At 68.6% G+C, this 81,663-nt stretch carries 85 protein-coding genes and 2 riboswitches; of the genes, 35 read left to right on the forward strand and 50 right to left on the reverse strand.

Annotated features, from left to right (window positions below; genetic code table 11):
* Positions 1-138 precede the first annotated feature (138 nt).
* Complete coding sequence (locus AB0E56_RS14085; RefSeq protein WP_359799881.1) at positions 139-1,656, forward strand: DEAD/DEAH box helicase; 1,518 nt, start codon at positions 139-141, stop codon at positions 1,654-1,656.
* Positions 1,657-1,726: 70 nt separating this feature from the next.
* Here AB0E56_RS14085 and AB0E56_RS14090 read toward each other — a convergent pair whose 3' ends face one another.
* Together AB0E56_RS14090 and AB0E56_RS14095 are read right to left on the reverse strand one after the other, a co-directional pair.
* Entirely contained in the window at positions 1,727-2,632 is a 906-nt protein-coding gene (locus tag AB0E56_RS14090) for a DUF817 domain-containing protein (protein WP_359799883.1), read from the reverse strand.
* Between the two features lie 63 nt (positions 2,633-2,695).
* A complete protein-coding gene (locus tag AB0E56_RS14095; protein ID WP_359799885.1) occupies positions 2,696-3,568 on the reverse strand; it encodes a PHP domain-containing protein in 873 nt (290 codons plus the stop codon).
* A 100-nt stretch (positions 3,569-3,668) separates the two neighbouring features.
* On the opposite strand from AB0E56_RS14095, the gene AB0E56_RS14100 reads away from it, so the two are divergent.
* From AB0E56_RS14100 to AB0E56_RS14110, 3 genes are read left to right on the forward strand one after another with little or no spacing between them, the layout of a single operon-like run.
* On the forward strand, positions 3,669-4,691 hold the full coding sequence (locus tag AB0E56_RS14100) for an endonuclease/exonuclease/phosphatase family protein (RefSeq protein WP_359799887.1): 1,023 nt from the start codon (positions 3,669-3,671) through the stop codon (positions 4,689-4,691).
* Positions 4,692-4,727: 36 nt separating this feature from the next.
* The gene (locus AB0E56_RS14105) at positions 4,728-6,149 is read left to right on the forward strand and encodes an aminopeptidase P family protein (RefSeq protein WP_359799888.1); all 1,422 of its coding nucleotides are present in this window, start codon (positions 4,728-4,730) and stop codon (positions 6,147-6,149) included.
* A gap of 9 nt (positions 6,150-6,158) precedes the next feature.
* Complete coding sequence (locus AB0E56_RS14110) at positions 6,159-7,064, forward strand: phosphotransferase (protein ID WP_359799890.1); 906 nt, start codon at positions 6,159-6,161, stop codon at positions 7,062-7,064.
* Here AB0E56_RS14110 and AB0E56_RS14115 read toward each other — a convergent pair.
* Together AB0E56_RS14115 and AB0E56_RS14120 are read right to left on the reverse strand one after the other, a co-directional pair.
* Positions 7,061-7,711, reverse strand: a complete 651-nt coding sequence (locus AB0E56_RS14115) for an alpha/beta family hydrolase (RefSeq protein WP_359799892.1) — start codon at positions 7,709-7,711, stop codon at positions 7,061-7,063. The genes AB0E56_RS14110 and AB0E56_RS14115 overlap by 4 nt on opposite strands.
* A 25-nt stretch (positions 7,712-7,736) precedes the next feature.
* Complete coding sequence (locus AB0E56_RS14120) at positions 7,737-8,456, reverse strand: general stress protein (protein WP_359799894.1); 720 nt, start codon at positions 8,454-8,456, stop codon at positions 7,737-7,739.
* Positions 8,457-8,541: 85 nt separating this feature from the next.
* On the opposite strand from AB0E56_RS14120, the gene AB0E56_RS14125 reads away from it, so the two are divergent.
* Genes AB0E56_RS14125 through AB0E56_RS14140 form a run of 4 tightly spaced genes read left to right on the forward strand, consistent with a single transcriptional unit; the run spans position 8,542 to position 11,952 of the window.
* On the forward strand, positions 8,542-9,810 hold the full coding sequence (locus AB0E56_RS14125) for a CBS domain-containing protein (RefSeq protein WP_359799897.1): 1,269 nt from the start codon (positions 8,542-8,544) through the stop codon (positions 9,808-9,810).
* Complete coding sequence (locus AB0E56_RS14130) at positions 9,810-10,319, forward strand: DUF1003 domain-containing protein (RefSeq protein ID WP_359799899.1); 510 nt, start codon at positions 9,810-9,812, stop codon at positions 10,317-10,319. Before AB0E56_RS14125 ends, AB0E56_RS14130 begins: the two co-directional genes overlap by 1 nt.
* Positions 10,316-11,437 (forward strand): Mrp/NBP35 family ATP-binding protein, encoded by a 1,122-nt coding sequence (locus tag AB0E56_RS14135; RefSeq protein ID WP_359799901.1) that lies wholly within the window; start codon positions 10,316-10,318, stop codon positions 11,435-11,437. The genes AB0E56_RS14130 and AB0E56_RS14135 overlap by 4 nt, the downstream gene beginning before the upstream one ends.
* A 20-nt stretch (positions 11,438-11,457) precedes the next feature.
* A complete protein-coding gene (locus tag AB0E56_RS14140) occupies positions 11,458-11,952 on the forward strand; it encodes a YcxB family protein (protein WP_359799903.1) in 495 nt (164 codons plus the stop codon).
* A gap of 7 nt (positions 11,953-11,959) precedes the next feature.
* Here the strand turns inward: AB0E56_RS14140 and AB0E56_RS14145 are convergent, their stop codons facing one another.
* Positions 11,960-12,592 (reverse strand): hypothetical protein, encoded by a 633-nt coding sequence (locus tag AB0E56_RS14145; protein WP_359799905.1) that lies wholly within the window; start codon positions 12,590-12,592, stop codon positions 11,960-11,962.
* The gene (locus AB0E56_RS14150; protein WP_183152322.1) at positions 12,589-12,963 is read right to left on the reverse strand and encodes a twin-arginine translocase TatA/TatE family subunit; all 375 of its coding nucleotides are present in this window, start codon (positions 12,961-12,963) and stop codon (positions 12,589-12,591) included. Before AB0E56_RS14150 ends, AB0E56_RS14145 begins: the two co-directional genes overlap by 4 nt.
* A gap of 90 nt (positions 12,964-13,053) precedes the next feature.
* On the opposite strand from AB0E56_RS14150, the gene AB0E56_RS14155 reads away from it, so the two are divergent.
* Positions 13,054-13,692, forward strand: a complete 639-nt coding sequence (locus tag AB0E56_RS14155) for a class I SAM-dependent methyltransferase (protein WP_359799907.1) — start codon at positions 13,054-13,056, stop codon at positions 13,690-13,692.
* A 91-nt stretch (positions 13,693-13,783) separates the two neighbouring features.
* On the opposite strand, the gene AB0E56_RS14160 is transcribed toward AB0E56_RS14155, so the two are convergent.
* The 3 genes from AB0E56_RS14160 to dapE all read right to left on the reverse strand — a co-directional run bounded on the left by AB0E56_RS14160 (position 13,784) and on the right by dapE (position 16,324).
* Positions 13,784-13,957, reverse strand: a complete 174-nt coding sequence (locus tag AB0E56_RS14160) for a DUF3117 domain-containing protein (RefSeq protein WP_017203323.1) — start codon at positions 13,955-13,957, stop codon at positions 13,784-13,786.
* A gap of 94 nt (positions 13,958-14,051) precedes the next feature.
* Entirely contained in the window at positions 14,052-15,269 is a 1,218-nt protein-coding gene (locus tag AB0E56_RS14165) for a hypothetical protein (protein WP_359799908.1), read from the reverse strand.
* On the reverse strand, positions 15,251-16,324 hold the full coding sequence (gene dapE, locus AB0E56_RS14170) for a succinyl-diaminopimelate desuccinylase (RefSeq protein WP_359799910.1): 1,074 nt from the start codon (positions 16,322-16,324) through the stop codon (positions 15,251-15,253). Before dapE ends, AB0E56_RS14165 begins: the two co-directional genes overlap by 19 nt.
* A 65-nt stretch (positions 16,325-16,389) precedes the next feature.
* On the opposite strand from dapE, the gene dapD reads away from it, so the two are divergent.
* Both dapD and AB0E56_RS14180 read left to right on the forward strand, forming a co-directional pair.
* A complete protein-coding gene (dapD, locus tag AB0E56_RS14175; protein ID WP_359799912.1) occupies positions 16,390-17,337 on the forward strand; it encodes a 2,3,4,5-tetrahydropyridine-2,6-dicarboxylate N-succinyltransferase in 948 nt (315 codons plus the stop codon).
* A 225-nt stretch (positions 17,338-17,562) separates the two neighbouring features.
* Positions 17,563-18,948 carry a DEAD/DEAH box helicase gene (locus AB0E56_RS14180; protein ID WP_359799913.1) on the forward strand — a complete coding sequence of 462 codons (1,386 nt, stop codon included), beginning with the start codon at positions 17,563-17,565 and terminating at the stop codon, positions 18,946-18,948.
* 64 nt (positions 18,949-19,012) lie between these two features.
* Here AB0E56_RS14180 and AB0E56_RS14185 read toward each other — a convergent pair whose 3' ends face one another.
* The 6 genes from AB0E56_RS14185 to AB0E56_RS14210 all read right to left on the reverse strand — a co-directional run bounded on the left by AB0E56_RS14185 (position 19,013) and on the right by AB0E56_RS14210 (position 23,426).
* Positions 19,013-20,302 carry a citrate synthase gene (locus tag AB0E56_RS14185; RefSeq protein ID WP_359799915.1) on the reverse strand — a complete coding sequence of 430 codons (1,290 nt, stop codon included), beginning with the start codon at positions 20,300-20,302 and terminating at the stop codon, positions 19,013-19,015.
* Positions 20,303-20,493: 191 nt separating this feature from the next.
* Positions 20,494-21,606: a succinyldiaminopimelate transaminase gene (gene dapC, locus AB0E56_RS14190; RefSeq protein WP_359799916.1), complete on the reverse strand. Its 1,113-nt coding sequence runs from the start codon at positions 21,604-21,606 to the stop codon at positions 20,494-20,496.
* A 9-nt stretch (positions 21,607-21,615) separates the two neighbouring features.
* Complete coding sequence (gene fdxA, locus AB0E56_RS14195) at positions 21,616-21,936, reverse strand: ferredoxin (RefSeq protein ID WP_021199610.1); 321 nt, start codon at positions 21,934-21,936, stop codon at positions 21,616-21,618.
* Between the two features lie 9 nt (positions 21,937-21,945).
* A complete protein-coding gene (locus tag AB0E56_RS14200) occupies positions 21,946-22,356 on the reverse strand; it encodes a histidinol dehydrogenase (protein ID WP_359799918.1) in 411 nt (136 codons plus the stop codon).
* Positions 22,357-22,392: 36 nt separating this feature from the next.
* Positions 22,393-22,707 (reverse strand): AzlD domain-containing protein, encoded by a 315-nt coding sequence (locus AB0E56_RS14205; RefSeq protein WP_359799919.1) that lies wholly within the window; start codon positions 22,705-22,707, stop codon positions 22,393-22,395.
* Complete coding sequence (locus AB0E56_RS14210; RefSeq protein ID WP_359799920.1) at positions 22,704-23,426, reverse strand: AzlC family ABC transporter permease; 723 nt, start codon at positions 23,424-23,426, stop codon at positions 22,704-22,706. The genes AB0E56_RS14205 and AB0E56_RS14210 overlap by 4 nt, the downstream gene beginning before the upstream one ends.
* Before the next feature lie 104 nt (positions 23,427-23,530).
* On the opposite strand from AB0E56_RS14210, the gene AB0E56_RS14215 reads away from it, so the two are divergent.
* Positions 23,531-24,079: a helix-turn-helix domain-containing protein gene (locus tag AB0E56_RS14215; RefSeq protein ID WP_359799922.1), complete on the forward strand. Its 549-nt coding sequence runs from the start codon at positions 23,531-23,533 to the stop codon at positions 24,077-24,079.
* A gap of 3 nt (positions 24,080-24,082) precedes the next feature.
* On the opposite strand, the gene AB0E56_RS14220 is transcribed toward AB0E56_RS14215, so the two are convergent.
* From AB0E56_RS14220 to typA, 4 genes are all read right to left on the reverse strand, one after another.
* Complete coding sequence (locus AB0E56_RS14220; protein ID WP_359799924.1) at positions 24,083-25,708, reverse strand: MFS transporter; 1,626 nt, start codon at positions 25,706-25,708, stop codon at positions 24,083-24,085.
* On the reverse strand, positions 25,705-26,742 hold the full coding sequence (glsA, locus tag AB0E56_RS14225; protein WP_359799926.1) for a glutaminase A: 1,038 nt from the start codon (positions 26,740-26,742) through the stop codon (positions 25,705-25,707). Before glsA ends, AB0E56_RS14220 begins: the two co-directional genes overlap by 4 nt.
* 83 nt (positions 26,743-26,825) lie before the next feature.
* Positions 26,826-27,722, reverse strand: a complete 897-nt coding sequence (locus tag AB0E56_RS14230; RefSeq protein ID WP_359799928.1) for a phospholipase — start codon at positions 27,720-27,722, stop codon at positions 26,826-26,828.
* Positions 27,723-27,932: 210 nt separating this feature from the next.
* Positions 27,933-29,846 carry a translational GTPase TypA gene (gene typA / locus AB0E56_RS14235; RefSeq protein ID WP_359799930.1) on the reverse strand — a complete coding sequence of 638 codons (1,914 nt, stop codon included), beginning with the start codon at positions 29,844-29,846 and terminating at the stop codon, positions 27,933-27,935.
* Between the two features lie 102 nt (positions 29,847-29,948).
* Between typA and AB0E56_RS14240 the strand changes: the two genes are divergently transcribed.
* Entirely contained in the window at positions 29,949-30,755 is an 807-nt protein-coding gene (locus tag AB0E56_RS14240) for a type II CAAX endopeptidase family protein (protein ID WP_359799931.1), read from the forward strand.
* A gap of 30 nt (positions 30,756-30,785) precedes the next feature.
* Here the strand turns inward: AB0E56_RS14240 and AB0E56_RS14245 are convergent, their stop codons facing one another.
* The 13 genes from AB0E56_RS14245 to AB0E56_RS14305 all read right to left on the reverse strand — a co-directional run bounded on the left by AB0E56_RS14245 (position 30,786) and on the right by AB0E56_RS14305 (position 46,994).
* The gene (locus tag AB0E56_RS14245; protein WP_359799932.1) at positions 30,786-31,352 is read right to left on the reverse strand and encodes a PH domain-containing protein; all 567 of its coding nucleotides are present in this window, start codon (positions 31,350-31,352) and stop codon (positions 30,786-30,788) included.
* A gap of 2 nt (positions 31,353-31,354) precedes the next feature.
* Entirely contained in the window at positions 31,355-33,079 is a 1,725-nt protein-coding gene (locus AB0E56_RS14250) for an ABC transporter ATP-binding protein (RefSeq protein WP_359799934.1), read from the reverse strand.
* Positions 33,076-34,029, reverse strand: coding sequence for an ABC transporter permease (locus AB0E56_RS14255; protein ID WP_359799935.1), 954 nt, complete (start codon positions 34,027-34,029; stop codon positions 33,076-33,078). Before AB0E56_RS14255 ends, AB0E56_RS14250 begins: the two co-directional genes overlap by 4 nt.
* Positions 34,019-34,948 (reverse strand): ABC transporter permease, encoded by a 930-nt coding sequence (locus AB0E56_RS14260; protein ID WP_359799937.1) that lies wholly within the window; start codon positions 34,946-34,948, stop codon positions 34,019-34,021. The genes AB0E56_RS14255 and AB0E56_RS14260 overlap by 11 nt, the downstream gene beginning before the upstream one ends.
* Before the next feature lie 79 nt (positions 34,949-35,027).
* Entirely contained in the window at positions 35,028-36,653 is a 1,626-nt protein-coding gene (locus AB0E56_RS14265; protein ID WP_359799939.1) for an ABC transporter substrate-binding protein, read from the reverse strand.
* 217 nt (positions 36,654-36,870) lie between these two features.
* Complete coding sequence (gene gcvP, locus AB0E56_RS14270; RefSeq protein ID WP_359799941.1) at positions 36,871-39,759, reverse strand: aminomethyl-transferring glycine dehydrogenase; 2,889 nt, start codon at positions 39,757-39,759, stop codon at positions 36,871-36,873.
* A 7-nt stretch (positions 39,760-39,766) separates the two neighbouring features.
* Positions 39,767-40,144, reverse strand: a complete 378-nt coding sequence (gcvH, locus tag AB0E56_RS14275) for a glycine cleavage system protein GcvH (RefSeq protein WP_359799942.1) — start codon at positions 40,142-40,144, stop codon at positions 39,767-39,769.
* Positions 40,141-41,247 carry a glycine cleavage system aminomethyltransferase GcvT gene (gcvT, locus tag AB0E56_RS14280; protein WP_359799943.1) on the reverse strand — a complete coding sequence of 369 codons (1,107 nt, stop codon included), beginning with the start codon at positions 41,245-41,247 and terminating at the stop codon, positions 40,141-40,143. The genes gcvH and gcvT overlap by 4 nt, the downstream gene beginning before the upstream one ends.
* A 54-nt stretch (positions 41,248-41,301) precedes the next feature.
* Positions 41,302-41,402, reverse strand: a riboswitch (glycine riboswitch).
* Between the two features lies 1 nt (position 41,403).
* Positions 41,404-41,498, reverse strand: a riboswitch (glycine riboswitch).
* Between the two features lie 102 nt (positions 41,499-41,600).
* The gene (locus AB0E56_RS14285; protein ID WP_359799944.1) at positions 41,601-42,452 is read right to left on the reverse strand and encodes an ATP-binding cassette domain-containing protein; all 852 of its coding nucleotides are present in this window, start codon (positions 42,450-42,452) and stop codon (positions 41,601-41,603) included.
* Positions 42,449-43,300 carry an ABC transporter ATP-binding protein gene (locus AB0E56_RS14290; protein WP_359799946.1) on the reverse strand — a complete coding sequence of 284 codons (852 nt, stop codon included), beginning with the start codon at positions 43,298-43,300 and terminating at the stop codon, positions 42,449-42,451. Before AB0E56_RS14290 ends, AB0E56_RS14285 begins: the two co-directional genes overlap by 4 nt.
* The gene (locus AB0E56_RS14295; protein ID WP_359799949.1) at positions 43,297-44,277 is read right to left on the reverse strand and encodes an ABC transporter permease; all 981 of its coding nucleotides are present in this window, start codon (positions 44,275-44,277) and stop codon (positions 43,297-43,299) included. The genes AB0E56_RS14290 and AB0E56_RS14295 overlap by 4 nt, the downstream gene beginning before the upstream one ends.
* A complete protein-coding gene (locus AB0E56_RS14300; protein ID WP_359799950.1) occupies positions 44,270-45,265 on the reverse strand; it encodes an ABC transporter permease in 996 nt (331 codons plus the stop codon). The genes AB0E56_RS14295 and AB0E56_RS14300 overlap by 8 nt, the downstream gene beginning before the upstream one ends.
* Positions 45,266-45,305: 40 nt before the next feature.
* Entirely contained in the window at positions 45,306-46,994 is a 1,689-nt protein-coding gene (locus tag AB0E56_RS14305; protein ID WP_359799951.1) for an ABC transporter substrate-binding protein, read from the reverse strand.
* Between the two features lie 268 nt (positions 46,995-47,262).
* Between AB0E56_RS14305 and AB0E56_RS14310 the strand changes: the two genes are divergently transcribed.
* The 7 genes from AB0E56_RS14310 to AB0E56_RS14340 are packed head-to-tail and all read left to right on the forward strand — an operon-like array spanning position 47,263 to position 54,601.
* Positions 47,263-47,979, forward strand: coding sequence for an NUDIX domain-containing protein (locus tag AB0E56_RS14310; protein ID WP_359799952.1), 717 nt, complete (start codon positions 47,263-47,265; stop codon positions 47,977-47,979).
* Positions 47,976-49,313 (forward strand): quinolinate synthase NadA, encoded by a 1,338-nt coding sequence (gene nadA, locus AB0E56_RS14315; protein ID WP_359799955.1) that lies wholly within the window; start codon positions 47,976-47,978, stop codon positions 49,311-49,313. Before AB0E56_RS14310 ends, nadA begins: the two co-directional genes overlap by 4 nt.
* Positions 49,310-50,833 carry an L-aspartate oxidase gene (gene nadB, locus AB0E56_RS14320; protein WP_359799956.1) on the forward strand — a complete coding sequence of 508 codons (1,524 nt, stop codon included), beginning with the start codon at positions 49,310-49,312 and terminating at the stop codon, positions 50,831-50,833. The genes nadA and nadB overlap by 4 nt, the downstream gene beginning before the upstream one ends.
* The gene (nadC, locus tag AB0E56_RS14325; protein WP_359799958.1) at positions 50,833-51,684 is read left to right on the forward strand and encodes a carboxylating nicotinate-nucleotide diphosphorylase; all 852 of its coding nucleotides are present in this window, start codon (positions 50,833-50,835) and stop codon (positions 51,682-51,684) included. The genes nadB and nadC overlap by 1 nt, the downstream gene beginning before the upstream one ends.
* A gap of 5 nt (positions 51,685-51,689) precedes the next feature.
* A complete protein-coding gene (locus AB0E56_RS14330; RefSeq protein ID WP_359799959.1) occupies positions 51,690-52,826 on the forward strand; it encodes a cysteine desulfurase family protein in 1,137 nt (378 codons plus the stop codon).
* 22 nt (positions 52,827-52,848) lie between these two features.
* A complete protein-coding gene (locus AB0E56_RS14335) occupies positions 52,849-53,796 on the forward strand; it encodes a glycosyltransferase family 2 protein (RefSeq protein ID WP_359799960.1) in 948 nt (315 codons plus the stop codon).
* A 31-nt stretch (positions 53,797-53,827) separates the two neighbouring features.
* Entirely contained in the window at positions 53,828-54,601 is a 774-nt protein-coding gene (locus AB0E56_RS14340) for an SDR family oxidoreductase (protein WP_359799962.1), read from the forward strand.
* A gap of 16 nt (positions 54,602-54,617) precedes the next feature.
* Here AB0E56_RS14340 and AB0E56_RS14345 read toward each other — a convergent pair whose 3' ends face one another.
* The gene (locus tag AB0E56_RS14345) at positions 54,618-56,663 is read right to left on the reverse strand and encodes an ABC transporter ATP-binding protein (RefSeq protein WP_359800076.1); all 2,046 of its coding nucleotides are present in this window, start codon (positions 56,661-56,663) and stop codon (positions 54,618-54,620) included.
* Positions 56,664-56,830: 167 nt separating this feature from the next.
* On the opposite strand from AB0E56_RS14345, the gene AB0E56_RS14350 reads away from it, so the two are divergent.
* On the forward strand, positions 56,831-58,309 hold the full coding sequence (locus AB0E56_RS14350; protein WP_359799964.1) for a DHA2 family efflux MFS transporter permease subunit: 1,479 nt from the start codon (positions 56,831-56,833) through the stop codon (positions 58,307-58,309).
* A gap of 33 nt (positions 58,310-58,342) precedes the next feature.
* On the opposite strand, the gene AB0E56_RS14355 is transcribed toward AB0E56_RS14350, so the two are convergent.
* Entirely contained in the window at positions 58,343-58,489 is a 147-nt protein-coding gene (locus tag AB0E56_RS14355; RefSeq protein ID WP_359799966.1) for a hypothetical protein, read from the reverse strand.
* An 84-nt stretch (positions 58,490-58,573) separates the two neighbouring features.
* Between AB0E56_RS14355 and AB0E56_RS14360 the strand changes: the two genes are divergently transcribed.
* Entirely contained in the window at positions 58,574-59,167 is a 594-nt protein-coding gene (locus AB0E56_RS14360) for a 1-acyl-sn-glycerol-3-phosphate acyltransferase (RefSeq protein ID WP_359799969.1), read from the forward strand.
* Positions 59,168-59,193: 26 nt separating this feature from the next.
* On the opposite strand, the gene AB0E56_RS14365 is transcribed toward AB0E56_RS14360, so the two are convergent.
* Complete coding sequence (locus tag AB0E56_RS14365; protein WP_359799972.1) at positions 59,194-59,397, reverse strand: hypothetical protein; 204 nt, start codon at positions 59,395-59,397, stop codon at positions 59,194-59,196.
* Positions 59,398-59,468: 71 nt separating this feature from the next.
* On the opposite strand from AB0E56_RS14365, the gene AB0E56_RS14370 reads away from it, so the two are divergent.
* A complete protein-coding gene (locus AB0E56_RS14370; protein ID WP_359799973.1) occupies positions 59,469-60,014 on the forward strand; it encodes a DUF6328 family protein in 546 nt (181 codons plus the stop codon).
* A 6-nt stretch (positions 60,015-60,020) separates the two neighbouring features.
* Here the strand turns inward: AB0E56_RS14370 and AB0E56_RS14375 are convergent, their stop codons facing one another.
* Positions 60,021-60,566, reverse strand: coding sequence for a DNA starvation/stationary phase protection protein (locus AB0E56_RS14375; protein WP_359799974.1), 546 nt, complete (start codon positions 60,564-60,566; stop codon positions 60,021-60,023).
* 108 nt (positions 60,567-60,674) lie between these two features.
* On the opposite strand from AB0E56_RS14375, the gene AB0E56_RS14380 reads away from it, so the two are divergent.
* The 4 genes from AB0E56_RS14380 (at position 60,675) to AB0E56_RS14395 (ending at position 62,772) form a co-directional block, all read left to right on the forward strand.
* Positions 60,675-61,166, forward strand: a complete 492-nt coding sequence (locus AB0E56_RS14380; protein ID WP_359799976.1) for a GNAT family N-acetyltransferase — start codon at positions 60,675-60,677, stop codon at positions 61,164-61,166.
* Between the two features lie 107 nt (positions 61,167-61,273).
* Positions 61,274-61,573: a Fe-S cluster assembly protein HesB gene (locus AB0E56_RS14385; protein WP_359799978.1), complete on the forward strand. Its 300-nt coding sequence runs from the start codon at positions 61,274-61,276 to the stop codon at positions 61,571-61,573.
* Positions 61,574-61,694: 121 nt separating this feature from the next.
* Positions 61,695-62,363, forward strand: a complete 669-nt coding sequence (locus AB0E56_RS14390; protein WP_359799979.1) for a hypothetical protein — start codon at positions 61,695-61,697, stop codon at positions 62,361-62,363.
* A gap of 64 nt (positions 62,364-62,427) precedes the next feature.
* On the forward strand, positions 62,428-62,772 hold the full coding sequence (locus tag AB0E56_RS14395) for a LysR family transcriptional regulator (RefSeq protein WP_359799981.1): 345 nt from the start codon (positions 62,428-62,430) through the stop codon (positions 62,770-62,772).
* Positions 62,773-62,776: 4 nt separating this feature from the next.
* Here AB0E56_RS14395 and AB0E56_RS14400 read toward each other — a convergent pair whose 3' ends face one another.
* From AB0E56_RS14400 to AB0E56_RS14440, 9 genes are all read right to left on the reverse strand, one after another.
* On the reverse strand, positions 62,777-63,346 hold the full coding sequence (locus AB0E56_RS14400) for an alpha/beta hydrolase (protein ID WP_359799984.1): 570 nt from the start codon (positions 63,344-63,346) through the stop codon (positions 62,777-62,779).
* A 123-nt stretch (positions 63,347-63,469) separates the two neighbouring features.
* On the reverse strand, positions 63,470-63,811 hold the full coding sequence (locus AB0E56_RS14405; protein ID WP_359799985.1) for a hypothetical protein: 342 nt from the start codon (positions 63,809-63,811) through the stop codon (positions 63,470-63,472).
* A gap of 81 nt (positions 63,812-63,892) precedes the next feature.
* The gene (locus tag AB0E56_RS14410; RefSeq protein WP_359799986.1) at positions 63,893-65,554 is read right to left on the reverse strand and encodes an ABC-F family ATP-binding cassette domain-containing protein; all 1,662 of its coding nucleotides are present in this window, start codon (positions 65,552-65,554) and stop codon (positions 63,893-63,895) included.
* Positions 65,555-65,643: 89 nt separating this feature from the next.
* On the reverse strand, positions 65,644-66,177 hold the full coding sequence (locus tag AB0E56_RS14415) for a VOC family protein (RefSeq protein ID WP_359799989.1): 534 nt from the start codon (positions 66,175-66,177) through the stop codon (positions 65,644-65,646).
* Positions 66,178-66,257: 80 nt separating this feature from the next.
* The gene (locus AB0E56_RS14420) at positions 66,258-66,917 is read right to left on the reverse strand and encodes a helix-turn-helix domain-containing protein (protein WP_359799991.1); all 660 of its coding nucleotides are present in this window, start codon (positions 66,915-66,917) and stop codon (positions 66,258-66,260) included.
* Between the two features lie 118 nt (positions 66,918-67,035).
* Positions 67,036-67,374 carry a hypothetical protein gene (locus tag AB0E56_RS14425; protein WP_359799992.1) on the reverse strand — a complete coding sequence of 113 codons (339 nt, stop codon included), beginning with the start codon at positions 67,372-67,374 and terminating at the stop codon, positions 67,036-67,038.
* A 128-nt stretch (positions 67,375-67,502) separates the two neighbouring features.
* Entirely contained in the window at positions 67,503-67,877 is a 375-nt protein-coding gene (locus AB0E56_RS14430) for a cupin domain-containing protein (RefSeq protein WP_359799994.1), read from the reverse strand.
* A complete protein-coding gene (gene ychF, locus AB0E56_RS14435; protein ID WP_359799996.1) occupies positions 67,874-68,965 on the reverse strand; it encodes a redox-regulated ATPase YchF in 1,092 nt (363 codons plus the stop codon). Before ychF ends, AB0E56_RS14430 begins: the two co-directional genes overlap by 4 nt.
* Positions 68,966-69,033: 68 nt before the next feature.
* Positions 69,034-69,774 (reverse strand): class I SAM-dependent methyltransferase, encoded by a 741-nt coding sequence (locus tag AB0E56_RS14440; protein ID WP_359799997.1) that lies wholly within the window; start codon positions 69,772-69,774, stop codon positions 69,034-69,036.
* Between the two features lie 59 nt (positions 69,775-69,833).
* On the opposite strand from AB0E56_RS14440, the gene AB0E56_RS14445 reads away from it, so the two are divergent.
* Together AB0E56_RS14445 and rmuC are read left to right on the forward strand one after the other, a co-directional pair.
* Complete coding sequence (locus AB0E56_RS14445; protein WP_183152281.1) at positions 69,834-70,442, forward strand: 3'-5' exonuclease; 609 nt, start codon at positions 69,834-69,836, stop codon at positions 70,440-70,442.
* 61 nt (positions 70,443-70,503) lie between these two features.
* Positions 70,504-71,778: a DNA recombination protein RmuC gene (gene rmuC, locus AB0E56_RS14450; protein WP_359799999.1), complete on the forward strand. Its 1,275-nt coding sequence runs from the start codon at positions 70,504-70,506 to the stop codon at positions 71,776-71,778.
* A 10-nt stretch (positions 71,779-71,788) separates the two neighbouring features.
* Here the strand turns inward: rmuC and AB0E56_RS14455 are convergent, their stop codons facing one another.
* Positions 71,789-72,079, reverse strand: a complete 291-nt coding sequence (locus AB0E56_RS14455; RefSeq protein ID WP_359800001.1) for a hypothetical protein — start codon at positions 72,077-72,079, stop codon at positions 71,789-71,791.
* A 179-nt stretch (positions 72,080-72,258) separates the two neighbouring features.
* Positions 72,259-73,245, reverse strand: coding sequence for a class II fructose-bisphosphatase (glpX, locus tag AB0E56_RS14460; RefSeq protein ID WP_183152278.1), 987 nt, complete (start codon positions 73,243-73,245; stop codon positions 72,259-72,261).
* 184 nt (positions 73,246-73,429) lie between these two features.
* Here glpX and fbaA point away from each other — a divergent pair, with 184 nt between their 5' ends.
* Positions 73,430-74,458: a class II fructose-bisphosphate aldolase gene (gene fbaA, locus AB0E56_RS14465; RefSeq protein ID WP_359800003.1), complete on the forward strand. Its 1,029-nt coding sequence runs from the start codon at positions 73,430-73,432 to the stop codon at positions 74,456-74,458.
* A gap of 91 nt (positions 74,459-74,549) precedes the next feature.
* Here fbaA and AB0E56_RS14470 read toward each other — a convergent pair whose 3' ends face one another.
* The 3 genes from AB0E56_RS14470 to AB0E56_RS14480 form a co-directional block, all read right to left on the reverse strand.
* Positions 74,550-75,086: a DUF6264 family protein gene (locus AB0E56_RS14470; RefSeq protein WP_359800006.1), complete on the reverse strand. Its 537-nt coding sequence runs from the start codon at positions 75,084-75,086 to the stop codon at positions 74,550-74,552.
* A 247-nt stretch (positions 75,087-75,333) separates the two neighbouring features.
* Positions 75,334-76,125, reverse strand: coding sequence for an IclR family transcriptional regulator (locus tag AB0E56_RS14475; protein WP_359800008.1), 792 nt, complete (start codon positions 76,123-76,125; stop codon positions 75,334-75,336).
* Positions 76,126-76,127: 2 nt separating this feature from the next.
* Positions 76,128-77,207 (reverse strand): 4-hydroxy-3-methylbut-2-enyl diphosphate reductase, encoded by a 1,080-nt coding sequence (locus AB0E56_RS14480; RefSeq protein ID WP_359800010.1) that lies wholly within the window; start codon positions 77,205-77,207, stop codon positions 76,128-76,130.
* Positions 77,208-77,271: 64 nt separating this feature from the next.
* On the opposite strand from AB0E56_RS14480, the gene xseA reads away from it, so the two are divergent.
* The 5 genes from xseA to AB0E56_RS14505 are packed head-to-tail and all read left to right on the forward strand — an operon-like array spanning position 77,272 to position 81,540.
* Positions 77,272-78,549 carry an exodeoxyribonuclease VII large subunit gene (gene xseA, locus AB0E56_RS14485; protein ID WP_359800012.1) on the forward strand — a complete coding sequence of 426 codons (1,278 nt, stop codon included), beginning with the start codon at positions 77,272-77,274 and terminating at the stop codon, positions 78,547-78,549.
* A 36-nt stretch (positions 78,550-78,585) separates the two neighbouring features.
* Positions 78,586-78,828, forward strand: a complete 243-nt coding sequence (locus tag AB0E56_RS14490; RefSeq protein ID WP_359800014.1) for an exodeoxyribonuclease VII small subunit — start codon at positions 78,586-78,588, stop codon at positions 78,826-78,828.
* Positions 78,825-79,478: a DUF4245 family protein gene (locus tag AB0E56_RS14495; RefSeq protein WP_359800017.1), complete on the forward strand. Its 654-nt coding sequence runs from the start codon at positions 78,825-78,827 to the stop codon at positions 79,476-79,478. Before AB0E56_RS14490 ends, AB0E56_RS14495 begins: the two co-directional genes overlap by 4 nt.
* On the forward strand, positions 79,475-80,149 hold the full coding sequence (locus tag AB0E56_RS14500; protein WP_359800019.1) for a carbonic anhydrase: 675 nt from the start codon (positions 79,475-79,477) through the stop codon (positions 80,147-80,149). Before AB0E56_RS14495 ends, AB0E56_RS14500 begins: the two co-directional genes overlap by 4 nt.
* Positions 80,146-81,540, forward strand: a complete 1,395-nt coding sequence (locus AB0E56_RS14505; protein WP_359800021.1) for a class II fumarate hydratase — start codon at positions 80,146-80,148, stop codon at positions 81,538-81,540. The genes AB0E56_RS14500 and AB0E56_RS14505 overlap by 4 nt, the downstream gene beginning before the upstream one ends.
* Positions 81,541-81,663: the final 123 nt, after the last annotated feature.

The following is an 81,663-nucleotide window of genomic DNA, read 5'->3' on the forward strand; positions in this document are numbered from 1 at the left end:
CTGGTCCGCACCACCCCTCGGGTAGGCTGGGCGTGTCCCCGCCGTCGGAGCGGGGCCCCGCGCCTGTGGCACAAGAGACGGCGTGGCTCCGTTTACGTGGCGATCCCGCAGGGTCGCCGGACAGGCAATCTGAATAAAGTGACAACTTTCGCCGATCTCGGCATCGATCAGGACATCGTCGACGCGCTCGCCGCGAAGGGCATCGTCGACGCGTTCCCCATCCAGGAGCAGACGATTCCCCTCGGTCTTCCCGGCCAGGACATCATCGGCCAGGCGAAGACCGGAACGGGAAAGACCTTCGGCTTCGGCATCCCGGTCGTCCAGCGTCTCGGGAAGGACCCGGAGCACGGCGTCAAGGCGCTCATCGTGGTGCCGACGCGCGAGCTCGCGGTGCAGGTGTACGAAGACATCGACCTGCTCACCAGCAATCGCTCCACGAGCGTCGTCGCCATCTACGGCGGCAAGGCCTACGAGGGTCAGATCGATCAGCTCAAGGCCGGCGCGCAGATCGTCGTCGGAACGCCCGGACGTCTGATCGACCTCGCCGGGCAGCGGCTGCTCGACCTCTCGGACGCGACCGAGGTCGTGCTCGACGAGGCTGACAAGATGCTCGACCTCGGCTTCCTCGCCGACATCGAGAAGATCTTCCAGAAGGTCCCCGCGGTCCGGCACACCCAGCTCTTCTCGGCGACGATGCCCGGCCCGATCGTGGCGCTGGCCCGTCGTTTCATGACGAACCCGATCCACATCCGCGCGAACGACCCCGACGAGGGTCTCACGCAGGCCAACATCAAGCACCTCGTCTACCGCGCGCACTCGCTCGACAAGGATGAGGTGATCGCGCGGATCCTCCAGGCCGAGGGCCGGGGCAAGACCGTGATCTTCACGCGCACGAAGCGCGCAGCGCAGCGCCTCGTCGACGAGCTCGGCGACCGCGGCTTCAACGTCGGCGGCGTGCACGGCGACATGGGACAGGACCAGCGCGAGCGCTCGATGGCGGCTTTCAAGGCGGGCAAGCGCGACGTGCTCGTCGCGACCGACGTCGCCGCCCGCGGCATCGACGTCGACGATGTGACGCATGTGATCAACCACACCATCCCCGACGAGGAGAAGACGTACCTGCACCGCGCCGGCCGAACGGGTCGTGCGGGCAAGACGGGCATCGCCGTCACCTTCGTCGACTGGGAAGACCTGCACAAGTGGGCGCTCATCAACCGCGCCCTCGAGTTCGGGCAGCCGGAACCCGTCGAGACGTACTCGTCGAGTCCCCACCTCTACGAAGACCTCGACATCCCCGCGGGGACGAAGGGTCGCCTCGTCTCCGCTCCGAAGACGGAGTCGGTGAAGACGGAGCGCACCCGCCGTCCGGAGCGCGCCGCCGACGCGGCCGCCGAGGGTACCGCCGAGGGCGGCACGCGTCGCCGGCGTCGTCGCCGCAACAGCACGACCCCGGTCGGCTCGACCTTCGTCGAAGGCGGCGCCGAGACGTCTTCCGGCGAGGGAGAGTCCGCCCCCGCGCCCCGCGACGCCGAGGGAGCAGGCACCCACGACGGCGCGGGTAAGGAGCATCACGAGGGCAAGCCGGCTCCAGCCCGGCGCCGCCGTCGTCGTCGTGGCGGCTCGGGCGCGGGCGCCGCACCCGTCACGGGGGCCTGAGACCCGATCGCCTCACGAAGGGCGCGTGCAGCGGAGGATCATCCGCGGCACGCGCCCTTCGTCGTCCGCATCACACCGATTCCGCGTCGAGTCGACGACGAGCCGTCGCCGCGTCGTCCCGGAGCAGTGCCGCAGGAACCTGTGGCGGGTACACCCAGGCGACCAGCACGACCGAGATGATCATCAGCAGGAACCAGGAGCTCAGCTTGCTCAGGGACACGGGCTGCCATCCCTCGGCCTGATCGGGGTACGCCCATGCACCCGCCCATGTGCCGATGTTCTCCGCGAGGTAGATGAACACGGCCACGCCGGCGAACACCACGAGCAGCGGGAGCCTGATCGTCCGACGCCAGATGCGCGCGTGCATCACGGTCGGCAGCCACAGCACGACGACTCCTGCCAGCAGCACCCAGCGTGCGTCCCACCACCAGTGATGCGCGAAGAAGTTGACGTAGATCGCCGCCGCGAGGACGGCCGTGATCCAACGGCGGGGGTACCGGGTGAAACCGAGGTCGAACAGGCGGTAGACACGCACCATGTACGAGCCGACGGCCGCATACATGAAGCCGCTGAACAGGGGGACCCCGCCGATGCGGAGGAAGCCGTCTGCGGCATACGCCCACGACCCGACGTCGGTCTTGAAGAGTTCCATCACGGTGCCGGTGATGTGGAAGAGCACGATGACCCACAGCTCGCGGCCGCTCTCCAGCCGGAAGACGAGCATCGCCACCTGGATGAGGACGGCCGCGATCGTGAGCGCGTCATTGCGCGCGAGGGCCGCGTCATCGGGGTACCACAGCCGGGCTGCCACGATCACGACCAGCAGCGCCGCGCCGAAGATGCACGCCCACGCCTGTTTGAGGACGAAGACGGCGAACTCGATCAGGCCGGCGCGGATGCCGTCCGCCGGTGCGTCGCGGAGAAGGCGGTGAGCGATCCCGTCGACGCGGCGTTCCAGAGAGGTCGCTCGCTGCATGCCAGGAAACCTAGCGGGCCCGGTCGACAGGTCGCCGGGAGATGCCCGACAGACTGCCGAGGATCAGGGAAAGCGCGGGGCTGTGCCCGTCGCCCGTGCTATGAGCCGCGCGACCATCTCGTCGGACGTGGTGTTCTCGCCAGGGCGGTTCGGCTTTCCGCTGCCGTGATAGTCGCTCGAGCCGGTGACGATGAGGTCGTGCTTCGCGGCCAGCTCGCGCAGCACCCGTTTGCCGGCCGCCGTGTTCTCCCTGTGCTCGATCTCGAATCCGCCGAGTCCCGCAGCGATCAGGCGTTCGATGAACGGCACCGGCATCATCCGGTCGCGGCCGGTGGTGACGGGATGCGCGATGATCGCCACTCCCCCGGCCTCGGTGATCAAACGGACGGCGGTCAGCGGGTCCGGCGCGTAGTGCGGCTCGTAGTACCCCTCGCGCGGGTGCAGGATGCCGTCGAACGCCTCCGTCCGGTCCCGGACGATACCCCGCGCGACGAGCGCGTCGGCGATGTGCGGCCGTCCCACCGTCGCATCCACGGTGGTCTGTGCGACGACGTCGTCCCAGTGCAGGTCGTAGTCGCGGCCGATGCTGCGCACGATGCGCTCGGCGCGTCCGATGCGGTCGCCGCGGATCCGGTCGGTCTCGGCGCGCAGAGGCTCGTCGTCGGGGTCGAACAGATAGCCCAGGACATGCACGCTGCGCCACTCGTGCTTCGCCGACAGCTCCATGCCGGGGATGAAGGTCATCCCGAGTCCCGCGGCGGTCTCGGCGGCCTCTCCCCATCCCGTCCAACGGTCGTGGTCGGTGAGTGCGGCCGTCCGGATGCCGTGCGCATGCGCCTGTCGCATCACCTCGGCCGGCGACTCCGTGCCGTCGGAGTGGTTGGAGTGCAGGTGCAGGTCGGCGGGACCGGCGAACCCGGAGGACGGAGTGGCCATCCTCCGAGCGTACCGAGCACCGCAGGGCCGAGACGCGCAGGCGCTCGGAACGGGATGTCGAGGCAGGGACTTCACAGGGTGCGCTCCTAGGCTGGAAGGGATGTTTCGACTACTGGGGATCCTCTTCACCGTGCTGCTCGCGATCGCGACGGCGATCGTGGTGTGGCCGCAGTTCTTCCGCCTCGAGCAGACCTACCCGTTCGCTCAGCTCGTCTCGGCACGAGGGCTGGTCCTCGGTGGCTTCCTGGTCGTGGCGGTGCTCGCCCTGCTCCTGCTGTTCGCCCGTCCGTTGCGCGGGTTCGCCGCCTCTGTGCTGATCGTCGCGCTGCTCGGTGCCGGAGCGACGGGACTGATCGGCGTCACCCGCGGATTCGGCGCAGCAGACCTCCCCGCGAAGACCGAGAGCAGCGTCCGCGTGCTCACGTGGAACACGGCGGGCGAGGCCGTCGCCGCGGAGGAGATCGCCCGGCAGATCCTCGATCAGGGCGCCGACATCGTCGCTCTTCCCGAGACGACCGAGGCCGTCGGCGAGCGCATCGCGATCATGCTGCGGGAACAGGGGCATCCGATGTGGGTGCACCACGTGCAGTTCCGCCCCGACATCCCCGACGGCCCGCAGTCCTGGCAGACCACCGTGCTGGTGGCCCCCGACCTGGGTGAGTACTCGGTGATCGAGTCTTCGAAGGACGGCTCGAGCAACACGGGTTCCGTGCCGAGTGCGGTCCTGATGCCCGTCGACGGCTCCGGCCCCACGATCGTCGCCGTGCATGCCGTCGCCCCTCGCATGGAGGAGATGCGGCAGTGGCAGAGCGACCTGCAATGGATCGCGGACCAGTGCCCCGCCGGCGACTTCATCCTCGCCGGCGACTTCAACGCGACGATCGACCATATGGCGTCCCTGGGCGTGGAAGGCGGCGACATGGGCTATTGCCGCGACGTCGCCTCCCGCACCGGCAGCGGTCTGGCCGGCACCTGGCCGAGTTCGCTCCCCGCGCTCGCCGGCGCTCCGATCGACCACGTCATGGCCTCCCAGAACTGGACGCCGACCGGTTCGGTCGTTCTCGACGACGCCGGCGGCAGCGACCATCGCGCCCTCGTGGTGCAGCTGGAGCCTGCGGGCTGAGTCCCACCGCCGCCCTGCAGGTGACAGACTGGAGGGATGAGCACCGGAGAGCGCGACACGATCGCAGAACCCCCCGTCGAAGCGTCCGCCGAGAACAGCACCACGAACCGCAAGCAGCCGTTCCCCCAGGGCTTCCTCGACACGATCTCCACCGGTTGGGCCGAGCGCCCTGAGACGCTGCCGGCTCCGCGCGCACAGGCGGCGTACGCGGCAGTGCGCCGTGCCGCGGTCTCTGCGGCGTTCCCCGGGCGACGACTGGTGCTCCCGGCCGGCTCGCTCAAGCAGCGCAGCAACGACACCGACTACGTGTTCCGAGCGCACTCCGCCTTCGCGCACCTCACCGGGTGGGCGTCCGACGCCGAACCCGACTCCGTCCTCGTGTTCGCCCCCACCGAAGACGGGCACGACGTCACCCTGTACTTCCGCGAGCGCGCCGACCGCACGACCACCGAGTTCTACGCCGATGCCACGATCGGAGAGTTCTGGATCGGTCCGCGCCCCTCCCTCGCCGGTGTCGCGGCCGACCTCGACATCGCGACGGCGCACCTGCACGAGCTCGAAGCCGTCGACGGGGAGCTGGTGCTCGACGAGGACGAAGCCCTCACGCGCTTCGTCTCGGAGCTGCGCCTCATCAAGGACGAGTTCGAGATCGCCGAGATGCGCCGTGCCGTGGAGATCACGGCGAACGGCTTCGACGACATCATCCGCGAGCTGCCCTCCGCCGTCGCTCACGCACGCGGCGAGCGGGTCGTGGAGGGCGTCTTCCACCGTCGCGCGCGCGAAGACGGCAACGGCGAGGGGTATGACACGATCGCCGCGTCCGGTCCGCACGCGTGCTACCTGCATTGGACCCGCAACGACGGCACGGTCGTTCCCGGCGACCTGATCCTCGTGGACGCGGGCGTCGAGGCCGACAGCCTGTACACGGCCGACATCACCCGCACCCTGCCGGTCTCCGGCACGTTCACGGAGGTCCAGCGTCGGGTGTACGAGACGGTGCGCGAGGCCGCGGACGCCGCCTTCGCCGCCGCTCAGGTGGGAGTGCGTTTCCGCGACGTGCACGGCGCCGCCATGAAGGTCATCGCCCAGCGCACCGCCGAGTGGGGTCTGCTCCCCGTGTCGGCCGACGAGGCGATCGATGCCGACAAGGGCGGCCAGCACCGTCGCTACATGGTGCACGGCACCTCGCACCACCTCGGCATCGATGTGCACGACTGCGCGCAGGCCCGGCGGGAGATGTACTACGACGGCATCCTGACGCCCGGCATGGTGTTCACCATCGAGCCCGGCCTCTACTTCCAGATCGACGACCTCACGGTGCCCGCAGAGCTCCGCGGCATCGGCGTGCGAATCGAGGACGACATCCTGATGACCGAGGACGGTCCCGTGAACCTGTCGGCGGACATCCCGCGCACGGCCGACGAGGTCGAGGCGTGGATCGCACGGCTGCAGGGTTGACGGCCACGGATGCACGACTCCGAGCTCGCGGTCGACGACGCGCTCGCCAGGAGTCTGATCGGCGCATCGTTCCCCGGCCTCGCTGATCGGGAGCTTCGCCGGGTGCACACCACCGGCACGGTCAACACGATCATCCGTCTCGGAGACGACCTCGTGGCGCGTTTCCCTCTTCTCCCCGCCACACGTGCGGAGGTGGAGACCGAGGGGCGGTCGCTGACGGCCTTCGCGGCGGCGTCGCCGTTCCCGACTCCCCTGCCGCACGGCACCGGGGAAGGGAGCGATGCGTACCCGTCGGCCTGGTCCGTGCAGACCTGGGTCCCCGGCGACACCGCTCACTTCGGCGCCCATGAGACGTCCGTCTCCTTGGCGCACGACCTGGCCACCCTGATCCTGGCGCTGCGGTCGGTCGACCCCGGCGGCCGGGTCTTCGACGGTCACGGACGCGGAGGCGATCTCGCCGACCACGACGCGTGGGTGACGGAGTGTCTGATCCGCAGCCGTCACTTGATCGACGTCGGGCGCGCGACGGCACTCTGGGCGGCGCTCCGCGAGCTCCCCGCCTCGGGGCCGGACGTCATGAGCCATCGCGACCTGACGCCGTTCAACCTGCTCGTCGACGAACGCGGCGGCGAGACGCGTCTCTCGGGGATCCTCGACGGCGGCGGGTTCGGTCCGGCCGACCGGGCGCTCGACCTCGTCGCGGCATGGCACCTCTTCGACGCGCCGTCGCGACAGGTGCTGCGCGACGATGTCGGCGCCGGGGAGGGCGAATGGCTGCGCGGCGCTGCATGGGCCTTCCAGCAGGCGATCGGGCTCGGCTGGTACTACAAGGGGTCGAACCCGGAGATGAGCGCGCTCGGGCTGTCGACACTCGGGAGGATCTTGGCGGACCCCGAGCTGTCCTCGCTCGTCTAGAGGCCGATGAACCTGGCGACGATCGGCGCGAGCGATGCCCCGATCTCCGCGGCCGGACGCTTGCGCCCCTTCACCTCGAAGGTGTGACCTGCCCCCGCGATCCACTCCACGCGGGCATCTCGACACGAAGCGACGGCTTCCTCGAACTGCGAGACCGGTTGGATGAAGGGATCGTTCGTCCCCTCCACGAAGAGCTGGGGCACGTCGATCGCGGGCAGATGCTCCACACGGGGCTTCTCCGGGCGCCCTGGGGGATGCAGCGGATAGCCGAGGTAGACGAGGCCGTCCACCACGAGCCCGTCGGCCACCGCCATCGAAGCCATGCGTCCGCCGTACGACTTGCCTGCCGCCCAGACGGGCGCCGCCGGATCGTGCGCGCGGGCGAAGGCCACCACCGCGTTCCAGGTCGCGATCGCATGTGCGGCGGGCCCCGGCATCCTGCGGCCCTGCTCCACGTACGGGAAGTTGAACCGCAGCGTCGAGAAACCGTCCTCGCCGAGCGCATCTGTGAAGCCGGTGAGGAACGGGTGATCCTTGCCGGTTCCAGCACCGTGGGCGACGGCGACGATCGCGCGGCCGTCCCCTGGGTTCCAGTCCGCCGAGACCGTGGTGGCCCCCGCCGGGAGCTCGACGCGGATGTCGGTCATCGCAAACGCGGGGACAGCGTCACGGTCAAGCCCTGCCGCCCTCGACGCCAGGCGCGCCGGGGGTGGGATCGGACTCGGTCGGCTCGGCGGTGTCGCCCGCTTCCGGCGTCGGCTCCGCCCCCGGTGCCGGCTCCGTGCCCGGCTCGGCGACGGGGTCGGCGGGACGCGGCGGGATCACGGGCTCGTCCGGTGCCGGAGCGGGGGCGGCCGCACCCGGGGTGATCCGCTCGCCGTACTTGGGCGGCTCGTCGAGGTTCACCGGTGGACGCACAGGGGCGACCCTGGCCGCCCCCAGCACCTGACGCGCCTTGGCGAGCGAGGCTGCCAGCACGGTGACCTCGTAGTGGTCGGCCGCGAACTGCGTGACGCTCGCGAAATCGCGCCGGCGTCGGACGATCGCGTACGTCACGAGGCTGAGGATCATGCCGACGGCGACGCCGATGAAGACGAAGCCGACGAAGAGCTGGATCGGCACCTCGGGATTGCCGAGCACGAGGATCGCCGAGAGGAAGAGGCCGATCAGCACGCCGTTGATCGCACCGGAGCGCGCGGCCGCCGCATAGCCCAGCTTGCCCGTGACCCGCTCGACCGTTCGCACGCTCTGCCCGACGATCGCGATGTCCCGTGCCGGCACCTCCCCCGCGATCAGCTTCGACACCGTCTTCTGCGCACTCTCGTAGTCGCGCATCGAGGCGACGATCTCGCCGGTCTCCGTGCCGCTCGCGGGGCGGTTCAGCATGCTCATCCGGCTATTCTTCCACGCGTGCCGATGGACGGCCCGAGGCGCGGCCATCCCGCCGGAGGACGGAGCCGCCGACTACTCTGGAGAAGTGAGCACACAACGGGTTTTCGCCGCACGCCTCGCCGGGTGCGCCGTCTTCGATCCCGTCGGCGACCGGCTCGGCAAGGTCCGGGATGTCGTCGTCGTGTATCGAAGTACCGCGGCGCCCCGCGTGATCGGCCTCGTCGTCGAGATCCCGGGGCGACGACACGTGTTCCTCTCGATCGGCCGGGTCACCTCGATCCGCTCCGGACAGGTCATCACGACCGGCCTGATCAACGTGCGGCGCTTCTCTCCCCGCGCCGGTGAGGTGCGTGTGCTCGCAGAGATGCTGGGGCGGCGGGTCAGCTTCGCCGACGGCAGCGGAACCGCCGTCATCGAAGACATCGCGATCGAGCCGAACCGCCTCGGCGAGTGGGCGATCAGCCAGCTCTTCCTCCGCCGTCCGAAGACCAGCGCCTCGCCGTTCGCGAAGGGCCCGACGACCTTCGCTGCCTGGAGCGAGGTCGCAGAGGAGCGTGCGCCAGGCGAGTCCCAATCGGCCGAGCAGCTCGTCGCGTCCTACTCGGAGTTGCACGCGGCCGACCTCGCCAACACGCTCCTCGATCTCCCCCAGCAGCGCATGATCGAGGTCGCCGAGGAGCTGTCGGACGACCGCCTCGCCGACGCTCTCGAAGAGATGCCGGAAGACGAGCAGGTGCACATCCTCGATCGTCTCGGAGATGAGCGCGCCGCGGACATCCTCGATCAGATGGAACCGGACGACGCGGCCGACCTTCTCGCGCAACTGCCGCCGAACCGCCTCGAGCAGCTTCTGGAGCTCATGGAGCCGGAGGAGGCCGAAGACGTCAGGATGCTGCTGCGCTACGGCCCCGACACCGCGGGCGGTCTGATGACTCCTGAGCCGATCATCCTGTCTGCCGATGCCACGGTCGCCGAGGCCCTGGCACTGATCCGGCGGCACGAGCTGCACCCCGCACTGGCCGCCGCGGTCTTCGTGACCCTTCCGCCGTTCGAGACCCCGACCGGACGCCTGCTCGGACTGGTGCACTTCCAGCGGATGCTGCGCTATCCGCCGCACGAGCGTCTCGGGGCGATCCTCGACGACAGCCTGGAACCCGTGCCGGTGACGGCATCCGCCGCCGAGGTCGCGCGCATGCTGGCGAGCTACGACCTCGTCTCGCTGCCCGTGATCGACGCAGCGCACCGCCTCGTCGGCGCCATCAGCATCGACGATGTGCTCGACTATCTGCTCCCCGACGACTGGCGATCGCACGACAGCGACGACGCTCCGTCGACGGCGAAGGAGGTGCGCTGATGGCACGCTCCCCCCGCCTGGATGCACCGGGCCGCAGCTCGACTCGTCCTCGCACGACCTCACGAGACCGGTTCGGCCGGTTCACGGAGTGGGTCGCTCGGGCGATGGGCACACCGGCGTTCCTGCTCATCCTCAGCCTGTTCTGCGTGGTCTGGATCGTCTGGAACACGCTCATGCCGGAGAGTGTCCGCTTCGACGACGCCACCCTCGGGTTCACGGCGCTGACACTCATGCTGTCGCTGCAGGCGTCCTACGCCGCACCGCTGATCCTGCTCGCGCAGAACCGACAGGATGACCGTGACCGTGTGCAGATCGAGCAGGACCGCCAGCGCGCAGAGCGCAACCTGGCCGACACCGAGTACCTCGCTCGCGAGATCGTCGCTCTGCGGATGTCGCTCGAGGAGCGCAATTCGCAGGTCGTCACGCGCGACGTGCTGAGACAGGAGTTGAAGGCGCTTCTCGCGGAGCTCGAGGACACCCCACGGCCGGACGCGGACGCGGACTCGTGACGGAGGCCGACCGCGTCCGTGCGGCCGTCTCGGCCGTGACGGATCCCGAGCTGCGCCGCCCCATCGGCGACCTCGACATGGTGCGAGAGATCTCCGTCGAGGGCGACAGGGCGCAGGTCGGCATCGTCCTCACGATCGTCGGGTGCCCTGCTGCGGCGCGCATCGAGTCGGACGTGCGGCAGGCGGCGGCCTCCGTCCCCGGTATCACCGCGGTCGACGTCGAGGTGGGTGTGATGACCCCGGCCGAACGCAAGGCCCTCACCGAGAAGCTCCGCGACGGCAGGCCGCCACGGCAGATGCCCTTCGGGCCCGACTCGCTCACGCGGGTGATCCTCGTCTCGAGCGGCAAAGGCGGCGTGGGCAAGTCGACCGTCACCGCGAACCTGGCCGTCGCCCTGGCCGATCAGGGTCTCGCCGTCGGTCTCGTCGATGCCGACGTGCACGGGTTCTCGATCCCCGGTCTGCTCGGAATCCCCGCTGGCACCCAGCCCACGCGCATCGACGACCTGATGTTGCCGCCGGTCGCGCACGGCGTCAAGACGATCTCGATCGGGATGTTCCTGCGCGACGGCGAATCCGTCGTGGCGTGGCGCGGACCGATGCTCCACCGCACCGTCTCGCAGTTCCTGACCGATGTCTTCTTCGGCGACCTCGACATCCTCCTCATCGACATGCCTCCCGGCACGGGTGACATCGCGATCTCGATCGGCCAGCTGCTGCCGCACGCGGAGGTGCTCGTGGTCACCACGCCGCAGACGGCGGCCGCCGAGGTCGCGATCCGCAGCGGCCTCGTCGCTCGGCAGACCGGTCAACGTGTGATCGGCGTCATCGAGAACATGGGGGCATACACGCTCCCCGACGGCACCGTGATCGATCTGTTCGGCTCCGGCGGGGGTGCCGCCGTCGCCGAGGCGCTCTCCGAACCGGGAGCCCCGGTGCCGTTGCTCGCGTCCATCCCGCTGAGCCCCGCGCTTCGTGAAGGCGGCGATGCCGGGATCCCGATCGTCGCATCCGAGACGTCGGACGCGGCTGCCACGACCATCCGGGATCTCGCCCGCTCCCTCGCCCGGCAGGGTCGTGGTCTCTCCGGCCGCTCGCTGCCGATGTCGATCGGCTGAGCGCGTGGAAGAATGAGACGATGCCTCCCCGCTCCCTGACGGTCGACGAGAGCCTGCTGCGTCGGATGGCGCGCGATGCGGCGATCTACTCGCTCACCCGCCCCGTCGCCATCGTCATGTGGGTCGCCCTCGCCGGCGCGTTGACGCTCAGCGTCCTGAATCAGAGCACGCCGCGCGCTCCAGGGCAGGAGCCGCCCTTCGGCGCGGGCTGGATGCCGACGATCATCCTCGGCCTCGCCGCCTACGCCGTCGTGATGTCGGTCGCCACCGCACGACGTGCCGTCCGCACCGCCATGCCCGTCGAGACGGTCGTGTGGGCGACGGTGGACGACGAGGCCCTGAAGCTGGGCAGCGGAGACCGCCGCTCGGACATCGCGTATGCCACGTTCCAGAACATGCGGGTGGGCAAGGATGCCGTGCTGCTCAAGGTTCGCGGGGCCTCCGTGGCCACGGCGATCCCCCGTGCCCTGCTCACGGACGACGACATCGCCTCGCTGCGCTCCCGGATCTCCTAGACAGCGGTCATCGAACAGAGGCCGCGCCCTGATCGCCTCGCTGCGTGCGCGACAGCCTGGCCCGCGTGACCAGTCGCCGGATGAGGATGACGGCGGGGAGCAGCACGACGATCACCGGGCAGAAGACCGCGCCGAAAGCGAGCAGCGTGCCGACGGCGAAATCGCTCCCGCCGGTGCGTCCGAGGCCGAGGGAGCCGCGCCCGAAGGCGTCACCGGCGACCAGGAATTCGCCGTCGTACGTCTCGAGGGAATCGACGCAGATCACCGTGTAGGTGCCCGCCTCAGCGGAGGTGAACTGCGTGCTCTGCTCGAAGCCGGGCTTCGGTGTCATCCACCAGAGCGTGTCGTCCCACGAGAGGGACGGCCCGCCGTACTGCGGCGCCTCCGCGGCGTCGGGTCCTGTCGCCGTGCACTTCATTGCACCCAGCATCGTGGAGATCCCGCTGCCCCAGATGCCGACGCGTTCCCCCGCGTCGAGGTCGACCGAGACGGTCGACCCGAGGGGCTCGGGGTGCGCATCGCCGACGGATGCGGCCACCGGCAGCACCCACAACAGCCAGATCAGCGCGCCGACGCACCCGCAGAAGGCGGAGAATCCGAACGCCACGGCATCGCGATGCGCGAGCCGCGCTCCCCTCACGTGGCTTCGGGGTCGAACGGCGGACGGTTGGTCGCGCTGAACTCCTGAGGGATCGCGCGAGGAGCGACCGGCTCCGCGATGGTCTGGCGTGCCTGCGTCGGCGTCGGCGTCTGCGGTTCCTCGAACAGCGCGTCGCGGATGATCCGGCGCGGGTCGTACTGGCGGGGGTCGAGCTTGCGCCAATCGACGTCGTCGATCTCCGGGCCCATCTCCTGACGCATCCGGCTCTTGGTGTCGCGGAGGTACTCGCCGGCCTTGCGGACCATGCGGGAGAAGCTCTCCGCGGCCCGCGGAAGACGCTCAGGGCCGATGATGAGGACCGCGATGAGGCCGATCAGCAGCAGCTTCTCGAAGGTGAGCCCGAACGTCATCTCTACAGGCTACCGCCGCGCCTGCGTTCCCCGCGCGCGCCGAGCGAATACGCTGGAAGGAATCACCAGGGCAGGCAGGGAGAACAGGCCATGAGCGAGCACGACGCGAACGCGCGTTTCCTTCGCGAATCCATCGTGGAACCGGACTCGATCGCCCGCGCCAGAGCGCACGCGGTCGAGCTGGGAGCAGCACCCGTCAGCGCCGTCGTCGGCTCGCAGATCGCGGTGCTCGCGGCAGCCACCGGTGCTCGATCCATCGTCGAGATCGGCACCGGCGCCGGCGTCTCCGGGCTCTGGCTGATGCGAGGCGCCCCGCAGGCTGTGCTGACCTCGATCGACAACGAACCGGAGCATCTCGCCGCCGCACGTCAGGCGTTCTCCGATGCGAAGGTGCCGTCCACACGCGTGCGGTTCATCACGGGTCGCGCCATCGATGTGCTCCCGCGCATGAACGAGGCGTCATACGACATCGTGCTGGTGGACGCCGACCCCGAGCACATCATCGAGTACGTCGAGCACGGGCTGCGTCTCGCCCGCGCGGGGGGAATGGTCCTCGTCCCGCGCATCCTCGCGGGGGGACGCGTCGCCGACCCGGTGCAACGCGACGAGATCACGTCCGCGTACCGGTCGCTCGTGCAGGAGACGCAGGAGTCGTCTGCGGTGCTCGCGACCGTGTCGCCGGCCGGTGAGGGACTCCTTCAGCTGATCCGTCTGGCCGATCGGGACTGACCCCGACAGCCCCGGGCTCCGGGAACGACGAAGGGCGGGGGATCCTCGGATCCCCCGCCCATTCTGATCCGCGGATGCGGACCCTGGTCGATCAGGCCGGTGCCACGACGGCGGCCAGCACGTCGTGGAGTTCCTTGGCCTCGGCGTCGTTCACGGAGACGACCAGACGGCCGCCGCCTTCGAGCGGAACGCGCACGATGATGAGTCGTCCTTCTTTCACGGCCTCCATGGGTCCGTCTCCGGTCCTCGGCTTCATCGCTGCCATCGTGGCTCCCTTTCCTCCGGTGGTATGGAACGAGTTTATCGGGTGTCATCGGGACCTGGAGGTCACCGGGCGACAATTGGTCCGCAACCCGCTGTCACGGCACCTGCCAGAACGTGCTTCCGTGCGCGTACACGTGGTAGATCCAGAACCACTGCCCGAGGAGGCAGAGCGCCAGAACCCCGACTCTCCACACCCGTGATCGCGGCACCGCGACAGCGCCCCACAGCGGGCTGAGAGGCAGCACCAGGCGGAACGTGCTCGACTGCGGGAAGAACACGGCCAGCAGGTAGAGCAGATAACTGGCGCTCCAGAGCCGCAGATCGCTTCCGAGAGCACGCACCTGCGGCGAGTACAGCAGTGCCGCACCGGCGGCTACCACCGAGAGCGCAAGCGCGGTCGGCCCCCACCATGACGGCAGCCCCCAGAGCCCGAACCAGAACTGTGACGCCTGCACCCACCCCTCGAACGGCACGAAGCCGTCGACGCCACCGACGATCCAGTGACGTCGCCAGGCGAGTTCGGTCGCGAGGTACGCGCCGGGATCGCCGGTGACGACGCCCGCGATGACCTGCCAGGCGAAGCCCGCTGCCGTCGCCAGCGCACCCAGCGCGATGATGTGTGCGATCTCACGACCGGACAGCGAATCCTCCCTGCGGCGGAACCAACGGGTGATGCCGTGCAGCCCGAGGAACAGCGCGAACGCCAGGATGCCGGGGCGCGTGAACGCCATGATCGGGATGAAGAGGTACAACCGGGCATAGTCGCGTCTGGTCGTCGCATCGAGCGCGAGGAACAGCAACAGCAGGAACAGGGTCTCGGCGTAGCCGACCTGGAACATCGCCCCGAGGGGACCCGTCGCGAAGAAGACGACCGCCCACAGCGCTGCGGAGGCGCCCACGTGATCCCGCAGCAGCCGGTGCAGGGCGAGGCAGGCGAAGTATCCGGCGACGAGCGAGATCAGGAGCGCACCCGCTCCCCACGAGCCGAACACGAACCCCACGGCCTTCGCGGCGTATGCGAACACCGGCATGAAGGCCCAGGCGTTCTCGGCGACCTCGCCGGAGTCGGTCAGCGGGAGGTCGCTCGGGTACCCGTTCTCGGCGACGAGCCAGTACCACTGCGCGTCCCACCCGAGCACGAAGTCGACGAGTCCCGGGTCTGCTCCGAAACGCGAGAACGAGGTCGACAGCGACGCGGCGAGCACGAGGAACAGCGTCGTCACGACGCGCGCAGTCAGGTAGACGACGGCGATGCGCAGAGCCAGGGGGGACTGCGCCCAGCGACGGGCTGCGCTCAGTGCGAGGTGAGCCATGCGCGCAGGCCCCGCTCCACGGCGTCGATCTGCGCGAGCGGCACCCGCTCCTCGTCGTGGTGGGCGAGATGGGGGTCACCGGGGCCGTAGTTGACTGCGGGAATGCCGAGCGCGGAGAACCGGGCGACATCGGTCCAGCCGTACTTCGGACGCGGCTCCGCGCCGACGGCGGCGACGAACTGCTTCGCGATCTCCGCATCGAGTCCGGGGCGGGCACCTTCTGCGGCATCCGTGATCTCGACGTCGAAGCCCGCCAGCACCCCGCGCAGGTGCGCCTCCGCATCCGCAGCGGACTTGCTCGGAGCGAACCGATAGTTCACCTCGACCTCGCAGGCGTCGGGGATGACGTTGCCGGCGACACCACCCGCGATGCGCACCGCGCTCAGGCTCTCGCGATACAGCAGCCCTTCGACGAGCACCTCCCTGGCCCGGTACTCCGCGAGACGGGTCAGGATCGGCGCGGCTCGATGGATGGCGTTCTCACCGATCCACGCGCGGGCGCTGTGCGCGCGTACCCCGGTGGTGCGCACGATGGCCCGCATCGTGCCGTTGCATCCGCCTTCGACCTCACCGTTGGAGGGCTCTCCGAGGATCGCGAAGTCGGCGTGGAACAGGTCGGGCCGGACGGCGGCGAGGAGTCCGAGACCGTTCTTGGACGCTTCGACCTCCTCGTTGTCGTACCACATCCAGGTGATGTCGACGACCGGGTCGACGAGCTCCGCCGCAAGCTTGAGCTGCACCGCGGTGCCGGCCTTCATGTCGACCGTGCCGCGTCCCCAGAGGTGAGGAACGCCCTCGATCTCGACGTTTCGCGTCGGCAGGTTCTCGTTGATCGGCACGGTGTCGATATGTCCGGCGATGGCCACACGCTGTGCGCGTCCGAGGTTCGTACGGGCGACGATCGTGTTGCCGTGCCGGATCACCTCGAGATGTGCGAGGGGCGCGACCGCCTGCTCGATGACGTCGGCCAGCGCCTTCTCCTCGCCGGAGACACTCGGGATGTCGCAGATCGCACGGGTGAGGTCGACGGAGGACGCGGTCAGATCGAGCACCATGCGTCAAGCCTACTTACCTCGTCATGAGTGACGTCGCACCGAGCGGGGCGCGCTAGCGTGGAGGGATGAGTGACGCGCGCACGGTATGGGGTATCGGACTGACCACGATCGCCGGAGACGGCACGGTTCTCGACGCGTGGTATCCGGAGGTGCGCATCGGGCGCGCGGTCGCCGACGACGCCGCCGTCGCCGCGCTGGAACCCCTCGTCGGACGTGATGAGCGCCGCAACGTCAGCGTCGAGGTCGTTCAGCTCGAGATCGACCTCGACGCCGCCCCGGCCTCGACAGCCGACGCGTATCTCCGCCTTCATGCGCTCTCGCACCTCCTGGTGCGCCCCAACGACCTCAACCTCGACGGCATCTTCGGACACCTGCCGAACGTCGCCTGGACCAATGCGGGCCCCGTGCTCCCGGCGGACGCGGCCCGTCTGCGCGCACACCTCCAGCGCGCCGGCATCCAGGTGCAGGGACTCGACAAGTTTCCGCGGCTGACCGACTACGTGCAACCGAGCGGGGTCCGGATCGCGGATGCCTCCCGGGTGCGTCTCGGGGCCCACCTCTCCCCCGGGACGACCGTCATGCACGAAGGCTTTGTCAACTTCAACGCGGGGACGCTGGGGGCCTCGATGGTCGAAGGACGCGTCTCGCAGGGGGTGGTCGTCGGCGACGGCAGCGACATCGGCGGTGGTTCCTCCATCATGGGCACGCTCTCCGGCGGGGGCACCCACCGCGTCTCGATCGGTGCGCGCACCCTGCTGGGCGCGAACGCCGGGATCGGCATCTCGCTGGGCGATGACTGCGTCGTCGAAGCGGGCCTCTACGTGACGGCGGGGACGAAGATCGTGCTGGTCGACGGTCCTGTGACGGCGGACGGCGGACGGCGGACGGTGAAGGGCGCTGAGCTCTCCGGCCAGGACCGGCTGCTGTTCCGCCGCAACTCCCTCAGCGGTGCGGTCGAGGCCGTACGCCGGGCCGGCGTCGGGGTGACGCTGAACGAGGCGCTGCACGCCTGAGCGCTCGGACCCGTCCGCACTGGTAGACTGTAGTCGTTGCACAGACCGCCGGTCTCGCAACATCGTCGTCGTCACGGGGTCTCCGAGGACCGAAGCGAGCGGAACTGCTCCCATAACCAGCATCAGCTGGCCTTTCGAACGGCGAACCGATGCGCACCTCCTGCGCCGTCGCCCACCTCACCCCTTATCTCGCGACGTTCACTCGTGCGCTGACGGAGTTCCTGCATGTCTACTTTCCTTGAACTCGGTGTTCCCACCGAGCTCGCCGCCGTTCTCGCCGCCTCCGGCAAGACCGAGGCGTTCGCCATCCAGCGCGATACCCTTCCCGACTCCCTCGCCGGTCGTGACCTCCTCGGTCGCGGCCGCACCGGCAGCGGCAAGACCATCGCCTTCGCCCTCCCCCTCGTCGCACGTCTCGCCGCCTCCGGCGGTCAGCGTCGCGCCGGCCTTCCCCGCGGACTCGTCCTCGCGCCGACCCGCGAGCTCGCGACGCAGATCGCCGCCACCATCGCTCCTCTCGCCGAAGCCGCCGGCCTGCGCGTCACGACCGTCTTCGGCGGCGTCAGCCAGCGTCCGCAGGAGCAGGCGCTGCGCGGCGGCGTCGACATCGTCGTGGCCTGCCCCGGTCGTCTCGAAGACCTCATGAAGCAGCAGGTCGTGCGTCTCAGCGCGATCGAGGTCACCGTGCTCGACGAGGCCGATCACATGGCCGACCTCGGCTTCCTCCCCGGTGTCACGCGCATCCTCACGGCCACTCCGGCCGGCGGCCAGCGCCTGCTGTTCAGTGCCACACTCGACCGCGGCATCGACACCCTCGCCCGCCGCTTCCTCTCGAACGCGGTCAGCCACGAGGTCGACGAGGAGAGCGTGCCCGTCGGCGAGATGACGCACCGAGTGCTGGTCGTCGACTCCACCGACAACAAGACCGCCCTCGTGCGCGACCTCGCGTCGGGAACCGGTCGTCGCATCCTCTTCACCCGCACCAAGCACCAGGCGAAGAAGCTCGCGAAGCAGCTGACCGCCGCCGGCATCCCCGCCGTCGACCTGCACGGCAACCTGTCGCAGAACGCTCGTGAGCGCAACCTCGGCGCCTTCTCCGCTGCCCCCGAAGACGGCGGCGTGCGCGTGCTGGTCGCGACGGATGTCGCCGCTCGCGGTGTGCACGTCGACAACGTCGACCTCGTCGTGCACGTCGATCCGCCGGTCGAGCACAAGGCGTACCTGCACCGCTCCGGACGCACGGCGCGCGCCGGTGCCGCCGGTACGGTCGTGACCGTCGTGCTGCCCGAGCAGCGCCGCGACGTCAAGGACCTTCTCCGCAAGGCCGCGATCACCGCTCCCCTGGAGGACGTGACCTCGGCGACGATCACGGCGCTGGTGCCGGAGCGCGCACCGCACGTGCGCCCAGCCCCTGTGCAGGCACCGCAGCAGCAGCAGCAGCGGCAGTCGTCGAAGCAGCGTCCTGCCGGTGGCGAGAAGAACGGGGCGGCCAACCCGCCGTCGCGCCGTCGTCGCCGTCCCCGCTCCAACGGCGCAGGTCAGGGCGGCGGCTACTCCACGCAGAGCGGCCTGTCCCGTCAGGGCGGCGGCCGCAGCGCGCAGGGTCGCTGACCCACCCAGCGCATCGAAAAGCGCCCCCTCCGCTTCGGCGGTGGGGGCGCTTTCGGTTCTGCGCTCAGCGAGTGGGGAACGATCGCTCGGGCGATCCCGTGTAGAGCTGCTGAGGGCGACCGATCTTGGTCTGCGGGTCGAGCTGCAGTTCGCGCCACTGTGCGAGCCAGCCGGGCAGACGGCCGATCGCGAACAGCACGGTGAACATGCGGGTCGGGAAGCCCATCGCCTTGTAGATGACGCCCGTGTAGAAGTCGACGTTCGGGTACAGGCGACGCTCGCGGAAGTAGTCGTCTGCGAGCGCGAGCTCCTCGAGCTCCTTCGCGAGGTCGAGGAGCGGATCGGTCACGCCGAGCGAGGAGAGCACCTCGTCGGCGGCATCCTTGACGAGCTTGGCGCGCGGGTCGTAGTTCTTGTAGACCCGGTGCCCGAAGCCCATGAGCTTCACGCCCTCTTCCTTGTTCTTCACCCGCTCGACGAAGCGCGAGACGCTCTGGCCGGAGTCGCGGATCTGACCGAGCATGGTGAGCACGGCTTCGTTCGCGCCACCGTGCAGCGGGCCGGAGAGTGCCTGGATGCCGGCCGAGATCGATGCGAACTGGTTCGCTCCGGTCGAGCCCACCAGGCGGACGGTCGAGGTCGAGGCGTTCTGCTCGTGGTCCTCGTGCAGGATCAGCAACAGCTCGAGAGCCTTCGACATGACCGGGTTGACCTCGTACTCCTCGCTGTGCACACCGAAGTTGAGCTTGAGGAAGTTGTCCACGAAGCTCAGCGAGTTGTCGGGGTAGAGGAAGGCCTGGCCGACGCTCTTCTTGTGCGCGTACGCCGCGATCACAGGCAGCTTGGCGAGCATGCGCACCATGTTGAGCTCGACGTGCTCGGGGTTGTGCGGGTCGGTCTGGCCCTCGTAGTAGGTCGAGAGCGCCGCGACAGCGGACGATAGCACCGACATGGGGTGCGCCGTGTGCGGCAACGCCGAGAAGAACCGCTTGAGGTCTTCGTGCAGCAGCGTGTGGCGGCGGATCTTCTCGTCGAACTCGGCGAGCTCGGAGGCCGACGGCAGTTCGCCGTAGATCAGGAGCCAGGCGACTTCGAGGTAGCTCGTGGAACCCGCCAGCTGCTCGATCGGATATCCGCGATAGCGCAGGATGCCCTTGTCGCCGTCGATGAACGTGATCTCCGACTTGGTGGAGGCGGTGTTCACGAACCCGTAGTCGAGGCCGGTGTACCCCGTCTGCCGCGTCAACGTCGAGAAGTCGATGCTGTCGTGCCCGGCCGTGCCGCGCAGTAGCGGGAATTCGGCGGTCGTGTCGCCGATCGTCAGCTTCGCCGTCTGGTCTGCCGCAGCGCTCACGCGGACCTCCTCCTGGTGTCCGAGCCCCGCTCGTCGCGGTGACATCGGACAAGATCGTGATCAAGTCGGAACTGGCGATCTCACGGCGCTGTGCACCAGGTCGGGTCACGACCGAATCGCCTTTACAGCCTAGTAGGCACACAGGCCTACTGTGACATCCGCCAAACAGATGCCGAGTGTGAGGTGAGAACCTACAGAGACGTGCTTGCGAGTCGGCGTGCAGCCTCGACGACCCGATCCGTCGGGGCCGTGAGGGCCAGGCGCACGTGCTGGGCGGAACTCGCCCCGTAGAAAGGTCCCGGCCCCGCGAGGATGCCGAGATCGGCGAGCCGACCCATCGACTCCCACGCGTCACGGCCTTCGGTCGCCCAGAGGTACAGCCCCGCTTCCGATCCGTCGATGCGGAAGCCGGCGGATTCCAGTGCGGGACACAGCGCGTCGCGCCGCGCGCGGTAGAGCTCCTTCTGCACGGCGACGTGGTCGTCGTCTCCGAGCGCGACGGCCATGGCATGCTGCACCGGTGCGGGCGGCATGAGCCCGAGGTGCTTGCGCGCCGTGAGGAGGTCACCGACGATGCGGGCGCAGCCCGCGACGAACGCGGCGCGATACCCCGCGAGGTTCGACTGCTTGCTGAGGGAGTACACGCTGAGCAGGTTCGCACGGCTGCCCCCGGTGACCCGCGGGTCGAGGATGGAGGGGATCGGCTCGGTCGCCCAGGGGCCGTCCCAGCCCAGCTCCGCGTAACACTCATCGCTGGCGAGCACGGCGCCGAGTTCACGGGCGCGGCGCACCGCTGCGCCGAGTTCGTCGACCGTCCAGGTGCGACCGTCCGGGTTGCCGGGGGTGTTGATCCAGATCAGCGCCGTGCCGTCCGGCCACTCCGCCGGATCATCGGACGGGAACGTGGTCGCTCTCACGACGCGGGCGCCGACCTCGTAGGTCGGATACGCGACGCTCGGGTGCACGACGATGTCGCCCTCGCCGAGTCCCAGCAGCGTCGGCAGCAGCGCGACGAGTTCTTTGGAGCCGATCGTGGGCAGCACGTTGTCGACCGTGAGGTCGAGCACCCCTCTGCGCCGCGCATACCAGTCGACGATGGCCTCGCGCAGACTCGGCGTCCCGACGGTCTGCGGGTAGGCGTGCGCGTCGGTCGCGTCGGCGAGTGCCTGCCGGATGATCTCCGGCGTCGGGTCCACCGGCGAGCCGACGGACAGGTCGACGAGGCCGTCGGGATGCTGCGCCGCGCGCTCGCGGAACGGGACGACGGCATCCCACGGGTACTCGGCGAGGTCGCGGACGCTCACAGGACGCGCCTACTCGCCCTGGGGCGGGAGCGCGGCGATGATCGGGTGGTCGAACGCGTAGACGCCGACCTTGGCGGCACCGCCGGGCGAGCCGATCTCGTCGAAGAACTCGACATTGGCCTTGTAGTAGTCCTGCCACTCGTCGGGCAGGTCGTCTTCGTAGTAGATCGCCTCGACGGGGCAGACGGGTTCGCAGGCGCCGCAGTCCACGCATTCGTCGGGGTGGATGTACAGCGAGCGTTCCCCCTCGTAGATGCAGTCAACGGGGCACTCGTCGATGCAGGCGCGGTCCTTGACATCGACGCACGGGAGGGCGATCACATACGTCACCCCTCCAGTCTACGTCTCGTGCGGCTCGGGTTCCTGCGCGGCGGGCGCCTCGGTGCGCACGGGCGGCCGCGAGAACGACGGCCACGCGATCACGAGAAGCACGATCCCGGCGACGAGATAGGTCCAGACCTGTCCGCTGAGCGAGTCGGGGACGACGACGGAGCCCCCGGGGCCAACACCCGAGATCAGCACGAGCATCCCGATCATGCCGAGGCCCGCGGCCACCGCTGCTCCCCTGTCGTGCGTGAGCGCGCGCACGGCGATGAGGATCGCCGCGCACGCGATCGCGGCGACGATCAGCCCGACCGGGATCGGACCCCACGCCACGCTGTGCGCGATCGTGCCGGCGATGCCGTAGACGCCGCCGACCACGGCGGCCGCCACCCAGGACAGGACTCTCGACACCCAGCTCACGCGCACCCGTCGATCCTACCGGCGACGGCTGCGGAGGAGTCGTCAGCCTGCGAGACCCAGAAGACGCAGGACCGCCGCCACCAGCGCCGCCGCGACCACCACCACGAGGAACGACTGCCGGAGCCAGAGGAGCCCTGCGGCGACGAGGAGAGCGGGCACCCGGGCATCCACCGTGATCGCCTGACCGTCGCCGAGCGTCTGCACGGCGACGAGCGCCGCGAGGAGGGCCACCGTCAACAGGTCGGAGATCCGCGCCGTGCGCGGCGCCTCGAGAACTTTGGGCGGGACGAGGTAACCGGCGGCTTTGAGCGCAAGGCAGATCAGTGCGGCGAGCAGGATCGCGCTCCAGAGGCTCATGCGCCTCCTCCCGACGGGGCGTCCGCCCGCTCCGTCCGCGGCGGTGACGGCCAACCGAGCCAGTTGAACCAACCGACCGCGATCGCGACGACCGCGGCGACGAGCACCGGGAGCCCCGGCATGAGCAGCGGCGTGAAGGCCGCCGCGACGACGGCTGCCGCGACGCCGACGGCCACCGCCTGCCGTTGCTTGAGCCGCGGCCAGAGCAGCGCGAGGAACGCGGCGGCGGCGGCCGCATCCAACCCCCAGGTCTTCGGATCGCCGAGCACGTCGCCGACCAGGGCTCCGACGAGCGTCGTGATGTTCCACCCGACGAAGATGCCGATGCCGGTGATCCAGAATCCCAGCTGCCGCAGCCGTGGCTGACTCTGCGAGATCGCGACCGCCGTCGACTCGTCGATCGTGAAGTGCGCGGCCGCAGCCTTGCGGAACGGCCCTCCGGCCACGATGGTTGACATCCGCATCCCGTAGGCGACGTTGCGCACGCCGAGGAGAGCAGCCGACGCGATCGCCGAGGGCAGCGCGGCGAGGCCGCCGGCCGTGAACACCCCGACGAAGGCGAACTGCGATCCGCCCGTGAACATCAGCAGGCTCAGGACGCACGTCTGCCACACGTCGAGTCCGGATGCCACCGCCAACGCGCCGAACGAGATGCCGTACGCACTGGTCGCGAGCACGACACCGAGAGCCTCGCGCCAGACCTCGCGCTCAGCGGTCATCCTGCCGCCCCAGCTCCGTCGTTCGCTTGAATGAACACATGACTATGATTTTGAACAGTCCTGCATGGATAGTCAAGCGAACGAACGTTTGACATGATGAACGCATGGAGGATCTCCGCACACGCATCGCCCGCACGCTGCGCCGGGAACGGGAGGCTGTGGGCCTTTCGGTCTCCGAGCTCGCCCGTCGGGCAGGGGTGTCGAAGGCGACGGTGTCACAGCTCGAGAGCGGTGCCGGGAACCCCAGCGTGGAGACGCTCTGGGCACTCGGAGTGGCGCTCGGCGTGCCGTTCGCCGTCCTGGTCGACCAGCAGGCGAACGCTCCGACCCTGATCCGCGCCGAGGACCTCGCAGGCGTCCCCTCTTCGGCCGCCGCCTACAGCGCGACACTGCTGTCGGCCAGTCCTCCCGGCGCGCGACGAGACGTCTACCTGATCCAGGCCGAGCCGGGAGATCCCCGTCGCTCCGATCCCCACCATGCCGGCACCATCGAACACGTGATCCTCATCGCGGGCCAGGCGCAGATCGGCCCCGTCGGCGATCCCGTGCTGCTGAACCCCGGCGACTATCTCACGTACGCCGGCGATGCGCCGCACATCTTCGAGGCGACGGTGCCTGGCACCAGCGCCGTGCTCATCTCCGAACTGCGCTGAGCGTCACTCCGGCCCGCCCGCAGGCGAGGGGTCGGGGATCTCATGCGGACGGTACTGCGGCAGCCGCGACGCGGGGAGGATCGCGAGCGCGCTGATGCCGGCGAGGATCAGCAGCCCGAGCTTGAGAGTGCCCAGACGGGACTCCTCGTTCACCGCGACGGCCGCATCCACCTGGGCGGGGGTCGCATCCGTCGACTCCAAGGCCACGCGAAGATCGTCGTTGCTGATGAAGTTCAGATTGTCCATGTCGACCTGCGCGACCAGCGACGGCGGCAGCTCAGGATGCTCGACGACGGCCCTGCCGACGCTCAGCGCGAGCAGCGAGACGAGCAGGGCGCCGGCCAGCGCCGTACCGACCGCAGACGCGAGGTTCTGAGTCGTCCCGCGCAACGAACCGACATCCCCCGCCAGTTCTGCGGGGGCAGCCGTGACGAGGACGTTGAACACCAGGGTGACGAGGGCGCCCTGTCCGATGCCGAACACGATGAGTCCCGCGATCGTCGGGATCGTCTCCCAGTTGTTGTTCACGACGACCGACAACCACACGAGCGCGGCGGTGGTCAGGATGAACCCGAACACCCCGATCGTGCGCGGCGGGAACCGCCGATAGAAGCGCACCACGAGCGTCGCCGTGATGAAGACGGTGAGGTTGAACGGCATCATGGCGATCGACGTGTCGAACGGCGTGCGCCCCTGCACGATCTGGATGTACAGCGGAATCGTGAAGTTGACGCACGCCTCCAGCGCGACGACGATGAACATCGCGTACACCGCCGCACGCTCGCGACCGGAGCCGAGGACGCTCAGATCGATCAGGGGGACCTTGCCCTCGGCCATCCGCTTCCTGGTCCAGAGGAAGAACCCCTGCCCCAGCACCACACCGACCACGATGAAGACGGGTGCAGGCGACAGCCCCAGGATGCTGAACGGCGCCGCCTCCGTCGCCGCCAGCGCACCCCAGCCGTTCAGATTGTTGAAGCCCAACGTCAGCAGCACGATCGCGGCGCCGATCAGAAGCGAGGCGACCAGGTCGATGCGGATCGAGGCGTCACCTCTGTCGCCGCGCAGCGTGAAGCTCAGAGCGAAGACCAGCACCGCGATCCCCAGCACGATGAAGAACATGGGGCGCCATCCCACGAGCGTGCCGAGGGTGCCGCCGATGAGGAAGGCGCTGACGCCGGAGATCGCGCGGGCCGATCCGATCGCGCCGATCGCCGTCGCCTGCTGCGGTCCCCGGTAGTTCTCCGCGATGAGCGCCACGATCGAGGGCACGATGATGGCCGCCGCCGCCCCGGCGACGGCCTGACCTGCGATGGCCCAGCCGACCGTGGGCGCGACGAGCATCATGACCGCCGATCCGGCGAACAGCGCGACGACCACGCGGAAGATGAGCACCCATCCGACGCGCTGTCCGAGCTTCGCGCCCGTCATGACGAGCGCGGCGACCGCGAGTCCGTACATGACGATGGTGGTGCTGGCGACCGTCGGCGGCACGCCGAACTCGCTCACCATGCCGCCGAGGGAGATCGGCAGCGCGGCGACGTTGAACGACATCAGCACCTGCGCGAGGAACAGGCTGACCATGGGCAGCCAGGAGGTCTTCGTCGGGTTCTGCTCTGTGGTCGTCATTTCTCCTCCAGGGGTGCAGAGAGGGCCCCGGTCGCGTCACGAGCGGGTACGGATGCGAAGAGGTTGAGCCCGAGCGCCCGCGAGAGGTAGCCGATCGCCATCTGCGATCTCACCGAGTTCCCGGCTTCGTCGAGACGCGGCGAGAACCCCGCGACGGCCCCCTTGCCGGGAGCGATCGCGACGATGCCTCCAGCCACCCCGGACTTCGCGGGAAGACCGATCTCGAAGAGCCAGTCTCCCGAGCGCTCGTAGAGCCCGGTCGATGCGACCACGGCGAGCGTGTCCCGGCACACCTCTTCCGAGACCACCCGCTCCCCCGTGACGGGATTCACACCGCCGTCCGCCAGCGTCGCCCCCATGACCGCGAGGTCGTGCGCGGTGACGCTGAGCGCGCACTGGCGCGTGTAGACGTCGACCACCGCGTCCGGGTCGCCGTCCAGTCGACCGTAACTGCGAAGGAGACGTCCGAACGCCCGGTTGCGGTCGTTCGTCGCCGCCTCCGACGAGTAGACGACATCGTCGAGGGCGAGCGGGCGTCCTGCGAAGGCGGAGAGTCCATCCCTGATGCACACCCACTGCTCGTCCGGCGTCGCCCCCGGTATCAGCCCGGTCGTCGCGATGGCGCCCGCATTGACCATGGGGTTCATCGGATGCCCGTCGTTGAGCTCCAACGCCACGACCGAGTTGAACGCCAAACCCGTGTTGTTCACGCCGACGATCTCACGCACCCGCTCGTGCCCGTGCTCCTGGATCGCCAGCGCGTAGACGAACATCTTCGAGATCGACTGGATCGAGAAGGCGTGCATCGCATCGCCGGCATCGTGCAACCCGCCGCCGACCTCGATGACGGCGAGGCCGAACAGCTCGGGGTCGGCCTCCGCGAGGATCGGGATGTAGTCCGCGACACGGCCACCGCGTTCCGAGGAGTACCGCAGATGCGCCTCGCGTACGATCTCCTCGACCCGGTCCCAGCCCGGGAGCGCGCCGGTCGACACCTCTTGCGCGACGCCTTGCCATGCGACCGGGTCGAGCATGTGTCCTCCTGGGGTCGGCGACGTCCCCAGGCGTCAGTGCCACCGTAGCGGCCGCCGGTCTCTCAGAACAGGAGTATTTCGGATCAGTACCAGTTCATGGCCTGCGAGTGCGACCAGGCGCTGCAGGGGCTGCCGTACGCGCTCGAGATGTAGCCGAGCCCCCAGGCGACCTGGGTCGCGGCGCTCGTCTGCCAATCGGCCCCCGCGGCGGCCATCTTGCTTCCGGGGAGTGCCTGGGGGATGCCGGTGGCACCGCCGTCGGCGTTGTACGCCTGGTAGTTCCAGCCCGACTCCTTGGTCCACAACGACTCCAGGCACGAGAACTGATCGGCTCCCCACCCGTACTGGCTCGACATCAGCTGTCGCGCGGTCGCCTTCGCACCCTCGACGGTGTTCGCGGCGGCCAGGTCGGCTGCGGCCTTCTCGGCGGCGGCTGCCTTCTCGGCGGCGATCCGTGCCGCGTCCTCCGCGGCCTTCTTCTCCTGAGCCGCGGTGAGTGCCTGCTGGAGGTCTTCGGTGCCGGAGACCACGCGGGCCGTCTCGGACGCCGTCTCATCGGCGAGGATGTCCATCAGCAGCACCGGCATCACTTCCCGCTCGGCGAGCTTGTCGATGTCCTCCTCGAGTGCGGCCGTGTCGACGGTCGTCGAGCCGCCGACATCGAGCCCCGAGGCGACGACCGCGTCACCGAGATCCTCCGCGGCCAGCACGGCGCTCTTCGCCTCGACCAGGGTGACCCTGGCCTCCTCGCCGATCTGAGCCAGGGGCTCCGCACCGACGACGGTGCGAGGGACGGCTGCCGACGCGGCAGCGTTGACGGCTCCGGCGGCCGGCGTGGACGCGAGTCCCACGCTGAGCGTGATGCCCACGAGTGTCGCGGCAGTCACGCCGAGGATGGTCATCGGGCGCCGGGCGGTGACGGCGGCGCGAGCGGATGCCGCGGCGGAGGCGCGCCGAAGCGCACGGGTCTTCTGAAGCATGGGTTCGACTTTCGGGTGGTCGACTTTCGGATGGTCGCACGCCCATTCAGGAGACTCATCGGGTGATCGTCCCGGGCGCAAGTGACCGAGTCTGCATGATCAACCTGAGCGAAAACTAGCCCTCACCTGGGATTTACGTGAGAAGAGGGCCTCGCACGCGCCTTTCGGCGGTGCGAGACCCTCTTCCGCGGAGCTGTGTCCGACGATGTCTCAGGCGTTCGCGTCCTGACGCTTCAGACGCGCGGTCTCCCGTGCGCGGGTGTTCGCGTCGAGGTTGACCTTGCGGATGCGGACGGCCTCGGGCGTGACCTCGACGCATTCGTCGTCGCGCGCGAACTCGAGGCTCTCCTCGAGCGTCAGCACGCGGGGCGGTGTCATCGACTCGAAGGTGTCGGAGCTCGCCGCACGCATGTTGGTGAGCTTCTTCTCCTTGGTGATGTTCACGTCCATGTCGTCGGCGCGCGAGTTCTCGCCGATGACCATGCCCTCGTAGACCTCCTGCGTCGGCTGCACGAAGAACGACATGCGCTCCTGCAGGGCGATCATCGCGAACGGGGTGACGACACCCTGACGGTCGGCGACGATCGAACCGTTCTGACGCGTGGTGATCGAACCGGCCCAGGGCTCGTAGCCGTGCGAGATCGCGTTCGCGATGCCGGTGCCACGGGTCGTGGTGAGGAACTCGCTGCGGAAGCCGATCAGGCCGCGCGAGGGGACGATGAACTCCATGCGCACCCAGCCGGTGCCGTGGTTGGTCATGTTCTCCATGCGCCCCTTGCGGTTCGCGAGGAGCTGAGTGATCGCGCCGAGGTGCTCCTCCGGCGTGTCGATCGTGAGGTGCTCGAACGGCTCGTACGTCTTGCCGTCGATCTTCTTCGTGACCACCTGCGGCTTGCCGACGGTGAGCTCGAAGCCCTCACGGCGCATGTTCTCGACGAGGATGGCGAGGGCGAGCTCTCCGCGGCCCTGCACCTCCCACGCATCCGGTCGTCCGATGTCGACGACCTTGAGCGAGACGTTTCCGATGAGCTCCTTGTCGAGACGGTCCTTGACCATCCGAGCGGTGAGCTTGTGCCCCTTGACCTTGCCCATGAGCGGCGAGGTGTTGGTGCCGATCGTCATCGAGATGGCGGGGTCGTCGACCGTGATGGCCGGCAGCGGGCGCACGTCCTCGGGGTCGGCGATCGTCTCGCCGATCGTGATGTTCTCGAATCCGGCGATGGCGACGATGTCGCCGGGGCCGGCGGATTCGGCAGGGTAGCGCTCGAGAGCACGGGTCTTCAGCAGCTCGGTGACGCGCGCGTTCTGGTGCGTGCCGTCCGCTCGCACCCAGGCCACGGTCTGGCCCTTCTTCAGCGTGCCGTTGAAGATGCGGAGCAGCGCGAGGCGGCCGAGGAACGGGCTGGAGTCGAGGTTCGTCACCCAGGCCTGCAGCGGGTGCTCGTCGTCGTACTCCGGAGCGGGCACGTGCTCGAGGATCGCCTCGAACAGCGGCTCGAGGTCGTCGTTGTCCGGCAGCGATCCGTCGGCGGGGCGGTTCTGCGATGCGGCGCCGGCACGACCGGACGCGTACACCACCGGCACGTCGAGCAGTGCGTCGACGTCGAGGTCGGGCACGTCGTCGACCAGGTCGGAGGCGAGACCGAGCAGCAGGTCGTGCGCCTCTTCCTCGACCTCCGCGATGCGGGCGTCGGGGCGGTCGGTCTTGTTGACCAGGAGGATGACGGGGAGCTTGGCCTCGAGCGCCTTGCGCAGCACGAAGCGGGTCTGCGGCAGCGGGCCCTCGCTCGCGTCGACGAGCAGCACGACGCCGTCGACCATCGACAGGCCGCGCTCGACCTCTCCGCCGAAGTCGGCGTGACCCGGGGTGTCGATCACGTTGATCGTGATCTCCTTGCCGCCGGCGTGCTTGCCCTTGTAGGTGATCGCCGTGTTCTTGGCGAGGATCGTGATGCCCTTCTCACGTTCCAGGTCGTTCGAGTCCATGGCGCGCTCATCGACGTGGGCGTGTTCACCGAAGGAGCCCGTCTGACGCAGCATGGCGTCGACGAGGGTCGTCTTGCCGTGGTCGACGTGGGCGACGATTGCGACGTTGCGGAGGTCAGAGCGAAGGGCGTGCGCCATGCAGGTGTCCTAAAAGATGTGGGGTTTCGCCGGGAAGCCGACGTTTCAGGATAACGCAAGCTCAGGGCGTGTTCCTGAAAAGCAGGTCGTAGCATCGAGATCGTGACCCGACCGCAGGCTCCGTTGGACCTCCCCGACCTCTCCCCCGCTCCGTCCCGCGCGCGGCTGTGGTGGGAGATCTCGATCGTCCTGGCACTGGGGCTCGGCCAGTCGGCGGTGTACGCGGTCGTGCAGCTCGTCTACCGCCTCACCGATGAGGTGCCGATCGCCGATCAGGTCGCGAAGCTCAACCCCTCCCGCAGCGACAGGGAGGCCTTCGACCTCATCTACCAGGTGCTCGCGATCGGATTCTCGCTCGTCCCTGTGCTGTTGGTGTGCTTCCTGCTCTGGCAGTCCAGGCGGCCGCACCTGGGACTACTCGGCCTCGACGGCAGGAAGACCGGCGCGGATGTCGGACGAGGCGTCATCCTCGTGCTCGCGATCGGCATCCCCGGGCTCGGGCTCTACTTCGCCGGACGTGCGCTCGGTCTCACGGTCGCGATCGACCCCGCGGGGATCGACGCCTACTGGTGGACCGTGCCCGTGCTGCTGCTGTCCGCGGCGCGCGCCGCGCTGCAGGAAGAGGTCGTGCTCCTCGGCTACCTCTTCACCCGGCTCAGACAGCTCGGCTGGGGACCATGGTCGATCATCGTCGGCACCGCGGTCCTGCGCGCGAGCTATCACCTCTACCAGGGGTACCCCGCGTTCATCGGCAACCTCGCGATGGGTCTGCTGTTCGGCTGGCTCTACCAGCGCAGCGGACGACTGATGCCGTTCCTGGTCGCGCATTTCCTGATCGACGCCGCAGCATTCGTCGGCTACCCCTGGGCCGCGGCGATGTGGCCCGACCTGTTCGGCCTCCCCGGTTGAGAGAGGTCGATCCGGCTGAGCGGGGGCCGGTCAGCCCGCGTTCGCGATGAGGATCGCGAGGATCGCCCACACGACGATCACCGCGAGCGCGACCAACGCCGGGCGGTCCCAGCGCCGGCGGATCGGCGCATCCGCGGCGAGCGACGCCGCGTCCCTGCGCTGCTCGATCTCGGCCAGCGCACGGAGCCCCGCCGGCACCCGCTCCTCACCGTCGCCGCGCGTCGGCATCCGGAACGAACCCGCCTTCGCGGGACCGCCGTAGCACGACACATCGCTGCCGTCGTCGAGAGAGAACACCAGCTGCCAGCGCAGCTCCACGTCGCGCACCCGTCGCCAGCCGAACTCGATGCGGCGGAGCAGGTTCTGCACCACGACGCCCTCATCGTCGATGCGCACCGCCGATGCGAAGGAGTTCACGTACACGATCCACAGCACGAGGAGGACCCACGGCGCCAGCAGGAGCATCTGCCCCCAGCCTGCTCGCAGGACGGCATCGCCGAGCAGGAACACGGCAAGCAGCGACCCGATGACCACCGCGGCGGGGCCGGAGGGCGCGCGGAACGTCCGCACACCCTCCGACTGCTCGCTCCCACTCACGGTCAGTGGCCGCCGAGCGTGATCGCCGCACCGGGGATCGCCTGGAGCAGACGCTCGGTGTACTCCTGCTGCGGGTTCGCGAAGATGTCGTCCACGGTGCCGTGCTCGACGACGCGACCCTGCTCCATGACGCAGACCCGGTCCGCGATCACACGAACGACGGCGAGGTCGTGCGTGATGAACAGATAGGTCAGGTCCAGCTCGGACTGGAGCTCGGCGAGCAGGTTCAGCACCTGTGCCTGCACCAGGACGTCCAGCGCCGACACGGCCTCGTCCAGCACGACGATCTCCGGCTTGAGCGCCAGCGCCCTGGCGATCGCGACGCGCTGTCGCTGGCCGCCGGACAACTCGTTCGGATACCTTTCGGCGACGCTCGAAGGGAGCGCCACCTGATCGAGCACCTCGAGCACGCGCTTGCGCCGCGACGCACTGTCTCCCACCCCGTGCACGCGCAGCGGCTCCGCCACGGTGTTGCCGATGTTGTGCAGCGGGTCCAAGGATCCGTAGGGGTCCTGGAACACCGGCTGCATCTGGCGACGCAGGGCCTGGAGTTCCGGCCGGGAGAGCGTGTCGGTGTCGCGGCCGTTCACGAGGATCGATCCCGACGTCTTGTGCTCCAGCCGCAGCAGCATCTTGGCCGCGGTCGACTTGCCCGAACCGGACTCGCCGACGATCGCCATCGTGGAGCCCTTGGGCACCTGGAACGACATCTTGTCGACGGCCGTGAAGTCGGTGGAGCGGAAGCCGCTCCCCCGGATCTTGTAGACCTTCGTGACGTCGCGGAACTCGATGACGGGCTCGGCCGGAACGGCCTCGGTGTGTGCGATCGACGCGAGATCGACCGTACCCGTGGCCTCCGTCAGCACCTCGGCGAGAGGATCCGCATCGCCGGACACGGCGGTCTGGATGCGCTTCGACGCCAGGCTCGGCGCCGCGGCGACCAGGCGCTGCGTGTACGGGTGCTGCGGATTCTGCAGGATCTCCAGCGCGGGGCCCGACTCGACGATGCGACCGCGGTGCATCACGACGAGGTTCTCGGCGCGCTCGGCGGCGAGGCCGAGGTCGTGCGTGATGAACAGGACCGCGGTGTTGCGCTCCTTCGTGAGGGTGTCGAGGTGATCGAGGATGCGCTTCTGCACCGTGACGTCGAGCGCGCTGGTGGGCTCGTCGGCGATCAGCAGCTTCGGATCGGACGAGAGACCGATGCCGATGAGGACGCGCTGGCGCATGCCGCCCGAGAACTCGTGCGGGAACTGACGCAGACGCCGGTCCGCGTCGGCGAGCCCTGCCTCCTGCAGCACCTGGATCGCACGCTTGCGTGCGGCCTTGCGGCCATCCGCCTGTCCGTTCGCGAGGATCGTCTCCTCGACCTGGAACCCGATGCGGTGCACGGGGTTGAGGCTGTTCATCGGGTCCTGGGGAACCAGGCCGATGAGGTTGCCTCGCACATGCTCGATCTCGGAGCGCCCGAGCTTCGTCAGGTCGCGGCCTTCGAACTTGACGGCGCCACCGGTGATCTTCCCGCTGCCGGGCAGCAGGTTGATGATCGCGTGCGCGGTGGTCGACTTGCCCGAACCGGATTCGCCCACGATCGCCATGGTCTCGCCGGGGTAGATGTCGAAGCTCACGCCGCGCACGGCCGGCACGAAGCCGTCCTGCGTCTTGAACGCGACCTCGAGGTTCTCGATCGAGAGCAGAGGGACGTCGGTGTTGTGGTCGGCGGTCATCGCAGTGCCCTCGCCTTCGGGTCGAGCGCGTCACGCACCGTCTCGCCGAGCATGATGAAGGACAGCACGGTGAGCGAGAGAGCGATCGACGGATAGATCAGCGGCATCGGATCGGTACGCAGACGGATCTGCGCCTGCGCGATGTCGTTGCCCCAGGAGATGAACTCCGGCGGCAGGCCGACTCCCAGGAAGGACAGGGTGGCCTCGGCCGTGATGGCCGCGGCCAGACCGACCGTGCTGAGCACGATCACCGGAGCGATCGAGTTGGGCATGACGTGCGAGAACATCGTGCGCACCCGGGAGACCCCGAGCGCCTCCGATGCCATCACGTAGTCGGCCGAGCGCACCCGCAGGATCTCGGCGCGGAGGATGCGCGCCACGGCGGGCCACCCGAAGAAGCCGATCGCGAGCGAGACCACGAGGATGTTCCGGTTGTCCAGGAACATCGACATGATGACGACAGCGGCCAGCACGTAGGGGATCGCGAAGAACATGTCGCCGATGCGCATGAGCAGCGAGTCGATCCAGCCTCCGAAGAAGCCGGCGAAAGCGCCGATCACGATTCCCATGGCGGCGATGATGATGGTCACCAGGATGCCGACCGACAGCGAGGTGCCTGCACCGTGGACGACGCGCGAGTACACGTCGCAGCCCTGGAAGTTGAACCCGAACGGGTGCCCCTCTCGGGGTCCGGCGTTCGAGTCGGACAGCGAGCAGGCGAAGGGATCGACCGGAGCGAACAGGTCGGGGAACGACGCGATGATGACCAGGATCACGACGAAGACGCCGGCGGTCCAGAACATCCAGCGGCCACGGAGGTCACGCCAGGCGTCGAGCCACAGGTTGCTCTTGCGTTCGCTGACCCGGACGGCGTCGACGGCGCCGAGGCCGCCCTCGTCGGCTTCGGCCACGTAGTGCGCCATACGGCGGGTGGGACGGTTATCGGACATAGCGGATCCTCGGGTCGAGCACACCGTAGAGCAGGTCGATGAACAGGTTGACCAGGACGTAGATCACGACGAGCACGGTCACGATCGAGACGATCTCCGGCCCGTCGTGCTGGTTGATGGCCTTGAACAGCTCGTTTCCGATGCCTGGCACGTTGAACACGCCCTCGGTGACGGTGGCGCCGACGATCAGGATGCCGAAGTCGGCAGCGAGGTTCGTCGTCACGGGGATGAGCGAGTTGCGCAGCACGTGCACCGGGATGACGCGCCGCGTGGGGAGCCCCTTGCCGAAGGCCATCCGCACGAAGTCCTGCTGACGCGTCTCGATGACCGAGTTGCGGGTGAGGCGGACGACGTAGGCGAAGTTGAGCGCGGCGAGGACGATCGCCGGCAATATCAGGTCGGACCATGGCGCGCCTCTGCCGACGGTCGGCCGGAACAGATGCAACTCGATCGCGAGGAAGTACTGCGCGATGAAGGCGAGCACGAACACCGGGATCGAGATGAGCACGAGGCTCAGCAGCATCGAGGCGTGGTCGAAGAGGCTGTTCTTGCGCAGCCCCGAGATGAGGCCGACGACCACACCGAAGAGCAGCTGGATGACGATCGCCAGCAGCGCGAGTCGCAGGGTGACGGGGAACTTCGCGGCGAGGATCTCATTGACGCTCTGGCCGCGGAAGGTCGTTCCCAGGTCGCCCCGGAACAGGTCGCCGAGGTAGATCAGGTAGCGCGTGAAGAACGGCTGGTCCAGGTGGTACTGCGCCTGCAGGGCGGCGTACTGCGCGTCGGTCGGCGTCTTGTCGCCGAACAGCGCGAGGATCGGGTCACCTGGTAGCAGGAAGACCATCGAGAAGATCAGGAAGGTCGCCCCGAGGAAGACGGGTATCGCCTGGAGCAGGCGACGAATGATGTAGGCAGTCATAGCGTGAACCGAACCGCGCCGTGCGGGGCGACGCATTTCGCATCGCCCCGCACGGCGGGTTCAGATCAGAGCGGGAGTGTTACTCGCCGGCCTTGGTGATCTCGTAGACGATCGGCCAGCTGTCCCAGCCGTACTCGACGTTGTCGACGAGCGTCGAGAAGCCGGCGTTGGTCGAGCGGTACCACAGCGGGAGGACGGGCAGGTCCTTGAACAGGACCTCCTGCGCCTGCTCGAAGAGCTTGTTGCCCTCTTCGACCGACGGTGCCGTCGCACCCTCCTGCACGAGCTGGTCGTACTCGGGGTTCGAGTAGTCGCCGTCGTTGGAGCCGGCGCCGGTGATGAACAGCGCACCCAGGATGTTGTATGCACCCGGGTAGTCGAACTGCCAGCCCGAACGCGTCGCCGCGTTCAGCGAGCGGTTCTTGATCTCCTCGCGGAGCGTCGCCAGGTCGGGGAAGGACTGACCGGCGGCGTCGATGCCGAGCGTGTTCTTGATCTGGTTCGACACGGCGTCGACCCACGGCTGGTGGCCGCCGTCGGCGTTGTACGCGATGGTGAACGTGCCGCTCCACGGCGAGATGGCGTCGGCCTGAGCCCACAGGTCCTTCGCCTTGGCGGCGTCGGCGTGCGTGACCTCGGAGCCGGCGATCTCGTCGTTCCAGCCCGCGATGACGGGCGAGGTGTAGTCGACGGCGGGCGTGCGCGTGCCCTCGAAGATCACGTCGGTGACCTCGTCGCGGTCGATCGCGTAGGAGATCGCCTGGCGGCGGAGGTTGCCCTCTTCGTCGTTGCCGAAGTGCGCGAGGCGCGACGGGATGGTCAGACCCTCCCAGATCGCGGCCGGCTGGTCGACGGCACGGTCGCCCAGGTCGTCCTTGTACGTGGCCAGAGCCGTCGGCGGCACGCCGGGGTTGATCACGTCGAGGTTGTCCGAGAGCAGGTCGGTGTACGCGGCCTCAGCGGTGGCGTAGCTGACGAGGTCGACTCCGCCGTTCATGGCCTTGCGCGGACCGTCGTAGCTCTCGTTCGGCAGCAGCGAGATCACGGAGTCGTGCTCCCACTTGTCCAGAACGTACGGGCCGTTGCCGACGGGGGCCTGGCCGAACGCCTCGGGGTCGTCGAAGAACGACTCGGGAAGCGGTGCGAACACCTGGTAGCCGAGCGTGGTCGGGAAGTCCGACTGCGGCGCGGCGAGCTCGACCGTGAAGGTCGTGTCGTCGACGACATCGAGCGAGAGGGAGTCTTCCTTCACGGCGTCGGCGCTGTAGCCGGCGAAGTTCGCGAACCACCACTGGTTCTCGAAGGCGGGGTCGGACGCGGCGTACTGCCATGCCTCGGTGAAGGACTCAGCGGTCACGGGGGTGCCGTCGCTGAACTCCTCGCCCTCCTTGATCTTGATGGTCCAGGTCTGGTTGTCGTCCGACTCGATCGACTCGGCGAGGTCGTTGGCGAGAGCGCCATCGGCTTCGTAGTAGACGAGACCGGCGAAGATGTTCTGCAGAACGAGTCCGCCGCCGACCTCGTTGGTCACTGCGGGCAGGAGCGGGTTCTGGGGCTCGTTGCTCTGAACCGTGACGATGCCGGTCGAAGCCTCGCCGCCGCCTTCACCGCTGCCGTTGTCGTCGCCGGATGCGCACCCCGCCAGGGCGATGGCGCCGACGGAGAGCAGACCGATACCCGCGAGGGCAGTCTTGTTTCTTTTCACTTTTCGTCCTCCTGTGGACAGTGCTGAGTCTGCACGCTCACCATCGAGCACGCAGGGATACCTGAGCGTAACCCGGGGTCTCGCCGCCGCCGTCCTCAGCTAACGAACTGTTACTGAGTGGTGACCATCCGTAATTTCCCCGAAACACGCGGAAATACGCGCGGCGCCGCGCCTCCTGCACGGAAGCGCGGCGCCGTCTGCTCAGACGAGCACGGACTCAGGCGAAGGCCTCGACGGGAGGGCACGCGCACACGAGGTTGCGGTCGCCGTACGCCTGATCGATGCGGCGCACCGGAGGCCAGTACTTGCCCGCGACGAGTGCACGAACCGGATATGCGGCGTCCTCCCGCGTGTAGGCGTGATTCCACTCCCCCGCGATCAGCGAGACCGCCGTGTGGGGCGCGTGCACGAGCGGGTTGTCGTCGGCGGGCCAGCGCCCGGCCGCCACGGCATCCGCCTCGGCCTTGATCATGATCATGGCCTCGATGAACCGCTCGATCTCGTCGAGATCCTCCGACTCCGTCGGCTCGACCATGAGGGTGCCCGCGACCGGGAACGACATCGTCGGCGCATGGAATCCGTAGTCGATCAAGCGCTTGGCGACGTCGTCGACGGTGATCCCGGTCGCTTCCTTGAGCGGCCGGAGATCGAGGATGCACTCGTGCGCGACGCGCGCGTTCTCACCCGTGTAGAGCACGGGGAAATGCGAGCCGAGGCGTTCGGCGATGTAGTTCGCGGAGAGGACCGCGGCCGCCGTTGCGCGACGCAGTCCATCGGCGCCCATCATGCGCACGTACGCCCACGAGATGGGCAGGATCCCCGCGGAACCGTAGGGCGCGGCCGAGATGACGCCGCCGTCGAAGGTGAAACCGCCGAAGTGCTCCGCGCGCTGCGCGAGCGGGTGCGACGGCAGGAACGGCGCGAGGTGGGCTTTCGCGGCCACCGGACCGATACCGGGGCCGCCACCACCGTGCGGGATGGCGAACGTCTTGTGGAGGTTCAGGTGCGAGACGTCGCCGCCGAGGTCGCCGAAACGTGCGTAGCCGAGCAGAGCGTTCAGGTTGGCGCCGTCGACGTAGACCTGCCCTCCCGCGTCGTGGACGGCGCTCGTGATCTCGACGACCTGCTCCTCGTAGACGCCGTGCGTCGAGGGGTACGTGATCATGAGGGCCGACAGATCATCGGCATGCACCGCGATCTTGGCGCGCAGGTCGTCGAGGTCGACGTTGCCGAGCTCGTCGGTCGCCACGACGACGACCTTCATGCCCGCCAGGACAGCGGATGCCGCGTTCGTGCCATGCGCCGATGACGGGATCAGGCACACGGTGCGGTGCTCGTCTCCGTTCGCGTGGTGGTACCCCCGGATCGCGAGAAGCCCCGCCAGCTCCCCCTGCGAACCCGCGTTCGGCTGCAGCGAGACGGCGTCGTACCCGGTCACCTCGGCGAGCCACCCCTCGAGCTGTTCGATGAGCTCGAGGTACCCCTGCACGTCGGCCGCCGGCGCGAACGGGTGGATGCCGGCGAACTCCGGCCACGTGATGGCGGCCATCTCGGTGGCGGCGTTGAGCTTCATGGTGCACGAACCCAGAGGGATCATGCCGCGGTCGAGCGCGTAGTCACGATCGGAGAGGCTCTTCAGGTACCGCATCATGGCGGTCTCGCTCCGATGCGCGTGGAACACCGGGTGCGTGAGGAACTCATCCTGCCGACGCAGCTCCGCAGGCAGGGCGTCAGCACCGTCGGAGAACCCGAACACGCGTTCCTTGGCACCGCCGAAGACCATCGACACCTGGTGCAGCTCCGCCACCGTGGTGGTCTCATCGACCGAGATGCCGATCGTGTCGGCGTCGGCCACTCTGAGCAGGATGCCGTAGCCGTCGCGGGCCTGCGCGGCGTGCTCGTCCGCCCGACCGGGAACCCGCACCGTGAGCGTGTCGAAGAAGGAGTCGTGCACCACCTCGGCTCCGGCCTCGGTCAGCCAGTCGCGCAGGAGGGCTGCCTTGCTCGCCGCTGCCGAAGCGATCGCCCGCAGCCCGTCGGGACCGTGATACACGGCGTACATCGACGCCATCACGGCGAGCAGCACCTGCGCGGTGCAGATGTTCGACGTCGCCTTCTCCCGCCGGATGTGCTGCTCGCGCGTCTGCAGCGACAGCCGATAGGCCGGCTTGCCGTCGGCATCGACCGAGACCCCCACCAGGCGCCCGGGGAGCTGACGCTCGAGCCCGGAACGCACCGCCATGTAGCCCGCGTGCGGACCGCCGAAGCCCATCGGCACGCCGAAGCGCTGGGTCGTCCCCACGGCGACGTCGGCGCCGAGGGACCCCGGTGAGGCGATCAGTGTGAGAGCGAGCAGGTCGGCCGCCGCGATCGCGAGCCCGCCGGCCAGGTGCACGGCGTCGAACACCGCCGACGGATCCCAGACCCGACCGGATGCACCGGGATACTGCACGAAGACGCCGAACAGGCTCTCCGGCAGCTCTTCGCCCGCGGCGAAGTCGACCGTGACGAGCTCGATCCCGAGTGCGTGTGCGCGCGTCGCCAGCATCGCCGCGGTCTGCGGGAGGGCATCGGCGTCGACCGCGAACACGTTCGAGGCGGACTTCGAGGCGCGTCGAGCCAGCAGCATGGCCTCGACCACCGCCGTCGACTCGTCGAGCATCGACGCATTCGCCGTGGTCAGCCCCGCGAGCTCGGCGACCATCGTCTGGAAGTTGATGAGCGCCTCCAGACGCCCCTGCGAGATCTCCGGCTGGTACGGGGTGTACGCGGTGTACCAGGACGGGTTCTCCAGCACGTTGCGCTGGATCACCTGCGGCGTGATGGTTCCGTAGTAGCCGATGCCGATCATCGGGCGGTTCACGGTGTTGCGCGAGGCGAGGCTGCGCAGCTCGGCGAGGGCCTCGGTCTCACTCGCCGCCACCGGGATCAGCGATGCGGCATCTGACGGGCCCGTGTAGATCGACGCGGGCACGGCCTGGCGCATGAGCTGCTCGACCGGGGTCAGCGTCTCATCCGCTTCCGAGGTGTCGATGCCGAGCGCGTCGAGCATCGTGCGCTGCGCGGCATCCGTGGGTCCGATGTGACGATCGGCGAAAGCTACCACTGGGAGATCAGCCCTCCGTGAGAGCGACGTAGGCGTCGCGGTCGAGCAGTCCGTCGAGTGCGCCGTCGGCGACCTCGACCTTGAGGAGCCAGCCACCCTCGAACGGGGCGGAGTTCACGAGAGACGGGTCGTCCACGGCCGCGTCGTTGATCTCGACGACCGTGCCGGACACCGGGGCGTACAGCTCGCCCACCGACTTGGTCGACTCGATCTCGCCGACCACCGATCCGGCGGTGACCTCGGTGCCGACGGCGGGCAGTTCGACGAACACGACGTCGCCCAGCTTCTCGGCGGCGTAGTCGGTGATGCCGATGGTCACGGTGCCGCCGTCCGCGGCGATCCACTCGTGCTCATCGGTGTAGTGGAGTGCATTGAGGTCGGTCATTTGGTCCTCCGGTAGAAAGGCAGGGCGGTCACGGTCGCGGGGATGCTGGTCCCCCGCACATCAAGGAATACTGCGGTTCCCTCCGCAGCGGAAGAAGGATGCACATAGGCCATCGCGATCGGGTGGCCGAGCGTCGGACTGAGCGCACCGCTGGTGATCTCTCCGAGCGCTGCGCCGTCGGCATCGACCACGGCGTAGCCCGCGCGCCCTGCACGCTTGCCCTCCGCGACGAGTCCCACGAGCACCGGCGCGTCCGGTGCGGGCTCGATCGCCTCCTTGCCGACGAACCGCTCCTTCGCGGTCACCACGACGCGTCCGAGTCCGGCCTGGGCGGGTACGGTCTCGAGGGTGAGCTCGTGTCCGTACAGCGGCATTCCGGCCTCGAGGCGCAGAGTGTCGCGGGCGGCGAGGCCCGCCGGGACCAGCCCACGCGGCTCTCCCGCGGCGAGGAGCGCGTCCCACAGTGCTCCCGCGAGCGCGGCGGGGACGAGGAGCTCGAAACCGTCCTCCCCCGTGTAGCCCGTGCGCGCGAGCAGAAGCGGCTCCCCCGAGAACCGCGCGGACGCCCAGGCGTAGTACTTCTGCTCCGACCACGGCGTGCTCACGTCGGTGATCTCATCCGTCGCTGCGAGCACCGCCTCGGCCTGCGGACCTTGCACGGCGATGAGGGCGTACGCGTCGGAGACATCCTCGACCGCGACGTCGACGCCTTCGGCACGGGCGGTGAGCGCCGTCGACATGGCCTCCCTGTTGCCGGCGTTGGAGATGATGAGGAAGTCGTCGTCGGCGAGGCGGTAGACGATCACGTCGTCGATGATCCCGCCGGACTCGGCGAGCAGGAGCGAGTATTTCGCCTTGCCGACGGACAGCGCCGACAGGCGCCCCGCGAGCGCGTAGTCCAGGAATTCACCGGCCGCACCGCCTCGGACGGTGAACTCGGCCATGTGCGAGATGTCGAAGATTCCGGCGCTTCCCCGCACGGCATGATGTTCGGCGAGGTCGGAGGTGTAGCGGACGGGCATCTGCCAGCCGCCGAAGTCGGTGAACGAGGCGCCGAGCGACTCGTGGCGTTCTCGGAGCGGGGTGTAGCGAGGATCGGACATGGAGTTCTCCCGGGTGCGTACGGGCGGCATGACGGCATCGCCATACCTCGGAACTCCCCCTCTGTCATGGGCCTGAGAGCTTCGCCCGTGCACAGATGCGGGGCTTTCACCGTCGGCGGATCCGTCGCTTCGCTCCGGATCGCTTTTCAGAGTGGCCGGAACCGCGCGGTACGCATACCTGAGAGATTGGCGGGGAGGCTTGCTCCTTCGGTGCCCGGCTGCGTTCGCCGGGGCTCTCCCGCGGGGGTCATTCGGCCTGTCTTCAGTTGTGCGCCTCAGTCTAGCCGGTCGCTCCCACGGATCCGCGTCCACTCGACACACTCATCAGCGACGCGGCGAAGCCCGCCCCGGGCTCAGACGTCGAGGGCGAGCTCGGCTCGGACCTCGTCGCGGAGGCGTCCGAGGTTCTCCGGCTCCGGCGCGGCGCCGAGAAGCGTCTTGGTGTACTCGTGCTGCGGATTGAGGATGACGTCGTCAGCCCGACCCCGCTCGACGACATCGCCCTTGTAGAGCACCATGATCTCGTCGGAGAAGTGCCGAGCCGTGGCCAGGTCATGCGTGATGTAGAGCACGCCGAGGTTCTCCTCACGCTGCAGATCGGCCAGGAGGTTCAGCACGCCGAGGCGGATGGACACGTCGAGCATGGACACCGGCTCGTCGGCCACGATGAACCGGGCGCCGGGAGCGAGCGCACGCGCGATCGCGACGCGCTGCCGCTGCCCGCCCGACAGCTCGTGCGGTCGACGTTCCGCGAAGCTCTCGCCGGGGGTCAGCCGCACACGCTCGAGCAGTTCGACGGCGCGTTCCCTCACCTGCGCTCGGGAGAGCTCCGGGTGGTGGAGGCGGATCGGGCGCTCCAGATGATGCACGATGGTGTGGAACGGGTTCAAGGACGCGAACGGGTCCTGGAACACCATCTGCACGTCCGACCGGTACCGCTCGAGTGCATGACCCCGCGTCCCCGACGGCTTCCCGTCGAGCAGGATCTCCCCGCTCGTCGGCGTCTCCAGCTTCATCAGCATGCGTGCGATCGTGGACTTCCCCGACCCGGATTCGCCCACCAGCGCGACGGTCTTCCCCGCCTCGATCGTGAACGACACATCCTTCACCGCGTGCAGGACGCTCGTGCGGAACCCGGAGCGCAGGTGGAAGTCCTTGACCAGATTCCGCGCCTCCAGGGTCGCAGTCGGCATGGCAACGCTCATCGGACGCCCTCCTGGCTCACACCGGTGCGAACGAAGTCGCCCCGCTCACCCGTCAGCGACGGGAAACTCGACAACAGCCGCTTCGTGTACTCGTGCTGCGGGGTGCGGTAGATCTCCTCCGCCGTCCCCTCCTCGACGATCCGTCCCTGCAGCATGACCGCGATCCGGTCGCTGATCTCGATGAGCATGGGCAGGTCGTGGGTGATGAAGATCACCGCGAAGCCGAGCTTCTCGCGCAACCGCATGATCTCGCGGATGATGCCGCGCTGGACGACGACATCGAGTGCGGTGGTCGGCTCGTCCATGATCATGACCTGCGGATCGAGCGCCAGGGCCATCGCGATCATCATGCGCTGACGCATACCGCCGGACAGCTCGTGCGGGAAGCTCGTGAGCCGGATCGGGTCGACTCCCACGAGCGAGAGCAGCTCCTCGGCCCGCGCCGTCTTCGCCTTCCTGCTCATCCCCGGGCGATGGGTGTCGAAGATGTCGAAGATCTGCGCCTTGACGCTGATGACCGGGTTGAGGGAGTTCATCGCCCCCTGGAACACCATCGAGATCTTGTCCCAGCGGAAGGCACGGAGCCCTTCGCCGTCGAGGCCGACGATGTCGATGTCGTGCCCGTCGCGGTCATGGAAGACGATCTCGCCCTCGGTCATCAGCGCCGGGGCCTTGAGCAGGCGGTTCATCCCGTACGCGAGCGTCGTCTTGCCGCAGCCCGACTCCCCCGCGAGCCCGAGGATCTCGCCGCGGTGCAGCGTCAACGACACGTTCCGCACGGCTTTCACCGGCGGGTCGACCTCGTACTCGATCGACACGTTCCTGGCTGTCAGCACCGCCTCGCTCATGCGGTGACCCCCTTGGTCTTGGCGGCCTTGCGCACGCGACGGGCCGCATCGGGCGCATTGCGCAGCTTCGGGTTGATGACCTCGTCGATCGCGAAGTTGATGAGTGCGAGGCCGGCGCCGAGGATCGCGATCATGATGCCCGGTGGGACGAACCACCACCACGCACCGCGTCCGAGGGCCTGTCCCGACTGCGCATCGTTGAGGATCGAACCCCAGGTGATCGACGAGTTCGGGCCGAGACCCAGATACGACAGTCCCGCTTCCCCGAGGATCGCGAAGATGATCGCGAACAGGAACTGCGCCGTCAACAGCGGCAGCAGGTTGGGCATGATCTCCACGAGGATCACGCGCAGGGACTTCTCGCCGGCGACCTTCGAGGCGTACACGTAGTCGCGGGTGCGCAGCGAACGGGTCTGCAGGCGCAGCACGTACGCAGCGCCGGCCCAGGAAGTGATCCCGAGCACGAACGCGACGAGCTGCCAGCTGCGCTGCGGGACGAAGGAGGCGATGACCATCACGAGCGGGAGACCGGGGATCACGATCATCACGTTCGTGAGCAGCGCCAGGATGTCTTCGCGCCAGCCGCCCAGGTATCCCGCGAGAACACCGAACAGGAGCGACAGCACGATGGCGATGCCGCCGGCCGTGACGCCGATCAGGAGCGAGCCCTGCGCGCCGATCGCGAGCTGGGCGAGCACGTCGTTGCCGAGCTTGGTCGTGCCGAGCCAGTGCTCCGCCGAGGGAGCGGCGAGTGCGGGGTTGTCGGTGCTGCGCGGGTTCTGCGTGAAGAACGGCGCGACGATCGCGAAGAGCACGATGGCGAGAACCAGGATCGACCCGACGATGAACTTCGGCGAGGTGCTCGGAAGGATGCGGCGACGCTTGCGGTCCAGCCGCTGCGTAGCCAGCGAGACGGTGCTCGCCGGGGCGGTGGTCGGAGGCTCCTGAGTCAGGAGCGGATTCTTCGTGTCAGACATTCTGGCGCGCCCTCGGGTCGATGAAGCCATAGACGAGGTCCATGAAGAAGTTGGCGACGAGCACCGTGATGGTGATCACGAGGAACAGCCCCTGCATGAGTGCGTAGTCGTTGTTGGTGACCGCCTGGAACATCAGCTTGCCAACGCCGGGATAGGTGAACACCTGCTCCATGACGATGGAACCGGCGACCACGAAGCCGAGCGTGATCGAGAAGCCGGCGATCGAGGGGATCGCGGCGTTGCGGGCGGCGTACGTGGTCATGATGCGTCGCGGACGCAGGCCCTTGGCCTCGGCCGTGAGCACGTAGTCCTCGGCCAGCGTGGAGACCATCATGTTGCGCATCCCGAACATCCAGCCGCCGACCGAGCTGATCACGATCGTGATCGCGGGGAGGAGCGAGTGCGAGACGGCATCGGAGAAGAACGCCCAGGTCGGCTCGGGGCCGTCCGGGAAGTCGAACACGTCGTAGCCCCCGAAGATGGGGAACCACCCCAGGCCGACCGCGAACACGGCCACGAGGATCAGAGCCATCCAGAAGTACGGGATCGACTGCAGGACGGTGGTGGCGGGGATCAGGTGATCGACCCAGGTGCCGCGTTTCCATCCGGCCCAGGCGCCGAGGACGACGCCGAGGACGAAGGAGATGACTGTCGCGGTGCCCACGAGGACGAGCGTCCACGGCAGCGCCCCGGCGATGAGCTCCGACACCGGGGTGGGGAACTTCGTGACGGACACCCCCAGGTCGCCCTGGAACATCCGGCCCCAGTACGCCAAGTACTGGTCCCAGAGGGAGGAGTCGTCTCCCCCGAGCAGGAGCTTGATGTTGCGGATCGTGGTCTCGGAGACGTCGCCGCCGGCCCGCTGCATCTTGGCGATCATGATATCCGCCGGGTTCCCCGGCATGAGCCGGGGAAGAAGGAAGTTGATGGAGATCGCGGCCCAGAGCGTGAACGCGTAGAACCCGATTCTTCGTGCATAGAACTTCATGTCACTGTTTCCTGACTTCCCTCTTCCCCGGCTCCTCTCGCTACTTGACCGGCTGCAACTGCGTCAGGACGTAACCCGCAGCGATCGCGCCCCAGGACGGCGGGAAGGCGTACAGGTCCTCCTCGGTCGGCCAGCCCGTGTAGTCCTTCGTGTTGTAGAAGGTCTGCGTGGCGTTGATGACGAGCGGGATGTACGGCAGGTCGCGCGCGATCTCGGTCTGGATCGTCGCGTAGAGCTCCTTCTTCGTCGCCTCGTCGTTCGTGCTGATGGCCGACTGGATGGCCGCGTCGACCGTCGGGTTGCTGTAGCGGCTGAAGTTCCAGCGGCCTGCCGGCACCTCGGTGCCCACCGGGCTGGTCGACTCGACGGCCGTTCCGCCGAACCAGTCACGGTAGATCTGGAACGGGTCCGCGACGGATGTGCCGATCACGCCGCCGACGATCAGCTGGAACTCGCCGCCCTGACGCGAGTCGGAGAACTCCTGCCACTGCACGGTCGACGCCGTGATCTTGATGCCGGCGGCCTCCGCCTGCTCGGCGATCAGCTTCGCTGCGTCGTTGTAGTCGGTCCAGCCGTCGACCGAGGTGAGCGTGATCTCGAGCGGGACGCCGTCCTTCTCATAGATGCCGCTGGAGCCCTTCGTGTAGCCAGCGGCTTCGAGGATCGCTCCCGCCTCGGCGGCGTCGGCCTCCTGGGGGCTGACCTCATTCGCGGGGTCGGCGAGCCACTTCTCATCGCGAGGGAGCAGCGTGAAGGCGGGCGAGATGTCACCGGTGAGTCCGACGAACGCCTTGTCCTTGATCGTCGCGCGGTCGATCGCGACGTTGAGCGCCTGACGGACGGCGACGTCGGTCTGCGGTCCGGTGCAGCCGAGCTCGGCGTTGGAGCAGGTGTACAGCACCGTCGGGTCCTGCGGGGTGTTGATCCACTCGATCTTGCCGTTGCCGGTCACGTCGTCCGGGTTCGGGATGAACATGCCGGTCCAGTCGAGCTTGCCGGCGGCGAGCAGGTCCTGAGCGGTCTGGTTGTTGTCGACCGCGATGTACTGCACCTTCTTGACGCCGAGCTCATCCGCGTCGCGGTAGTTCTCGTTCGCGACGAGGGTGTACGACTCGCTCGTGGTCTTGTCGACGACGTAGGGGCCGGAGCCGACGGGCTCCTCGTTCGTGAAGTCGGCGAAGTCCTTCACGTCCTTCCAGATGTGCTCGGGGAGGATGTAGCTCGAGCCCATGCGCTGGAACTCGGTGGTGTACTGCGCCGAGGCGTAGGTGAGCACCACGGTCGTGTCGTCGGTGGCCTCCGCCGAGACCAGGCCGTTGCCCTCGGGGTTGTTGGCCTCGTAGTTGAAGGAGAAGGCGACGTCCTTCGCGGTGAGAGGCTCGCCGTCGCTCCACTTGAGGTCGGGCTTGATGGTGACCGTGATCACCGTGCCGTCTTCGTTGTACTCGAACGAGTCGCCGATGAGGCCGACCGGCTCGGAGTCCGCCGTCTTGTTGTAGAAGAACAGCGGTTCGTAGATCGGCCCGAGCGCGCCGTGGAGCACGGTCGGGGCGAACGGGTTGTAGTTCGCGGCGATCGGCGTCTGGCTGCCGGCCCAGACACGCAGGGCCCGATCGCCGTCGGCGTCGCCGCTGTCGCTTCCGCCACCACAGGCGGTGAGGCCCAGGGCGAGGACGGATGCTCCGGCAATCGCGGTGAGCGCAATCTTGCGCCTTCCGTTTCGGATCATTTCTCTTGTTTCCTCTCGGTGCTGCACTGCAGGAGGGATCGCTCCGGATGGAGCAGAACCCCGGACGCGGGGTTCGTGGGCCTCGGGATGCGACCACGGCCACTCCCGAAGGGGTTTGTTAGGACAGTAACCTAACAAACCCCTTCACGGGGAGACAAGCCCTCATGTGCCCGAGAGATAACGTTTCGGACTCGACGCCGAGATGTGTCACACGGGCGCCCTAAGAGTCTGGATGACACTAAGATCGATCTCGGAGGTTAAGGTGTCTATGACTCGAAGCAGCGACATCAGGGTCGCCGTATCGACGGTCATCCTCACGCTGCGGCGCACGGATGACGGCGGCGCGGTGCTCGCACTCCCCCTTGTGCTGCGCACCCGCGAGCCCTTCGCTGAGCAGTGGGCGCTCCCCGGGGGATGGCTGACGCCTGCCGAATCGCCCGTCGACGCGGCCGCACGCACGCTCGCGGAGACGACAGGACTCGCCCCCAGCTACCTCGAGCAGCTCTACGCCTTCGGCGCCGTCGACCGCTCCCCCACCAGGGTCGTCTCGATCGTGTACTGGGCACTTCTCCGCCAGGACGACGTGACGGCGCAGATCGCCGCACACCGCGCGACGGGAAGAGCGCCGGAGAACGTGCAGTGGTTCGACGTCGACCAGCTGCCGCACCTCGCGTTCGATCACTCGAAGATCGTCGACTACGCCCTGTGGCGGCTGCGCAACAAGGTCGGCTACAGCCGCGTCGCGCAAGGGTTCCTTCCTGCGGAGTTCACGCTCGCCGAACTCCGAGAGGCTTACGAGGCCATCCTCGGAAGGAGCCTCGACCCTGCGAACTTCCGACGCCAGGTCGAGGCGGCGGGCAACCTGCTCCCCACCGAGCGATTTCGCACCGGGAGCCACCGTCCTGCACGTCTGTACCGCGACAACACCGATGTCGAGCTGGCCGATCGCGGCCCCCTCGGCCCCGAAGAAACGAGCACCCGATGAGCATCACCTTCGTACCCGCTCCCGCCGTTCCCGCGCTGGACCCTTCCGTGGATCACGCGATCCAGGCGATCGTCTCCGGCGCCTCGACCGATGCCACCTGTGCGACCGACCTCGCCGCCGGGCCGTGGGACTTCGACAGCCGCCCCGGCTACGGCCCCGGCTCGTCGATGGGCGACGTCATCCCCACCGGCGCCCCGCGCCAGGGCGACCTCCCCGTCGAGTACCGCGAGGCGTCGGAAGAGGACCTCGACCGTCGCATCCGCGCGGCGAAGGCCACACTCGGGGACCGGGTCGTGATCCTCGGACACTTCTACCAGCGCGAGGAGGTCGTGCAGCACGCGGACTACGTCGGAGACTCCTTCCAGCTCGCCACCGCGGCCAAGGGCAGAGCGGACGCCGAGGCCATCGTCTTCTGCGGAGTGCACTTCATGGCCGAGACGGCCGACCTGCTGTCGAAGCCGGAGCAGGCCGTGATCCTTCCGAACCTCGCCGCCGGGTGCTCGATGGCCGACATGGCCGACATCGACCAGGTCGAGGACTGCTGGGAACAGCTCGAGGATGTCTTCGGCGACCTCGACACACCGGACGAAGACGGGCGCGTCCCCGTGATCCCCGTGACCTACATGAACTCCTCGGCCGCGATCAAGGGCTTCGTCGGGCGACACGGAGGGATCGTGTGCACCTCGTCCAACGCGCAGACCGTGCTGGAGTGGGCGTTCGAGCGCGGACGGCGGGTGCTGTTCTTCCCCGACCAGCACCTGGGGCGCAACACCGCCAAGGCGATGGGCGTGCCGCTCGATCAGATGCCGATGTGGAACCCGCGGCGAGCGCTCGGCGGTTCCACGGCCGCCGATCTCGTCGATTCTCGTGTGATCCTGTGGCACGGCTTCTGCTCGGTGCACCGGCGCTTCACCGTCGGTCAGATCGATCAGGCCCGCGCCGAGCACCCCGGCGTGCGGGTGATCGTGCACCCGGAGTGCCCGATGGAGGTCGTCGACGCCGCCGACGAGTCCGGCTCCACCGAGTACATCCGGCGCGCGATCGATGAGGCTGCCGAACCGACGACGTTCGCGATCGGCACCGAGATCAACCTCGTGCGCCGGCTCGCAGCACAGTATCCGCAGCACGAGATCTTCTGCCTGGACCCCGTGGTGTGCCCCTGCTCGACGATGTATCGGATCCATCCCGGCTACCTCGCCTGGGTGCTCGAGGAGCTGGTCGCCGGCCGCACCCCGAACCGGATCACGGTCACCGGCGACGTCGCCGACCCGGCGCGGGTCGCTCTGGAGCGGATGCTCGCGGCGAAGCCGCCGGTGTCCGCCGCGGTGCGATGAAGGTCGTCGTCGTCGGCTCCGGCATCGCCGGACTCACCGCCGCGCTCCACGCCCACGAGCGCGGACATGCCGTGACCGTCGTCACCAAGGGTCGGCTCGGAGACGGATGCACGGGTCTCGCTCAGGGTGGCGTCGCCGGGATCTACGGCCCCGACGATTCGATGCAGCAGCACGCCGACGACACGATCGAGGCCGGCGCGGGTCTCTCCGACCCCGAGGCCGTGCGCGTCCTGGTCGAAGACGGGGCGTCCAGGATCGCCGAGCTGATCGCCCGCGGCGTCGCATTCGACCGGACGCCGTCCGGCAGGCTGCAGCTCGGGCGGGAGGCCGCGCACAGCCACCCACGTATCGTTCACGCCGGAGGGGACGCCACAGGGGCGGCGATCACAGCGGCCCTCGTCGCAGCGGTCCGGGACACGTCCATCACCGTCGTCGAACACGCCCTGTTGACGGATCTCATCCTGGCGGGCGGCGCCGCGCGTGGCGTGCGCCTGCTGATCGGCACCGCGCACGCCGCACTCCCCGCCGACGCCGTGATCCTCGCCACCGGTGGCGCCGGCCACCTCTACGCACACACGACGAACCCGGCCGGCACCACCGGAGACGGCATCGCCGCTGCCCTCCGCGCCGGCGCGGCGGTCGCAGATCTGGAGTTCGTCCAGTTCCACCCGACGATCCTGGCGACGGGTCCGGCGTTCCTGATCTCGGAGGCGGTGCGCGGCGAAGGCGCGACGCTCCTCGACGACGCCGGTCGTCGATTCGCCTTCGACAGCCACCCCGACGGCGAACTCGCACCGCGCGACGTCGTGTCCCGCGCGATAGCGAGGCAGGCGGCGTCCCAGGACGCACCGGTGCGACTCGACGCCACGATGCTGGGGGCAGAACGACTCGCCGCCCGGTTCCCGACCATCGACCGGGTGACGCGGGAGCGGGGATTCGACTGGTCGCGCGATCCGATCCCCGTGACGCCCGCCGCGCACTATCTGATGGGAGGCGTCGTCACCGACCTCGACGGCCGCACGACGATCCCCGGACTCTTCGCGGTCGGCGAGGTGGCACGCACCGGGGTGCACGGCGCGAACCGACTCGCCTCGAACTCGCTGTTGGAAGGTGCTGTCTTCGGCGCGCGCGCCGCGTCCGCCCTGGACCTGCCCTGGCGGGCGATCGCCCTCGAGACGCCCCCTCCGGCCGGTCGCGCACCGGAGGACGTCGACACCGCGCCGACCGCGTTCACCCGCACCGCCCTGCAGGAGCTGATGTGGGCCGAGGTCGGGCTGCTGCGCACCGGCGACGGACTCGCACGAGCGCTTCGCATCCTGCAGGGGTGGGCGGCCTCCGGTCCCGCTCCGACGACGCCCGCCGAGCACGAGGACGCGAACCTGCTGCTCCTCGCGCGAGCGACCGCCTCGGCCGCACTGGCCCGCACCGCCTCGGTGGGAGCGCACCATCGCGTCGACGCCGTCGCCCGCGAGGATCTCCCATCCACCGGCACCCTCCCCCCGATCCTGGAGACCGTCTGATGCTTACTCGCGCCACCCTGAACCGCGCCGTCGAAGCAGCCCTGGAAGAAGACGCACCCTGGGGCGACCTCACCAGCACCACCCTGCTCCCTGTCGAGGCGACGGCCACCGCCGACCTCGTCGCCCGAGAAGCGGGCGTCTTCAGCGGCGGCCACGTCTTCGCGGCCGCGTTCACCCTGACCGACCCGCAACTCACCGTGGACGTGCATGTCGGAGACGGCGACGAATTCGCACCCGGCGACGTCCTCGCCTCCGTCACCGGCTCCGCACGCAGCATCCTCACGGCCGAGCGCGTCGCCCTGAACTTCACCCAGCGGATGAGCGGCATCGCGACGCTCACCGCGGCCTATGTCGCCGCGGTCGAGGGCACCGGCGCCCGCATCGCCGACACCCGCAAGACGACGCCAGGGCTGCGGGCGTTCGAGCGGCACGCGGTCGAGTCCGGCGGCGGACGCAACCACCGTCACTCGCTCTCGGACGCCGTGATGGCGAAGGACAACCACCTGGCCGTCCTCACGCGCTCGGGCCTCGACCTCGCGACGGCCTTGCGCGATGCGCTGTCGCGACTGCCGCACACCACGCACGTCGTCGTCGAGGTCGACCGGATCGACCAGATCCCGGCGGTGCTCGAGGGCGGGGCGCACACCGTCCTGCTCGACAACTTCTCCCTCGCCGAGCTGCGTGAAGGGGTCGCGCTGATCGACGCTCGTGCCACGGTGGAGGCGTCGGGCGGGGTGACCCTCGACACCGTCGGCGAGATCGCCCGTACCGGCGTCGACGTCATCTCGGTCGGTGCACTCACCCACTCCGCACGCGCCCTCGATCTGGGCCTCGACCTCCGGATCGACTGAGCACCGTGCTCTACCTGGACCATGCCGCGACATCCCCGGTGCGCCCGGAGGTGCTCGAGGCGATGCGGCCCTACCTCACCGGGGTGTTCGGGAACCCGTCGAGCCACCACACGGCGGGAGAAGCCGCAGCGAGCGCGCTCGACGACGCCCGCGCACGGGTCGCTCGCGTGCTGGGGATGCGGTCAGGGGACATCGTGTTCACGGCGGGCGGCACCGAGGCGAACAACCTCGCCGTCAAGGGCATCGTGCTCGCCGCACTGGAGCGCGGCCGACGGCACCTCGTGATCTCGCCCATCGAGCACGAGTCGATCCTCGAGTCCGCCGCGTACCTGCGACGGTTCCACTCCGTCGAGGTGACGACCCTCCCCGTTGATCCACGCGGCCGGATCGCACCGGAGGAACTCGCCGCGGCCGTCCGTGACGACACGGCGCTGATCTCGATCGGTCATGCGAACAACGAGATCGGGACGGTGCAGGACACGGCAGCGCTGGCGTCCGTCACCCGTGCGGCGCGGGTGCCGCTGCATCTGGATGCCGTGCAGTCCGCCGGCTGGCTGGCGTTGAACGCCCTCAGCGCGGACGCCGTGTCGATCGCCGGGCACAAGCTCGGCGCGCCCAAGGGCATCGGAGCGTTGGCGGTGCGTGGGCGTGTACCCGTCGAGCCCATGCTGCACGGCGGAGGTCAGGAACGGGGGCGACGCTCCGGCACCGAGAACGTCGCGGGGGCCGTGGCGCTCGCGACCGCCCTGGAGCTGGCAGACCAGGAACGCGAGACGGTGTCGTCGCGCGTCGGCTCGACCACCGCGCGGTTCATCGCGCTGGTGCTCGATCGCATCCCCGAGGCCACGCTGACCGGAGATCGCGATCACCGCCTCCCGGGGACGGCGAGTTTCACCTTCGCCGGCACGAGCGGCGAGTCGATCCTGCTCGAACTCGAGCGCCGCGGAGTCATCTCGTCGAGCGGCTCAGCCTGCGCCGCCGGCAGCGACGACCCCTCGCACGTGCTCCTCGCCTGCGGCGTGCCCGCCGAAGTCGCCCAGACCGCCGTGCGGTTCACCTTCGGACGCGACGCACTGCCCACCGATGCCCCGGAGCGTCTCGCTGCCCTCGTCGCGGACTCCGTGCGCGCGGCTCGAGGATGACGCACGGCCATAGACTCGGCTGGTGACTGCCGCCGCCCCGATCGTGACGCTGATCGTCCCCGGCCGAGATATCGCCGCCTTCGCCCCGGCCGCTGTCGACTCCCTGCGCGCGCAGACCGAGCAGCGCTGGCGTGCGATCCTCATCGACGACGGCTCGACCGACGACACGGGAGCCGTCTTCGCGGAGGCGGCCGCTGCCGACGGGCGGTTCCAGACGATCCACCACGAGGCCTCGCGTGGCCTCGGCGCCGCTCGCAACGCGGGCCTGGAGCACGTCGACACCCCGTACCTCGGGTTCCTCGACGGCGACGATGTGCTGCTCCCCGATGCGCTCGCGCGGATGACGGGCACCCTCGAACGGACGGGAAGCGACTTCGTCGCCGCCGCCTATGTGCGCTCACGGCCTCGTGGCGATGCCTACGTCGCCGGACGCGTGCAGCCGTGGGTGGCTGCCGCGACCTCGCCGGAGCGTCTGGGCACCACGCTCGCCGCACATCCGCACGCGGTGTCGAACATCGTCGCCTGGTCGAAGGTGAGTCGAACCGGCTTCTGGCAGGATCTCCGCTTCCCCGAAGGTGTCGCGTACGAAGATCAGGTGGTCGCGCAGTCGATGTACACGCGGGCGCACGCCTTCGACGTGATCCCGGATGTCGTCGTCCACTGGCGGCTCCGCGCCGACGGGACCTCGATCACGCAGAGCAGGGCACGGCTGACGGTGCTGCGCGATTACCTCGCGGCGCTCCGAGGAGGCATCAGCGTGCTGCGGGAAGCCGGGGCCCGCGACGCGGTCATCGCCCGCCTCGAACTGATCCTGGCGATGGACGTCGCCCCGCTGCGCGAGATCGCGGACACGCACCCCGACCCCTCGTACGCCGCGGAGGTCGACGCCTTCGTCCGCGAGCTCCATGCCCTCCCCGAATTCGCCGACGCCTCACCCGACCCCGACATCGCCGCCGCGCTGGCGTGGTGACCCCTCCCGCCCCGACCGACCTGGACATTCCATGAACGACTACCTCGCCTCTCTCTTCTCGCTCGAAGGACGCACCGCCGTCGTGACCGGCGGCAGCTCCGGCATCGGCAAGGGGATCGCCACCGCGCTCGCCCGCGCCGGGGCCGCGACGGTCGTGGTGGCCCGCGGCGAGGCCCGCATCGAGGAGACCGTCGAGGAACTCCGTGCGCACGGCTGCCGTGTCGCAGGGGTCGTCGGCGACCTCGGCAGCAGAGCGGGGATCCATGCCCTCGCCGAAGCCGCCGCCGTGCCGTTCGGCGAGCCGGACATCCTGATGAACTCGGCCGGCATCAACATCCGACCGCCTTTCGCCGAGATCACCGAAGACGACTGGGACGCGACGATGACGGTCAACGCCCTCGCACCTTTCCTGCTCGGGCAGCGCTACGCGCCGGGGATGGCCGAGCGCGGGTACGGCCGGCTGATCCATATCAGTTCACAGCAGGCGCACCGCGCGTTCGTCGGCAGCGGCGTGTACGGCGCCTCCAAGGGCGCGGTGGAATCGCTCATGCGTTCCGAAGCCGAGGCGTGGGGCGGGACGGGCGTGACGAGCAACACGCTGGTGCCCGGATTCGTGCTCACCCCGCTGAACGCCCGTCTCCAACAGGACCCGGAGAAGATCGCCGAGCTCGCTGCGCGAACCATGATCGGGCGCAACGGCCTGCCGGACGACTTCGCCGGCGCTGCCGTGTTCCTCGCCGGCGCAGGTTCGGCCTACGTCACGGGGAACTCGCTCTTCGTCGATGGCGGACTGTCGGTGCACTGACCACGCCGGACACCGCTCACGGCTCCGGCGGGTAGACCCGTTCGTCCGGGCGAGGCTCCGCGAGCAGCGGCACGGCGGCGGTGATCGCGGCGACGGCATCGGCCCCTGCGGAGTCGACAGGGGCTCTGTCCGCCCGACGGTCGGTGAATGCTGCACGGCCGTCGCCGACCAGCGCCTGCTCGACGGAGGCCTCGGTGTCGAGCACACGCGAGGCCGCGACCTGCTCGGCCGCGAGTTCCGCGTACAGCCCGCCGTGCGCCAGGAGTTCGGCGTGGGTCCCCGATTCGACGATGCGACCGGCCTCGAGCACGTGGATCACGTCTGCGCCCATGACGGTCGACAGCCGGTGTGCGATGGACAGCGTCGTGCGCCCCTTCGCCGCCTCGTCGAGGGCCTCCTGGACGACGCGCTCCGATACCGTGTCGAGCGCCGACGTCGCCTCGTCGAGCAGCAGCACCGGCGGGTCTTTGAGCAGAACTCTGGCGATCGCGATGCGCTGCTTCTCCCCTCCGGAGAGTCGGTAGCCACGCTCTCCGACCACCGTGTCGTATCCCTGCTCGAACCCGGCGATGATGTGGTGGATGTTGGCGGCCGTGCACGCCGCGATCAGCTCCTCCTCCGTCGCATCCGGCTTGGCGTAGCGGAGGTTGTCGCGGATGGTCGCGTGGAAGAGATACGTCTCCTGCGACACGATGCCGACGTGGTCGATGATCGACTCCTGTGTCAACGTGCGCACGTCCGCACCGGCGAACAGCACCGCGCCGCCCTTCGCTTCATAGAGTCGAGGAGCGAGGTAGAGGATGGTCGTCTTCCCCGCGCCGGAGGGGCCGACGAACGCGACGTGCGTGCCGGGTTCTGCGACGAACGAGACGCCGTCGAGCGTGGGTCGCGCGTCGGGCGACGCGTCAGGGTACCGGAAGACGACGTCGGCGAACTCGATGCGCCCGCGGGGACCCGGCGCCTCGTCGACGGAGATCGCGTCGGCCGCGTCTTCGATCTCGGGAACCAGGTCGAGGTACTCGAAGATGCGGGCGAAGAGTGCGGACGACGTCTGCAGATCGAGCGAGACGCGCATCAGCCCCATGAGCGGCATCAGCAGGCGCGCCTGCACGGTGGTGAACGCGACCACGGTTCCTGCCGTGATCGCCCCGCTCCCCCCGGCGATCAGATAGCCCGAGACCAGGTAGATCACTGCGGGGACACTGGCCATGAGCACCTGGACGACGGCGAAGAACCCCTGGCCGCTCATCGCTCGGCGCACCTGGAGCACCACCTGGTTGCGGTTCTCGGACTGGTAGCGCTCCGACTCGGTGCGCTGACGGTTGAATGCCTTGGACAGCAGCATCCCCGACACGCTCAGTGTCTCCTGCGTGATGGAGGTGAGCTCCGACAGCGACTCCTGCGTCTCACCGGCGATCCGCGCGCGCACCTGTCCGACCTTGCGCTGCACGAAGATCAGGAACGGCATCATGACGACCGCGATCAGGGTGAGGCGCCAGTCGATCAGGATCATGGCGACGAGCGACGCGACCACGGTCACGACGTTGCCCAGGATGCTGGTGACGGTGTTGGTCAGCACACCGGACACCCCGCCGACGTCGTTCTGCAGCCGCGACTGGATGACGCCGGTCTTGGTCCGCGTGAAGAACCCGAGCTCCATCGCCTGCAGGTGCTCGAACAGCTTCACGCGCAGGTCGCCCGTGACGCTGTTGCCGACCGTCGATGTCAGCCAGGTCTGCGCCACCCCGAGCGCCGCAGAGAGCAGGAACAGGGCGACCATCGCGGCGACGAGCCAGGCCAGCAGCTCGAGATGAGGCCCTCCGCCTGCGACGGGGAACAGCGCGTCGTCGAAGATGCGCTGCACGATCAGCGGCGGGATGACGGCGATCGCCGCCCCCAGGACCACCAGGATGCCCGTGAACAGGATGCGCCACCGGTACGGGCGGAACAGGGATATCACGCGTGCGCCCAGACCATTGATACGCGGCGCCTCGGCGTTCAGCTTCCGCTGCGCGTCTTCGTCGACCCCGCGGAAGCCACCGCCTCGTTGTCCACCGCCCATGCTCATGGCGCCAGCGTACTCAGCCTCGGAGACATCGAGGTCGTCCGCATCCGCCCTCAGCGGATTTCTGTGAATTCGGAATGAAATGTCACCGGCCGCCGTTACGCTGAAGGACTCTTGCGAACTCTCGCGATACTTCCGTTTCTTCTTCGCCCAGGAGGCCGCCCATGTCTGCCGTCGATACCGGCTCCCTCTCGACGACCCCCGCTCCGGCAGGAGGCGAGATCCCCCGCAAGGACATGCGCGTGATCTGGCTGCTGCTCGTCGCCGCCTTCGTCGCCATCCTCAACGAGACCACGATGGGGATCGCGATCCCGCATCTGAACGCCGACCTCGGCATCCCGCCGGAGCTCGGGCAGTGGCTGACCAGCGCGTTCATGCTCACCATGGCCGTCGTGATCCCGACCACCGGCTTCATCCTGCAGCGCTTCACGACGCGACAGGTGTTCATCGCCGCGATGATCGCGTTCTCGCTGGGGACGCTCGTCGCCCTCGTCGCGCCGGGCTTCGGTGTGCTGCTGGTCGGCCGCGTGATCCAGGCCGCCGGTACCGGCATCATGATGCCGCTGCTGATGACCACGATCATGAACGTCGTCCCGCCGCAGTCCCGCGGCCGCATGATGGGCCGCGTCGGACTCGTCATCTCGCTGGCACCTGCCCTCGGCCCGACCATCGCCGGCGCGGTGCTCGAGACGCTGAACTGGCGCGCGCTGTTCGCGATCATCCTCCCCATCGCGCTCATCTCCCTCTTCATGGGCGTGAAGTGGATGACGAACCTCGGCGAGACGCGCGTCGCCCCGCTCGACGTCCTCTCCATCCCTCTCGCGGCACTGGGCTTCGGCGGCATCGTGTTCGGCCTCAGCCAGTTCGGCGGCGAGGGAGGATCGGGCGAGACCGCCGGCATCATCGCCCTGGTCGTCGGCGCCATCTCGCTCGCGCTGTTCGTCTGGCGTCAGCTCGTCCTTCAGCGCGTCGACGACGCCCTGCTCGACCTGCGTGTGTTCCGCTCGATCAACTTCACGTTCGCGGTGGTCATCATGACCATCCTGGCGCTGTCGATGTTCGGCACGCTGACCCTGCTCCCGCAGTACCTGCAGAACGTCGCAGGACTCAACCCGCTGGAGTCGGGTCTGATCCTTCTCCCCGGCTCCGTGCTCATGGGTCTGCTCGGTCCGGTGATGGGGCGCCTGTACGACGCTCGCGGCACGCGCCCGCTGCTGATCCCCGGCACGATCCTTGTGTCTGCAGCGCTGTTCTTCTACTCCACGGTCGGCGAGCACACGGTCTGGTGGGTGCTGATCATCGTGCAGGCGGCCATGTCGGTCGGACTCGCGATGTCGTTCGCTCCCCTGTTCTCCGCATCGCTCGGTTCGCTGCAGCGCTCGCTGTACTCGCACGGTTCCGCCGTGTTGAACACGCTGCAGCAGGTCGGCGGCGCAGCCGGCGTCGCCCTGCTCACGGTCACCTACTCCGCGATCCTGCACGCGGGTGAAGACGAAGGGCTGTCGCAGGCCGTGGCGGGGGCGCCGGGGGCGCGCACGGCCTTCCTCATCGCGGCGATCATCTCGCTTGCCGCGGTGGCGCTGAGCCCGTTCGTCCGCAAGCCCGCCGACGACGCTGGCGAAGGCTTCCACGGCGGTCACTGACCGCGCAGAGTTCGCAGAAGACGGCGTCTGCCGCTACTCCGCCTTCGGGGCGGGGAAGTGGCAGACGCCGTTGCTGCAGTAGCCTGCGGCGTCGCCCTCGAGCAGGTTCAGGGCGTCAGGCAGCGGCTGCAGCCCGACGGGCGCGTCCTGCTGCACGGAGTCCTGCTGCGTCTTCTTCATCCCTCGATCGTACGCCTGCGCAGAGGCGGCGGCGCCGGACCGCCTGTCGGCGGATCGACAGCCGTTCTCCCCTACGGTTGATCCATGCTCAAACGAACCCTCGCCCGCGTGTTCTGGGCGTTCAGCAGATGGACGCTCGCGAGTGAGGCGGCACCGACGCGACCCACGGTGCTGGTCGGCGCCCCGCACACGTCGAACTGGGACTTCATCCTGATGCTCGCCATCGCCTGGCGGCTCGACATCGACGTGCACTGGCTCGGCAAGAAGAGCCTCTTCCATGGATGGCGAGGTCCGATCATGCGCAGGCTCGGGGGCATCCCTGTCGATCGCGCAGATCCCGCTCGTGTGGTGAAGGACGTCGTCGGACAGGTGCATGCCGGCACCGTCTTCGGGCTCGTCGTCACCCCGGACGGCACTCGCGGCGGCAACGAGTACTGGAAGTCGGGCTTCTACCGGATCGCTCGCGAGACGGGCATGCCGGTGACTCTGGGGTTCGTCGACCGCACGACGATGACGAGCGGCCTCGGTCCCACCCTCGACCTGACGGGTGACGTCGCGGCCGACATGGACCGCATCCGCGCCTTCTACGCCGACAAGGCCGGGGTGCGCCCCGAGCGCCGCACCGAGCCGCGCCTGCGCGAGGAGACCCCGTCGGAGAGGCCACCCGCAGGAGCCTGAGTCCGCGACGACCGAGATGCGCGCGGTCAGCCCGACTTCCCCGCATGCGATCGCGCGTAAGCGACGTCGTCTTCGGTGAGGGACTCGACCATCCCGACCACGGCGCCGGTGATGATCCGGATCTCCTCCCGCACGGCCTCGTCGAGGTGGGGTGAATCGCTGCGGAGCACGTCCTCGCGTGCGTCATCCGACAGCTCGGACCACCATTCCCTGAGCGGTGGAAGCGTCATCGGCTACCTCCTTTCGATCCATCGTCGCAAGACGCTGGACATCATCCGAGAAACGGCACGACACTGTGTCCATGGCTTCGGAAGGACCGCGCGACGAGCGCGACATGGACGACCGCATCGACGGTCGCGACGAGACGGCGAACGAACGGGCGGACCGCAACTGGGACGAACTCCTGCAGGAGTTGCGGGTCATGCAGACCGGAACGCAGATCCTCACCGGTTTCCTCCTGGCTGTGGCCTTTCAACCGCGGTTCACCGACATGGACGCTCTTCAGCGCGACATGTACGTCGTCCTCGTCGCCCTCGCCGCCGTGGCCACCATCCTCGCCCTCGCCCCCGTCGGTATGCACCGTGCGCTGTTCGGACACCGTCGCAAGCCCGATCTCGTGCGCATCGCGGCCCGGATCGTCAGGATCGACCTCGTGGTGATCGGAGCCTTGACCGTCGGCGTGACGACCCTGATCGTCGACTTCACAGTCGGCCGCACCGCGGGGATCATCGCGCTCATCGCGGCCCTGATCCTCGTGGTGTCGTTGTGGGTGGCGCTGCCCCGCCTGATGCGCGGCAGGCGTCTCGCCCGCGGGGACGGATCGAGCGGATCACGCCCCCGCGGATGAGAAGGCTCAGCGACCTGCGGGGCTCCGGTTCTCGGCGCTCACCATCCAGGCGAACTGCTCGAGCCGCTCGATGATCGCGTGCAGGAGATCCGCCGAGGTGGGGTCTTCCTCGTCGACGGCATCGTGCACGTCTCGCACGGTCCCCACAGCCGCCTCCAGGCGCGCCGTGACCAGGTCGATGGTCTCCGTGGTCGACACCTCGCCGGCGGGGAACTCCGGAAGAGAGCTCGTCTTCGCGATCGTCGCGCTGCGACCGTCGGGCACGGCGTGCAGCGCCCGCATACGTTCCGCGATCGTGTCGCTGAACGCGCGAGCGTCGTCAATGATCTCGTCGAGCTGACGGTGCGTGTCGCGGAAGTTGCGACCCACGACGTTCCAGTGCGCCTGCTTGCCCTGGATCGCGAGATCCAACAGGTCGACGAGCACCGACTGCAGGTTGCTCGCGAGAGTGGAAGAGGCGGTGAAGCCCTTCTCCGCGTTCTGCTGCCTGGTCGTCTTGACCGCGCCCTTCGACGCATTGCCGCTCTTCTTGGTGGTCTTGCTCTCAGCCATGGTGTGTCCTCCTGCGCACGACGCTAACCCCCGCCCTTCGACGGATCGAGGGGGTTGACACCACGCACGGCACCCTCGAGTGTGACACAGGATCAGAAAGGCGCAGACGTGACGGACGACCAGAGCAGAGACTCCTCGGAGATCGTGATCTCCCCCCTCAGCGATGCCGACGCCGGCGAAGTGCTGACCGTGCAGCGTGCGGCCTTCGTGTCGGAGGCGAAGATCTACGGAAGCGTGGACATGCCGCCGTTGACGCAGACGCTCACCGAACTCCAGGCCGAACTCCGCTCGGAGTCCGGCTTGGCGGCACGGATCGATGGGCGCCTGGTGGGAGCGATCCGTTTCGTCGAGAAGGACGACATGCTCCTCATCGGACGGATCGCGATCGCCCCGGATGTGCAGGGCGAGGGCGTCGGTCGCATGCTGCTCGAGAGCGCGGAGAAGTCGTCCACGGCGCGAGTCGCCGAACTGTTCACCGGAAGTCTGAGCGAAGCGAACATCCGCCTGTACGAGCGATGCGGCTACGTGGAGCACGAGCGGGTGCCGGACGGCGACGGGACCGAGCAGGTCTTTCTCCGCAAGCAGCTGCGAGCAGGGTAAGAGCCTCCTCCGAATCCGCGCAAGGGGGTTGAGCGGGTCGCCCAGGTCGGGCATCGTGGCCCGGACATGTCGCAACCGCGGCATGCCCCAACCGGAAGGAGAGTCTCGTGCTCACCCTCACCGACAACGCCTCCGCCATCGTGACGACCCTCGTGAGTCGCCAGACCGACGCACCGGATGCCGGCCTGCGCATCCACTCGACCGCACCCCAGGACGCGGAGGGCGGTGCGCGCCTCGCCGTGCTCGTCGCCGCTGATCCGGAGCCCCAGGATCAGGTGGTCGAGGTCTCCGGCACACGTCTCTTCCTCGACGAGTCCGCGGTCGCCGCGCTCGACGACAAGATCCTCGACGCGGGTGTGGACGACGAAGGATCCGTGTCGTTCGCGGTCCTGCCGCAGGTCGCCTGACCGAAGGATTCCGGATGCCGCGGCCGATTCGGTCGCGGCATCCGTGCGTCCGCGCATCACGATTCCGAGACGACGTCGCGCCGCACCTCCGGCACCGTGACAGTGCCCCTAGCATCTGACCATGCGACGTTCTCTCCCTTCGGCCCTGGCTCTCGCGGTCTCGGCGCTCCTGCTGCTCGGTTGTGCTCCGACCTCGCCCGCGACTCCTACCCCGACGACAGAACCTCCCCGGGCGACCGCGTCGTCCTCGCCCACTCCGACACCTGACGTGGACCCGCAGATGGTGGTGTCGCTCGACGGGATCACAGTGACCGACGCATCCGGCACGAGCAGCGCCGACTACGACGACCCCACGGGGCTCCTCGCGTTGATCGAGAAGACGACCGGAGAGCTTCCCGAGCCCGAAACCGTCGAGATCTTCCCCGGACAGCCCTCGACCCTGCAACGCTTCGACTGGGAAGGTCTCTCGGTTCTCGCGGACAGTAAGCGCGATAGTCCCGCCTCCCTCACCGTCACTGCCGCAGACATCAGCGGGATTCCGGTGAGCACGCCTGAGGGTCTCCGCGTCGGCTCGACCAGGACGGAGCTCGTCGACGCCGGTGCGTGGGCGCTGGTCCCCGAACAGGACGCGGCGACCGCGACCGACCTCGGTCTGGGAGGTCAGGAGGTGCCGGGCACACAGTCGCTGACGCACCCGGGGTCCGTCGGCATCCTCTTCACGCTCTTCGTCCTCGAGGGCGACACGGTGATGCGCATCCTGGTTCCGGCGAACGACTTCAGCGACCTCTGAGCCGCGATCGCACCGCGTACCCTGGAGCGTGCCCGAACTCCGGGCGCACCGTCGAAGGGCCACCGTGAAGATCTCTCTGCTCCGCCGTTTCGTCGTCCTCGCCGACGAACGGCATTTTCCTCGGGCGGCGGAGAAGCTCGGCATCCCCCTAGGGTCGTTGTACACCTCGATCGACAAGCTCGAGGCGGAGGTGGGGCATCCGCTCGTGCACAGAGACGGTCAGACGCGTCTGACCCACGTCGGCGAACTCTTCCTCGAGGAGGCGAGGGCCGAGGTCGCCGCGGCTCCCGAACCGGTGAAGAGCGCTCCTGCCCCTCGCGGTGGCAAGGCGAAGGCATCGAAGGGCAAGGGCCGCGCGCCGGCGGTGAAGGGGCAGCCGAAGCCGTACAAGAAGCGGCAGGGCCGCTAGCGCCTCAGTCCCAGTCGAGGTACTCCTCGATCACGACCGCCGTCTCGATCGGGTGCGTCATCGGGAACAGGTGCGCTCCCCCGTCGATGCTCTTCACACTCGCCCGCTCCGGTGCCGTCGACTGCAGACGCTCGCCGTTGACGAAGGGGGTGTCCGCGTCTTCGGTGCCCTGGATGATCAGGACCGGCATCACGGGGGCGAGCGGGGTGTCGTCGTCTTCGACCCCGAGCAGCGCCAGACCGTTCACGCGGTCGGCGTGGGCGACGGCGAATGCGCGTGCGATCGTGCCGCCGAAGCCGTGGCCGCCGATCCAGGTGTCGCCGAGGCCGACGTGGTCGATCACCGCGAGCACATCCTCGACACGGTCTGCCACCGACGCGTTCTGACCATCGGCGCGGTGGCCGATCCGCACGACGTGGAACCCGGCCTCCTCGGCGAGATAGTGCGCCACGACGCCGAGGACATCGGCTGCCACGTCGCGCTCCTGGATCAGCACGAGCTTGACGGGCCCGTCGCCCTCGTCGACGAAGGGGATCGCGCGGCCTTCGGGCTCGAAGATCTGGGTCTCGGTCATCGGCGTCAATCTCCTCGTGCCGTCGGTGTCAGGTGCGCAGGCGGACGTCCACGGCGGGCGTCGGCGACCGGACCGCGGCTCGAGCCGCCAGGTTCCAGCGTATCCCGCGCGCGGGCCGGCCGCTCACGACGACGGCACGTCGGGCGTCTGCTGGTGCAGGACGAGTCTGCGGTCAGGGAGACGATATGTCGAGGCGAGCACGGCACTGTACGCCGTCTCTCCGCGCTCGCCTGTGAAGCGATAGACGACGGAGGCGAAGCCCGCGCTCTCGATCAGACGAGGGGCCTCCAGCACGACCGAGTCCCACCCGGAGGAGGCGTCCATCGCTGCGACGCATTCCCCCTTGCCGAGGACCGCACCGGGGACGATCACGAGCGCGTCGTCCGCCAGGACATCCCGGTAGACGTCACCGCGTCCGCCCGCGAGGCGATGCTCGATCTGCATCAGTTCTTCGAGAAGGGTCATGCCTCCACCCGACACGATCCACGCCGCGAGATCAAGGGGGATCGCTCGACGCGCTGCCGCCGAGCGGAGACCGGCGAGACATCAGAGCTCTGCGACCTGCCCCGCCTCGACGCGCCAGTGACGATCGGTCTTCACGGTCGCGAGCATCCGCCGATCGTGCGTCACCAGCAGCAGGGTGCCCTCGTACGATTCGAGGGCCCGCTCGAGCTGCTCGATCGCGGGCAGGTCGAGATGGTTGGTCGGCTCATCCAGCACGAGGAGGTTGATGCCGCGCGCCTGAAGCAGCGCCAGTCCTGCGCGGGTGCGCTCACCGGGCGAGAGCTCATCGACGGCACGGGTCACGTGGTCGGCCCTGAGCCCGAACTTCGCGAGGAGGGTGCGGACCTCGGCGGACGCCATCTCCGGCACGAGGTCCTCGAAGGCCACCGCGAGCGGCTGAGAACCCGCGAGCAGCGCTCTGGCCTGATCGATCTCGCCGATCTGCACGCTCGCGCCGAGACTGGCCGTCCCCGCATCCGGAGTCTGCCGCTCCAGCAACCCCCGGAGCAGGGTCGACTTCCCGGCGCCGTTCGGGCCGGTGATGCCGATCCGCTCCCCCGCGTTGACCTGGAGCGACACAGGCCCGAGCTGGAACAGGCCCTGACGGAACACCGCCGAGCTCAGGGTCGAGACGACCGAGCTGGACCGCGGAGCGGAGCCGATCGTGAACTCGAGCTGCCACTCCTTGCGCGGCTCCTCCACTTCGTCGAGCCGCGCGATCCTGCTCTCCATCTGACGCACCTTCTGCGCCTGCTTCTCGCTGGACTCGGCCGATGCCTTGCGCTTGATCTTGTCGTTGTCCGGCGACTTCCTCATGGCGTTGCGGACACCTTGGCTCGACCATTCGCGCTGCGTGCGAGCTCGCGCCACAAGGTCGGCTTTCTTGTCGGCGAACTCCTCGTACTTCTCGCGCTGGTGTCGACGAACCGTGGCCCGTTCCTCCAGGTAGGCGTCATAGCCGCCGCCGAACACCCGGTTGCTCCCCTGCGCGAGATCGAGCTCCAGCACCCTGGTCACGCACCGCGCGAGGAACTCACGGTCATGGCTCACGACGACCACGCCGCCCCGGAGCCCGCGGACGAAGGCCTCGAGCCGCTCGATGCCGTCGAGGTCGAGGTCGTTGGTGGGCTCATCCAGCAGCGCGATGTCGAACCGGGACAGCAGCAGTGCCGCAAGGCCGACGCGTGCCGCCTGTCCCCCGGACAAAGAGGTCATCATAGCCGCGGCAGGGTCTTCGCCGAGGTCGAGTCCGAGATCGGCGAGCACGACCGGAAGCCGTTCGTCGAGGTCGGCGGCACCGCTGGCCAGCCACCGCTCGAGCGCGGACGAATAGGTGTTGGCGGGATCCGTTCCCGGGGGCGCCAGCGAAGGATCACCGAGAGCGGCGGCTGCGGAGTCCATGTCTCTGGTCGCAGCCGCGCAGCCGGTGCGCCGGGCGATGTAGTCGACGACGCTTTCGCCGGCGATGCGCTCATGCTCCTGAGGCAGCCAGCCGACGAACGCGTCAGCGGGAGCGAGCCTGATCGTACCTGCCTGTGGTTCGTCGACGCCGGCCAGCAGTCTCAGCAGCGTCGACTTCCCCGCGCCGTTCGCACCGACGAGGCCGACGACGTCGCCGGCCGTGACCGTCAGGTCCAGAGAGTCGAACAGGGTGCGGTGGCCGTACCCGCCTGCCAGCCCCTGGGCCACGAGTGTTGCGGTCATCCCTCAATCCTCTCAGCCGCGCGGCGTCTCGCCGTCCTGCGTGCCGGCGCGAGGCATCGACGGGACTGCGCTGGATCGCGGATTCGGTGCTACGAACCCCTCGGGTCACGCAAGGCGGTCATCGCCTCCATCAGGGTGTCGTGGATGTAGGCGAGTTCGGGCGAGACCTCACCCCACCCGCCTTCGGCGCCGTCGGCCGCCCAGTCGCCGTCATCTCCCTCGGCGTCCCACTGCGCTTCGCCGTGCTGCCAGACCCACCACAGGTTGGCGCTCGCATCCTGCACGCGTGCGAACTGCGTGCCGAAGAAGTCGGTCGGCTTCGTGACCAGACGCGCCCCGCGCGCAAGAGCCCGCTCGATCACTGCATCGAGGTCACCGACGTAGACCTGGAGCAGGCTCGGGGTGAACGGCCAATCGGGCTTGCGCTCGGCGAGCATGACAGTGGTCGTGCCGACACGCACTTCGGCCTGCAGCAACAGCCCATCCTCGTCGACAGTCCTGGCCTCGACGCGTTCCTCACCGTCGAAAACCTCGATCACGAACCTGGTCAGCTCTTCGGCATTCGTCGTGATGATGAACGGGTTGACGGTGGCATAACCCTCTGGGGCCGCGGGTGCTGACATCTCTTACTCCTGTCCTAGTGATGGCTGTGATTCCGTCAGTCCATCACCGGTGGAGGCGACCGTCTTGAACGTTTCCGCCATCATCGGCCGGACAGGACCTGCGCCGGCGTCTGGCCGTGCAACGCCCGTAACGATCGGGTCAGGTGGGCCTGATCCGCGAATCCGCACCGCGCGGCGCTGTCGCTCGGCGACACGCCCTGCAACAGCAGCGCGAATGCGTCACGAGCTCGGCTGAGTTGATCGATCTGCTTGCGCGTGAGACCAGTCGCGGCACGGACCCGGCGCTGCCGATGCCGCTCCGAATACGCCGCATCCTCGCCCTCGAGCATCCGGCGCACGTCCTCGTCGCAGCGCAGGATATCGAGGCGCAACAGCTCATCCGTGAAGGCCTCGAGGTCGGCGAACTCCGGGAACGGCACGGCATGTCCGGCGAGCGTGACATGCCCGTCGTCAACGACGACCCGCTGCTCCCCGCCGAGCAGGAGCTGCTTACTCACCCCGGGCAGGACGACGTGCGCCTTCAGCTGAACCCCCCAGCTGTGCTCTCCGATCGTCGAGCGGATCAACCGGTACCCCAGAGTCGGACCCGACAGCCCCGCGAGCATCTCTCCATCCGGTTCGCGGGTGAACCAGAGGTCCCAGTACTCAACTGCCGGAACGAGGTAACGCTCGTCTTTCGTTGCCCGCGCTTGCCACACGCACTGGATCACCGACGAATCGGGATGGCGCTCTTCGTACATGCGCCCCATCGTGGCATGTCCGGGCCGGCGACGAGGCCGGTTGTCGAAACGGAGCTCGTGCGGCGTTGAAAGAAGTCCGGAACCGGACGGCGGCTGAGCGCGGACCACCTGCACGGCGTCAGAGAGTCCCGATGCTGAACCCACCGGAGAAGAGCACGGCCCCGAGGCCCACGATGGCGAGACCGATCAGGAGCACGTAGGCGAGGATGCGCACACCGGCAGCCAGCGGGCGCCCGACAGCGGGGAAGGCGATCAGGACGACGGCGGGGATCAGCATCAGGCCTCCGAACAGGAGAGCCGGTGCGACCCGGACATCGGGGGCAGGGCACGGATTCGCCAGGGCGCACAGCGTGGGGATCCCCTGCGCCATCCACAGGAGCAGCCAGGTGAGGAGCAGGATCGCGGGCGCGAGAAGGACATCCCGATACTCGCGACGAGGAACATCAGCGTCTTCCACGTGGTCAGTATGTCAGCGCCGCGATCCTGATGGGCGAAGTCACGTGCCCCCAGCGCGGACAACCCGATGGCAGCCTCGATCAGACGAGCGAGCGCGAAGTACCGCGACGCACATCCGCGTTCGAGCGATCAGTTGTCGACGCGGAACTCCACAGCGCGCCGGTCCGCCCGCGTGTTCGGAGCACTGATGACCAGGAATCGGACATCTCCGCTTCCCGGATTGAAGAACCTGTGGGCGAGCCGGGCCTGAACGTGCAGCCCTTCCCCCGCTGTCAGCTGTCGTGCGCCCGCTTCCGTCTGCATCTCCGCGTGGCCTTCGAGGACGTAGAAGAATTGATCGGCGGTGTCGTGAACATGCCACTCCTCGCCTGCGCCCGCGGGCACGCGCTCCTCGATGACGGACAGGCCCTCGTCGTCGAGCAGACGCCACCCGTCGGAGACCCCGCCCCACACGTAGTGCTCCGCGTTGTCGCGACTGACCGCGCCGCGGAGATCCTCGCTCACTTGGAGCCGCTGGAGGTGTTCCCGATCCGGAACTCCACCACGTCGCCGTCCTGCATGACGTAGTCCTTGCCCTCGAGGCGGGCCTTGCCCTTGGCGCGGGCCTCGACGACGGATCCCGTCGCGACGAGGTCGTCGAACGAGACGATCTCGGCCTTGATGAAGCCCTTCTCGAAGTCGGTGTGGATCACGCCCGCGGCCTGGGGAGCCTTGGCGCCCTGGGGGATCGTCCAGGCACGCGCTTCCTTCGGCCCGGCCGTGAGGTAGGTCTGCAGTCCGAGTGTGTCGAAGCCGATACGGGCGAGTTGGTCGAGGCCCGACTCGTCCTGCCCTGTCGATGCGAGCAGCTCGGCGGCATCCTCCGGGTCGAGGTCGATAAGCTCCGACTCGATTTTCGCGTCGAGGAAGATGGCCTTCGCCGGGGCGACGAGCGCGGCGAGTTCCGCCTTGCGGGAGTCGTCGGTCAGCACTGACTCATCGACGTTGAAGACGAAGATCACGGGCTTCGCGGTCAGGAGTCCCAGCTCGCGGATGGGCGTCAGGTCGATGCCGGCGACCGAGAGCAGCACGCCCCGCTCGAGAGCATCCTTCGCCGCGTTCGCGGTCTCGAGCACGACAGGCTCGATCTTCTTCCCGCGCACTTCCTTCTCGTACCGGGCGATCGCCTTGTCGACGGTCTCCAGGTCGGCGAGCATGAGCTCCGCGTTGATCGTCTCCATGTCGGATGCGGGGTTGACCGCACCGTCGACGTGGACCACGTCGTCGTCGGCGAAACCCCGCACGACCTGCGCGATGGCATCGGCCTCACGGATGTTCGCGAGGAACTTGTTGCCGAGCCCCTCGCCCTCGCTGGCACCGCGCACGATGCCGGCGATGTCGACGAACGACACGGCTGCGGGGAGGATCCGCTCACTGCCGAAGATCTCGGCCAGCTTCTCCAGCCGCGGGTCGGGGAGGTTCACCACACCGACGTTGGGCTCGATCGTCGCGAACGGATAGTTCGCCGCGAGCACGTCGTTCTTGGTGAGAGCGTTGAAGAGGGTGGACTTGCCGACGTTGGGCAGGCCGACGATGCCGATAGTGAGAGCCACGGGGCACGAGTCTACCTGGCCGGAGCTGCGCGGCCCTGCGGAACGCTGTGCGTGCTGGCAGCCGCGCGTCAGTCGCGCACGGCGCGGAACGCCCTGGTCACGTAGGGCAGGTCGACCGTGCCGTCGTCGTCCAGGCCGATCTCGTCGAACAGCTCGTCCATCTCCCGCCTGATCCGCGCCTTCTCCGTATCGGATGCCGTGATCACGTAGCTGCGCGACGAGGCCATGCGATGGAGGTGATCGCGGGTGATGGGGCGCACCCACTCCCACGACCGCTCCTCGAGCTCGCCGAACGGGGCGGCGACCTCGGGACCGCCGTCCGCGAGCATGATCTCGGCATTGCTGCCGTGCATGATCTCGGTCAGGCGACGCACCCAGTCGATGCGGTCGTCGCGAATGTTCCAGATCAGCCCCAGCACTCCCCCGCTGCGCACCACGCGGCCCACCTCGCGGGAGCCGGCGATCGGCTCGACCCAGTGCCAGGCCTGCCCGAGCACCACGGCGTCGAGGCTCGCAGGCGGAAGCGGGAGCGATTCCGCCGTCCCGGTGAACGTCGGCACGCCCGGCACTGCTCCGCGAAGCGTCGCGAGCATCTGCGGATCCGGGTCGATCGCGACGACCTCCGCTTCCGGCGCCGCGGCGAGGACTCGCGTGAGCTTGCCGGTCCCGGCTCCGACGTCGGCGATACGGCGCGAGTCGCTCGGCATCCGCTCCAGCATCCATGCCACCGCGTCGAACGGGTACTCGGGTCTGCCGACCTCATAGTCGCCCGCCTGCGCACCGAACGACGTCGCCATGTCATCAGCCATGCCGCCAGCCTACGGCGAGTCTGCCGCCCGCTCGCGGACGACGGAGGGAGAGTGGAGACGTGCCACTGGACTTCACTGCGATCGACTTCGAGACCGCGAACTCCAGCCCCGCCTCCGCCTGTTCCGTGGGACTCGTCCGGGTGCGCGGCGGCGAGGTCGTCGCGATGACCGGATGGCTGATCCAGCCTCCGCCCGGACACGACGAGTTCCAGGAGTGGAACGTGCGGATCCACGGGATCCAGCCGGAGGACGTGTCGACAGCCGCCACGTGGGTCGAACAGTTCGACCGATTGTGCGCCTTCGCCGGAGCCGACGTCCTCGTCGCCCACAACGCGGGCTTCGACCTCAACGTCCTGCGCCGCGCCTCCGAGGCCACCGGACAGATCTGCCCGCCGTATCGCTCGCTGTGCAGCCTCCAGGTCGCCCGCAAGACCTACGAACTCGACTCCTACCGCCTGCCCAGCGCCGCTGCCGCGGCCGGGTTCGCCGAGTTCTCCCACCACGATGCCCTGGCCGACGCACGGGCCTGCGCGCAGATCGTCATCGACGCGGCGTCCAGGGCCGGAGCAGCCGACGTGTTCGCTCTCGCCGACGCTCTGAGCCTACGCGTGACCGCCCCCGTGGCGCCCGCAGCGGTCGCACCTGCCCTGGAGCGCGCGGTCGCCTGACCCCGCTCCGCTCGCAGCGCGCCGACCTCCGAATGTCGGACGCCGGTCCCATCATGAACACATGGATGCACTCGTTCTCGTTCTCGCGGTCGTCGCACTCGCGTCGGGCGTCGCCCTGGGGTGGTTCCTGCGCGCAGCGCGCGGAGCCGCAGAGCTCGCGCGCACTCAGGCCGAGCTGGCGGCGGCGCGCGACGACCGTGACCGGCAGTACGACCTCTATCGCGATGCGGTCGAGCACGCGCGAAACGAGCAGCGCGCCGAAGCGCAGCGTGTGCAGCAGCAGAACGCCGTACTGACGGCCCTCGCTCCCGTGCGGGAGAGCCTGCAGGAGATGCAGAGCAAGGTCACCGCGATCGAGCGGGAGCGGCATGCCCAGTTCGGCACGCTCGAGGAGCAGCTGCGACGCGCACAGGAATCGGACGAGGCGCTTCGCGCGACCACGGAGTCGCTCGCGGGGGCGCTGCGATCGACAGCCACCCGCGGCGTGTGGGGCGAGACGCAGCTGCGACGAGTGGTCGAAGCCGCCGGCCTGACACGACACGTCGACTTCGACCTGCAGTCGACGATCTCGTCGGATCGCGGACAAGGTCGCCCCGACATGGTCGTGCGCCTCGCGGGCGGCAGTTCGATCGCCGTCGATGCGAAGGTCCCGCTCGACGCCTATCTCGAGGCATCTGCACTCCCCGCCGCCGATGTTCACGAGCCGCAGCGACGCGCTCTCCTGCAGAGGCACGTCAAGGCGGTCCGTGCGCACGTCGACGCACTGGGGAAGAAGGCGTACTGGGCGGGGCTGGAGGCGAGCCCCGAGTTCGTGATCTGCTTCCTGCCGAGTGAGTCGCTGCTCGCAGCCGCGATCGACGAAGACCCGACACTTCTCGACTACGCGTTCAGCAAGCGGGTCGCCCTCGCTTCCCCCGTGAATCTGTGGGCCGTGCTGAAGACGGTCGCCTTCACCTGGACGCAACAGGAGGTGTCGACCGAAGCCCGCACGCTGCTCGCCCTCGGCACGCAGCTGTACGACCGGCTGGGCACCCTCGCCGGCCACGCCGACGATCTGCGGCGTGCACTGGAGCGCACGGTCGACAGCTACAACCGGTTCGCCGGTTCGTTGGAGACGCGGGTGCTCGTGACCGCCCGGCAGTTCCCGGGCATCGATGCCTCGGCGCTGTCGAGTGCGTCGCCCGCCACAGCGGGAACCGGCCGGCGGTTCACCGCGCCCGAGCTGATCGGCGATGAGCAGCCACACGACGACACGATCGATGAAGCCGCCCTCACGACACCGGAACCGGTCCGCGCAGACGTGGGCGAGGTGCGCAGGCGCCTCGACGAGGTCTAGAACTCGAGGATCAGGCGATTCCGGGCACGCCGCTGAGCAGCAGGATCACAAGACCGCTGGTGGCGAGGAACGCTCCGATCATCCACCAGGCACTGATCTCGTGGCCCTCGTCGCGGCGGACGCGGAACAGCACATCTGCGCGACGTGCCGGGTCGGCGATCGCGGTGGGGGGAGTCGTCACCGGCGGAGTGTTCGCCGCGCCGGCCTCGGCGTCGGCGCTCACCCGGAGAATGCGTCCCGTGTTCGTCGTGATGATCTTCGTCGCGGCGGCCTTCGAACCGCTCGTGTGCTGCGTTGTCATCCGTTCGCCCTCCTGTGCCTGCGGTGCCTGACGGCTCCGTCGACGGCGACAAACCCAGTGACAATTGTGACACGATGCTCCGAAAAGCGTGGATCACGCCACTCCGCGCCGATACCGGCTCGGTAACGATGACGCACCGCACCGCCGCGGTCAGGGCGATTCAGAATGAGCGCGAGAGCTCAGAGCCACTTCGAGACGAGGTGCTCCGAAGCGATACGACGAAGCGTCCCCGACGCACCGCGGAGCACGACGCTCTCGGTGTACACGTAGCCGCGCTCACGGCGGACGCCGGCGACGAGCTGACCGTCGGTCACACCTGTCGCGACGAAGATCGTGTTGTTCCCCTGGACCAGGTCGTCAGCCTCGTAGACCTTGTCCATGTCGAGCCCGGCGTCGATGCCGCGCTGACGCTCATCGTCGTCACGCGGCCAGAGGCGTCCCTGGATGTGTCCGCCGAGCGCCTTGATGGCGCAGGCCGTGACGATGCCCTCGGGGCTGCCGCCGACGCCGACGCACATGTCGGTGCGCGCATCGTGGCGTGCGGCGTTGATCCCGCCGGCGACGTCGCCGTCGCTCATGAGACGGGTGCCTGCGCCCGCGTCGCGGATCTCCTGGATCAGCTGCTCGTGACGCGGTCGGTTCAGGACGGACACGACGATCTCGTCGACAGGCTTGTCGAGGGCGCCCGCGAGCTTGCGGATGTTCTCGCCGATGGGGAGGCGGATGTCGACGACGCCGACGCCCGCAGGGCCCGTCACGAGCTTGTCCATGTAGAAGACGCTCGAGGCGTCGAGCATGGTGCCGCGATCCGATACCGCGATCACCGAGAGAGCGTTCTGCCGACCGGCAGCTGTGAGGGAAGTGCCGTCGATCGGGTCCACCGCGATGTCGCACAGGGGTCCGCGCCCCGTGCCGACGATCTCGCCGTTGAAGAGCATCGGGGCATTGTCCTTCTCGCCCTCGCCGATCACGACGCGTCCCTGGAAGTCGACCGTGCCGAGGAACGCACGCATCGCGTCGACGGCCGCGCCGTCCGCGGCTTCCTTCGCACCGCGCCCGATGAAGGGGACCGCACGGATCGCCGCCGCTTCTGTTGACCGCACCAACTCCATCGCGAGGTTGCGGTCGGGACGAAGCGGGCTCAGATCAGCAGTCAGACTCACCATGCGGTCAGCCTACCGATCGTTGCGCGCGAACCACCGCGTTTTCGGTGTCGGCAAGACGAAGGAATCGCGATTCTTAACACCCGCGCAGAAGCACCAGCGCGTCGACGTGATCCGCCCCGCGGTATCGCATCGCGCGCCCCGATAGAGTGGCTCCTGTCCCGGCTTCCCTATCGCAGGAGTTCTCATGCCCGTCGCCACCCCGGATCAGTACGCCGAAATGCTCGACCGCGCGAAGGCCGGCGGCTTCGCGTATCCCGCTTTCAACGTCTCGAGCTCGCAGACGATCAACTCCGTCCTCCAGGGACTGACCGAGGCCGGCTCCGACGGCATCATCCAGGTCACCACGGGTGGCGCCGACTACTTCGCCGGGCACACCGTCAAGGCGCGCGCGACCGGCGCGCTCGCGTTCGCGCGCTACGCGACCGAGGTCGCCAAGAACTACCCCGTCACGGTGGCACTGCACACCGACCACTGCCCGAAGGACGCCCTCGCCGGCTTCGTCGAGCCGCTGATCGCTGCTTCGGAAGAAGAGGTCAAGGCTGGTCGCAACCCGATCTTCCAGTCCCACATGTGGGACGGCTCGGCCGTTCCCCTCGCGGAGAACATCGAGATCGCCAAGGATCTGCTCCCCCGTATGAAGAACATCAACGCCATCCTCGAGGTCGAGATCGGCGTCGTCGGCGGCGAGGAGGACGGCGTCCAGCACGAGGGCTCGAACGAGGCGCTCTACACGACCTTCGCCGATGTCGACCAGGCCGTGCAGGCTCTGGGTCTCGGAGAGCAGGGTCGCTACATCGCCGCGCTCACCTTCGGCAACGTACACGGCGTGTACAAGCCGGGCGGCGTGAAGCTCCGCCCGGAGCTCCTCGGCGAGATCCAGAAGGAGGTCGCCGCGAAGTACAACACGGGCCCGAAGCCGCTCGACCTCGTCTTCCACGGCGGCTCCGGTTCGACCGACGAGGAGATCGCGCTCGCGGTCGCCAACGGCGTGATCAAGATGAACATCGACACCGACACGCAGTACGCGTACACCCGCGCGATCGCCGACTACATGTTCAAGAACTACGACGGCGTTCTCAAGGTGGACGGCGAGGTCGGCAACAAGAAGCAGTACGACCCGCGCGCCTGGGGCAAGATCGCCGAGTCGGCGATGGCCGCCCGTGTCGTCGAGTCGACCCGTCAGCTCGGCTCCTACGGCCAGTCGAAGAGCTGACCGACGGAACCACCAGAAGGGGCCCGGCTTCATGCCGGGCCCCTTCTGCGTTCTCCGACGAGTCCGCCCCGACGGGCGACCTCGCCGCGGATCAGCGCGTGGTCATCTGCTCCAGGTAGGCGATGAACGCCGGATCGCTCATCATCGGCACCGAGATGCAGATCGTCACGAAGATCATGGTCGCGAACGCGCCGACGATCGGCAGCCACCACGTGATGCGACCGCGGCGCAGCCGCCGGATCGACAGCGCAGCGGTGATCGACCAACCGACAGCGAGCACCACCGCGGCGATGGCCCCCCAGGTCCTCCCCTGCGCGAAGTTCGTGAACTCACCCTCGATGCCGAGGATCGTCATGGTCTGGTTCAGCACCGTCGGCAGGTCCAGGTACGACAGCCCGGTGATGACGATGTTCACCAGGCCGTAGGCGAGCAGCGCGAGCGTCACGAGACGGTCGACCGGGTGTGGACGCCCGGATGAGGCCGTCGCTCCCTCCGACGTGATGACGGCGGGGGCGGCAGGAGGCGCGGCCGGCGCGACGGCGACCTCGTCGAGGGGCGGCAGGCCCGCGGCCCGCCGTTGTTCCTCGGGAGTCGCGAGTTCGCCGTACTGGGGCCGCTGATCGGTCATCCCGCCATGCTAATCGCACCGGCTCAGGACGACTCACAGCAGCGGTTGGGTGAGAAGCAGGCGGAAAACGATAGCGGCCCCGGAGAAGTGGGGACTCCTCGGGGCCGCGGACGTGAAGCGCTGGGGACGCTTCTCATCCAGATTGACCACGGGCGCTGGGGACGCCTGGGGTGATCAGTAGCGTTCATGTTTGCCGCTACTCTCCCGATCATAGGAAAACGCATGCCAGAGCACCAGGGCCGCATCTTCAGATAGTGAACTCTCCGCCCTCTGCGCCGGTGTCGAGGGAATCGGCGCCCAACTGCAGCGAGAGCCGCTGCGCCGCACGCTGCAGCGTCGACACGAGGCGACGATCGACCACCGCGCGATCGGCAGGCAACGAGATCGCGAGCGAAGCGGTGACACCCGGGGCGATCACGGGGACCGCGACGCACGTCGCACCGACGGCGTATTCCTCGTGATCGACGGCCCATCCCGGCGAGTGCTCGAGCTGCGTCAACAGCGTCCTGCGATCGCTGATGGTGCGCGGTGTGAGCTCCTCGAGGCGGTGCCGGGAGAGGTAGTCGAGACGTTGATCGTCCGGCAGATCTGCGAGGATCTGCTTTCCCAGGGCCGTCGCATGGGCGCTGGACTGCAGGCCGACCCACAGCTCGACCCTGGGGTTGCGGACCGCGTCGACGATGTCCACCAGGTGCATCTCGCCGTCGTCGAAACGCGAGAGGTACGCGGTCGCGCCGAGATCCTCCGTGACGTCGCGCAGAGCCGAGCGCACCCTGGCGAGGAACACTCCCCGCGAGTCCAGCTGGGTCTGGAACGAGGGGAACCGGGAGCCGAGCACCAGTCCGTCCGGCTCGGCACTCAGATACCCCTCGTGGATGAGGGTGCGCACGAGGTTGTACGTCGTTCCCGGCGTCAGCCCCGTGATCGCCGCCAGCATCTTGGCCGGAAGCGGGCGAGGCGAATTGGCGACGATGTCGACCAGCCGCAGCGCGCGCTGCACCGACCCGATGAGGGTCGGCTCCGCTTCCGCGGCGCTCAACGCTACGCGCCTCCTCCAGTGGCACGACCGCCGAGTGCACGGTCGTCGCGCTGACCGGAAGCATCGTGACGAAGTTCCTTCGGGAGCGAGAACATGAGGTCCTCTTCCGCGGTCTTCACCTCTTCGACGTCTCGGTATCCGGCGTCGCCGATCGCATCGAGCACCTCGCGCACGAGGACCTCCGGCACCGACGCGCCGCTGGTGACGCCGATGGTCTCGACGCCGTCGAGCCACTCCTGCTGGATCTCCTCCGCGTAGTCGACGCGGTATGCGGCCTTCGCGCCGTACTCGAGGGCGACCTCGACCAGGCGCACGCTGTTGGAGGAGTTCGACGAGCCGACGACGATCACGAGGTCGGCACCGGCTGCGACCTTCTTGATCGCGACCTGACGGTTCTGCGTGGCGTAGCAGATGTCATCGGACGGCGGGTTGTGCAGCTCGGGGAAGCGCGTGCGCAGACGATTGACCGTCTCCATCGTCTCGTCCACGGAGAGCGTGGTCTGCGAGAGCCACACGACCTTGGTGGGGTCCTTCACGACCACCGTGTCGGCCTCGGCCGGAGAGTTCACCACCGTCACATGGTCGGGCGCCTCGCCGGCGGTTCCTTCGACCTCCTCGTGCCCGTCATGGCCGATGAGCAGGATCTCGAAGTCGTCCCGCGCGAAGCGCACGGCCTCGCGATGCACCTTGGTGACCAGCGGGCACGTGGCGTCGATCGCATGGAGTCCGCGGTCGGATGCCGCGTTCACGACGGCGGGAGAGACACCGTGTGCGCTGAACACGACATGCGCACCCTCCGGCACCTCGTCGACCTCCTCGACGAAGATCGCCCCCTTCGCCTCGAGCTCGGTGACCACGTGGATGTTGTGCACGATCTGCTTGCGCACGTACACGGGCGCTCCGTAGCGCTCGAGAGCCTTCTCGACGGCGACCACAGCGCGGTCGACACCGGCGCAATAGCCGCGCGGTGCGGCGAGCAGAACCCGCTTGCGTCCGACCACCGGGTTATCCTGAAGCCGCCCGGCCGCCGCACGTACACGTGGGAGCCGCGGGATGGGGAGATGAACAGCAGTCGAAGTCACCCCTGAATTCTACCGCCGCACAGCTGTGCGAGGCCGGGGAGACTCCGGGCAGGAACGGGAGCGGATGACAGTCTTCGAAGCGACGACGGGACACGGCGAGACGCCGCCGGCCGATTCGGTCGCCCCGCGCGACTCCACCGCGGACGCCCCCACCTCGGTCACCCGACTCAACGCGACCATCCGCGACTTCATCGCGCGCTGGAACACCGTGTGGGTCGAGGGCGAGATCACGTCATGGAACGTGCGCGCCGGCAACGTGTTCGCGCGGCTGAAAGACACCCGCTCCGATGCGCAGATCTCGATCCGGGTGTGGTCGAGCGTGCGCGGGCGCATCCCGTCAGACATCGGCATCGGCGATCATGTCGTCGTCGCCGTCAAGGCCGATTACTTCGTCAAGGCCGGCGACTTCAGCTTCGCCGTCTCCGCCATGAAGCACGTGGGTCTCGGCGATCAGCTCGAGCGTCTCGAGAGACTCCGGGTGCAGCTGCGCCAGGAGGGCCTCTTCGACCCGGCTCGCAAGTCTCGTCTCCCGTTCCTCCCGCACGTCATCGGACTGGTCACCGGCGAGCGGTCGGACGCCGAGAAGGACGTGCATCGCAATGCCGAGCTGCGGTGGCCGCAGGTCCGCTTCCGGACCGAGTACGCCGCCGTACAGGGCGATCGGTGCGTACCCGACACTCTCGCGGCACTCGCCAAGCTCGATGCGGACCCCGACGTCGACGTCATCATCATCGCCAGAGGTGGCGGCGACCCGCAGACGCTCCTCGGGTTCAGCGACGAACGCCTCGTTCGGGCGGTGGCCGCGGCCTCCACCCCCGTCGTCAGCGCGATCGGACACGAGAACGATCACCCGCTGCTCGACGACGCGGCCGATCTGCGCGCCTCGACCCCGACCGATGCGGCGAAGCGCGTCGTGCCCGATGTCGGAGAACAGCGGGCGCTCATCGCCCAGCTGCGCTCCCGTGCGACGACGCGCCTCACCCAGCGCCTGACGCACGACATCGCACAGCTCGAGCAGCTGCGCTCGCGTCCCGTCCTGCGCTCACCCGATCCGCTCATCGACGGTCGCGCCCAGGAGCTGTGGCTGCAGCTCTCGCGCGGACGGGATGCCGTGACCAGGCAGCTCGACGCGGCCGGTCGCCGTACGAGCGAATTGCGCGCGTCGTTGCGCGCCCTCTCCCCCGCCGCGACGCTCGCCCGCGGGTACGCGATCGCGCACCTCGAGGGGGGCGTGATCCTCCGCGACGCCGCCGATGCACCAGCCGGCAGCGCCCTCACGATCACGGTCGATCGCGGCTCGGTGGCTGCCCGTTCCGAAGGTGAGATCCCCGAGTCCGCCTGAGCAGGACCGCCACGACGCACGACGTAAGATGGAGGAGTGAGCGCCCTGAACGACACCCCTGTGGACACGCTGTCGTTCGAGGCAGCACGAGACGAGCTCGTGAAGGTCGTCGCCGAGCTCGAACAGGGCTCCCCCACCCTCGAGCACTCGCTCGCGCTCTGGGAGCGAGGCGAAGCACTGGCCGCCCGATGCGAGGAGTGGCTCCTCGGGGCGAAGCGCCGCCTCGATGCCGCCAGAGCCGCCGCATCCGACACCGAGACGCCGGGCGCGCAGTCATGAGCAAGCAGAACACCAGCGCGCCCATCGTCGCCGAGCTCGGTCGCCCCGAGACACCGGACGAGACCGCCGCGCGCAAGGCCGCCTCCAGCAAGGCCTACCGCTCGAGTCAGACCTTTCGGAACCTCATCGCCGCCCTGCTGGTCACCGTCGCCGTGGTCGCCGTCATCATCTTCGCCGTGCCGCGCGGAGAACCGGTCGAGGCCAAACCGGTCGACGTGGCCGGCATCGCAGAAGGCGTCGAATCCACCATGGACAGCCCCGTCCTCATCCCCGAGCTGGGTGACTTCTGGCGCGCGAACTCCGCGAAGCTGCTCAGCGGCGCCACGGTCGTCTGGGAGGTCACCCTCGCCCCCGCAGCTCAGGACGAACGCGGTTTCATCAAGGTCGCCCAGGCGTTCGACGCCGACGCGTCCTGGGCACCACAGCGGCTGAACGGCATCGCCCCTACCGACACCGTGCGCATCGGCGGACTCGAATGGGACGTCTTCGAGCCGAGCAACGCCGACTCGAACGCGAACGTCTCCTACGCCATCGGCACGCAGGCGGGCGACGACTACATCCTGCTCTACGGTTCCCGCTCCGCCGACTCCACGGCCGAACTCGCCGAATCCCTCGTCCCGCAGATCCGTGCCATCTCGGAGGCCTCATGACCCATCCCCTGACCCCGTCCGCGGCCTGGCAGCAGATGCAGGACGGGAACCGCCGCTTCGTCGCGGACGAGCCGCAGCACCCGAACCAGAACGTCGCCAGACGCAAGGACCTCACCGCTGCCCAGCATCCGGTGGCCACGCTCTTCGGGTGCTCCGACTCGCGCCTCGCCGCCGAGATCATCTTCGACCTCGGACTCGGCGACCTGTTCGTCGTCCGCAACGCGGGTCAGGTCATGGGCGAGTCGATCGTCGCGAGCCTGGAGTACGCGGTCGCCGTCCTGGAGGTGCCGCTGATCGTCGTGCTCGCGCACGACTCCTGCGGTGCGGTCCGCGCCGCCATCGACGGCACCGCGATCGACGCGGCCCCCCTCCCCCCGCACATCTGGAAGCTGATCGCGCCGATCGTTCCCGCCGCCCGGAAGGTGCTGGCCGAGAACGGCGGTACGACCGTCGCCGACATCGACGCGGAGCTGGTCGGCATCGAGCATCTGCGCAACACCGTTCGCGATCTGCTGCAGTCGTCCGAGATCATCAGCAACGCCGTCGCCGAGGGTCGCCTGGGCATCGTCGGAGCGAACTACCGTCTGGCCGAGGGCGCTGCCGTGCCCGTGATCACGGTCGGCATCGACACCGAGGGGCAGGACCCCGTGACCAAGGAGGGTTCGGAATGACCGAGACCGAGTACCGCATCGAGCACGACACCATGGGCGAGGTGCGGGTGCCCGTCAACGCGCTCTACGGGGCGCAGACGCAGCGCGCCGTGGAGAACTTCCCGATCTCGGGCACGGGGCTCGAGTCGACGCAGATCGCTGCGCTCGCTCGCATCAAGAAGGCCGCAGCCCTCGCGAACAAGGAGCTCGGCACGCTCGACGCAGCCATCGCTGACGCCATCGCGCAGGCCGCCGACCAGGTCGCTTCCGGTGCGCACGACGGCGAGTTCCCCGTCGACACCTACCAGACCGGTTCCGGCACCTCCTCGAACATGAACATGAACGAGGTGCTGGCGACACTCGCGACGCGCATCCTCGGCGCGACTGTGCACCCCAACGACCACGTGAACGCCTCGCAGTCGTCGAACGACGTGTTCCCCACCTCGGTGCACATCGCGGTCACGCAGGCACTCATCGACACGCTCATCCCGGCCCTCGACCACCTCGCGGTCGCCCTCGAGGCGAAGGCGGAGCTCTGGAAGGACGCGGTCAAGTCCGGTCGCACGCACCTCATGGACGCGACGCCCGTGACCCTCGGCCAGGAGTTCGGCGGCTACGCCCGTCAGATCCGCCTGGGCATCGAGCGCGTGCAGTCGGCTCTCCCCCGCGTGGCCGAGGTTCCGCTGGGCGGCACCGCCACCGGCACCGGGATCAACACGCCGCTCGGCTTCCCGCAGAAGGTCATCGCGCTGCTCGCGGCCGAGACCGAGCTGCCCATCACCGAGGCGAAGGATCACTTCGAGGCGCAGGCGAACCGCGACGGTCTGGTCGAGGCGTCCGGCGCGCTGCGCACCATCGCGGTGTCGCTGACCAAGATCAACAACGACCTCCGCTGGATGGGCTCCGGCCCCAACACGGGCCTCGGCGAGCTGCACATCCCCGACCTGCAGCCCGGCTCCTCGATCATGCCGGGCAAGGTCAACCCGGTCGTCCCCGAGGCGGTGCTCATGGTGTGCGCCCGCGTGATCGGCAACGACGCGACGGTCGCCTGGGCCGGAGCATCCGGTTCCTTCGAGCTGAACGTCGCGATCCCGGTGATGGGCACGGCGGTGCTCGAGTCGATCCGCCTGCTCTCCAACGCCTCGCGCGTGCTCGCCGACAAGACGATCGACGGCCTGCAGGCCAACGTCGAGCGGGCCGCGGCTTTCGCCGGCATGAGCCCGTCGATCGTGACGCCGCTGAACAAGCTCATCGGCTACGAGGCCGCGGCGAAGATCGCCAAGCACGCCGTCGCGAAGGGCATCACGGTGCGCGACGCCGTGATCGACCTCGGCTACGTCGAGCGCGGCGACCTCACGCTCGAGCAGCTCGACGAGAAGCTCGACCTGCTGTCGATGACCCACCCGGGCTGAGCACCGGACATCGCCGGATGCCGCGGGGACTCGCTCCTCGCGGCATCCGTCGTTTCCCCTGGTCCCCGCCCCACGGTGATCGTGCTCAACGGCTCCGGAGGAGGGATCAACGAGGCCCGCGCT

This window comes from Microbacterium sp. NPDC028030 (assembly GCF_040637855.1).
Lineage (GTDB): Bacteria > Actinomycetota > Actinomycetes > Actinomycetales > Microbacteriaceae > Microbacterium.

Bases quoted from the DNA above. Each gene is read 5' to 3' on its own strand.
- gcvH (WP_359799942.1), bottom strand. From the start codon at position 40,144: ATGACCGACCTCAATGCACTCCACTACACCGATGAGCACGAGTGGATC.
- AB0E56_RS14420 (WP_359799991.1), bottom strand. From the start codon at position 66,917: ATGTACGAAGAGCGCCATCCCGATTCGTCGGTGATCCAGTGCGTGTGG.
- AB0E56_RS14120 (WP_359799894.1), bottom strand. From the start codon at position 8,456: ATGAGCATGCTGAACCGCCCCGCGAGCGGCACGGAGACCGGCGAGATC.
- AB0E56_RS14255 (WP_359799935.1), bottom strand. From the start codon at position 34,029: ATGTCCGATAACCGTCCCACCCGCCGTATGGCGCACTACGTGGCCGAA.
- AB0E56_RS14250 (WP_359799934.1), bottom strand. From the start codon at position 33,079: ATGACCGCCGACCACAACACCGACGTCCCTCTGCTCTCGATCGAGAAC.
- AB0E56_RS14210 (WP_359799920.1), bottom strand. From the start codon at position 23,426: ATGACCGCTGAGCGCGAGGTCTGGCGCGAGGCTCTCGGTGTCGTGCTC.
- AB0E56_RS14505 (WP_359800021.1), top strand. From the start codon at position 80,146: ATGACCGAGACCGAGTACCGCATCGAGCACGACACCATGGGCGAGGTG.
- dapE (WP_359799910.1), bottom strand. From the start codon at position 16,324: ATGGTGCTCGATCTGACCGCGTCCTCCGTCGACCTCACCCGTGCGATC.
- AB0E56_RS14205 (WP_359799919.1), bottom strand. From the start codon at position 22,707: ATGAGCCTCTGGAGCGCGATCCTGCTCGCCGCACTGATCTGCCTTGCG.
- AB0E56_RS14100 (WP_359799887.1), top strand. From the start codon at position 3,669: ATGTTTCGACTACTGGGGATCCTCTTCACCGTGCTGCTCGCGATCGCG.
- AB0E56_RS14350 (WP_359799964.1), top strand. From the start codon at position 56,831: ATGTCTGCCGTCGATACCGGCTCCCTCTCGACGACCCCCGCTCCGGCA.
- AB0E56_RS14440 (WP_359799997.1), bottom strand. From the start codon at position 69,774: ATGGCTGATGACATGGCGACGTCGTTCGGTGCGCAGGCGGGCGACTAT.
- AB0E56_RS14300 (WP_359799950.1), bottom strand. From the start codon at position 45,265: ATGAAGTTCTATGCACGAAGAATCGGGTTCTACGCGTTCACGCTCTGG.
- AB0E56_RS14470 (WP_359800006.1), bottom strand. From the start codon at position 75,086: ATGACCGATCAGCGGCCCCAGTACGGCGAACTCGCGACTCCCGAGGAA.
- AB0E56_RS14390 (WP_359799979.1), top strand. From the start codon at position 61,695: ATGCGACGTTCTCTCCCTTCGGCCCTGGCTCTCGCGGTCTCGGCGCTC.
- AB0E56_RS14230 (WP_359799928.1), bottom strand. From the start codon at position 27,722: ATGCTTCAGAAGACCCGTGCGCTTCGGCGCGCCTCCGCCGCGGCATCC.
- nadB (WP_359799956.1), top strand. From the start codon at position 49,310: ATGAAGGTCGTCGTCGTCGGCTCCGGCATCGCCGGACTCACCGCCGCG.
- fbaA (WP_359800003.1), top strand. From the start codon at position 73,430: ATGCCCGTCGCCACCCCGGATCAGTACGCCGAAATGCTCGACCGCGCG.
- AB0E56_RS14155 (WP_359799907.1), top strand. From the start codon at position 13,054: ATGAGCGAGCACGACGCGAACGCGCGTTTCCTTCGCGAATCCATCGTG.
- AB0E56_RS14345 (WP_359800076.1), bottom strand. From the start codon at position 56,663: ATGGGCGGTGGACAACGAGGCGGTGGCTTCCGCGGGGTCGACGAAGAC.
- glpX (WP_183152278.1), bottom strand. From the start codon at position 73,245: ATGGTGAGTCTGACTGCTGATCTGAGCCCGCTTCGTCCCGACCGCAAC.
- xseA (WP_359800012.1), top strand. From the start codon at position 77,272: ATGACAGTCTTCGAAGCGACGACGGGACACGGCGAGACGCCGCCGGCC.
- AB0E56_RS14500 (WP_359800019.1), top strand. From the start codon at position 79,475: ATGACCCATCCCCTGACCCCGTCCGCGGCCTGGCAGCAGATGCAGGAC.
- AB0E56_RS14095 (WP_359799885.1), bottom strand. From the start codon at position 3,568: ATGGCCACTCCGTCCTCCGGGTTCGCCGGTCCCGCCGACCTGCACCTG.
- dapD (WP_359799912.1), top strand. From the start codon at position 16,390: ATGAGTGACGCGCGCACGGTATGGGGTATCGGACTGACCACGATCGCC.
- AB0E56_RS14310 (WP_359799952.1), top strand. From the start codon at position 47,263: ATGACTCGAAGCAGCGACATCAGGGTCGCCGTATCGACGGTCATCCTC.
- AB0E56_RS14400 (WP_359799984.1), bottom strand. From the start codon at position 63,346: ATGACCGAGACCCAGATCTTCGAGCCCGAAGGCCGCGCGATCCCCTTC.
- AB0E56_RS14410 (WP_359799986.1), bottom strand. From the start codon at position 65,554: ATGACCGCAACACTCGTGGCCCAGGGGCTGGCAGGCGGGTACGGCCAC.
- AB0E56_RS14370 (WP_359799973.1), top strand. From the start codon at position 59,469: ATGGCTTCGGAAGGACCGCGCGACGAGCGCGACATGGACGACCGCATC.
- AB0E56_RS14150 (WP_183152322.1), bottom strand. From the start codon at position 12,963: ATGACGTTCGGGCTCACCTTCGAGAAGCTGCTGCTGATCGGCCTCATC.
- typA (WP_359799930.1), bottom strand. From the start codon at position 29,846: ATGGCGCACGCCCTTCGCTCTGACCTCCGCAACGTCGCAATCGTCGCC.
- AB0E56_RS14260 (WP_359799937.1), bottom strand. From the start codon at position 34,948: ATGACTGCCTACATCATTCGTCGCCTGCTCCAGGCGATACCCGTCTTC.
- AB0E56_RS14415 (WP_359799989.1), bottom strand. From the start codon at position 66,177: ATGTCAGCACCCGCGGCCCCAGAGGGTTATGCCACCGTCAACCCGTTC.
- nadC (WP_359799958.1), top strand. From the start codon at position 50,833: ATGCTTACTCGCGCCACCCTGAACCGCGCCGTCGAAGCAGCCCTGGAA.
- AB0E56_RS14165 (WP_359799908.1), bottom strand. From the start codon at position 15,269: ATGGCTCACCTCGCACTGAGCGCAGCCCGTCGCTGGGCGCAGTCCCCC.
- AB0E56_RS14340 (WP_359799962.1), top strand. From the start codon at position 53,828: ATGAACGACTACCTCGCCTCTCTCTTCTCGCTCGAAGGACGCACCGCC.
- AB0E56_RS14355 (WP_359799966.1), bottom strand. From the start codon at position 58,489: ATGAAGAAGACGCAGCAGGACTCCGTGCAGCAGGACGCGCCCGTCGGG.
- AB0E56_RS14160 (WP_017203323.1), bottom strand. From the start codon at position 13,957: ATGGCAGCGATGAAGCCGAGGACCGGAGACGGACCCATGGAGGCCGTG.
- AB0E56_RS14375 (WP_359799974.1), bottom strand. From the start codon at position 60,566: ATGGCTGAGAGCAAGACCACCAAGAAGAGCGGCAATGCGTCGAAGGGC.
- rmuC (WP_359799999.1), top strand. From the start codon at position 70,504: ATGGATGCACTCGTTCTCGTTCTCGCGGTCGTCGCACTCGCGTCGGGC.
- AB0E56_RS14285 (WP_359799944.1), bottom strand. From the start codon at position 42,452: ATGAGCGTTGCCATGCCGACTGCGACCCTGGAGGCGCGGAATCTGGTC.
- AB0E56_RS14110 (WP_359799890.1), top strand. From the start codon at position 6,159: ATGCACGACTCCGAGCTCGCGGTCGACGACGCGCTCGCCAGGAGTCTG.
- AB0E56_RS14215 (WP_359799922.1), top strand. From the start codon at position 23,531: ATGGAGGATCTCCGCACACGCATCGCCCGCACGCTGCGCCGGGAACGG.
- gcvT (WP_359799943.1), bottom strand. From the start codon at position 41,247: ATGTCCGATCCTCGCTACACCCCGCTCCGAGAACGCCACGAGTCGCTC.
- AB0E56_RS14365 (WP_359799972.1), bottom strand. From the start codon at position 59,397: ATGACGCTTCCACCGCTCAGGGAATGGTGGTCCGAGCTGTCGGATGAC.
- AB0E56_RS14090 (WP_359799883.1), bottom strand. From the start codon at position 2,632: ATGCAGCGAGCGACCTCTCTGGAACGCCGCGTCGACGGGATCGCTCAC.
- AB0E56_RS14455 (WP_359800001.1), bottom strand. From the start codon at position 72,079: ATGACAACGCAGCACACGAGCGGTTCGAAGGCCGCCGCGACGAAGATC.
- nadA (WP_359799955.1), top strand. From the start codon at position 47,976: ATGAGCATCACCTTCGTACCCGCTCCCGCCGTTCCCGCGCTGGACCCT.
- AB0E56_RS14105 (WP_359799888.1), top strand. From the start codon at position 4,728: ATGAGCACCGGAGAGCGCGACACGATCGCAGAACCCCCCGTCGAAGCG.
- AB0E56_RS14405 (WP_359799985.1), bottom strand. From the start codon at position 63,811: ATGACCCTTCTCGAAGAACTGATGCAGATCGAGCATCGCCTCGCGGGC.
- AB0E56_RS14305 (WP_359799951.1), bottom strand. From the start codon at position 46,994: ATGATCCGAAACGGAAGGCGCAAGATTGCGCTCACCGCGATTGCCGGA.
- AB0E56_RS14140 (WP_359799903.1), top strand. From the start codon at position 11,458: ATGCCTCCCCGCTCCCTGACGGTCGACGAGAGCCTGCTGCGTCGGATG.
- glsA (WP_359799926.1), bottom strand. From the start codon at position 26,742: ATGCTCGACCCGGTCGCATGGCAAGGCGTCGCGCAAGAGGTGTCGACC.
- AB0E56_RS14360 (WP_359799969.1), top strand. From the start codon at position 58,574: ATGCTCAAACGAACCCTCGCCCGCGTGTTCTGGGCGTTCAGCAGATGG.
- AB0E56_RS14220 (WP_359799924.1), bottom strand. From the start codon at position 25,708: ATGACGACCACAGAGCAGAACCCGACGAAGACCTCCTGGCTGCCCATG.
- AB0E56_RS14115 (WP_359799892.1), bottom strand. From the start codon at position 7,711: ATGACCGACATCCGCGTCGAGCTCCCGGCGGGGGCCACCACGGTCTCG.
- AB0E56_RS14130 (WP_359799899.1), top strand. From the start codon at position 9,810: ATGGCACGCTCCCCCCGCCTGGATGCACCGGGCCGCAGCTCGACTCGT.
- AB0E56_RS14290 (WP_359799946.1), bottom strand. From the start codon at position 43,300: ATGAGCGAGGCGGTGCTGACAGCCAGGAACGTGTCGATCGAGTACGAG.
- AB0E56_RS14295 (WP_359799949.1), bottom strand. From the start codon at position 44,277: ATGTCTGACACGAAGAATCCGCTCCTGACTCAGGAGCCTCCGACCACC.
- AB0E56_RS14495 (WP_359800017.1), top strand. From the start codon at position 78,825: ATGAGCAAGCAGAACACCAGCGCGCCCATCGTCGCCGAGCTCGGTCGC.
- AB0E56_RS14180 (WP_359799913.1), top strand. From the start codon at position 17,563: ATGTCTACTTTCCTTGAACTCGGTGTTCCCACCGAGCTCGCCGCCGTT.